The following is a 115343-nucleotide window of genomic DNA, read 5'->3' as shown; positions in this document are numbered from 1 at the left end:
TTTCGTCAACCCGAACGTGTAAGGACGAACGCGGTTTCGCTGGTCTCGGGTTCGAGCGCGGAGAGGCTCGAGACCAGCTCGAAGCTCTCCACCTCCAGCGGCAGGGCTCGCGGGGCTGCACCCGTGCGCGCTACCTCGGGTCGGTCGCAGGAGATCCGCAATTCGTGATAGCCCTTCGCGTCCGCAATCTCCAGCGCGGCGCGGCGGTAACGCTCGGCGTTCAGGTCGTCTCCCGTTGCTGAATAGGCAAGCGCGAGATGGCGGAGCGTGTCCGCATTTTCGTAGGGAAGCGCACTTCGCTCGACCGTAGCCTTGATCTCCTCGGCAAGCCGCGCCAACACCGCCAGATCGCCGCATCGACCTGCGGCCAGTGCGGCACCGCCAAGGGATGCAAGCCGCACCCGGAGGACCGTCGCCCGGGACAACGTCCCCAGAAACGCCTGGAGCGCCGCGCGCGGATACCCCGCCTCGAGGCAGACCTGCGCGAGGTTCGACAGCGACTCCGCTTCGCGCGTGGCATCGCCTCGGGACAGCATGAAGGCCGCCCAGCCATGCTGGAGCGACAGATCGTAGCGCTTGGCAACGCACTCGACGATGGTCAATCCCTGATGTGCGAAGAACTGCAGCTCCGCCGACCCTCCGGCTTGAGCCATTTGCAGGCCCCGCTGAAGCATCTGTCGCGCCTGCGGGTAGTTACCCTGAATCCGCGCGAGTACGCCGCGCCCCAGACTCGCGCGTGCCGCCAGTTCCTGATCCCCGGACCGCGCGCTGACCAGTTCCGCCACGCGATAGAGCTCGTCCGCCGACTCCAGCTCGCCCAGCTGCCGCGCCACGCGGGCTTGGTCGGCGGCCAGCAGGCCGCGCTCCCGATCCGACGCCTGAATCGCACAGGCGCGCGCATGACCGAGCACCGCGTACGAGACCGAAAGCGCCCCGGCTTCGCTCATCCTGTAGGCGAATCCCCTACACGCCCGTGCAACTGCGTTCGCCCCATCAGGGGTGTCGATCACGGCAAGCCCGGCCACAATCAGGCGCAGGTCGGCGAAATGCGCCTCGGAACCGCTTTCTGCTTCGGACGTGCCTACCCCTTCCAGCAGGTCACGCAGGGCGTCAGCCGCCTGCTGAGCCAGCTGCTCGCGAACACCGGTCCCCACCCGCGCCAACCGGCCCAGGCAGTGCGCCAGCAGCAGCCACACCGTGTCCGCGGACCCAAACTCCGAGCGACGAGCGAACCGATCAAGGTCCGCACGGTAAGCGTCAAATGGCGACTGCGGTGCAAGCATCTGGACCAAATCCGGGCAGTGGGAGCGCCCCCATTATCCTGTCCGGGGCGCGATTGCACAAGGGTACACCTAAATACAGCTGCAGGTGCCGTGCCGCAGGTCACCAGGGCCGCGACTCACCCTGGCCCCCGTGGGGGCCTGACCCGCAGGAAGACCGAATCGTCCCCCTGAAGTGCCGGGCCCAGCCGGGCCCGCCCGACCTGGGCGCGGGTGGCCCGAACCCGCTCGTCGTCCAGCGGATGGGATGAAAAGAACGCCTCGAGGGCCCCGGGGGTGGAGCTGCGTTCCGCCGCCATCCGCTCAAACATCCGGGTCACTCCCCCTGGATCGATGCCCGCGCGAACCAGGTACTCGATCGCGGCAGAGTCGGATTGCGCCTCGTCGGCCCTGCTGTGGCGGGCCATCCACGCCGCCCCACCCAGCTCAAGGGCAACCTGCGCCACGTCGCCCGCGCACCATCCAGTCACGGTGCAGAAAATCCCCAGGACCACGCCGGTCCGGGTGCGCTTGCCGAGTTGTCTCGCCGAGTGCCGGAGGGTGACATGGGCTACCTCGTGGCCCACGACCCCAGCGACCTCCGACATGGTGCCGGCCGCCGCCAGCAGACCGCGATGTACGAAGACGTGCCCTCCGGGAATGGCGAACGCGTTGAGGTCGTCACGATCGATGACGGTGAAGTTCCAGGGGCCCTGCTGGGAGTCTGCGACGGCCACAATGCGGGCACCGAGTGCGTCCAGCCAGGCGTCGAGCGCCGTGTCGGCAAACACCGGCGACTCCCGAATAACCTGCGCCGCCATCGCGTCGCCGGCCTCCTGCTCAACTGCCGGAGACACGCCGCACCCGAGGGTCACGAGGGTGAGGACGGCCAGTCGCGCGAGGTGGGCGGGTACGATCCGTTCCATGCTGGAGCGTAGCGGCCCGTCTCGCACCCCGGTAGCCGGAGGGGTGACGACACCCTTCTCTTTCGTCCGCCGCGTACTGAACTTCCCACCAACCCACGACCGGAAGTGTGTGGATGCGGATCAACAAGGTCGGCGTAATAGGCGCCGGTGCCATGGGCACGGGAATCGCCACCCTCTGCGCCTCCGCGGGCGTCCCTGTGGTCCTGCTCGACGTCCCCGCCGCGGACGGGGATCGCAGCGCCTTGGCACGCGCCGCGGTGGCGCGCGCACTCAAGGCGCGCCCGGCCCCGCTCATGGACCCGGCAGCGGCCCGACTGATCTCCGTCGGCAACACCGAGGATGACCTGGGGCAGCTCGCCGATTGCGACTGGATCGTGGAGGCCATCATTGAGCAGCCGGCGCCCAAGCAGGGGCTCTTTGCCCGCCTCGAGGAGGTAGCGCATGCCGATGCGATCATCGCCTCGAATACGTCGAGCATCCCGATGCGCGTGCTCCAGGAGGGGCGCAGCGCGGCGTTTCGCGAACGGTTCCTCGGCACTCACTTCTTCAACCCGGTGCGGTACCTCCACCTGCTGGAGATCATCCCAGGGCCGGACACCGCCGCGTCGGTGGTGGCCACGCTCCGCCATTTTGCCGAGCGGACCCTCGGCAAGGGCGTCGTCATCGCGAAAGACGCCCCCGGCTTCATCGCCAATCGGATCGGCCTGTATGGAATGGTCCGCGTGTTGCGCCTCATGGAGCAGTACCAGCTCTCGATTGACGAAGTTGACTTTCTGACGGGGCCCTTCACGGGCCGCGCCAAGTCTGCCACGTTCCGCACGAGCGATATCTCGGGCATCGACATCCTGCTGCACGTCGCAGCCGGCACCGCTGCCGCCACGGGTGAAGACTTCACCTTGCCCGACTGGGTGCACCAGCTTGTCGCCAGCGGACGCCTGGGCGAGAAGACCGGCGCCGGTTTCTACCGCAAGGACAAGAAGGGAATTGCGACGCTGGATTGGCGGACGCTGGAGTATGCGCCGCAGGGTGACGTGGTCGCCGAGGAACTCGCGTACTTGCGCAAGGCACCGCTGGTCGAGCGCCTCCGAGGCATCACCCGGGCCGGGGGCAACCGCGCGGAGTTTGTCCGCCACCTGCTGACGGATGTGTCCCTCTACACCCTCACCACCGCCCCGGATCTCTCCCCCGACCTCATCTCGGTGGACCGCGCCATGGAGTGGGGCTACGGGTGGGAGATGGGACCGTTCGCGCAGATCGACGCCATGGGGATCGAGTTCCTGCGTGACCAGGCACACGCGCGCGGCGTCGAACCCCCTGCCCTGCTCGCCGCCGCTCGCGAGGGGTGTTATCGCCAGCTGAACAGTGGCCCGCGGCAGATCACGCTGCTCGGGGAGTACGTCCCCGTGGAGCCCGTGCCCGGGCTCATCCATCTTCCGACGCTGCATACCACCGGCAAGGTGGTGGATCACAACGACGCGGCCGCCTTGCTCGACCTGGGGGATGGGGTGTTGCTCCTGGAGTTCCGGGCCAAGATGAACACCCTGGGTCCCGGCGTCTTTGCCGCCATCGGGCAGGCAGCCGCCCGGATACGGACCGGCGCGTTCGAGGGACTGGTGATCGGCAACGCCGATCCCCGCACGTTTTCCGCCGGCGCAGACCTGGGCGCCGTCGGTGCCCGGGCACAGGCCGGCGACTGGAAGGCCATCGAGGCGGCCATCGCGGCGTTCCAGCAGGGGGTGATGGACCTGCGTCGCTTGCCGTTCCCGGTCGTGGTCGCCCCGGCCGGACTCACGTTAGGCGGCGGCTGCGAGTTCCTCCTGCATGCCGACCTCGTGCAGGCGCATGGGGAGCTGTACGCGGGACTCGTGGAGGTTGGCGTCGGGCTCATCCCGGGTGGTGGCGGCACGAAGGAGTTGCTCTTCCGCTTCACGCGCGAGCTGGCGCCGTACGAAGAGGCGGACCCGTTCGAGGCGGTCAAGCGAGCGTTCAAGCTCATCTCGATGGCCACAACGAGCAGCAGCGCATCGGACGCGCGCCGACTGGGGTTCCTCCGAATGGGCGACCGCGTCTCGATGAACCGCGACCACCTCCTGGCCGACGCGAAAGCGCGCGTCCTCGACCTCGCCCCGGGGTACACGCCGCCACCACCCTCCACGATTCGTGCACTGGGACGCGAGGCCTACGGCAACCTCAAGTATGGCGTGTGGGCCATGCAGGAAGCGGGCTACATCAGTGCCCATGACGTCCGGATCGGCCAGCACATCGCCTACGTGTTATCGGGCGGTGACGGTCCCCCCCGGGACGTTACCGAGCAGGACATCCTGGACCTGGAGCGCGAAGCGTTCCTCGCCCTCCTGGGGACCGCCGAGACGCAGGCGCGCATCGCCCACATGCTGGGCACCGGGAAACCCCTGCGCAACTGACCGGTCGCCCGCTGCCTTCGCTTCCCGCCGTCTGAATGTTTACCTGCACAGGACACTGCCATGCCTGAGGCTGTCATCGTCGCCGCCGTTCGCACCGCCGTGGGGCGCGGCAAGAAGGATGGTTCGCTCGCCGGTGTGACCCCGATCGACTTGTCGGCCCTGGTGATCCAGGAGGCGGTGAAGCGGGCGGACCTTGATCCCCGCACCATCGACGACGTGTTGTGGGGCTGTGCGATGCCCGAGGGTTCGCAGGGGCTCAATGTGGCCCGGCTGGCCGTCCTCCGCGCCCGGCTTCCCGTGGAGGTACCCGGGGCGACGATCAACCGCTTCTGTTCCTCCGGGCTGCAGACCATCGCGTCCGGCGCGCAGGCCATCTTGAGCGGGATGGCTGACGTCGTGGTGGCCGGCGGCGTGGAGATGATGAGCCAGGTGCCGATGAGCGGCCACCACGCTCGGCTGCACGATGGCATGACCGAAGGGATGATCGCCATGGGCTTTACCGCGGAGCGCGTCGCCACGCGGTGGCAGGTGAGCCGTGCCGACCAGGATGCCTATGCGTTAAGCAGCCACCAGAAGGCGGCGGCCGCCCTGGAGGCCGGGGTGTTTACCGACCAGGTGGTCCCCGTCCCGGTCGAGCGGGTCACCTGGCACGGCGCCACGAAGCAGGTCGAGGAGGGGCTGTTCGCGGTGGACGAGCTGGTGCGCAAGGACACGACGGTGGAGCGCCTGGCCAAGCTGCCGGCGGCCTTCAAGGCCGGGGGGTCGGTGACCGCCGGGAACTCCAGTCCCTACTCCGACGGCGCCGCCGCGGTGGTCCTGATGTCCGCCGAGCGGGCCCGTGCCGTGGGGGCGACTCCCCTCGCTCGCTTTGTGTCGTTTGGTGTTGGAGGCGTGGACCCGGACATCATGGGGGTCGGGCCAATTGTCGCGGTGCCGAAGGCCCTCGCTCGGGCCGGGCTCACCATGGACCAGCTGGCCCTCATCGAGTTCAACGAGGCGTTCGCGGCCCAGGCCATCGCGGTCAAGCGCGAGCTGGGGATGCCGGACGACCGACTAAACGTCAACGGCGGCGCGATCGCGCTGGGCCACCCGCTCGGCGCCACCGGCGCCAAGCTCACGACGCAGCTGATCCACGAACTCCGGCGCCGCGGTGGTGGCTACGGCCTCGTCACCATGTGCATCGGCGGCGGGATGGGTGCGGCCGGGGTGTTCGAGGTCGCAGGTTAGTTTGTCGGCACCTTCGAGCTGTCCACGGTCCCGCGGAAGCGACGTGCCCCGGCGAAGGGGCGCGCCGTTGACGTCGCCCTAGAGCAGGTAGCCGCCGTCAGCCAGGTACACCCCGCCCGTGACGAACCCCGCGGCGGGTGATGCCAGGAATACTGCGAGTTCCGCGATGTCCTCTGGTGTCCCCAGTCGGGCGATCGGCTGGTTGGCCAGGACCTCGCCCATCACCGCGTCATTGGACCACAGCACCTGGGAGAAGTCGGTCTTGATGAACCCTGGACAGATGGCGTTGACGCGCACGCCGTACTTCCCCCACTCCTTGGCCATGACCTGGGTGAGCGAAATGATGGCCGCCTTGCTCACGCTGTAGATCCCGAGCCCTCGCTCGGGGGCGAGTCCACCGATGCTGGACATGTTCACGATCGCCCCACGACCACCGGACTTCATCGCCGGCAACAGGCGTTTGGCCAGCTCGAACGGCCCCCGGACATTGACGTCCATGATCTTGGCAAACGCCTCCGGCGAGGTGTCCTCGACCGCCCCGAACACGGGGTTCGTGGCCGCGTTGTTCACCAGGATGTCCACCCGCCCATGCTGGGCGAGTGCCTGGTCCGCGAGGGCGTGCGCGTCCTCGAGCCGCCCCACGTTGGCGGGAATACCGTCTGCCTGATACCCAGCCGCCCGGAGCGACGCGACCGTCTCCTCCACGGCCGCTGCCTTGCGCGACGAGACCACGACACGCGCGCCCTGCCGGCCCAAGGCCATGCAGGTGGCACGCCCGATGCCCCGGGTGCCCCCGGTCACCAGGGCCACCTGCCCCGTGAGGTCGTATGGTGTGGTCATCACGCGTGGGCCGACGTCACATGTTGGCGACCATGGCCTCGCCAAACCCGCTGCAGCTCATCAGGGTGGCGCCCTGCATCATCCGCTCGAAGTCGTAGGTGACCTTCTTCTGGCCGATGGTCTTGTCGAGCGAACTGATGATCAGGTCCGCCGCCTCGTTCCATCCCATGTAGCGGAACATCATCTCACCGGAGAGGATCACGGACCCGGGATTCACCTTGTCCTGGTTCGCGTACTTGGGTGCCGTGCCGTGCGTGGCCTCGAACACCGCGTGCCCGGTGAGGTAGTTGATGTTCGCCCCCGGGGCGATGCCGATCCCGCCGACCTGCGCCGCGAGCGCATCGGAGATGTAGTCCCCATTAAGGTTGGGGGTCGCGATCACCCCGTACTCGGTCGGGCGCGTGAGGATCTGCTGGAGGAAGGCGTCGGCGATGACGTCCTTGATCACGATGCCATCGGGCAGCTTGAGCCACGGCCCGCCATCCAACTCCACGCCACCGAACTCCTCCTTCGCGCACTCGTACCCCCAGTCGCGGAAGGCCCCCTCGGTGTACTTCATGATGTTGCCCTTGTGGACCAGCGTGACCGAGGAGACGCCGTACTGCTTGGCGTACCGGATCGCCGAGCGCACCAGGCGCTTGGTCCCTTCCGACGAAATCGGCTTGATACCGATCCCGCTGGTTTCGGGGAAGCGGATCTTCTTCACCCCCATCTCGGTCTGCAGGAAGTGGATGAGCTTCTGCGCCTCCGGGGTGCCGGACACCCACTCGATCCCCGCGTAGATGTCTTCCGTGTTCTCGCGGAAGATGGTCATGTTGACGTCCTGGGGACGCTTGACCGGCGAGGGCACTCCCTCGAACCAGCGCACCGGCCGGACGCACGCATAGAGGTCGAGCTGCTGACGCAACGCGACGTTGAGCGAGCGAATGCCGCCGCCCACCGGCGTCCCGAGCGGCCCCTTGATCGCCACGAGGTGGTGCGAGATCGCGGCCAGGGTATCGTCCGGCATGTACGTATCGACGGCCGCCTTGGCCTTGTCGCCGGCAAGCACCTCGAACCAGACCAGCTTCCGCTTGCCGCCGTATGCCCGGTCGACCGCGGCATCGAACACACGCTGCGAGGCGCGCCAGATGTCCGGGCCGGTGCCATCGCCCTCGATGAACGGAATCACCGGCTGGTCAGGAACGGAGAGGACACCGTCCTTCATGGTGATCGTGTCACCCGAGGCGGGTGGCTTGAGGTGCGTGTAAGTGGGCATTGGTCTGGGAGTGTGCGACGGGAGAAACTAACGAGAAGGACGGCGCAACGCCGACGGCTACTGCACGGCGCCGCTCACCACGGGAAGGACGATCTTCGACGGAAATTGCTTCGAGCGGTACACCCGGTGTGTCGCGGCCACGAAGTCGGACTCCCGTGCCTCAAAAATATTCGGGACGAACTTCTGCGGGTTGCGATCAATCACAGGGAACCACGACGACTGCACGTGCACCATGACGCGGTGGCCCTTCTTGAACGTGTAGGCCTGGGTGTGGAGGTCGACCGTGAAGTCCGTGACCTTGTTGGGCACGATTGGCTCGGGCTTCGAGAAGCTCTTGCGATAGCGACCGCGGAAGACCTCGTTCGCCACCATCAGCTGATACCCGTTCATCTTCGGATCAGCCATCCCCGTGTCCGGATACACGTCGATCAGCTTGACGACCCAGTCCGCGTCGGAGCCGGTCGTCGCCGCGTGCAGGGTGACGGCAATGTCCCCGGCGATCGTGAGGTCTTCGGTAAGTACCGGGGTGTCCCAGACCGCGACATCGGGACGCGATGCCACAAAGCGTTGGTCGTCGGTGAGCCAGGTCGACCACCCCGGTGCCCCGCCGAACGTGGCCGGGATCGGGCGTTGGCGGTACGGCACCGGCTTTTTTGGGTCGGAGACGTAGCTGTCAAACTGGGTGGGCCCGCTTGCCGTAGGCGCATCGGTGGAGAGGCGCCCGCCCTCCCTGAAGTAGAAGGAACGATTGGAGTTGCCCACCTTTGGCGGCCAGCTGTCGTAGCGTCGCCAGCGATTGGCGCCCGCTTCGAAGACCAGCGCCTCGGCGAGACGGGGGTTCGGCCCATCATGCAGGTAGTGCCGAAAGAACGGCGCCATCACCGAGTCGCGAAAGAACTGCGCGGTGGGCAGGTCGAACTGGATCGGGCCAAGCGACTTGCCCTCGCCACGCATCCACCCGCCGTGATTCCAGGGACCGACGACCAGCCAGTTCTGGTTGCCTCGATCATGCGGCTCCAACTCACGGTAGATGGTGATCGGGCCGTAAAAATCCTCCTGATCCCACCAGCCCGCGACGTTGAGGTTGGGTACCGTCACGCGCTTCAACCAGGGCTTCATGCCCTGCCGCTGCCAGAAGGCGTCGTAGTCCGGCCGCTGCGAGAAGTCGTTCCAGGTGGGGATCTGTCCCTTGAGCAACTTCTGGTTGACGTTCGCCAGCGTGCCCAGGCGCAAGTACCAGTCGTAGGTGTCGTACGTGTCGAACTTGAACGGGGTTGCTCCCTTCCCACTCTCCATCATCACGGCGTACTCAAAGCCGTAGGAGAGGCGAAAGGCCCCATTGTGGTGAAAATCGTCCCCGAGCCACATGTCGGACGGCGACGCCTGCGGCGACACCGCCTTGAGCGCCGGGTGCGGCTCGAGCATGGCCATCGCGGTCAGCCACCCCGGGTACGAGACACCGGTCATTCCGGCACGCCCGTTGTTGTTGGGAACATTGGCCAGCAACCAGGCCACGGTGTCGTATGCGTCCGTCGACTCATCAATGGCCTTCGGATCGTTGGGATTCGCGCGCGGCTGGCGCAGCATCACGAACTCACCCTCGGACTTGAACTTCCCGCGCGCATCCTGATACACAAAGATGTAGCCATCCTTCGCCATGAACCCCATCCCGGCGTTGATCGAAGCGGCACTCGACCCCCCAATGCCATAGGGCGTACGAATGAGCATGAACGGCAGGGGCGCAGGCGCGGCGGACGGGACGAAGATCCGCGTGTACAGGCGGACCCCGTCGCGCATCGGGATCATCTCCTCGCGCAGCGTGAAGGACACTTGCGCGGGAAGCGTCGCGGTCATGGCCGCGGCGCCGAGCAGAAGGGCACGAAGTCGAAGCGTCATTTCCAGTCACCAGGGATCAAGGACATTACGCACGGGACGCACGAGGCCTGGGCAACACGAAACGCGAATACGTCGACGTGCGTGCCGCGCGTACTGCGCGTGCCCCACGTACTGCCCGTGCTTCATCTGTGAGCACCACACGTCGGAGGCGGCCGCCCATCCTACCCCACCGCCGCGATCGCCTGAATCTCAATTTGGTACCCGTAGTGCAGGTCCTTCACCGGCACGACCGCCCGTGCGGGGTGATGGCTTCCCATGACCCGCGCATACGTCGCATTCACGGCCGCCCACAACTCGCCATCGCTGACGTAAATCGTCATCTGCAGCACGCGATCGAGGTCTGAGCCAGCGGCCTGAAGAACCGCCTGCACGTTCCGGAGGGTCTGCTCGGTCTGCTCCTCGATGCTCCCCACCACGTGCTCGGCGCGCCCCGGCTTGATGGGCAACTGCCCCGACACGTACACCAATCCGTTGTGCACCACGCCCGGGGAGTAGTGCCCCCCAGGCGGCGCGTTGCCCGGCACGATGAATTCCATGGTCACTCCTGGCCCGTAGCCGGAAGGATGATCCCCACACATTCCCCAAACCCGATGCTGCGAAAGCCTGGCGCTGTCGCCGACGCGCGCAATGTGATGGCGTCGCCATCTGCGAGAAAGCTCCGCACCTCGCCCGTGGGCAACGTGATCGGCTCGGTCCCCCTCCAGGTCAACTCCAGCAGGCAACCGCGACTCCCCTTCGCTTCGCCCGAGACGGTCCCGCTGCCCAGCAAGTCGCCCGGCCGCAGATTGCAGCCATTGCTCGCGTGATGGGCTACCATCTGGGCGAAGGTCCAGTACAGGTCACGCGCTGACCCCAGGCTCAGGCGCATGGGTGGCACACCGGCTGCTCGCATGCCCGCAGTGGCGAGCCAACATTCCACGGTGATGTCAAACCCGCCGGTGGCCTGGTCAGCGGCATCCGACAGGTAGGGCAGCGGCGCGGGGTCTCCTTCGGGGCGGACGAACGCTGGAACGCGAAACGGAGCGAGTGCCTCGGCGGTGACGACCCACGGTGACACCGACGACGCGAAGTTCTTGGCGAGAAACGGCCCGAGCGGCTGGTACTCCCAGGCCTGCATGTCACGCGCGGACCAGTCGTTCAGCAGGCTCAGGCCAAACAGGCGCTCACCGGCCAAGGCGACCGGCACCGTCGTTCCCAGGGCATTGTCTCCCCCGATCCACGCGCCGAGCTCCACTTCGTAGTCGAGCCGCGCGGTTGGTCCCACGCTGGGCGGCCCCGCAGGGTTGGCACTCACCTGCCCGACCGGCCGTCGCACGGCCGTGCCGCTGGCCACGATGGACGACGCACGCCCGTGATACCCGATCGGAACCCACTTGTAGTTAGGTAGCAGCGGGTTGTCCGGGCGGAACATCGACCCCACGTTGGTCGCGTGGAAGACCGAGGCGTAGAAATCCGTGTAGTCACCGATGGTGGCCGGGACATGCATCGTCACCTGGTCCTGCCTGACGAGTATCTCCCCTGCCACCCGCCGTCCACGCTCGGCCGCCCCGCCATCAACGGAGAGGAGTTCACTCACCGACGCACGCAACGCATGCCACCGGGACGGCGGCTGCGCCATGAGCGCGTTGAGTTTCCCCTCGAACTCCGCGGGATCGAACCCGGGAAGCGCTCCCAGTCTCGCCGCCTCGCGGAGGTCCAGGACCTGGTCACCAATGGCCACGCCACATCGGGGATCACCGGCGGGCCCCAGTCGCGAAAAGACGCCCAGCGGCAGGTTCTGGATGGGAAAGTCCGTGGCCTCGGTGTTGGCGCTCTCGACCCACGAGCGCCGCGCCGGATCATGCGTCGGGTTGAGGTTCATGCGACCAGTCCCAGGGCAACGAGGTCATCCAGGGGCTCCCGGAACGAGCACGAGCCAAAGCCGTGGAGCCATGCGCGCGACGCACGGGCCACGGCGTCCCACTGGTCGCCGCCGCCGAACATGGAAGCAGGCGCGCCGGATGCGACCGTGGTGGCCAACACCGCGCGCAGCTCGTCGTCCGTGCCGCCTCGGGCAAGGAGCCCGGCCGCGGCGAAGACATTCAAGTATCCGTGCATCGTGGCGCGTGGTGCATTCGCCGCGTAGGTCAGCGGGTACTCGCCCCGGAGGGGGTGATGAAGCCCGGCGGTCGCCTTGAAGGTCACGTTCGCGTCGTGACACGCGCGCATGAAGCGAACGACGTCATCAATGGATGGAATCGCGGAGGCAACGATGCCCCCCATGCGAATCTTCGCACTCCACCCGGCCGCCTTGACCCTGGAGAGGCAGGCCGGCAGCTGTTCGTCCACCGCGAGTTCCACAAACACGGCCAGGTCGGGATGGGCCACCGCCGCGAGGGCGTCGACGTCCGCCGGACCCGCGACGCGAACTTCCGCCGCATCCACCAGCATCCGATGTCCGTGCACCGCGTTGAACGGTCCGAGGGCACTCAACGCGGGAGAATCAGGAACCAGCGCCGCGATGCGCCACGGGTCGCCATCACGCAGGTGTGGCCCTGCCCACTCCAGGCATTCGGCGAGCCGGGCGGCCGGAACCACCAGTCGGCCAAGCGCCCAGCGCTCGGCCCCGCTGCGATACACGGCGTAGTTCGCCACGACCTCCGGCATCGACAGGCCGGCCGGCGGAAAGAGCCCCGCATAGTCGACCGCCCCGGCCAGCACGGCCTGCGGAAAGCCGATCATCGACGCGGCCGCACCTTGGTGCCCGCTGACGACCGCTTGTTCCGCGTCCCGGCGGCGCCAGCGGTCTTCCCCACCTTCTTCTTCCTTCCCGGCGTCTTCTTTCCCGCCTTCTTCCCGGCCGACGTTTTTCCTGCCGTGTGCCCGCGCCGCGCGGCCGTGTGATGCTTCCGTCGCTTCCGCTTCTTTGGCGCCTCGAGGATCGTCCCGCGGCACTTCGCCGACCCGCACTTGCAGACGTACAGCTTTTCGTCTTCCTCGGTGGTGTTCTTGTCGCGCGCGTAGCTGTAGTCGTAAAACAACTCCTCGTCCTTCCGGATGTTGCGCAGCGCCGCGATGTAGATGTGTCCCTTCGTGACGACCGCCTCGCAATTCGGATCACACGAGTGGTTGATGAACCGCGCGTCGTTCCCCTCGTTGACGGCGTCGATCACGTAGCGCTTGTCCAGCGTGAACAGAAAGGTGTGATGCCGTGACATCTTCTCGTCATCGTAGCGACGATCGGACTCGGCCCACGTGATCTTCTCGCCCACGTACTCAACGATCCACTCGCCCTTCTTGATGTCCCGCGTGGCCCAGCCCCCCCGGCCCTGGATCTTCGATCGCCGCACGACAAACGGCTGGGGATCGGCAACGGTTTTTCTTGGAGGCATCAGGACCGCGCCGCCAGGATGGTCTGGACGCGCTTGCGGAACAACTCCAGGAGCGCCTTGCCGCGGTCCGAGTTCGTCACGACCCACTCCGCGTTCCGGAACGCGAACGGGTTGATCTCGCGGATCTGCGCGAGGTAGGGCTCGATTCGCGCGAACAGGAAGATCCCTTCCCCGCAGCTCTCCATCATGAAGTCCGGATGGACCACGCCGTGTTTGGCCATTCCGTACACCATCTCCCAGTAGGTGCCAACCTGGCGCCATGCCGCATTGAGGGGATGGTCCTGCTTGGTCACCGCTTGCACATCCTCCCAGCTCTTCGGCCAGAAATCTGCGTTGATGGAAGCGCGTGACGCCCGCATGACGGCTTCTCGACGCATCTCGTACAACTTCAGCACGAGGTCGGCGTCGTGGTGGTCCGGATAGTCCTTCTTCAGCATGTGTTGGCGGGGGGAAGCGTGAGGCCGGAAGATGCCCTTGCGCCTGAACCTTGCCAAGTCGCTGGTGTTTGAGGACTGCGTCGTGCACTTTCGCCCCTTCACTATCTCGCCGATCACATGCGCCTGATTTCGCTCTCCCGACTCGCCCTCGTGCTGGCCACCGCGCTGCCTGTGGGTCTCGTCGGATGCGGCGGGCGCGGGAGCCGCGCTCCGGCCCCGGTGCAGCCCACCACCACCGTCCGGATCGAGAATCAGGGCTTCGCCGACATGACGATCTACCTGCTGCGCGGCGGCGCCCGCATTCGCTTGGGGATCGCGAACGGGAACAGCACGACAACCCTGCGCATCCCACCGCAGTTCGTTTTCGGAGTGTCGTCGCTGCAGTTTCTCGCAGACCCAGTCGGTGGGACCCGCACGCCGGTATCCAACGACATCCAGGTCAGCCCGGGAGATCAGGTGCGCCTGATCATCCCCCCTCGCTAATACCACGAAGGGCCGCGATATCGCGGCCCTTCGTCACTACGGGAAGATGCGGCCGCGTGGCCGTCGCCCGCGCGGTGGACAATGATCGGGTCCAACGGCGCCACCGCGGATGACCACGCCAATCACCTCGCCGATGCCAATCCCGGCGCCGCCATCTCCATTTCCGATTCCCCCGGCGCCGAGCCCGCGCCCGCCGCCGTCCGTTGGAATCTCGACGGGGAGCGAGGCCGGTCGCGGCGCGACCATGGGGACGCTCGAAATCTCCGGTACAGGCTGCGGCGCCTGCTCGGCGACGGTCTGCGCCTCGGCGACCTGGGTTTCCTGGCGCACTTCAGGCGCGGGGGACGTTTGCTCCTCGGGGGTCGGGCCGGTGGTTTGGCTGGCCACGCGGCGCGGGGTCCGGGTTCGCTCAACAGGCTCCGAGGCCTTGCCCTGCTCGAGCTCGGAAACGAACCGCATTGGCTGGGCACCTGCAGCCTGATTGGCGAGCTCGAAGGTGGACTTGGTGGCTTCCAAGTCTGCCTTGAGGTCCGACGACAGGTCGGAATCACCCGCGCCACCGCATCCCACACCAACTACCAGCAGGCCGACCACGAATCGTGCGCGCATAAAGCCTCCGACGTCCCGGTGAACCGTACACCAACTATAGCTCAGGAGTACCTGCCCAGCCATTCATAAGTTGCAGGATGCGGGCCAAGCGGCCCCTGCTGGGACAGCCGCCTCGTTCCGTATCCGTCTGTCTCCTCAGGGCGACACACGGCTGTCCGCATATGGGGACAGGCAACCCGGGCGGTACCTTCAGTGTAGACACGACCCACCCGCACAACCCGCTCCCATGCGCGCGCTCCTCCGTTGCCTCCCACTCGTCGGCCTCATCGCCTGCAGCTCGACCGCAACCCTTTCGGATGCGGAGCGTACCGCGATCGGGAAGGAGGTAAGAGGCACTCTGGAGTCGGCGTATGACCTCTCACGAGGCGACGTGGTTCGGAGATTGATGTCCATCTACCCCTCGTCTGGCCGGGTGGTCTCGGCGACGGCGGGGCGCGTGACCACGAGCCGCGACTCCCTGCAAATGTCGGTGAACGCCTTCTGGGACGGCGTCGGCCAGTACATGGTGGCGCCGACCTGGAAGTGGGATCGCATCGAGACCGACGTGATCAATCGGGACGCCGTGGTTCTGACGGCCAATTACTACGTCCCGCACTGGACCGATCGCGGGACGCCACATGTGATCGGGGGAACGTGGACCACACTGTGGCGGCGGACGGCCGAGGGATGGCGCGTGGTGAACGAACACCTGTCCGACCTGCCGAGGCCAGTCGCAGAGCGGATCGAAGCGACCATGCCGATGCGCGACTCCACGGCGGGGCACGAGGCGCACCGTCCCTGAGGCCCCCAGGACGGAGCGCTCCTCGCAACGTAGCGCGCGCGACGCCACCTTTCCGCATCCTGTCCGGTGATTCCGCCATGCGCCTGTCCCTGCTCGCCCTCGTCCCCTGCCTCGGCCTCGCGGCCCTGCCGGCCGCCGCACAGGCGCCCCGCCGCCTCAAGGTCTACATCTCCGCAGATATGGAGGGCATCACGGGCGTCGTGACCAACGAGCAACTCGGGCCGACCGGCTTCGAGTATCAGCGCGCTCGCCAGTTCATGACCGATGAGGTGAACGCCGCGATCCTGGGCGCGAGGGACGCCGGTGCCACGGAAATCCTGGTGAGCGACTCGCACGGCAACGGCCAGAACCTGTTGATCGAACAGTTGCCCGTCGACGTTCGCATCGTGCGATCGTGGCCACGCCCCCTGATGATGATGGAGGGGATCGACTCGACGTTTGGCGCCGTCCTGTTTATCGGATACCACTCGGGGACCTCCAACGTCGCTGGCGTCCGTGCGCACACCATGTCGAGCGCCACCCTGACCGGGGTGGCCCTCAACGGCACGCAGGCACCGGAGGGCGGGATCAACGCTGCAATTGCCGGACACTTCGGGGTGCCGGTCGTCATGATTTCCGGCGACGACGCCGCCATTGACGAGGTCCGCAAGTTCACGGGGCCCATTGAGGGTGCCCAGGTGAAACGCGCGATCTCGTTTCACTCGGCGGAGACGATGACCCCCAAGGCGGGACAGGAGTTGATCCGCGCTCGCGCGAAGGCTGGCGTGGAGCGACGTGCCTCCTTTCGTCCCTACCAGCTCCGAGGCCAGGTCAACGCGGACGTGAGCTTCAAGCACTACCGCGCCGCAGAGATCGTCGCCTACCTCCCGGGCATCCAGCGCATCGACGCCCATACCATCCGCTTCACGGGCCGCGACATCACGGAAGTATCCCGCTTCCTCGAGTTCCTCAACACCTACTCGACCGACCTCACCCCCTAGGCGCCTAACGCCGCTTACAGTGCGACGCGCTCAAGGCTCGACAACTGGCGGACGTCGATGGCCAGTTGGCCAGGGTCACGTCGGTCGTAAATGTCGGCGAACCTCGCCCCCCAGGTCACTTCGCTGAGGGCGTACGAGGACCGCGCGTGCACCACCTGCTCCCACGTCTCATCGACCCCCGAGAGGAGCACCAGGAACTCCGGTTCGAGGGCGCGGAACTCCGTCTCGGACAGGCCATGGAACGGGCTGCTTGCGTCGAACGGGTGGACGACCGTCCAGGAGAGCGGCAGGAAGTTGACTGTCGGGCGCTCGAGCTCCAGGCTCGCAAAACGTCGGGAGCGGCGCCCGCCCTCCTCCGCCCAATAGGCACACGACACCTTGGCTTGCAGCTCGAACAACTGGGAGCGGCGCACGTTGACCAGCCGAAACATGAACGCTCGCCCCCCGTGGTACGGCGCGACGACGGCGCGTTCGCTGAACTTCACCCTGGCGGTCGGCCTCGAGAACCGCGCAAAGACGATGCCCGTCACGAGCGTGATGAAGACGACACTCATGAAGGACTCGACGACGACCACCACGTTCGGCGCGACGCCGGCCGGCGCGATCTGCCCGTAGCCGATGGTCGCAAAGGTTTGGACGGAGAAGAAGTACGCGGCCAACCACCGGTGATCGACCCCAGCGCCATCCGGGACGACGAGCGCGCCAGGTCCGCACGCGATGAAGAGTGCGGCAAACAGGCCATTCCACACCAGCATGCTGGCTGCCAGGAGCGCCACGAAACGCGTCCAGGTCATCGTCACGAGCCAGTGATACGCGCTGAGTGAGGTCAGCGCGCTCAAGCCGTGGCGCACCACGTTGAACGTGCCGTCCCGGTTGACGAGGCGTCGACGACTCTCCTGGGCAACGACCTGGCCGAAACCGAGGTCGCGGGTGGCGTCGTCGGGAGCGAGGCCCGCGGCGGCCATTGGGTTCACGGAGGATGTCATGCGCGGGAAGGTATGACCCAGTGCCGTGGAGGCAACGCTGAGCGGCCCGGACCCAGTAGATTGCGGCTCGCCTTCACCCCCCTGCCGCATGGCTTGGCTGTCCGACCCAAGTGCCTGGATTGGCTTGCTGACGTTGACTGTCCTCGAGATCGTCCTCGGGATCGACAACATCATCTTCATCTCGATCCTGTCCGGCAAGCTTCCAAAGGAGGACCAGCCCAGGGCGCGCAAGCTCGGGCTGATGGGGGCGTTCGTTACCCGACTCCTGCTGCTGCTCTCCATCGCCTGGATCGTGCGCCTCACCCGCCCGTTGTTCAGCGTCGGGAGCATTGACTTCAGCGGGCGGGCGATCATCCTGCTCCTGGGTGGCCTCTTCCTGATCGCCAAGGCGACCTACGAGATCCATGACAAGCTGGAAGGGCAGACGGCTGAGCACACCACCGGCAAGGTCGCGCAGTCACTCACGGCCGTTGTGCTCCAGATCATGGTCGTGGACATCGTGTTTTCGCTCGACTCGGTGATCACCGCCGTCGGGATGGTCAAGGAGGTCCAGATCATGGTGGCCGCCAACGTGATTGCGCTCGGGGTCATGCTGCGTGCGGCCGGGCCGATCTCGGCTTTTGTCGACGACCACCCGACGGTGAAGATCCTGGCGCTGGCCTTTCTCGTGCTCATCGGCACGAACCTGGTGGCCGAGGGGCTGGGTCAGCACATCCCGAAGGGCTACACGTACTTCGCGATGGCCTTCTCGTTCGCGGTGGAGATGGTCAACCTCAAGCTGCGGGACAGGGCCGCCCAGGGTGCGGTGGAGTTGCGGGATACCCCGCGGCTCTAGCCACTTACGGGCGGGGTGGTACGTGAAACGGGGACAGCGAGCCAGCGGCTCCCTGTCCCCGTCCTGCGCCCCGCCCCAACCAGCTTACCAGTTGAACTGCAGCCCCGTTGTGAAGATGCGGTCGCTCGACTGGCGGCCGGTTTCCGGGAGGTTGTCGTACCGGATGACGTACCCCGCCTTCATCGACACGTGCGTGGAGATCGGGGCGACAAAGGCCGTCTCGGTATTCACGCGGTAGTCGTCGGAGTTCTTGAACGAGGGCAGGAACTCAACCCCCTGCGTGAAGTACGACGCCTTGGAGAAGTGGTGCTTCCAGAGCGTGCCCGAACGCAGCGAAGCAAAATTGAGGGTCGTGCCGTCGGTCGCTCGCTGCTGATTCATCGCGAGACCGGCCTCAAAGGTCCAGGCGTCGGTGTCACGCGTCACCAGCTTGGCCGCCAGACCTGCCGCCTGCTCAAAGCGCCGCGAGATCCCGGCAAAGGTGTTGCGATCGTAGCCAAAGAAGCCGAACACGGCCAGGTTCTTCGACAAGCTGAAGTCCGACCGCCAGTTGGCGAAGAGCAGGTTCGAGGTCTGCTTGCCATCCTGCGCACTGTTTACGGCCCCGAACTGTTGCTTGTGCTCCCACTTCCCTGCGCGGAGGATGAGCTTCTCGCCCAAATTGAACGTGGTCACCTCGGAGTTGCCGGTTGTGCTGACGAAACCCAGGTCCGACGTGAACTCACGCGGCTTTGGTGCGTCCTGCGCTTCGGCGGCAGTGAAGGCGGCCAGCAGGAGGAACGTTGAACGGCGCATGCCAATTAGGGGAATGAGGTAGGGTCGGCCCCGCGATCCCGACACCACCCAGCCGACGCCGCATTATAGTCGCTTAACCATGTCGTTCAACGGCCCCCCATCGAACAGATCGACGCTGCGACCGCGCCACCCCGGGGCGCGTGAGCGCTTCCCGTGGGCGCGGGGTACTCGTCGGACGCTTGCCCAGTCGGCTACAGGTAGCGCGACTTGAGGATGCCGACGTGGTGCAGCTCGTGGCCGGCGATGACCCACGCGGCCGCACGCACCGACATGTGGGCGACGCTGGCTTTGCCCACCCGCGACCACTCGGTGGCATTCAGGTGGCCCAGCAGGGCCAGTGACGCGGCGCGCGCCGCGCGAAACTCGTCGGCAAGCGACGCCAGTGACCGCTCGTCAAAGAACCCGTTCGCGACCCACGTATTTTCGTCGAACGCGGGCAGATGGGTCTCGTCGCCCCGGGCGAACGACATCGCGCGATAACTGAAGACGCGCTCGGTGTCGATCATGTGCCCGACGGCCTCACGGATGCTCCACTTCCCCTCGGCGTACCGATGCCCCCCCCGACTCTCGGGAATCCCGCGCAACAGCACCTGCGTGTGATCGTGCTGCGCGGCCAGCGTGGCAAGGATGTCCCCGTCCGCGACATGGGACACATACGTGCTGTAGTAGGGCGCGTGTTCGCCCACGGCGGGGCGTTGCGTGTAATCCGGACGAGTGGGCATCGGTAACGTTAATCAGTCGCGCTTGGGGCGCCGTGAGAGGGAACGGAAGTACTCGTTGACCATATCCCGATAGGCCGCCGGCACGTCGTCGGAACCGCCAAGGACCGGGCCATTCTTGTCGACGGCGCCGAGCTGACGGCGCAGGCCGAATTCAAACTCTTTCATACCCTCGAGGACGGCCACCTGGAGCCGCTCCAACTCCTCGGGATCGTTGAACGTTCGTGCGGCCTCCATTTCGCGGAGCCGCGCAATGAGGCGATCGAGGTCAGCGGCGGAAACCCCGGTTCCCGCGAGGTTGCGTCGGAGTGCTTCCGCCGTCTCGCGCTGGCCGCGCAATTCGCGGGTGAACTGTCGCACATCCTCCGCGCTGAATCGTCCGGGTCCGCCCTGACCGTTGCCACCCGCCTGCCCTCCGGGTTGCCGCTGTCCACCGGGTTCGCCTCCGCCATCCTCGCGGAGCCCTCGCCGCTCACCCTGGCCACCGGCCTGTCCTTCCGCGCGCTGACCGCCTTGGCCGCCTCCCCCGCCCCCCTGGCCCTGACCTTGTCCCTGACCTTGTCCCTGACCTTGGCCCTGACCTTGGCCCTGACCTTGGCCCTGACCTTGGCCCTGACCTTGGCCCTGACCTTGCCCCTGACCTTGGCCCTGTTGGCCTTGCCCCTGCTGGCCCTGGCCTTGTTGCCCGTTGCGGCCCTGCTGGCCTTGGCCCTGTTGCCCCTGACCCTGCTGGCCCTGACCCTGTTGGCCTTGTGGCTGCTGCGATCCCTGTTGGCCTTGCTGCCCCTGCCCACCGGCTCCTGCGGCGGCGGCCTGTTGTTGACGCTCACGCATCCGCTCCTCGAGCGAAGACAGGCCGCGCACCAGATCGCGCGCCTGCGCCAACGTTCGCGATACACGCTGTGCGCTGTCGGACCCGGCGACGGCCGCCCCGGCAATACGGTTGGTTCGGCCGACCAGCGAGTCCAGGTCTGTCTGGATCTGCCGCTCCACGTTGTTGGCGAACTCGCGTGACGCCGCGGTCATCGTCTGGCGGGAATAGTTGATCCGGTCCTCGACGCGCGTGCGGCGCATGCCATCGGCCGCCTCGCGCATGGCCCGGGCCGTCCCTTGCTGTTGCGCGCGGTTGTCGCGGGCCATGCGCTCGAGGTCACGTTCGAGTGCCGCCGCCTCATTGGCCATCTGCGCCTTGCGCTCATCCAGGCGCCGGGCGCGCTCCTGTCCCGCGGCCCCCGCTTCCAGGGACTCGACTTCCTTGCCCACCTCGCGCTGCTGAGCGGAGAGGCGCTCGGCGCGCTGAGCGGCTTCCGCGGCTCCGCTGGTCGCGGTGTTGCGCTGCGCCTCCTCCAACAACCGACGGGCCTGCTCGAGCTGTTCGGTCGCCGCCCCTCCGGCCCCGGACCCTGACGAGCCATTGGACGACGCCGAGCGACGCATCTGGTTGGCAGCATCCTGTAGTCGGCGCGCGGTCTCCCGCATCTCCGTGTTCTGCTGCTCGCGGGCCAGGCGCTCGAGCTGGCGCGCCAGCTGTTCCGTCTCCTCGGCCAGCTGCCGCTGAGACCCACCGCCGCCGCCCGCACCGCCCTGCATCTGCTGCGCGCGCTGCCGCAACTTCTCGTTTTCCTGTTGTTGTCTCGCCGCGAGCCGCTTCAGCCGCTCGAGGGTCTCGTCCACCTGCTGCTCCGCCTGCTCCTGCTGGCTGCGCTGCACCCCCTCGTACTGGTTGCGCATCTTGTCCGTCTCCAGCTCCAGCATGTCGGCGAGATCGGAGGCACTGGCGTTCCCTCCGCCGCCTCCGCCGCCACCGCCCTGCTGCATGCTGACCTGCACGTCGCGGAAGACGGCCTCCGCGCGCTCGGCCTGCTGCAACGCCCGCTGCTCAGGGCCGAGTGCAGAGCCCAGCTCGGGCTTGGCGAGCTCCTGCTCCGCCGCCTGCATCTCCTCCTGCGACTGCTTCATGTACTCGAGGATCTGCCGGAACCCCGAATCGGCCTGCTGGACGCCGGGACGCTGCAGGCGCGTGATCATCTGCGCCACCTGTTCCCGGAGCTTGCCTTGCGACAAGTGGATGGTGGCTACGTCCTCCCGCAAGGTGCGCGCATTGGTTCGCGCGCTGTCGCGCTGCGCCTTGTAGGTCGCCGAGATGATCTCACGCTGTTGCTCAACGATGGCCCCGGGATTGTTCTCGCCCCCACCGCCTCCGCCACCACCCCCGCCCTGCTGGTTCTGCCGAAACGTGCGATCAAACGGCCGCACCGTGAGGAAGTAGATGTCGCTCGCCGCCTGTTGCTTCGCCGCGCTGTTGTCCCACGCGCGCGCGAAGTACGCCACCACATCCCCAGGCTGGAGCCCCATCTCCTCGAGAAAGATCGTATGCGCGGCACTCATCTCCCTGGCCCGTCGCCCGGTCCCCTCGGTCAACGCTATCGTCTTCTCCTCGCCCCCGTTGACCCGGTACACCAGCTCCATGCGCCCCACGCCGTAGTCGTCGGTGGCCTCAGCCTCGATCAGCACCTCATCGACCGCACTGGGCCGCATGTCGCGCCCCGGCTTGGTGATCGATACGCCGGGAGGCGCGTCGTCAAGCGCGTCAATGACGTACTCAATCGGCCCGGGGACCTTGGTCCCATCCTCCGCCTCGAGCTCTACACGATAGAAGCCGTCCTTCCGGATGACCATCGCAGTCGAGAGCTCCGTCCCATTCGTCACCGTGAGCGGGATGCGGGACCCATTGTCAAACACAATACTGCCGGCCCGCACCGGGCGCGACACGCGCACCTGCACCGTCGCCCGTGTGCCCGCGAGCGCGGCGATGTCGCCGCCGTTGGTCACACGCTCTGGGGCCAGACCGGTGTACCCTGGAAACCGCAGCTCGACGGCCACGCTATCAATGGCCGGCAGGTCGCGTACGGTGAGCCGCGCGACCGGCGAGCGCACATTACTCGCCTCCACGAAGTACTCCGCGTCCTCCGCCACGTCGAACAACCGCGCGGTCATCGCCCCGGTGTCCGCCGACGGCCCCATCGGAATGCGCTGCCAATCGCCATCCTTGCCACGGCGCACCACAATCTCCACCAACTCGCTCGTGAAACCCTGCAACCGCGCGTTGACCTGCACATCACTCCCGCGCGCCACGGTCACGTCCCCGGGTTCGAGGGCGATGGCGTACACCGGTGCCACCGCCGGGTCACTCCACGGGGTCAGCATCAGCCGCGTACCCTGTCGCACATACGAAGGCCCCAGTGCGACAAACGCCACGACCCCTGCCATCAGCAGCGCCGCGACCGTCGCCGACTTCAGCGTGGCCCCGCGTTCCAGGACCGGGATTTCCGGCGACCGTTCGATCCGCCGCACGGCGTCCGTCAGCAGGCCGCGCTCCAGCAGGGGCGAGCGCGCCTCAGACTGGGCCGGCATCCGTTGCACCTCGACCGCGGAGAGGACCGCTCCATCCAGCGAAGGCACTTTCTCCTCGAGGTACAGGGCCAGCCGGTCGTCCGTGATGCGCCGCAACAGTGGGTACAGGATCCAGCGGACCCCGACCACTGCGGACACGAGGCCCAGGATGATGCGGCCCAGCACCACGCTCTCGGCATTGAATCGGAGGCGTTCCATGACCGCCGCCGCCCCCCAGACCGTGATGCCTAACGCGGCGACCACGATGACCGCGCCGGCCGCGAGGTGCCGGAGGCGCCAGCGCCGACGGGCCTGTCCGAGGGACAGGGCAAGGGACGCCGACGGGTTCGTGCGCTCTACCATACTCCGCATGGACACCCTCCTAGACGGGTTCCAATCGATTGACGCTCGCCCGCCGCGCCAGGACACCTTCCACTGCAAGGATCACCGCGGCCACCGCCAGCACGTACCACCACACGGATTGTCGCTGCTCGCGCTCACTCAAGGCAACCGTGGGATCCGCGGATTCATCCGCCGACACGGCCGCCGGCGTCAGCGCCGTCACGAGCCGCAGGGGATCAAACGTGGCGAAGTCGAGTTCGGCGGGCGCGACGTTGGCCGCGACGAGGATGGGCTCCGCGCCTGGGCTCCCGGAGGGACGCACCTCGAAGATCCCGGCCTCGCGCAGTTCCAGCGTCGGAAGCGCTCCGTCCCCGCCGACAGCCAACCGCTGGCCGGAGGGCGCCTTCACCGCCCATCGCGTCGCCCCCTCCGACCTACCAGACAAGTCGCGCGGAGCGATGGCCTCACCCACGGCATAGGCCCGGCGGCGATCGTGGTAGTTCGCCGCGTATCGGACAAGCTGGTGCACGAACGGCAGGAAAACGGGCTGCCTCGGCAGGTCGTTCCAGTAGCCATCCAGACCGGAGGCCCAGGTCAGCACGCGCCCCGCGCCGACCGCGTGCTCCGTGAGGGCGACCCCGCCGTCGTCGAACCGAGCCAGCACTCCGTCCGTCGTATCAATCGCACGGTATCGAAAGAAGCGGGCGGCGGAGAGGTCGCCGGACCTGGCACCACCAAATACCGCCAGGGCAGAATGGCCGCGATCCACGGATCCCAGCACCGCCCCGCGTTGTCCCAATCGATCTGTCGGCTGGGTGATCCGACCGGGAACCAGCACACGCGCCTCCGTCGGCCAGCTGCGATCCGAGGTGCGCTCGCCTAACGCGGTTATCAGGCCACCCCCGTCCCGCACGAACGACACCAAGCGCGCCCCACCTACCCCCGCGGGCACCCCGGCATCCGCGAGGATGACCACCTTCGCGTTCGAGAGGTCGGCGGCCGTCACGCGATCACTCCGTCGCACGGTGGCGTCAAAGGCCGGGGCATCACCAATCTCCAGGGCACGCGCGAGAAACACGCCGCGCTCTGGCTGCGCGTCGCGGTGTTCCACGACCAGCACGGGAAGCGTCGGCGGTCGCGACAACAGGAAATGAAAGGTGTCGTCTCCGGGCAGTTCATCCCCACCAATCACGACGCGAGCCGGCGTCGGCCGGGTTGGCACCGGAATCGGCGGAAACGCCACGCTCGCCCCACCATCACCTGGCAGGTCCACGGTGGTACGCGCGACCTCCCGCCCGCCGACTTCCAGCCGCACCGTCACCGCACGCTCCGCCGCGCCGAGCCGCGCCAGCCGGGCGCTCACCACGACGCGGGACGCATCGCCCCCCGGGTCTCGCCGCACGTCGACGGCCCGGACGGCATGGTCGACCACCGTGCCGGACACATCCACCGGAACCACTTCGGTTCCCACCGGGATCGTGACCTCGTCCGTCAGGTCCCAACCGGTCCGCTGCAGGTCAGAGATCACGACCAGCTTGCGCTGCGGCAGCTCCGTCGCGCTCAGGATGCCCGAGGCCAGCGTGACCGCAGGCGCCAGGCGTGTGCCCTCGTCGGTGGTCACGATGGAATCGAGCGCCGCCCGGAGCTGCTGGGCATTCGCCGTCGCCTCGTTCACAGCGGATGCACGTCGATCGTAGGGAATGAGCGTCAACCGATCGGCCCGACCCAGTCCGGCGATGACCTTGCCGGCCTCTTCGCGTGCCCGGGCCCAACGCGTGCCGTACTTCATGGAAAACGAGCGATCAAGCAACACGACGACCTCGGTCCCGCCATCTTGCGCGGCCCCGGCCGCCGGCCGCCGCGCGAACACGGGGCGCGCGAAGGCGAACGCCGCCAGCGCAATAACGGCGCAGCGCGCCAGGAAGAGCAACCAGTCGCGAACGCGTTGACGCGCACTGAACGGATAGGGCGTCTTTCGCAGGAACATCAGCGAGGGAAACGCGATCGCTTCCCGCTTCTCCTTGTGCACCAGGTGCACCAGGAGCGGGACCACCACCGCCGCCATCGCGGCGATGAAGATCGGGGCGAGCAGGGCAAAGGGCATCAGCGCACGGTGCGCATGCGTTCGCGCCGCAAGAGGTACTCAAACAACACCCGATCCAGCGGCTGCGAGGTGTCCACCAGGGTGTAGTCCACCCGGTGTTCTCCCAACCGCTTCTCGAGCGTCGCCACGTGCGATTGGATTGCGGCGAGGTACTCCTGCCGCAATTTCCCGGGAACCACGGGCACACGGACGCCGCTCTCCACGTCGCGAAAGGTGGTGACATCCTCCCACGGGAAGGTCCGCTCGGCGGAGTCCAGCACCTGCATGCACATCACGTCATGCCCGGCGTCACGCAACGCAGCGAGGGCATCTATGACCTTGTCCGGCGGCTCATAAAGGTCCGACAGGAGGAGATACATCCCGCGCCGCCGCTGCTGCTCGGCGATCAGCGAGAGTGGTCGCGACAGGTCGCCCTTGCCCAGGGGAACCGCCCGCTCCAACCCATGCAGGCATTGCTGCAGATGGCGCGCCGAGGCCGGCACGACGTCGCGCAACTGGTCGTCGAACGTGACGAGCCCAACCCGGTCGCGCTGTCGATGCGAGAAATACAGCAGGCACGCCGCCAGGATCTTGGCGTACTCCAGCTTGCTCAACCGCTCATGCTTGAATCCCATCGACGCCGACACGTCAAGCAGCACGACGAAGTTCGTGTTGGTGTCCGCCTCAAACGTCTTGAGGTAGTACCGCTCGGTACGGGCGTACACCCGCCAGTCAATGTGCCGGATGTCATCCCCAGGCACGTACTGCCGGTGTTCGGCGAAGTCGGTCGAGAACCCCAGGTGGGGCGACCGATGGAGCCCCGAGATAAACCCCTCCACCACCCAGCGCGCGATCAACTCCAGGTCCCCGATGCGGCCAAGGACGTTTGGGTCGATGAACTGGGAGCCAGGGAGGGTGCGGACGGGGGACGTCATGTTGACACCGGAACAGATGAAGCACGAGGAGCACGAGCGGCACGGGTGGCACGCGCGTCGACCAGCGCGACCTGACGCGTGCCGCCCTGACCTCCCGTGCTGCCCGTGCTGCGCCGTTGCCGTTTCATCTCACCCTCACAGCCTCGCCGTCGGCCGCGGGACCGCCGCCACGAGCTTCTCGATGATGTGGTCCGTCGTGATCCGCTCCGCCTGCGCATGGAAGTTCGGGAGCAACCGGTGCCGGAGCACGGGTGGCGCGAGCGCGATGATGTCCTCGAACGACACGTGGTACCGGCCCTGCATCAGCGCCCGGGCTTTGCCGCCCAGCACGAGATACTGCGCCGCACGCACCGAGGCCCCGTAGTTCAACCACTGCTTGATGAAGTCCGGGGCGGTCGGCGAGCTCGGACGGGTCGCACGCACCAGGTGCACGGCAAACCGTGCCACGGATTCCGCGACCGGTACGCGTCGCACCAGTTTCTGGAAAGCGACGATGTCCTTGCCCGTGATCGCGTGCGCGAACTTGTGCGACTGGATGGACGTCGTGCTCTGGACGACCTGCAGCTCCTCGTTCTCGCTCAGGTACTCGATCACCACCTGGAACATGAACCGGTCGAGCTGCGCCTCGGGGAGCGGATACGTTCCCTCGAGCTCGATCGGGTTTTGCGTTGCGAAGACGAAGAAGGGTTCCTCCAACGTGTAGGTACGTCCCTGTACCGTGACACGATGTTCCTGCATCGCCTCGAGCATGGCCGACTGCGTCTTGGGCGGGGTCCGGTTGATCTCATCCGCGAGCACGATGTTCGAGAAGACTGGTCCCGGCACGAACGCCATCCGCCGACGCCCCGTCTCCGGGTCTTCCTGGATGATGTCGGTGCCGGTGATGTCGCTCGGCATCAGATCCGGCGTGAACTGGATCCGCGAGAACTTCAGGTCCAACACCTGGGCCAGGGTGTGGATCAGGAGCGTCTTCGCCAGCCCCGGGACGCCGACGATCAGGCAATTGCCGCCGGCGAATAACGCCGTCAGTGCCTGCTCGATCACCGCCTCTTGCCCGACGATCAGCTTGCGCAGCTCGCCAATCACCGCCGCGCGCCCATCGCGCAGGCGATCGGCCAGCGCAATATCGTCCGGCGCCTCGAGCGCCATCCCTTCGTGTGCCGATGTTGTCACGCGTCTCCCCGGTTAGTGCGTCATGGCGTACATGACGTAGTTGACGGCCAGCTTGTAGGCTTCGTTGGTCAGGGCCACCGGCAGGAAGCCCTCATCGGAGAACTCCATGTAGTCGCCGATGTCGTTGTTGTAGTTCGCGATCATCACCAATCGCTTGGTGGGATCGTTGTCCTCGTAGGCGCCAACAAAGGTGGCCGGCGCCCCGTTCTGCGGATGCTGCATCTGCAACGATTCGATCCGGTAAAACGAATCGAAAATCGGGTGGGCCAGTGTGAGTTCCTGCAACCTGAGGTTCGGGAACGCCTCACGCCACTTGGCCTCGAAGTTGTACCAGTGATCGCCCGTGAAGTCGTCAAAAATCAAGAAGCCGCCCTTGTGCACGTAATCGCGCACCCCGGCCAACTCCGTTTCATTCATGGTCCAGTACCCCGGCTCGGACACGTACGCGGCGGGGTACTTGAAGATCTCCGGATCCTCGAACGTGAGGATATTGCTGCCATCCAGGTGCGGGCCGATCGTGGTCAGCTCGGACAGGATCTTCATGAAGTGGTTTTCGGCGCGTGGATAGTCGTGGTCCCACTTGAGGTCCCACCCGCCACCGAGAGGTTCAAACCGTACACGCACAAAGGTGTACTTGCCGTCGTACGTCACATTTTCGTTGGGCGTCATCCCCGGCGACCGGCCGCGACGACCAAAGCCACGTTGCGCGCCGACTGCCAACACCGGGATCAGCGCCGCCAGGCACACGGCGAGTTTCCATCGCGTCTTCATCGCGCGCCCTCCGGGGTGCGAAGCGACAGGAGCAGTTCCTGCGCCTTCTCGAAGTTCGGGGCCAGATCCAGCGCGCGGAGCACCTCGCGTCGCGCCGCGGCCACCTCGCCACCATCCGCATACGCGCGCGCCAGTTGGTACAACGCCTCGGCCCGATCCGTCGGACGCAGCGCGACCAAGGCGCGACGGGCACGGATCGCCGAGCCGTGCATCCGGTTCGCGGTCGCGAGCACGGCCAGCGAATCGTGCACGGCACCGTCGAACGGCGTCATCCACATGGTCCGCTCCATCGCCGCCACCGCCCCCAGGACATCGCCACGTGCGCGGAGGAGCCGTGCCAGCTGAAGGTTCTCCTGGAACGCCGTCTCACTGCGGCTGGTGATGGCGGCCAACTCCCGAATCGCCGCCGTCGTGTCGCCGCGCTTGAGGTACACCTCGCTCAGCAGGTGGTACGGGCTCCCCTCATCGGCCCACGCGGGAAACATGGCCTTCGCCCCGTCGAGCAAGCGGATCGCCTCGTCCCACTGTTGTCCGGCCATGGCGGTCGCCGCGCTCCGCACCGCGGTAAACAAGGGCCCTTCCCACTTCACGACTTGCTCCCGGCCCTCACCGGCCACGACGTAATCCACCGCCTTGAACTCGCTGGCGAACCGCTTCCGGAACCAGTCATCAAACCGCTGGTCGAATGCCTCGATCCCCACGCGAGCCACCTGCTCGAACGCCTGATTCGCCGTCTTCCCGTCCCGGAATGCCTGGAGGAAGGTGCGGATACCCGTCAGCCCGTACTCAGCCTCGAGCATCTCGCATACGTACGAGGCCAGGGCATACGACAACCCGATCTCCTCCGGAAATCGCGGACGGACGAACCCATTATTGAGCTGCGACACCGGATTGAGCTTCTTCGCCTTCCACGCGGCGACGAGGCTCGGCGTGATATCCGCTCCCCACCCCGCCCGCGCCCGTCGCTCCTCGTAGACCGACAGTCCCTCGGAGACCCACCGGGGCACTCGATTCCCGGTCGCGCCCAGGGTGAAGGTGTGCGTCAGCTCGTGCCAGAGCGTGGAGCCCCAGTTGAACTCGCCGACCGGCCGCGCGGCCGGGGAATCCATCGCCACAACGTTCCCAAAACTCACGCCCAACGCCCCAAGCCCGCCGAGGCCAACGGCGCGGACGGAGAAGTCCGCGCTGCTGCGGAACATCTCCACGCGCACGGGGGGAGACGGCCGAAAACCATACCGCGCGGCCAGCGAATCGTACGCCTCCTCAACGAGCGGAGCGGCAAAGATCTCAAGCAGCGGAGCATCCTTGGTCTCCACGAGGACCACGAACCGCGGCGTCTTGATCTCGGTGTAGTCCTTGAACGTGTCGAGCAGGTTGAGGGTGTTGTGCGCCCACACGTCATACGGGTCAAGCGCGAACGACCGCGTCAGGTGGGCCTGCCCCTCGGCGACACGGCCGGTCCGCATCTCGTTGATGCCGAGCAGCGAATGCGCGCGAGCGGACAACGAGTCGCGTTCCACCCCTTGACGTGCGAACGCCGCGGCCTGCGCGTACAGTCGGTTCCGCGCCATGACATCGGCGAGCATCACTTCGGCGCGCGCCGAGCCCGGCAGGCGCTTCCGCGCCCTGGCGAGCGCCGCACCGTGCGCCGCTTCGTCCCCTGCCAACAGCCGCGCCGCCGCGATCGCGATCCACGGTGCGGGGGCGCCGCTATCCGCCACAAGCCCCTTCTGCGCGGCGCTCACCGCATCGGCGTACCGCTCGATATCCACGAGTTGCATCGCCACCATGGCGTGCGCCTCGGGAGACACGGCATTGACCTCAAGGCTCTTTGCTACCCGAGCCGGCCCGGTCGATCGGCCTTCGGCCGCGTCCAGTCGCGCCATCACCAGCAGGGCGCGCGGGTGGTTGGGATTTACAGCGAGGATCGCATTGAGCGATTGCAGGGCGTCATCGAAGGTGAACTTCTCCAGCTGCATCTCCGCCAGCTGCAAGCGCCCCTCGAGTTCCATCGTATCGGCCGCGATCGCCTGGTCAAAGGCGCGCAACGCATCCTTGAACATCTGCGGGTCGCGCCGGCCGAGCATGCGAACCGACAGCGCCACCGCACGCAGGTCGTTCGCCGTCAGCTGAGGTCGGTGACTGTTGTACACGTCAATGAACCCGTCGAAGACGCGCATGGCGTCGTCGTGACGGCCCGCATCAAACACCAGTTGCGCCAACTCGTATCGCGCCATCAGGGAGTCGCGCCCGCCGAGCGCGCGGATGAACCACTCCCCCGCCGCCTTGTCATTGCCCAGGGCACGGTGCGCACGCCCGACTTCGAGGGCCAGTGCCGCACCAACGAGCGGAGACCGGCCCTGGAGGCGCTCTCCGACCAACGTCGCATCCTGCCATCGCCCGACCTCTGACAACGCCCGAACCAGGACAACGGACGCCGGGTGCGACGAGTCCGACGCCACCGCCGACTCCGCCGCCCGGATCGCCTCGACGTACTGGCCGGCGCGATAGAGCTGGGCCGCACTCTGCGGCGCACGCTCCTGCCCGCACGCGGCAACTGGCATGACCAGGACCGCGACGACCCCGAGCCCGGAGACCGCTCGACGCCAGCTCATGGCTTTCGCACCTCCAGCGCCCGCAAGGCGCGCGTCTTTTCGGCCAGCTCAATCAGCAGGGGTTCCAGCGCTTTCTGGTAGGACGCCTCGTTCATGGCGCTGCGCCGCGACCGGAGCGAATCGATGCGCGATTCCAGCGTGCGTCGCTCCTCGATCAGGCGGGCCGCGCGGGGGTCGTTCGCCACCGCCGCCCCACCGAGCGGCTCCAGAAAGAAGGTCCGCGCCACCTTGCCATCCGCGGCGTTGTCCGAGGCATCGCCACGGCCGGTCCCGTCGCCGTCGTCATCCAGCTGGGGGTGCTCACTGGCCAGTTGGTTGGCGAGCTCGAACTTGCGCTCGACTTCCTGGCGCGCGTAGGTAAACGCTTCCAGAAGGGACACCCGGCCGTCCTTGTCGGTGTCGCCCGCCGCCTCGGCCAGCGCCTTCACAAAGAAGCCGGGAAAGAACGTCTCGTTCTGCTCGCGCGCGCTCTTCGTCGCCGTGATCACGATGCGACGCGGACCGCTCAACGCCTTGACGAACTCCCCACTGGAGCTTGCCGTATTGATAAAGGCGAGGCTCCCCACATACCCATCGAGGACGCGCGCGAAATCCCCCACCGTCATGTCCGGCCCCGGGAGGTTGAACCGGGTCACATCCGCCTGGGCATTGCCATGTCCAAACAAGATCACGACGAGACGGTCGCCGGCACGCCCGGCGCTGACGATGCGCGTGAGCGCCCCCTCCACATTCGCCTTGGTCGAGCGTCCGCGCCCAATGGTCGAGTCCTCGGTGAACGCCCAGACCTGCGAATCCGGCAGGGCGAACCGGGTTCGGGCCGCGCCCACCATGGACTGCGTCATGCTGCGAAACGCCTGGGAGAACCTCGCCTCGCCCCCCACACCGGCCACGACCACCAGCGTGGTGCGTGGACCCTGAGCCTGCGCCAGGCTCGCCGCCAACACCGTCCCGAGGAGCCAACGCATCAGGCGAGCCCACGGCGGCGGCGCAGCACCCACTCCCCGCCTAACGCGAGCAGCAGGGTCAGCAGCACCAGCGGCATGTCCCACAGGTCGTTCTTCTTCACCACGGTCGACCCGGCGGGGCTATACACAATGTCCTCGGCAATGCGGACTGCATCCTCCGGTGGGTAGTAGCCGCCGCCCGTTTCCTCCGCCACCTGCCGGAGCAACGCCGTGCGAAGCTCGGCACCAAAGAACTCATCGGTAGGCTCAGCAACGCGGACGTAGCCAGTCCGGCTTTCCGCGGTGTCGCCCCGCGCCATTGCCTCCAGCTGCACCGCATGTACCCCCGGGCCTGCGGGGACAAACGACCCTGTGTATTCGCCATCGCGATCGGGCACCCAATCAAGGCGCAGGACCGAGGTGGCCGAACCCGCCGTGGCCTCGCCGGCCACCGTGGCCCCGTTCACCCGCATGTACGACTTGTCGGCGACCGTCGCCTGCAGTGGCACGGCCTCGCCCGGCCCCGATTCCTCGGGCGCGCTGACTTCCACCCGATCGGGGACGTCGGCGACCAACCAGCGCAGCATCTGCCGCCACAACACCTCGTGCGTCGAGTCCGCGAGCGGAATGGTCGCGTGCATTTGCCAGAGCCAGGTGTCCTGCACCCCGAGCCCGAGCACGCGGCCACGGCCAAATCGCTGCACCGCCACCATCGGCCGCGTGGCCGGCCCCTCGCCCACGGTCCCGTTCAGCAACACCGTCGCCCCCGGCTTCGCCCGAACCACCGCATTGACCGAGGTCAGCGGAGGAAGCGACGCCCACCGCGCGGCCGTCGAAGAGTCCGTCCCGCCGACCTGCAGCGCTGGGTGCAACGCCCCCGCCGGGGTCAGCACCGCGTGGACCTCCCGCACCAGGGTGTCCGGGGCGGCCGCCGTCAGCTCGTAGGGAAACGCGTCGGAAAGCGGGGTCCCGGCGTACCCGCCTTCGGCGTACGCGGATCGGCCGCCGAGGAACATCAGCCCCCCACCCCTTTCAGAGACAAAGTCCGAGAGCATCCGCAGCTGGTCGGCGCTGAAGAACGAGGCCTCGATGCTGCCAAGAACGATCCCACGATAGCTGAATAACTCCTCGCGCGTCCGCGGAAAGCCTCCGACAAGCTCGGTCGAGTCGTCAACCCCGATGCGCAGGAACTTGTCCTTGGCCGAGCGCAGCAACGTCACCAACTGGACGTTCTCGTCCCCTTCGACGGCTCGCTGCGCGAACTTCAGCTCGAAGCGCGGCTCACCTTCCATGTAGAGGATCTTCTCGCGACGATCGCGCACGACCAACAGGGTGTGCCGCTCGTTGTTCTCACGCACCAACTCACCGGCCTGGACGGGTACGTGCACGCGCAGCAACCGGGCGCCCTGCTCGGTGGCCGGAATCCGAATGCGGGCTTGGACCGCTTCGCCGTTGCGCGGCAGCTCAACGGTGACGGACCCGATGATCCGCCCGGAGTCCTCCACCACGACCGGAATGCGCGTCCCACCGAGCCCCCGGTGCGAAATCACCACATTCACCAGCACGGTGGAGTTCTTCAGCACGCTGCGCGGCGCGTCGATCCGCGTCACCTCCGCGTCCTTGTCAAACCGCGGCGTACCCACGCCAACGCTGTACACCGGCACCCCACGCGACCGCAGGGACAGCATCTGTTCCGTGATCCCGGTCGACCCGGGCCCTCCACCGGACGCGGAGTTGTCGGCGCCATCGGAGAGCACGACGATCCCCGCGAGGGGGGCGCCCGCCAGCTCGTCCTGTACGCGGAGCAGTGCCGTCAGCAGCCGCGTCCGCGGGCCTGTAAACGGAATGCTGTTGGCGTCCCCGACCTTTCCCGCCGTCGAAACGCGATACACGCGCGTCTGGTAGCGCGGCTGCAGCGCCTTGAGGAGCGCAGAGTCCACCGTCCCCACCAGCGAGGTGACCGCCGCCGAGCGCGACCTGCCTCCGGGGAGATCGGTAATCCCCATGCTCCGGGAGTCGTCCACCAGCACCGCCACGATGTTCCGCTGGGCGACGGATTCGGCGATGACCAGCACCGGACGCGCCAAGGCAAAGGCCAACGCGCCGACCGCGAGGAGACGGAGTCCCCCCAGCGCAAGACGGTCCCGTCGGGCCAGTTCCGTGGAGCGACTGTAGTGTGCCACCGCGAACGCGAGTGCGGCGGCAACAGCCAACCACACCAGCCACATCGGAACCGGTGGGGAAAACCCCAGCGTCCCGCGGGCGAATGCGGCCGGACGGTATTTCAGGAAGAATTCGACTACGCCGTCCAACGCACCTCCCGGGTGGCCCTCGTGATCGACGCGTTCCCGTCCCCCGGTATCGTCACCCGCTGCAGCAAATCGCGCGTGACGGCTGGGACGAAGCGTTGTTCCGGCGTGCTGTACCCCGCATTCCCCTTCGACCGGCCGGGACGCACTCCGTTAACGCGAACCGTACTTGTCGCGGAACAGCCCCTCCACGGCGGCCCTGCGATACTCGAAAATGCCCCGGAGCTGCCGGCGCACGAGCGGAAGGGCGAGCGAGCCGAGCGCCCCGAACGGAAGTTCATAGCGGACCTCATCGTCCATCACGGTCGCATCCGGACCGTCCGAGCGGAAGCGGTGACTGTGCTCCCAGAGGGCGTACGGCCCCCGCTCTTGCACATCCACGAACCCCAGCGGGGGGTTCCACTCCGCGATTCGGGTCCGCCACTTCATCGGCATGCCATGGAGTCGAATCCGGTAGTCGATGCGAGCACCAGCCCGCATGTCCACCGGCAGTGGAGTCAGGATCTCAAACCCCAGCGAAGGCGGGGTGATGGCGGCGAGGTTCTCCGCGCGCGAGAAAAAGTCGAACACCTGCTCCACCGCATGGGGGAGGCGTTGCGAAACCTGCAGGAGGTGAGACATCGGCGGAGGGAGGGGTCACGCACCTAACGCGCCACCCCCCCTACCGGGTCCCGTCAGTGCAAGCGGCTCGAGGTTGCCTCGATGTGCGCCTCGGGGACGCACTTTCGATACGCGGCGACGGCGTGCTGCAACGCCAGGAGCGCGCTGGCCTCCAGGTCGTACTCCATCGCCAGGTCCTTCAGCTGCTCGGCCGAGTGCGCCGAGATGCGGCGCGACTTCAGGTCGACCCCGCTGTGACGGCGCTGATATTCGCGGCTGGCTTGCCAGAGCATCACGGCCTTGCGGTACCACTCCTCTTCCTTGGCCACCCCCACGCTCGGCGCCCCCTCGTAGGCGCTGATCGCCGCGAGGAGAAGGGTGTCGCAAGTGCTCGCCAGCTCGAGGGCGGAGTCCTGCTCGTCTTCGGCGGTGCCGGAGTCGACCAAGGCCGCATACCGCTGCCGCTGACGCACGCACTCCGTGGCCGCCCGATACAGGCGATCCGCCGGCGCGCGCGGGCCCACGATGATGGGGTTGTCTGAAGTGACAGGGGTCGGCTTGCGTGTGCGCGTCATGCGTCGGGGCTCCGGTTGGAGCGAGTACTATAGGAGCGCCCGACGCCTGCTGGTAGTGCGGGTCAGTCCCCCGCCCCCGTCGCTGCAGCCTCGGGCAGGTTCGCCACCAGGCGCTCCACCGGCTCGAGGGGCGCGTTCAGGGCCCCATCCCGCCACCAGTCGGCAAGCGGTGCGGATTCCTCCACCGCTTCGGGGCGTATGCGCCACAGGTCGAGCCGCTCAGCGACGTAGATCAGTTCGCACCGGGAATCGAGCATCTCCGGCACTGGTGAGCGTCGATGGGTCGCGATGGCATGCGCGACCTGCGCGCCAAGCCCCCATTGGAGCGCTGCGAGCCCGCCGAGGGTCTCGTGGAGGAACTGCAGCAGGAGGGAGGTCATCGCGGGCGGCAGGCGAACCTCACGCCGCAATTGGCGCCGCAATTCTCCCAGCCGGTCGAAAATGACCAACTTTCCCACGTCGTGTAGCAAGCCAAGGAGGTAGGCCTCGTCGGGGCTGACGCCGAACGGCTTGGACAGGTCCCTGGCGATCGGGGCGACCCGCACCATGTGCTCCCAGGTCATGTCCACCCATGACTGGAAGTGTCCGCCTGGCCGGCAGAGCAAGCCGTCAACCATGGTGCGCAACACCACATTGTGGACGCCGCTTGTGCCCACCCGATTGACGGCGTTCATGAGCGAGACCACGCGCCCGCCGGCGCCTGCATAAAACGCGGAGTTGGCGTAGCGGAGCAGCCCCTGACTCAGCCCGGGGTCCGTCTCGACCAGGGAGACCAGCTGGGACGCCGATGCACGCGGATCCCTCGACACGGACAGGGCGCGCTGAGCCGCGAGTGGCGGCTGTCGAACGACGGCGTCGAATCCGGCGGCCAGTCCATCGAGAAAGGCGGGAGCATCGCCCTCGCGGTCCTGTCGAGCGAGCGTCTCACGAACCGCCGCGATCCGATGGTTCACCTCCAGGGCGAGCCACGCATTCACGTCACCGACCTCACGATCTGGCAGTGTCGTCGTTCGCGCAGGCGGGTCGAGGAGCGTCGGAGCGACCGGTGCCGACGTCGTATTGGGACGCGACGGCGGCGACGCCGGCGGCGTGGGAGCGAGCCGTCGAAAGAAGTCTCGGAGCATGCAGTCGGTGCGAGTCCCCTGCGAGTATCGGCGTCCGCGACCGAGTTGTACACACTGCGTACATCGGCCAGTCTGACAACTTAATGTTCCTGTCAGTTACGTCATTCTGACCTACTCTGTGACGTAGATGACAAATCTTGCGGGGGAAAGTGCACATGACGCCAACGAAATCGCAGGCTGGGGAAAGTCCTAGTGGACAGACGCATTGGAATTTCTTACGTTCGTCGCGCGCATTGGTGTGGTGGCCGGGCCCGCGTTAGGCTCGGCGTTCTCTCAGCCCTGAGGAGGGTGACGCGGTGAAGCAAACTGGATTGTGGTCCCTGGCGGCATTGGCCGTCGTCGCGTGTTCTGACGCGAACTCGCCGTCGGGTCCGACCCGACTGGCGCCGTATGTGGAGTCGAACGGAGACCTGACCTCACAGGTGGTCCCCGGTGAGTACATCGTGGTACTCAACGACAACGTGGGTGATGTGATGGGGGCGTCGGTGACCTCGGGTGCCGAGGTGATGGCAACGTGGGACAAGGCCCTGCGTGGGTATGCCGTACGCGCCACGGCCGAGCAGCTCCGGGCAATCCGCGCCGATGCTCGGGTCAAGTTTGTTGAGCCGAACGGCCGCGTCAGCATCACCGCGACGCAGAGCCCGACGCCGTCCTGGGGCCTGGACCGGATCGACCAGGCGAACCTGCCCCTCGACAACAGCTACACCTACCCGTCGACCGCGGCCGGTGTGCACGTGTACACCATCGACACGGGCATCCTGCTCACGCACAACGACTTTGCCGGGCGCATGAGCAATGGGTTCGACGCGATCACCAGCGGCGGGACGGCGAACGACTGCCATGGTCACGGCACGCACGTGTCGGGAACGATCGGCGGCACCACCTACGGCGTTGCCAAGGGCGTCACGTTCCACCCGGTTCGCGTGCTGAACTGCTCCGGTTCCGGTACGAACACGCAGGTCATCAACGGGATCAACTGGGTCGCCGCAAACAAGATCCAGCCGGCCGTCGCCAACATGTCCCTTGGTGGTTCGTTCAGCGCGGCGCTCAACACCGCGTCGAATAACCTCGTGATCGCCGGCGTGGTGCTCGCGGTCGCCTCCGGCAACAGCAGCGCCGACGCCTGCAGTTTCTCGCCGGCCAGCGCAGACTCCGCGATCTCGGTGAACGCCTCGACGATCACGGATGCACGCGCGAGTTTCTCCAACTTCGGCACCTGCACGGACATCTTCGCGCCCGGTAACAACATCGTCTCGGACTACATCGGCAGCAACAGTGCGACGGCGACGCTCTCCGGTACCTCGATGGCTTCCCCCCACGTTGCCGGAGCGGCCGCGCTCTACCGTGCCGCGAACCCCGGCGACACCCCCGGCCAGGTGAAGGCCGCGCTGCTCGCCGGCGCCACCGTTAACAAGATCACCAACCCGGGTGCCGGCAGCCCGAATCGCCTCCTCAACATCCAGTTCATCGGCGGCGGCGGTGGCGGCAACCAGCCCCCGACGGCGGACTTCACCGTCACTTGCACGGCTGGCGTGAACTGCATCGCCAACGCCAGCCCCTCCACGGATGACGGTGGCTTCGGCAACCTCACGTTCGCCTGGGCAAACAACGTAGGCCGCCCGGCGAAGACAGCGAATCCGGCGACCTACAACTACAACGCGGGCAACCCGTCAAAGAACACTTTCAACCTGACCTTGACGGTGACCGATGCCGGTGGACTGACGAGCAGTGTCACGAAGGCAGTTGTCATTCCGCCGGCCAGCGGAGGGAACATGCCGCCGGTCGCGGACTTCACCATCACTTGCACGGCGGGGGTGAAGTGCGTCCTCAATGCCTCGAGCTCGACCGACGACAACGGCCTGGGCAACCTGACCTTTGCGTGGACCGCCACCGGCGGCCGCCCGAGCAAGACGGGCAATCCGATCCAGTACCTGAAGGCGGTTTCGGGGTATCCCAACACCTTCGACGTCACGCTGACGGCGACAGACGCTGGCGGTCTGACGAACGCGATCACCAAGACCGTCACGATCCCCTGAGTGCCAGTTCCTGTTCCCTCGACCGGCCGGGCTCCTCGCGAGTCCGGCCGGTTGTGTTTCCCCCCAACGACATCGCAGAATCGACCGTATTGCCGACATGGGTCGCCTGACGCTCGCGTGCCCCGGCGCCCATTATTCCAGCACCACACCACCCCATCCTCATGCGTCCGATCTCCCCCTCGCGTGCTGTAGCGGCACTGTCGCTCGCCGTCGTCTGCGGTGTCGCCACCCCCAGCCTCGCCCAGACGCGCGCGGTCGCCGCAACCGCCCCGCTGAACGGCACCCCCGAACTTGAGGCGATCCGTCGCGTCCAGTGGCGCTCCATCGGCCCGGCAAACCAGGCAGGACGCATCCCGCTCATCGTCGGCATCCCCGGCGATCGCTCGACCTACTACGTCGGCGCCGCGGCCGGAGGGCTGATCAAGACCACCAATGGTGGCGTGACCTTCGAGCAATTGTTCGACGACAAGGACAACGCATCGATGGGCGACCTGGTCGTCTCGCCGTCCAACAAGAACATCCTCTACCTCGGCACCGGCGAGGGGAACCCTCGCAACTCGGCCTCTGTCGGGAACGGTGTCTACAAGTCGGTGGACGGCGGGCGCAGTTGGCGCAAGATCGGACTTGAGAACACCGAGAAGATCCCTCGGATGCGGATCGACCCGTACGATCCGAACATCGTGTACGTCTGCGCCCTCGGCGCTACGTGGGGTCCCTCCGACGAGCGCGGCCTCTTCAAGACCGTCGACGGCGGCAAGACGTGGAAAAAGATCCTGTACAAGGACAACCTCACCGGCTGTTCGGACGTCGACATCGACCCCACCAACTCCGAGATCGTCTGGGCCGGGATGCATCGACACCAGCGCTATCCGTGGTACTTCACCTCCGGTGGCGGTGAGACGGGCATCTACAAGTCGATCGACGGTGGCGAGACCTGGGAGAAGCTCAGCGGCAAGGGGAACGGCCGCGGGCTTCCCGAGGGCGACATGGACCGCGTAGGTGTCTCCGTGCATCGCGCCGACCCGAACATCGTCTATATGATTTCGGAGACGAAGACCGAGGGTGAGTTGTGGCGCACGGACGATGCCGGCAAGACGTGGCGCACGGTCAGCCGCGACCCCAACATCAACTTCCGCCCCTTCTACTACGCCGACGTCCGCGTTGACCCGAAAAATCCGAACATCGTCTGGACATTGTCCGGATCCCTCTACAAGTCCGAAGACGGCGGCCGCACCTTCGCCAGCATCCGGGCCGACATCCACGGCGACCACCAAGCGATGTGGATCGACCCCACCGACCCCAATTACATCCTCGAGGGTTCCGACGGCGGGTGGCAGCGTTCCTATGACGGCGGACGCACCTGGGAGGTGGAAAACACGGTGGCGTTCTCCCAGTTCTACCATATCAACCTCGACAACGAGAAGCCGTATAACATCTGTGGCGGGCTGCAGGACAACGGCCACTGGTGTGGCCCCTCGCGCACCCTCACCGAAGGCATTCGCAAGCGAGACTGGGTGACCGTAAGCGGTGGCGACGGGTTTCACGCCGTCCCCGACCTCGAGAAGCCGTGGTTGGTCTACTCGGCGTCGCAGGGTGGCGGCATTGTCCTCACGGACATGCGCACGGGCGAACAACGCTCCATTCACCCGTACCCGTATCGCACCGGCTCCGCCGGCGACTCCCTGGCGCACCACAAGTTCCGCTTCAACTGGAACGCGCCGATCGTGCTCGATCCCAAGGACTCGAAGACGGTCTACTTCGGCGGAAACGTCATCTTCAAGACGACCAACTACGGGCAGACGTGGACGCAGATCTCCGGCGACCTCACCACGAACGACAAGAGCAAGCAGCGTCTCTCCGGGGGCCCGGTGGTCCCGGACAACACGGCGGCCGAGTTTCACTCCACGCTGCTGACGATCGCGCCGTCGCCGAAGAACAGCAACGTGATCTGGGCCGGTTCCGACGACGGCAACATCCAGGTCACTCGCGACGGCGGCAAGACGTGGACGAACACGGTCCGCAACATCCGCGACCTGCCGGCAGCCGCGTGGATCTCGACGATCGACGCGTCACCACACGCGGAAGGCACCGCCTTTGTCGCCGCCTCGCACTGGCAGACCGGTGACTACACACCGTACGCCTACATGACGACCGACTACGGGCAGACCTGGACTCGGATCACGGGGAACCTCCCCGGCCGCGGATGGGTCCACGTCGTGCGTCAGGACCCGAAGAACGCGAACCTGCTCTATCTGGGCACCGAATTTGGCGTCTTCGCGTCGTGGGACCAGGGCAAGCGGTGGCACAACCTCCGCAATGGCCTCTCGGCGGCCCCGGTGCGCGACCTGCTGGTTCACGCTCGCGACAACGATCTCATCATCGCGACGCATGGGCGCGGGCTCTACGTCTTCGATGACCTCGCCATCCTCCAGCAGCTTGGGCAGGCGATGAACACCGACGTCGCGATGTTCGATCCCGAACCCGCCACGCGCTGGGTGACGTGGAGGCTCGAGGCCAACGTCGGGCAGAAGTACTTCAGCGCAGAGAACCCACCGACTGGGGCCGTCCTGTCGTACCATCTCAAGGCACCGACCCCAGACGCTCGCCTCGTCATCAAGGACAATACCGGAAAGGTCGTCCGCAACATCCGGCGCATCCCCGCCTTGGCGGGCGTCAACACCACGACCTGGGATTTGCGCTACGACCTTCCCGGCGGGGGCGACGGCATGGACGGCATCCCCGCCGAATTCGCGGCGCAGGCACGCCGGTTTGGCTTTGGCGGTGGGCCTCAGGTGCTCCCTGGTGACTATACCGTGACCCTCGTGGCCGGCGGGAAGGAGGTCACGAAGCCCGTGCGTGTCGAACTCGACCCGCGCGCCACCGTGACCACGGCCGACCTCGTGGCCCAGCGCGACGCCGCAATGTCGCTGGCCGACCTGTCGAACAACGTCTCGGGGATCCTGAATCGGACAAACAACCTGATGAACCAGCTCACGGGGTTGATCGACAACATCAAGCGCAACGCGCCGAACGAAAGGGAGGCGCTGAATGAGGCCGAGACGTCACTGAAGGAGTTGCGTGAGTTCCGCGACACCAGGATCACGCGCCCGATCCAGGGGCTCGGCTACCGGCAGTATCCGCGGCTCCTCCAGGAGGTGCAGTCCCTGTCCGGATCCGTCTCCCGCGGCATCTCACGACCGACGGACGCCCAGGTCGACCGCCAGGGAGAGCTCGTGAAGGAGACCAGCGACACGCAGCAACAGCTCAACACGATCGTCAACACCCGGATCTCGAAGTTGAACCAGCTGCTGAAGAACCTGCCGCATATCGTGCTTCCCGGCGGCGGCATCATCTCGTAGCCGCACCATTGACGCGCCTCGGCAACGGCCGGGGCCCAGGGTCTACTCCCTCGAACACTCGGTCCCTCATGCGCTCCACGCCACTCGCTGCCCTCCTCTTCGTCGCTCCCGCCATCCTGTCCGGCCAGACGTCGCCGATGGCGCCGGCTCCCGCCCGCGTGCGTGCGAACTGGGAACTTGCCGAGAAGTTCAACCCGGAGGCGATGCGACGGGTGACCTACAGCACCGCAGTCGCGGCCCGGTTTGTCGGCAAGACCGACTCCCTGTGGTACAACTGGCGCGACGAGGCAGGCACCCGCTTCATGCTGGTGTTCCCGCCGACCAAGGTGAAGCAGCCGTTGTTCGACCACGTCAAGCTCGCCGCGGCGCTGGCCACGGCCCACAAGAAGCCCTATGAGCCGAACCGGCTCCCCTTCACGACACTCAATTTCACCAAGGACCACAAGGCGATCCGCTTCACGGTGGACACCGTGCGGTACGAGTGGTCCCTCGCCGGGGAAGCGCTGCGCGCCCTGGGACGTCCACCACGCGGAGATTCGCTCCCACCAGATGAAGAGCGGAGCGAGGGAGGCGGCGGACAGGGCGGCGGTGGCGGTGGCGGTGGCGGGCAGTTCGGCAACCAGCAAGGCGATTTCCGTAATTGGTCCCCCGACAGCTCGGCCTTCGTCTTCGCGCGTGACCACAACCTGTATCTGGTCGAGAAGGGACGCACCGACACCCTGAAGATCTCCACCGACGGAGAGAAGAACCGTTCCTTTGGGTTCCGGGACACCACGCAGACGCAGCAGCAAGACGACTCCACCCAAACGCAGGGCGGCCAGGGCCGCAATCGGGACCCGCGGGTGCGCGCCAACGTCACGTGGTCGCCGGACAGTCGGGCCTTTGTGATCACGCGGAATGACGCCCGCAAGGTGAAGGAGCTCTACCTGGTGAATGCGCTGGCGACCCCGCGCCCCGCCCTGGTTTCCTACAGCTATGCCATGCCGGGGGAAGCGGATGTGGCGCAACAGGAGCTCTACCAGTACCGACGCGGCGAAACGGCGGTGAAGGCGGTCGCCGTGGGCAAGTGGCGCGATCAGCGCCTCTTCTTCCAGCATTGGCCGTCAGGCTCGGACCGCTTGCGCCTCGTGCGACGCGATCGCCTGCAGCGCAATCTCGAACTCATCGAGGTCGACCTGGCCTCAGGTACGATCAAGACCCTGATCACGGAATCGGTCGACAACGCCAACCTGGAGCAACAAGCGCCGCGGTACACCAAGACCGGCGGCGACATCATCTGGTGGTCTGAACGGTCCGGCTGGGGCCACTACTACCTGTATGACCACAACGGGACGTACAAGAAGCCCCTGACCTCGGGCGCCTGGCGCGCCGACCAGGTCGCCCAGATCGATACCACGGGTGGCGTCATTTTCATCAGCGGGGTGGGACGCGAGGCTGGTGAGAACGTGTACCAGCGGCACCTCTACCGCGTGAATGCCGACGGGACGGGGCTCGCCCTCCTCGACGCCGGGGACGCCGACCACCAGGCCATCATGCTGCCCACGCGTCGCTACTTCGTGGACAATGCCTCGCGGCCCGACCTCCCGCCGAAGGCCCTCGTGCGCGACGCCATGGGACGCCAGGTCATGGAACTGGAGTCGATGGACCTCGCCCAGCTCAAGGCGATGGGCTGGCGGGCGCCGACCCCCTTCCTCGTCAAGGCCGCAGACGGCACCACGGACATCTACGGCAACATGTGGAAGCCGTTCGACTTTGACTCCACGCGCAAGTACCCAATCATCGCCAGCATCTACCCCGGCCCGCAGACGGAACAGGTCAACGTGGGATTCAACGCCGGGGGAACGCAGCAGCAACTCGCGCAGCTCGGCTTCATTGTCATCCAGATCGGCAACCGCGGCGGCAACCCGCTGCGCTCCAACGCCTACCAGAACTACTCGTACTTCAACCTCCGGGACTACGCCCTCGCCGACAAGAAGGCGGGCATCGAGCAGCTCGCCGCGCGGCATTCCTTCATCGACATCGATCGCGTGGGGATTTTCGGCCACTCCGGCGGCGGTTTCCTCACCGGGGCCGCGCTCTTGCTGCCCCCCTACAATGACTTCTTCAAGGTCGGCGTGTCGTCTGCCGGCAACCACGACAACAACATCTACAACCAGAACTGGAGCGAGCAGTACCATGGGCTCCGCGAGGTCCCCGTGCGCGCGGATAGCGCGCGCCGACGGACGGCCACCGCAGCGTCCGGACGTTCTCCGGTGAGCGACGTCCAGCCAGCCGGTGACAGCACGCGCTTCGAGATCAAGGTGCCGACCAACGCCGAACTCGCCGGTAACCTGAAGGGACGTCTCCTCCTGGTGCACGGCGACATGGACAATAACGTGCACCCGGGCGGGACGATCCGGCTCGTCGAGGCGCTGATCAAGGCAAACAAGCGGTTCGACATGATGATCCTGCCGGGCAAGCCGCACGGCTTCGGCGACATGCAGCCCTACTTCAACCGGATGCTCATGGAGTACTTCGCCGAGCACCTCCTCGGCGACTACTACCGGGCCGGCGCGACGATTCGTTAGGTCGTCAACGGACCACCGGGCAGAACACGCGCTGCCCGGTGGTCGATCACGAGGGGCAACAACAGGCGAAACCACGGCGTATAGGCGGCGGGGTCAGCCTCCACGGCGAGCTGCAGCGCATCAAGCGGCTGCCACGCAACCCCCGACACCTCCGCCGCGACGGGCGCAAGCGGGCCTGCCAGCCGCGCCGTGAACACGTGGTCGAATTCGTGCTCGACCAGTCCGTTCCCGACTGCCGCGTGGTAGACCAACGGGAAGGCGCGTGTCACGTCGGCCAGCTCCGCCCCCAGTTCCTCTCGGGCCGCGCGCCGCACCGCCGCCTCCAGGGATTCCCCGGCACGGGGGTGCGTGCATGCCGCGTTGGACCACAGCCCACCGCTGTGGTACTTGCCGTCGGCGCGCTGCTGGATGAGCCACCGCCCATCCGCATCAAAGACGAATACGGACACCGCCCGATGGAGCAGGCCCTGTTCGTGAGCGGCCAGCTTCTCGCAGCGACCGACCTCTTCATCGCGGTCATTGACGAGAATGACCTCGACGACGGACGCAGTCACCGCCGCACCAGACGGGTGTCGCCGTTGCTGAACCGCGCCTGCAGCTGCGAGGTACGCGTCCGCAACACGCCGTGTCCACCCCGCGCGAATGCCAGCACCTCACCCGTCGCGGCGTCACGCAGCAACACCTCGGCGACCCGCGAGGCGTCCCAGCTGACCGCGACCTCCCCATCAGCACCAGGGCGCAACGTCAGGCGCGGCGTGGGAGCGGTATCGAGCGACCGCGTCACCGTCCGCCGTACCCCGTGCAGCCGTACCGCAGCGACGTTGGCGTGCGCCGGCACCGCGATGCGCCCCACCACGCTCTCAGCGCCTCCGTGATCCGCCTCGAGCACCGGCAACCAGCCGGACGCAACGACCGCGCCGTCGGCACCCAATACCTCAACACGCACGCCTCGCCCCCGCACAGTCGCTGATGGGTCACCGGCCTCGACGAGAAATGGTGCGTCCAGCCGCGGCGATTCGCCCAATTCACCACGCACAAGCACGGCACGGTCCCCCGTCCCCCCACCGGCTGACGACAGGACGCTCCGGCCCTCCATCATCTTTCGATAGTTGTACTCGCTGATCCACAGTGGACGGCAATAGCTCATCAAGTCCCTTGTCGCGGGCGATTGGTATTCTCCGCGCCCCCCGGTCGACGCACTCCACGCGTCCCAGCCCGCCACCCCGATCTCCGCCTCGGGAAATGGATATCCGGGGTCCGGGTTGGCCGGCCCGCCGCACGGCGCGTGCGGGCGCCCGAAGTTGTGCCCGAGCTCGTGGGCCACGGTCTCCCGCGCCGCCGACTCACGATTGAACCACCCCACCTGCACCGAAACCGCCGTGCGCCCGCTGATGAATCCGAAGCCGCTGAACTGAACGAAGGTGATCCCTGCGCCGGGCCGGATGACTCCGTAGTAGTGGCCGCGATAGCCGTCGAGCTGGCGCTTGGCCTCCACCTCGCGCAGGATCGACCGCCATGCGGCGTCCTGCCCCCCACCGAACGCGACATTCGTGGTGAACGGTGCCCCAACACGCGCGTTGACCTGCCCAAGGGGCAGGACCTGGCGGGTCGTGATCAAGTACTGCTCAACATTCGCGGCAGTCACGTTGCCGATCACCCCGCCGTCCGCACCGAGCACGATCGGGATGAAGGTGATGTCCAGTGGTGGGACCTCCGTGACAGTGAAACCACGACCGCCCAGGCGAGGGAACCTGTTGTTGCCCCGGTCGGGATCGGGCACCCGGGCGTCCGGGTCAGCAACGACGTGACACGTAAGTCCCGTGCCGATGCGCGCATTGGGCACCAGCCACTGGGCCGCCGGGCTCCCCGTGCGAGGAACGGCGTCGAGCGGCGACTCGAGGCGGACACTGTCCTTCCACTGCTCGACCCCCACCTCGTCCGCACAGCTCGCCCGCAGCCACGCCAGAGGGGCCAGGGGGGCGTCTGCCGCAACAAATGCACTCAGGAGGACCGGGAGCCCGCCGCGAATCATCGGGACCGTCCCGGAGTCGTTCTGGATGACCTGTGCTGCTACCAGCTCGGTCACGCGCAAGTCGAGCGACCCGCGGACCCTCAACGACGTCGTGAGGGTCGCCGTGTCCAGCTGCACGCGCACATTCGTGACCCCGGCACCCACCGCTCGGAGGAGTCCCGTCTGGTCGATCCGCGCGACCGAAGAGTCACTGACCGTCCACACCGGGGCCCAGCCCAGAGCCTCCGTCCCTTCGGCGTCGAGTGGGCTCGCCCGGTAGCTGATGGACGCCCCCACGAGCACCTCATCAGGAAGCCCAGCACCCAGGACCACTCGGGCGACTCTCGGCCGCTCCGCAGTCAGGATGACTTGGGCATTTTTTCCGCCGGCTGTCGCCGAGATTGTCGCCGTTCCGGCGGCGACGGCAGTGGCCACCCCGGTTGACGCCACGGAGATAAGCGTGGGCGCGCTGGATGCCCAGGTTACCGGCACCGAGATGATGGCGCCCTTGGCATTGTAAGTCAGGGCGGTGAGGCCGCGGCTCTCGCCGAGCTTGAGGGAGGCAGAAGCCGGACTGACCTCGACCCTGGCGACCCCAGCTGTGTTGGTCGGGGGGTCCCCCCCGCATGCGGCGCTGAGCGAAAGCGCCGACACCATAAAACCGCGAACGTACCAACGGGCGGTGCGTGCCACCGAAATGACCACCCCTTCGCGCGAGGGCAAGAAAATAGCTGGGGCCGGATTCGAACCGGCGACCCCGGCATTATGAGTGCCGTGCTCTAACCACCTGAGCTACCCAGCCGATTTCGCTCTGAAAGCGAGGAGGAAGCATAGCGGGACTGGGGCGCGGAGCCTAGCCCTGTGCCGATGGAGAGTCGGGTTTTTGACGGAAGCTGCCGAGAATGAAGGGGAGGAGCCCTATCATGTCCATACCACTCGCCAGAACCCAAACCAACCGGCCGCCCCATGCGCGGCAGCCACCGGACGGCGTCGTGTCGGGTTTGGTTGAAGAGTTCATGGAGGAAAAGCGGGAGGAGAAGCGTCAAGACACCGAAGCGGCCGCCCGGCAGCGCCTCCGCGACCGCGTCCGCCGCCCGATTTTCGTTGCCATCGTCGTCGCCTTGTGCGGTGCCGCCTGGTTCGCCCCGCTCCCCACCCGAGCCCCATCGGGCCCCGCCCCCGCTGGCATACCGCCTCGCGAGCGGTCGCCTCGCCTTGAACCTTGCCGCTCGGCGCATTGACGCCTTTGCCTCGCGTCACGGCCGCGTCCCGGCCACGCTCCTTGATGCGAACGTCAGCGAACCCCACATGGTCCTTCGCGCGCTCGGCACCAAGGACTACGTGTTGCAGCTGCAAGTCGGCACGGTAGTGTTGACCTATGACTCCTCGATCGCGCCAGCTATCCAGAGCGACGATGCCTCCACCATCCTTCGCACCACACTCCGATGAGGCCACGACGAGGGTTCTCCTACATTGAGCTGCTGGTCGTGCTCACCGTGATCGGCATCATCACGCGTATCGCCGTACCGCGCATGTGGGAGGTCCGCAAGCGCGCGCAATCACGGGCCGCCGTGGCGGATGTGCGGGTAGTCCGGGATGCGCTCTTGTCGCACCAGACCGATCGCGGTGCCTTTCCTGGCGAGGCGCCATCGGGGATGATCCCCTCGGGCTTGCAGAGTTTCCTGCCGGCGGGGTTCGCGTTCACCCGGGACGACTACACCCTGAACTACGAGTACTGGGCAGCCTCGGGCCCCTCGCCCGCCATGATCGGTGTGGCCGTGGAGACCGCCGACTCAACCCTCGCCAACGAGGTGCGAAAACTCGGCGCCTCCGGGCTGCCGCATCTGCTCGTGGGCACGCGGACCGTGTTCATCCTCTCGGGCCTGGACGGCGTGAGCTGACAAACACAAACGCGACCCTTTGGGGGGCCGCGTTCATGGTACTGCCATAGCGGGGGCGGGATTTGAACCCGCGACCTTCGGGTTATGAGCCCGACGAGCTACCAGGCTGCTCCACCCCGCGTCAGGAAAGCCGAATCTAGGCTCCCACTCCCCCAAGTCAAGGCTTGGCGCGCGCGCTGTCGTCGATAAATCGGTAGACGATCTCCTTGTCGCCACGCACCATGCCATACATCTCGCGCGCGATACGCTCCTGTACCACGGGGTCGCTGCGCAAGCTCACCTGCATCGAGCGCAAGGAATCAATGTCGCGCTGCAGGGAATCCACATCGTGTTGGAGGGAGTCCGCCCGCGCCCGCTGACGGAACAAGTCGACCGACGAGTACTCCCCGCCCTGCACCGCAAACACCAGGGCCGCGACCACGGCGAGGCCGGCCAGCCAACGCGCGCCGCGCGCGGGCCGGCCAGCACGACTAGAGGCCATAGATCGCGCCACCCGGGTACTCGGCCGCCTCACCAAGCTGCTCCTCGATGCGCAGGAGCTGGTTGTACTTCGCCACGCGATCGGTCCGCGACGCCGATCCCGTCTTGATCTGCCCTGCCCCCGTCCCGACCGCCAGATCGGCGATGAAGGTGTCCTCGGTCTCCCCGCTCCGGTGGGAAATCACCGAGAGATAGCCCGCGGCGCGCGCCATCTCGATCGACTCCAGGGTCTCCGTGAGGGTCCCGATCTGGTTCACCTTGATCAGGATCGAGTTACCCACGCCCCCCTCGATGCCCCGCGCCAGACGCTCGGTGTTGGTGACGAACAAGTCGTCCCCTACCAATTGGCAGCGGTCGCCGAGCTGCGCGGTGAGGAGCGCCCAGCCCTCCCAGTCATCCTCGGCGAGCCCGTCCTCGATGGACACGATCGGGTACGTCTCGAGCCACTTGGCATACAGCTCCACCATGCCGCGGGCATCGCGCGTGCCACCGCCGCTCTTCTTGAACGTGTACTGTTTGCCCTTGAATAGCTCGGACGCCGCGCAATCCAGTGCCAGCGCGATCTCCTTGCCCGGAGCGTATCCCGCGGCCTCAATCGCCTCGATCACTACCTTGAGCGCCTCTTCGTCGTTTGGCAGGTCGGGCGCAAATCCCCCTTCATCGCCCACCCCCGTCGACAGCTTTCGCTTCACCAGCACCTTCTTGAGGGCGTGAAAGACCTCCGCGCCCATGCGGAGCGCATCGGCAAAGGTCTCCGCACCCACCGGTACGATCATGTACTCCTGGAAGTCCACGGTGTTGGTCGCATGCGCCCCGCCATTCAGGATGTTCATGAGCGGCACGGGCATCGTCCGCGCCATCGGGCCGCCGAGGTAGCGGTAGAGCGGCATCCCACTCTGCACCGCCGCCGCGCGCGCCACGGCCATGGACACCCCAAGGATCGCGTTGGCGCCCAGCTTTCCCTTGTTTGGCGTGCCATCCAGCTCGATCATCGCCCGGTCGATCCCGAGTTGGTCCAGGGCATCGCGGCCACGCAGGGCCGGGCCGATCTTCTCGACCACGTGCCGAACCGCCTTGGTCACCCCCTTCCCCAGGTACCGCTTCGCGTCGCCGTCTCTCAGCTCAAGGGCTTCGTGTTCCCCGGTGGATGCACCGGAGGGCACCGCGGCCCGCCCGGCGGCGCCGCTCTGCAGGGTCACGTCGACCTCGATGGTCGGGTTACCACGGCTGTCGAGGATCTCCCTCGCCTGGATATCGAGAATGCTGGACATGGGTGATAGTGAGTAGTGAGTCGCGCGCCGCCGGCCGTCGAGACCGGGCCGCGCTCGTAATCTGCAGAATCGGACGGCCGCGGACCGCCCGCCGGACTTGGGATGCCGTACTCCCGCTCCAGGGTGGCCGCCATCCGCTCCCAGGTGACGCGCGAGAGCGCATCACGTCCCGCATAATCGAGCCCTGCGGTTGGTATCGGCTCCAGGAAGTGCAGGTGCACCTCCCCCCGCGAAACGCGGAGGCTGCCCCGCCGCTGAACCTCCCGGGTGCCGTAGACCAGGGTTGGCACGACCGGTACGCCTGCCGCGATTGCGAGGACGAAGGGCCCCTTCTTGAACGGCCGCAGCGCGTAGCTGTCGCCGCGTGTCCCCTCCGGGTGCACCACCACCGAGACGCCCTCGCGGATCCGCGCCGCCGCCGTCTCATACCCGGCGAAGGCCGCCTTGCGGTTCTGTCGGTCCACGAAGATGAACCCCGCGGCACGCATGGCGCGCCCGAAAATCGGGATCCGCTCCAGCTCGGATTTCGCTACGAACTTGTAGTGATGCAGGACCGAGGCGAGGCTGAACACGTCGAACCACGAGACGTGGTTCGCCGCATACACGCGCGGACCGGCCACAGCGGGCCCCTCGTGATGGACCACGACACGGACGCCGGCGGCCTTGCACAGAAGCCACCCCCACAGGCGCGGCGCCACATCGAACACCCCGCCGGGAACGTCGCGCGCGCCGAGCAGGGAGGCCACGATGACCACCGTCCCGATGATGGGCGTCGCGACGGCGATGGTGAGGAGGACGAGAAGAGTGCGCACTTACCTCGAAAAGTGGTCGTGCCCACCGGGCAGGTCAACGCGCACGCCATCATCGAGGGCGACAACACCCCCACTCGGCGCCGCCCGAACGACCCCCAGCCGGGTGAGCGGCACACCAAACGCCCGCGCGAACGCGTTCACGTCGACCTCCCCGCGCATGGCGACCAGCAGCTCGTATTCCTCACCACTCGACACGGCCTCGCGCCACCCGATGTCCGACGGCCGCGGCACCCGAGCGAGATCCACCCGCACCTCGCACCCTGACGCCGCCGCCAGGTGATGCAGCTCGCTGGAGAGCCCATCCGAAATGTCGATCATCGCGGCCGCGCCACGCTCCGCCAGCCACAGCCCTTCCGCCACCCGAGCGCGAGGGGCCGCAAACCGATCTCGCGCCCAACGACTGGGAGGCACCCCCGCTCGCCAGGCGTCGAGCGCCATGCCCGGACCGCCGAGCACCCCGGTCACGTAGACCGAGTCCCCGGGCCGCGCGCCGGCTCGTCCGAGGGGCGCAGGGCCACTCCCGATGACGGTCACGCCAACCACCAGCTGCGAGGCACGCGTGAGGTCGCCCCCCACAATACGGGCGCCGTGCCCCACTTCGCGGACCGCGTCGCCCACCCCGTCGGCGAGGTCCTCGACGGTTGACCTCTGATCGGGGGGCAGCGCGAGTGTCAGCACCACCGCGCGCGGCGTTACCGCCGCTGCAGCCAGGTCACTCAGCGCCGCCATCGTCGCGCGACGCCCAACCTCGCGTGGCGAGATCCACTCGCGCTGGAAGTGGACCCCTTCGACCGACGAATCCGTGGAGACAACGACCCGTTCTCCCTCCGGAATTGGTACAGGCCCGGTGTCATCCCCAACGGCAGCCGCGAGATCGCCCCACCGCGCGAGCATGCGTCGGATCAGGTCGAACTCACCGCCCGGCCCCATGGCGACGTGCTCAGGCACGTGCGGCGGCCCGAGGAAGACACGCGAGGACGTGCTCGGTACCCGAGTCGTCGGCCGCAACCCAAGCAGCGGGAAGAGCGCGGATCACGTCGTCCAGTGTGCGGCCGCGCCAGCGACCCTCAGCGGCCGCAAGCTCACCGGCGCGCCCATGTACGAAGGCCGAAGCGACCGCGCTGACGACAGGGTCACCGGTCTGCGCCAACAACGCGCCCGCCATGCCGGACAGCAGGTCACCACTGCCGCCAACACCAAGGACAGGCCCCCCACGTGGCACGACAAAGCACGCAGCCCCGGTGTCCACGAGGGTCGGAATCCCCTTGAGGAGCACTACCGCTCCAGACTGGGTGGCGATCGCCCTGGCGGCGGCGAACGGATCCGCCTTCACCGCAGCGGTGGGGATGCCCAGGAGCCTTCCGGCTTCGGCCGCATGCGGGGTGAGGAGGGTGCAGCGACCTGCAAGGAGACGCCGAAATTCCGGGAGACGACCCTGCAAGGCCGTCAGCGCGTCGGCATCCAGCAGCACCGGACCGGGGAACGCCTCCAGCCACGACAGAACCCGCTCGCGGGCCGCGGCAATCCCGAACCCGGGACCCAGCACAAGCGCCTGCCCCCAGCCGACCTCAGCACTCGACTCTGCTCCGGGGCTTGGCCAGGGAATACAGCTTGCCTGCGGAGCGCCCGCGTTGACAGCGCTGATCGACGACGAATGGACGTAGCAACGCACCATCCCCCCCCCACTCCCAAAGGCCCCACGACTTGCCAGGATGGTGGCGCCGGCCATTCCCTCTCCTCCGCCCACGAGCATTAGCCGTCCCCGCTCGAGTTTGGTCGCGAGTGCCCCAGGATCGGGCAATGCGTGCGCCAACCAGGCCTCGACCGCTGCGCCGGGGACCACTCGTTCGGGCCGTGGCAGCCCGATGTCGAGGCAGACCAGTTCCCCGACCAAATCGCGGCGCATCAGCTGCCCTCGTTTCCACGCGCCGAAAGTGACGGTCAAGTCCGCCTCCAGGCACCCATCGGCGGCAGCTCCTGTGGTCGCGTCCAGACCTGAGGGCAGGTCCACGGCAACCCGCAGCGCTGACGGCGTGGAGCGAAGAAGTCGGGCCCCCCCGCTGAGTTCCTCGCGGATCGGTCCGCGGGTTCCGGTGCCGAGCATGGCGTCGATCACTACATGTGGATTCTCGACCACCGAAGCCATGTCGTTGGGACATAGCGATTTTGCCCGCGCGGCATCAGGTGTTACAGGAACGAGCCCGTACACCGCGACTTCGCAACCTGCCCGAGCAAGGGTTGCCGCGGCAACCCATCCATCGCCCCCGTTGTTGCCGCTGCCGACCACCACCTGGATGCGCTTGTGGCGGAGCGTGGGGTCCCTGAACAAAAGCAGATGCGCCAGGCGTTCCCCTGCCCGGCGCATCAGTTCAAACGAATTGGTGCCCGCCGCGACCGCCGCCGCATCCAACGCACGGGACTCGTCGGCGGTGAGGACCGGGATCAGCCAGCGTTCCCAGGACTCCACCGTCTGGGCCTACTTCTGGGACTGCCCAACCGTCCGACCAAACGAGATTTCCCCGTTATCAATCCGGATATTGAATCCGCATTCTGGATTGCTGCACACCCAGGCCTTGTAGGTGATGGGCGCGCCGTCACGGCCGTAGTCCGACAGGGGAAGCAGCACTCCCTTCCCGCACTTGATACACGATGTGAAGTTGTTCATCCCGACCCGCGCCCTCCCGGCGCAAAGAAAAATGGTTCTTCCCTAGCTGAGGTTGGCTGCGCTCCAGGGGTACGCTCCATCAAATGCGGCATCGAAATCGAAGACGCGCTGAAAATCCAGCCGAGAGTCTGACGGCTGGCTCATGAGCAAGCCGAGCTCGACCATGGTAAAGACGATGTCCCCGACGTCCTCGGTGCAGCCCACACCCCAGTGCTCTAGCACGAGCCGTGCCGTGACCCCAAAGCGCTCCAGCGCCAAGTCCCGCACGGCCCACGCCAGCTCGCGACCGTCAATGTGTCGCCGCTCAGTCAGGCGGGTTTGCTGGAACTCCAGCGCCGCCAGCACAAACAGGTAGGCGTGCTCGTGGAACCGGGCCTCTCGAGCCCGGATCTGCTCCCAGATTCCATCCCGAAACGCAATCTCGGGCACGTGGTTAGTCGGTCAGCGTGAGTCCAGCGAAGTCCTGCCTGAGCAACGGGCGGTATAATGCCCATTGGGGGGGTCCGGCACAATGCCGCATCTCCCTGAAAGTGTCGGCCCACCGGCCTCGTGCTTGACGCGGCGCCGCGAGGAGGGAGAGACTCCCTTCCGCCTCCTTTCCCGGATCTCATGCGCCGTCTCTTCGTTGGCCTGGTTCTCGCAGTCTTCGTTAGGCCCTTCGGCGGCCCAGGAGCCCCAGTGCCGCTCCCCGTGGCCGCCCGTCGCCACCTTCTCGATCCTCGGGTACGATCCGGAAACCGGTGAGGTCGGGGCCGCCGTGCAGAGTCGCGTGTTCTCCGTGGGCAACGGGGTCTTGTGGGGCGAAGCAGGCGTCGGCGTGGTGGCCACCCAGGCCATCGTGGACGTGAGCTACGGTCCGCAGGCCCTCGCCCTGCTGCGGCAGGGGGTCAAGCCTACCGATGTCGTGCGCCGCGTATGGGAAGGGGATCCCGACCCACGACCGGAACAATGGACGAAGCTCGGGCGGCAGTTCTCGGTGATGAGCGCGACGGGCGAGGTGGCCACCTACACCGGGCCCAAGGCGAGCACCTGGGCCGGCCACAAGATCGGGAAGTTTTGCTCGGCGCAAGGGAACATTCTTGCGGGCGAAGCGGTGGTGAACGACATGGTCGCCGCCTTCGAGCGCACCCCCGGCCACCTGAGCCTGAGGTTGCAGGCGGCGCTGGAGGCGGGCCAGGCCGCGGGGGGTGACACGCGCGGCATGCAATCCGCCGCCATGTTGATCGTCAAGAAGGACGCCGGGGTCTGGCTGCACAATGACGTCGTCCTCCGGCTGCAGGTTGACGACAACCCGGAACCCATCAAGGAGCTGCGGCGCCTAGTGGAGAAGGCCGCGGAGCAACGGACGCGCATCAGACGATGACCGAACATACGCACGACGAACCGGGGCTCGGCCTGGCACTGCGTGGGAGCCTCGCTGCGGCGTTGGCCTTTGGCGTCGCGGAAGCCGCCAACGCGATCCGGCGGCATCGGCTGGATCACCTGCCCACCGGGGGATACGTCGCGGGCGAGGTCTTCTGGATGGCCCCGGTCGCTGCAGTGTTTGGCCTTGGGCTCGTCGCGGCGCTCTACCTGGGCCTCCGCCCGGTGTTGCCGCGCCGATTCGCCCCGACGCAGGCGGTCCTCGGGATCACGGTCAGCCTAGGCGCCTTTGGGTTGCTGACCGCCATGTCGATCGGGTTAAGCTGGTGGTCTGCCGGGATACTTGCGATCGGCCTCGGCGTTGTCGTCCAACGCGCGTTTGCCCGGTGGCCGGCGGCGATGGGCCGACTCTCCTCAGTGGGGATCGTGATCGGGACCACCATCGCGCTTGGCGCCACCGTGTTGCCGGCCTGGATGCGCACCCGGGAGGAGCGGGCCACCTACGCCGCCTTGCCACCCGCCACGGAGAATGCCCCGAACATCCTGGTGCTCATCTGGGATACCGCGCGCGCCCAGAACATGTCGCTGTATGGCTACCCGCGGCAGACCACGCCGGTCCTCGACAGCCTGGCCGCGCACGGCCTGGTGTTCGATCGCGCGTTCGCAACCTCCCCGTGGTCCCTGCCCTCGCATGCCTCGATCTTTACCGGGCACTATCCGCACGAGCTCACGGCCGGGCCCCGAATCCCGCTGGATCGCACCCAACTGACCCTCGCCGAGCACTTCGCGTCAAAGGGGTATGCCACGGCCGCGATGACGGCGAACCTGTTCTACGGCTCCCCGGACTACGGCATTGATCGCGGATTCTCGCGGTACGACGCGCGGCCACCGATCAACTGGCGCTCGATTGCCCATACGTGGATCCTCTCCCGGCGCGTGGCGCTGCTCACGCGGCAGGCGCTCGGGAACCATGACACACTGTTACGACGGCGTGCGGAGCACGTCAACAGCTCTTTCCTGTCCTGGATGGACACGCACGAGGGCCGTCCCTTCCTCGCGGTCCTGAACTACTTCGACGCCCACGAACCTTACCGGGCACCGGCCCCATACGACACGAAGTTCGCGGCCCTGGGCGCGCGTTACTGGGCGGACGAGACCTTGAACGCGGCCGATTCCAGCGTGCTGCGCCAGCTGCGCGACATGTATGACGGCGGGATCGCCTACGATGATTTCGCCCTGGGGCAGCTCCTCCAGTCACTCCGCGAGCGGGGGCAGTTGGATCGGACCATCGTGATCGTGACATCGGATCACGGCGAGGAATTTGGGGAACGTGGCCCGACCCTGCTCGGCCACAATCGCAGCCTCTACCGGCAAGCCCTCCATGTGCCGATGGTCATCGTCGGCCCGTCCCGCGGTGTCCCCGTCGGACGGAGCTCGGCAGCCGTCAGCATCCGCGACATCCCGACCACTCTTTCGCAACTCTCGTTTCCTTCCGAGCCGTCCCGATTCCCGGGTCGCTCGCTGGTCGACGCCGCGCGAGACACCAGCAGCACCAGCCCGCCGGTCCTGGCCATGACCGAGAAGCATCGGTGGGCGCGCACCGGCACCGAAGGGTGGCCCACCTCCTGGGGCTCCCTTTTCTCGGCCTTGAGCGTGACGCACCAGTACCTCGTCGATGGGCGCGGCGAGGAAGGGCTCTACGATCTCCTGCACGACCCGTTTGATGGAACAAACCTCGCGCCGGACAGTACGCAACGCCTGGCGCTGAGCCAGCTCCGCCGTGCGCTCGATGCCGGTGTAGGTCCTCCGGCCACGCGCGTCGCCCGACGCGGTGCGCGACCACCCAAGCCCCCTGCCCCATGAGCGCGACACGTCTCACCGGGATGTTCCTCGCAGCACTCGCGTTGTCGTCGGCACCCGTCGAGGCGCAGCGCGGCCGGCTTCGCGTGGCGCTGCCCGCTTTTGGAGCACAGGTGGTGCTCGACACCATCGGCGACGTGCAGGTGGTGAAGGCGCCGCCGGGCAAAGTGTTCACCGCCGCCACGATGGTGATGCAGAACCTCATGATCCCGATCGACGTCTCGGACTCGGCCACCGGGATGCTGGGGGCGGCCAAGCTCGTGCGCAGCCGCAACCTGGCCGGCCAGGCGCTGTCGCGCTTCCTCGAGTGCGGGTCCAACATGACAGGCCCGCGGGCGGACACACACCGCGTGCAGATGCCGCTCCTCCTCCTCATGGATCCCGGCGACGAGGGATCCACCCGCCTCCGCATCGCCCTCGTGGGCAGCGCGCAGGACAACTCGGGCACCTCGAACTCCCCGGTCATGTGCGGGAGCACGGGCGGGCTAGAGAACCTGCTGCGCACCGCAATCGGCAAGCAACTGCTGGAGCTGCCGTGACCCGTGCGGCGCCGCTCCTGCTGCTGCTCCTCGGCGCGACGCTCCCCCCCCCCCCCCCCCGCACACCCCCCCCCCCCCCCCCCCGGGCTCCCCCCCCCCCCCCCGGGGGGCCCCCCCGGGCCAGGCGCGCACCTTTGCCGGCCCCCGGGACCGCGTCTTCGCGGCCGTCGACAGTGCGCTGGGATCGTTAGGCCTTCCCCGCGATGTGCGCGACGCCGCGTCCGGCCTGTCGGCCCGGCCTGAAGACGCAGCGCCCCGCTGCCCCCTGGCTGGCTGGGTGGGCGCGCGCCCCGCGTGTCTCCTGGGCGTGACCCCGAGCGGCCAGGAACGGCGAAGGATCCAGGGACGATTGCCCGACGGGAGCTCCCTGGTGGTCTTCGCGCGCTCGCGACCTGACACGGGGGGAATCACGCGGGTGGAGTTCGTACGCACCCGGAACGGCGTGCAACGCGGCTATACGTGGGACGCCGACGGCAACGTGACGACCGGGGTGGATTGGACTCCGGACCGATCGCGCGCGACGAGCTTTCCTGTGCCGTCGGGCGGCCCGGTGCCGCAGGCGCTGCGCGGGCTGGGGCGCCGCGTGATCGCGCGCTGCGGGTAGGCCGCGGCAATTGGTGAGGCCCCGGGTGCGGCGTTAGCTTCACGCACCCCTGCGGCGAGTGGAGATTCGGCCGCAGCGCCTACCTCGCGCTCAATCCATGTCCATCGCCCGTAACCTCCTGCTGCGTGCGTCCAAGAGTCCCTGGCTCGCCCGCCAGATGACCCAACGTGCCTTTGCCAGGCGCGCCGTCCGCAAGTTCATGCCCGGCGAAGAACTGAACGACGCCCTCGGCGCCGCGACGACCCTCCAGAACGGAAAGATCGGGAGCATCATCACGCGGCTTGGTGAAACCCTGACCGGGGAAACGAACACCGACAGCGTCCGAGAGCACTACATCGGCGCGATGGCCGAGATTGCACGACGTGGACTCTCCACGGTCATCTCGATCAAGCCGACCCAGCTCGGGCTGGATAACAGCGTGGCCGAATGTGGCCGACAACTGGAGGTCCTGGCGCAGGCCGCCCAGGAGCACGGGGCGTTTATCTGGATGGACATGGAAGACTCCTCCTATGTCGACCGGACGCTGGACCTGTATGAGCGCGTCAAGTCGGTATACCCCAAGACCGGGTTGGCGATGCAGGCGTACCTGTACCGCACGCCGAAAGACCTGGAGCGCCTGATGCCCCTTCAGCCGGTCGTTAGGCTGGTGAAGGGAGCGTACGCGGAACCCGCGAACGTGGCCTTCCCGAAGAAGGCGGACACGGATGCCGCGTTCGTTGAGCTGGGCGAGACCCTGCTGGCCGCATCAAAGGAGGGGAAGGCCCTGCCCATCTTCGGGACCCACGACATGAACGTCGTGCACCGGTTGGTGGGTCGTGCCCGTTCGATGCAGCTGACGCGGGAGCAGTTCGAGGTGCACATGCTCTACGGCATCCGCAGCGCCGAGCAGCGCGCCCTGACGGCCGACAACGTTGGCGTCCGCTGCCTGATCTCGTACGGAACGAACTGGTTCCCGTGGTACATGCGCCGCCTCGCAGAACGTCCCGCGAACGTCTGGTTCGTGGTCAAGAGTACCTTCGCCTGACGTTCGTGTCCGCCTGGGCGGGGGCGTCGGCGGGCCGGCGCTGTACAAGGCCGGTCCTTGCCTGCCTCGCGATCGGCGTGGTGTCCTGCGACGCCCCGGCCCCGCCGGCAGATCAATCACGGTCCGCGGGACTCCCGGTGGCGGAGCTATCGCTCCCCGCACAGGTCGCCGTGTACGAAGCCGCGGTCCGTGCGGCGTTTGATGTAGGCCCGGACCTGTACCTGGTGATTCACGAGCGGCGGTTGCCCCGCGGTGCCGGAACGGAGGGCGGCGATTCCCTGCCGCAAGCGTTAGGCGAGGCCCTGCGCCAGGCCGGTACCGTCCAGGGCGCCTGCAACCCCGTGCGCGATGGTGACCAGCGCGCCCCTCGGTGCACGGCTGCGAAGAGTGGCTATGTGATTCGTGCCACGGAGGTCTTTCAGGGTAGCGGCGACACCCTGCGCCTCAACCTGCACTCCGAGCTGTTCGCGGCCGCGTCCGGACCGGGCCAGGAACCCTTCGCCTTCGAGATGGCGTACAAATTCGTCCCGCGCGGGGACGGCCGCTTTCGCGTCGTCGCCGAGGGCCGGGTGCGCGAAAAGGAATAAGTGCGCGCACGTGAGCGGCCCCTCGCCGTGTGAGTGAACCTCGGGTTAGGTTCCCGAGGTCGACGCATGGCACGCCCCCCGGCGGCCCTGTGCCGCCCCGGATTCACGGAGATGCCCATGTCTCGAGGCCTGAGTCGTTCCCTCGCCGCGCTGGCTGTTGTGCTCAGCGCCAGCACCGCCCTCGCCCAGGTGCGGTCTGTCCCCCCGCGGCCCAAGCGCCAGGATGTCCGCAAGGAGACGACCACGCCGCCCGTAACGGGACCCACACAGAACTACTGGGTGTACGTCGGCGCGGAGTCTGCAGACTTGATTCACCGCGTGCGCTTTGGGCCTGAGGGCACGCGAGTCGAGAAGTCGATCCCGATCGGGGTTGAGGCGACGGAGATGGAGGGCCCCCACGGCCTGCAGATCTCGCCCGACGGCAAGTGGTTGTACATGACCACGGGCCATGGGACGCCGGACGGCCGGTTGTGGAAGTTCGACCTCGGCCCTGACACGCTGGTGGGCCCGGCGATCCAACTGGGATGGTTCCCCGCCTCGATCGACGTGTCCCCGGACGGGCTCTACACCTTCTCGGCGAACTTCAACCTCCACGGCGAGATGGTGCCCTCCAGCATCTCGGTGGTGTTCACCCCGACCAACACCGAGGTCGCACAAACGGTGACGTGCACCATGCCCCACGGATCGCGGTTCAACGCGACGGGGACAAAGCACTACTCCGGCTGCATGATGGACGACATGCTCGTTGAGCTGGACACCCGCACCTACGAGGTGACGGCGAAGTTCTCGCTCGCCAAGGGCAAGGAAGGACTGGTCGACCTGCAGGCCACCGCCCACGCCGGCCACGCCATGGACCACAAGGTCGACAACAGCGAAGGGCACGGCGCCTCGATGACCTCCACCTGTTCGCCCACCTGGGCCCAGCCCGCCGCCACCGGGTCGATGGTGTACGTCACGTGCAACAAGGTGGACCAGGTCTTCGAGGTCGATGCCTCCACCTGGAAGATCACGCGGCGTTTCTCGACCGGGGTCGGCCCGTACAACCTCGCGGTGACGCCGGACGGGAAGTACCTCCTCGTGACGCTGAAGAAGGGCGCGGGCTTCGAGATGATTGACCTGGCGTCGGGACAGTCCGTCTACCGCGAGAAGCTGAGCACGACGATTGGCCACGGCGTCGCCGTCAGCAAGGACTCGAAGTACGCCTTCGTCTCCTCCGAAGGCGTGGGCGCCCAGCCCGGGAAGGTGGACGTGTTCGACCTGGCCAACCGCAAGAAAGTCGGCACCGCCGACGTGGGCCAGCAGGCGTCCGGCATCGCGTTCTGGAAGCAGGAACCCACGCGTCGTTAGCCGGGCTGGGGCTGGGAGCGTCCCAGACCCGGCACGCACCCCTTTACAGGTACAGAGGGAACGCCTCCGTCAGCGCCCTCACGTCGGCCCGAACCGCGGCGTGCACCGACGGATCTTCCGGCGCCATCAGGACGCGATCGATCAGCGCCGCGATGCGCTGCATCTCGGGCTCCTTCATCCCCCGCGTGGTGGCCGCCGGCGTCCCGATGCGGACACCGCTCGTGACAAAGGGCGACTGCGTCTCCCGCGGCACGGTGTTCTTGTTGACCGTGATCGCGGCCTTGTCGAGGACCTGCTCCGCCAACTTTCCGGTGAGCCCCTTGTTGCGCAGGTCAACGAGCATGAGGTGATTGTCGGTACCGCCGGAGACGAGCTGGTAACCACGCGCCGTCAATGCTCCCGCCAACGCCTGGGCGTTCGCAACAACCTGGCCGCAGTAGGTCTTGAATGAGGGGGCCAACGCCTCGCGGAACGCGACCGCCTTGGCCGCAATGACGTGCTCGAGCGGCCCGCCCTGGGAGCCGGGGAACACGGCCTTGTCCACGACCTTGGCATGTTCGGCCTTGCAGAGAATCAACCCACCTCGCGGCCCGCGCAGCGTCTTGTGCGTCGTTGAGGTGACGACATCGGCATGCGGGATCGGTGACGGATGGTGGCCCGTCGCGACCAGACCAGCGATGTGCGCCATGTCCACCATGAAGATCGCGCCCACTTCCTTGCGATCTCCGCAAACGCGGGGAAGTCGATCGTGCGAGGGTACGCGCTCGCACCGGCGATGATCATCCGCGGACGTTCTCGACGCGCCACGTCACGCAGCATGTCGTAATCGAGAAATCCCTGGTCGGTGACGCCGTAGTGCACCGCCCGATACATGAGCCCCGAGCAATTCACCGGGGAGCCATGGGTCAGGTGCCCACCCTGGGAGAGGTCCTGGCCGAGGAGGGTGTCACCGGGCTTGAGGAACGCCATCGCGACCGCACTGTTGGCCGAGGCCCCCGAGTGCGGCTGTACGTTGGCGTGGTCGCACCCGAACAACTCCTTGACGCGACTGATCGCCAGGTTCTCCACCTGGTCCACCACCTCGCAGCCCCCGTAGTAGCGCTTTCCCGGGAGGCCCTCGGCGTACTTGTTGGTGAGTGGCGACCCCATGGCCTCGAGCACCGCCGGTGAGACGAAGTTCTCACTGGCGATCAACTCGATACCATGCGACTGCCGCGCCGTCTCTTCCTCGATCAAGCGCGCGATCTCCGGGTCGGCGTCCTGCAAGGCCTGTCCGGGGGGACGACGATCCCAGCGATTCCAGCCACTCATCGATCCACTCATGGGGTCTCCTCAGGGGTCTCCTCGGGGCGTTCAATCTTCTCGACGCGCCGTTCGTGGCGTCCGCCGTCGAACGGGGTCTTGAGCCAAGTCTCCAGAATCTGCCGCGCAGACTCTTCGGACACAAACCGTGCGGGGAGGACGAGGACGTTGGCGTCATTGTGCCGACGCGCCAGTTCCGCGACCTCAGGTGTCCATGCCACGGCGGCCCGGACGTGGGGATACCGATTGGCCGTGTAGGACATCCCGAGGCCCGTCCCGCAGAGCAACACCCCACGACGGGCCTGGCCGCCGGACACCTCGCGAGCGAGCGGGTGGGCATAATCGGGATAGTCCGTGGACGCCTCCGACGCCGTGCCCAGGTTCTCCACCTCGAAGCCTAACGCCGCGAGGTGCGCCGCCAGCTTCTCCTTGAGCTCGAAGCCGGCGTGGTCGGAGGCAATGGGGATGCGCTCGGCCATGGTCAGCTCTTGCGCGGCCACTGCGGCCAGGTGCGTACGAGCCCACCGACCGCCTGCAGTCGGCGTTCGGCCAGTCGGTCGGCCGCGACGTACGTCGGCACCCCGGTTTCCTTCGCGATCTCGAACACACCGAGCGTGGTCTCGTAGATCTCGTCGGCCTTGCGCAGCGCCCGCTGTGAGGTCCAGCCGGCCAACTCACTGTAGACGTTGATCACACCGCCGGCATTGGCCACGTAGTCCGGGGCGTACAGCAAGCCCCGAGCTTCGAGGGCATCGCCGTGGCGTTCCTCCAGAAGCTGGTTGTTCGCCGCACCCGCGACAACTTCCACCTTGAGCTTGGGGATCGTGTCATCATTGAGGATGCCGCCCAGGGCGCACGGGCTGAAGATGTCGGCAGGGACGGCGTAGATCTGGTCCAGCTCGACCGCACGGGCGCCGAACTCATCAACCGCCCGCTTCACGCGCGCCGGATCGATGTCGGTCACGACCAGCTGCGCCTCGTGCGTGTGCAGTTCCTTGCAGAGGTAGTAGCCGACATGCCCAAGCCCCTGCACCGCGACCGTCTTGCCCGCGACCGAGTCCGACCCCCAACGCTGGCGTGCGCAGGCCTGGATCGCGCGGAACACGCCGCGTGCCGTCACCGGCGACGGGTCGCCGGATCGTGTGGCCAGCCCCGCCACATAGTCCGTCTCCATGTGGACGAAGTCCATGTCCGCCGTGGATGTCCCCACATCTTCCGCCGTGACGTAGCGTCCCCCGAGCGACTCCACAAAGCGCCCATGCGCGCGGAAGATCATCTCGCGCTTCATCATGCGGTTGTCGCCGATAATGACCGCCTTGCCGCCGCCGAGATTCAGGCCGGCGACTGCGTTCTTGTAGGTCATCCCTCGCGACAGGCGAAGGGCGTCCACGATCGCCTCATCGTCGGTGGCGTACTGCCAGAAGCGCGTGCCCCCCAGGGCGGGGCCCAGGGTCGTGTCGTGGATGGCAATGATGCCACGGTAGCCGCTGGCCTTGTCGTGGCAAAGGACCAGCTGTTCGTGGCCCATCTCGGCAATGATCTCGAAGCTCTTCACTGGAACGGGATGTCAGGGTGAACCCACTCAGGAACGTGCGTACAACTCCCGGGCAATCACGATACGTTGGATCTCCGAGGTCCCCTCGTAGATCTCGGTCACCTTCGCGTCCCGGAACAACTTTTCCACCGGATACTCCTTCACGTAGCCGTATCCGCCGAAGATCTGGACGGCCTGCGTGGTCACCCACATCGCCGTCTCCGTCGCCTGCAACTTGGCCATCGAGGCAAACTGCGTGATCGGTTCGCCACGATCCTTGGCCGATGCCGCCGCGTAGAGCAGGGCTCGCGCAGAGGTGATGCGCGTCGCCATGTCGGCCAGCTTGAACTGGATCGCCTGGAATTCCTTGATCGGCTTGCCGAACTGCTTGCGCTCCGCCGCATACGCCACCGAGTGCTCGAGGGCTGCCCGGGCGATGCCGACCGCTTGCGCCGCAATGCCGAGGCGGCCGTTCTCGAGTGACTGCATGGCATAGATGAATCCCATCCCCTCCTCTCCAAGGAGGTTCGCCACGGGAACCCGCACGTTGTCCAGGATCAGCTGAACGGTGGGATCACCGCGCAGCCCCATTTTGTCTTCCTTCTTCCCCACCCCGAAGCCGGCCATGTCGGGCGTCAGGATGAAGGTGCTGATCCCGCGCGCGCCCTTGCGCTCGTCCGCGGTATCGGTCCGCGCCATGCAGAGGATGACGTCGGCCATGGAGCCATGGGAGACCCACGACTTCACGCCGTTGAGCACATAGTGGTCACCATCACGGACGGCCTGCGACCGGAGCGAAGCCGCGTCAGAACCGGCGTCAGGCTCGGAAAGGGCGAATGCTCCCAGCCACTCGCCGCGGGCCATCTTGCGCAGGAATCCCTCGCGCTGGGCGTCACTGCCGTAGCGCAGGATCATCTGCGTCGGCAGGGAGTTGTGCACGCTCATGAGGACCGCCGCCGATGCGTCCGCCGCCGCGATCTCCTCGAGCGCGACGAGGTACGTGCAGGTGTCGAGCCCCAGCCCGTCCAGCGCTTCCGGGATCATCATCCCCAGAAAGCCCAGCTCGGCCAATTTCGAGACAATGTCGCGGTCAAACCCGCCCTCGCGATCCCACCGGTCCGCATGAGGCGCCACCTCCGCGCGCGCGAACTGGCGCGCCATCAACTGAATGGCCTTCTGCTCTTCACTCAACGGGATCAATGCCCAGGACATGCGAGATCAGGGAAGCGAGGAACGAGCACCAAAACACAAACACTTACGGCAGACGGCAGTTCGATGTGTGCCTCCGGCAGCAATCACACGCAGGGGCGACCTAGCCAGAATCAGCCGGGATCCCCAGCGATCAGCTCAATACGTGTAGATCCCTCGACCACTCTTCCTACCCAACCATCCCGCGGCCACATACTTCCGCAACAGCGGACAGGGCCGGTACTTCGGATCCCCAAGCCCCGAGTGCAACACCTCGAGGATCGACAGGCAGGTGTCCAACCCGATCAGGTCCGCCAGGGCCAGTGGACCCATCGGGTGGTTCATCCCGAGCTTCATCACCGTGTCGATGGCCTCCGCCGTCCCCACCCCCTCCATGAGGCAATACAGCGCCTCGTTGATCATCGGCATAAGGATCCGGTTGGCCACAAACCCGGGAAAGTCGGCCACCTCCACCGGCACCTTGCCAAGGGCCGTGGACCAGGCCATCACCCGTGCCGTCGTCTCGTCGCTGGTCGCCAAGCCACGAATCACCTCGACCAGCTGCATTACCGGCACCGGGTTCATGAAGTGCATCCCGATCACGTCCGCCGGGCGCTTGGTGACCGCCGCAATCGTCGTGATCGAGATCGAGCTCGTGTTCGTCGCCAGCACGGCCCCGGCGTCGGCCATGCGATCGAGGTCGGCGAAGATCTTCAGCTTGAGCGCCTGGTTCTCCGTGGCCGCCTCCACCACGAGCGCGGCGCCAGCAACCGCGCCGAGCTCCGTCGACGTGGCGAGGCGGGCGAGCGCCGCGTCCCTTGCCGCGACGTCGAGCGAACCCTTCTTCACCTGGCGGTCCATGTTCTTCTCGATCGTCGCTCGGCCACGCGCGAGCGCTTCGGCCGACACGTCGAACATGGTCACCGGGTGGCCACCCTGGGCGAACACATGCGCGATCCCGTTCCCCATCTGCCCCGCGCCAATCACGGCGATTGTCTCACTCATGTTCCTTGCACTCCGCGACGTCCCCGTCGCAGCATGATGTAGATACCAACCAACAGCCCGACCCCGGTGACCAGGCCGGCCTCGGGGCCCCACGAGCCACCCGTCGCCCAGTCCGGCCCCGCGTCAATCACTCGATAGTTTGGGCTCCCCAGCCCAACGCCGCTCACCGCGGTGTGCAGCAACCCCGCCATGACGAAGTTCCACGCCACGTGCGCGGCCCACGCGGCAGGCAGGCTGTCAAACGCCACCCGGATGCTCCCAAGAAAGATTCCCGCGAGCGTGACCAGGGCGACCGACTGCCACGTCGCGCCGGCGTTCTCCAGATGCAGTGCCCCGAACAACGCGCTCGTTGCCACAATGGCGCGACGCGCCCCCAGCCACTCGCGCAGGACCGTCAGGAGGTAGCCGCGGGTCGCGAGTTCTTCCCAAAGGGCGGCAGGAAGGAGCGTCAACAGGGTCAACGCCGCCGCCTGGGCCCAGTTCCCCGGTGCCGCCGGGACCACCTCGAGCCACCCGGCCGCGAGCAGGAGCAACGACGGCCCACCCACCGCAATCGCACCAAGACCCAACCCCATGATCACGCGACGCCACTGCCACGCGACCTGGCCGAGCCCCACCACGCCCCACCCCCGCCGATCGACAGTGGCCAGCGTGACCACGTGCGCGATCCCGACCGTCACGGTCATGGCCAAAAAGAAGACCGGGAGCGATGCCCCACCGACGTTCAGCTCGGCGGGCAACGCGGCTTGCACCAGACGGCTCGCGAGAAGCGCCACGGCACCGGCGAGCAGAAAGACGCCGAGGCGAACTGGCGCCGGAGCGCTACCGGCACCAGTCGGCGCTGGGCCGGTGGCTGGAGCCGTGGGAAGGGTCACGCCTGACTACGCGACGCGCGACACGGAGAGGGCGACCGCATCCCCGCCGCCGAGGCAGAGCGTCGCCAGGCCACGTCCAGCCCCCCGGTCCGCCATCGCGTGCAGGAGGGTGATGAGGACCCGCGCGCCGCTGGCGCCAATGGGATGCCCCAGAGCGATGGCGCCGCCATTGACGTTTACGCGGTCCCAGTCCCACCCGAGGGCGTCGCCGTCGGCAAGCGCTTGCGAGGCAAAGGCCTCATTCGCCTCAATCAGGCCATAGTCGCCAATGGAGGTGCCGTCCTTCTTCATGAGGTTCGTCACCGCGGTCACCGGGGCGAAGAACAACTCCTGCGGGTTGCCGGCGCCGGTCGCGTAGTTGTCGATCCGTCCCAGCACGGCCAGCCCGTGGGCCTGCGCGTAGGCGAGCGACGTGACCACCAGTGCCGCACCACCATCGTTGAGCGTGGACGCGTTCCCCGCCGTCACCGACAGGTCGGTCGCGTCCTTCGACGGAAACGCCGGTCGCAGCTTACCTAACGAGTCCAGCGTCGTATCCGCGCGCGGCCCCTCGTCCGCGGCCACCACCGTCGGCCCCTTCTTGCCGGGGATTTCCACCGCGACGATTTCGGTGGCGAACTTCCCCGCCCCCTGGGCGGCAACCGCCTTCTGGTGCGAGGCGACCGAAAACTCGTCTTGGCGCCCCCGGGTGACGGCACCCTCGCGCGCCGTGTACTCCGCATGCCCACCCATATGCACGTTGCAGGTCGCGCACCACAGCCCGTCTCGGATCATCCCGTCGACGATCGACTGGTCGCCCAGCTTGATCCCGTTGCGGTACCCGTAGAGGTAATGCGGCGCGTTGGACATCGACTCCTGGCCACCGGCAATCACCACCTGCGCGTCCCCGGCCTTGATCGACTGGGCGGCCAGCATGACCGCCTTCAGCCCTGAACCGCAGACCTTGTTGACGGTCAGCGCCGATACCGTCGCCGGAACCCCGGCCTTGAGCATCGCTTGCCGGGCAGGCGCCTGGCCGGTGCCCCCCTGTAGGACGTGACCCATGATGACCTCTTGGACTTGGTCACCGGGGATGCCCGAGCGCCGCAGGGCCTCGCGAATGGCGATGGCCCCAAGCTCGGGCGCCGAAAGGGACGAAAGGCCGCCGAGGTACTTCCCAATGGGAGTACGGGCTGCGGCAACGATGACGGGTACGCGGGAGGTGTCGGTCATGCCTGTCTGAAAGCGTCGGATTGGTGCTGCCGGAAAGTAAGGCAGCGGCCGGAGCACAGGCAGCGGGCAATCTCGCCCCATCCCCTCTCCGCCCCTACGGCACAGTCACCACCACCTTCCCCCGGGCCCGCCCTGTCTCGACGTACCGGACGGCTTCGGGCGCATCCAGAAACGAGAACTTGCGGTCGATGACGGACCTGAGCTTCCCACCCGCAGCGAGGGCGGCGAGCGTGTCGAGGTCCGGTCCATTCACTTGGGCAATGAAGAACTGCCACGAGCGGTCCGAGAACTTCGTCCGCAGTACCGTGGCGGCGACCCGCGGCAACGGATCGAGCACGGCACCCGACGGACCACCAATCATCACGTACCGCCCTGTTGGCGCGAGGACGCGGGCGAGGTCGCCAAGGGAGTGGTTGCCGACGTTGTCGACAATGACGTCGTAACGCGCCGAATCGAGGGTGAAGTTGGTCGCGGTGTAGTCGATGGTGCGGTCGGCACCGATCGAGCGTACCAGCTCGACATTGCGCGTGCTGCTTACCCCGGTCACCGTCGCGCCGAGCGATTTCGCGATCTGGACGGCGAACGTGCCCACCCCTCCCGATGCGCCGTTGACCAGCACCCGGTGTCCCGCGCGGACTCCGCCCTGGTCGCGAACCCCCTGCAGGGCAGTGATCGCCGCCACCGGGATGGCCGCGGCTTCGTCCAGCGTCATGGTCGCCGGCTTTCGCGCCACCCGGTCGTGACGGACCAGCACGTATTCTGCGAGCGCACCGGTCCGCGCACCGAACACCGAGTCGCCGGGCTGGAATCTCGTGGCCGCCGGGCCCGCCGCCTCCACCACGCCGGCGAAGTCGGTCCCGAACCGAACCTCGGTCGGCACGCGCCAACCCATCGCGATGCGTGCGATCAGGGGTGAGCCACGCATCCCATGCCAGTCCGCCGGATTGACCGATGCCGCGACCACCCGCACCAGGAGCTGGCTGTCCGATGGTGTCGGTCGCTCGAGCTCCACCCGTCGCAGGACCTCGGGGCCACCAAACTCGCAGTGGATCCATGCCCCCATCGGGGTGCGCGTTCCGACAGCCGTCGCCGGCGGGCACTCGTTGGTTGAGCGAACGTACGCGGTCACGGCGGCCAGCAGGAGCAGCAGCACACCTAACGACAACACCCGCCGGACCAGACGCCACCGCGATCTTCGACCCGTCATTGATCCACTCCAGGAGAGAGCCCATATCCCGGCCGCAACGGCAAGGGTGGGCGGGCATACGCTCCCGTGGTCCCCGGGTTTCGCCGGGGCTTACCGGTACCGCTCCACGTGGGCAGCCACAATCGCCTGACCCAGGGCGAGCCCGCGCGCGACCGCCAAGCACATGCGCGATACTCGAGCCCCCCCTGACCCACTGTCCCCGGACGAGTTGCCAGAACGCCCCGTGCGAGCTTTGAGCACGCGGCGCAATCGGACTCCGTAGGGCGAAATGTTGCACGCGCGCCACCTCTCGCCCCAGCATGCGCGGCGGGCGCGAAGGCCAGCGCGACCGCGCATTGAACGCCCGCGTCGCCGCTGGAACCGCGGCGTGCCGCGGTGCATGTTCCGGCGACCCTACGGCCCACCTCCATGCGACTGCCCCTCCTGCTTGCCACCCTCGCCTCGCTCGGCGCGGCGACGGCCACCGCCCAACGCCCCCCGGATACGGTCTTCCTCGAGGACCTGACCTGGGACGAGATCCGCGACTTGCAGAAGGCCGGTACGCGCACCGTTATCGTCGGCACCGCCGGTCAGGAGCAGAAGGGGCCGCACATGGTGATGGGCGAGCACAAGTACGTCCTCACCTGGACAACCGAGAAGATCGCCCGAGCGGTCGGCAAGGCACTCGTGGCCCCTATCATCACGTATGTCCCCGAGGGATCGTGGGAAAACCCCCGCGGGCACATGGCGATGGCCGGGACGATCACCTTGCCGGAGGACCGCTTCAAGGAACTTCTCACCCACACCGCCAAAAGCCTTAAGGCAGGAGGATTTACGCACATCATCCTCATTGGCGACTCCGGCGGCAACCAGCGCGGAATGTCCGATGTCGCGACCGCGCTCAATGCCGAGTGGGCGGGGAGCGCGCGGGTCCACTTCATCGGCGACTACTACACCAAGGCCGGCGAGGACATGCGGAAGTGGCTCAACGGACAGGGCTTCGCGAGTGATCAGATCGGAAGCCACGCCGGGATGCTGGACACCTCCGAGCTGATGTATGTCAACGCCAAGTTGCTCCGGCCGGACAAGTTTGCCATGAACGGTGGATTCCAGGGGAGCGGGGTCAGCGGCGACCCGACCAAGGCCAGTGCGAAGATCGGGGAAGGCCTGCTGAAGATCAAAGTGGACAACGCGGTCGCGCAGATTCGCGCATCGATGGCCGCCGCCGGCCAGGAGGACTGACCCATGCGACGACTGCTACTCACCTCCCTCGCTGCGCTCGCCATCACTCGCGGGGCCGGTGCCCAACCCACGCTCGGCGCCCCATTCATCGAGGCGATGACCTGGACCGAAGTCCGCGATGCCATCACCGGGGGCAAGAAGACGATCATCATCCCGATCGGCGGCACCGAGCAGAACGGCCCCCACATGATCATGGGGAAGCACAATTACATCGTCACCTTCGCCGCCGGCGAGATCGCCCGTGTCCTTGGCGATGCGCTCGTGGCGCCCACGCTCCAGTACGTGCCCGAAGGTGACTACAACCGCCCGGGGTTTGGCGACAAGCCCGGGGTGATCACGCTCCCCTCCCCCAGCTACGACCGCCTGCTGGACGCCGCGGTGCGCAGCCTCAAGGTGCACGGCTTCACGAACATCCTGCTGATCGGCGACAGCGGCGGAAACCAGGCCGGGATGACGGCGGTGGCGAACACCGTGAACGCCGAATGGGCCGGGAGCGGCGTGAAGGTCTACGCCCTGGTGGACTATTACCAGAAGGGTCGCATCCTGATTCGTGATTACCTGCAGCAGAAGTACGGCTGGGACAACGCGACGGTCGGGAGCCACGCGGGCACGAGCGATACGTCACAGCTGCTCTATGTCCACGCGGCCGGAATCCGGAAGGGCAAGCTGGCGCCGAGTGGCGGGAGCCCGGACTCCGGGGTGAACGGTGACCCGACCAAGGCGTCCGCCGAGATCGGGAAGGTGGCGATCGACTTCAAGGTGAACGCGGCGGTGGAGCAGTTCAGGGCGATGGCGAAGTAGGTACCAGCCAGAGGTCAGACGGCAGAGGGCAGGCTGGCACCATCGTTTGCACAGGCTGCATGAACAAGGGGGCGAGGAGCGACTCGATCGTCGGCTCCTCGCCCCCTTCGCATTTCCCCTGCACGTGACGCGCCCGGCTACTTCCTCGAAATTGAGTAGACGTAGGCCGCGACCGCCTTGATCTGCGGGTCGGTCAGCGCCATGCGACCACCGCGTGCTCCCATCGGGTTCTTGCGCGACGGATCCTTGATGTTCGCGGCGGGCACCCCACTCGTGATGATCCCGACGATTTCGTCATAGGCTCCAGTCTTGAGCTGGACCCACTGGGCGTCGTTGAGCGCGGGGCCGTTCGCGCCACCGATGCCCTTGGCACCGTGACAGCGCATGCAGCCGCCATTGTTGAACAGCGAGTCGCCTAACGCAACGTTGGACGGGGTCACGTCGGCCGGCATGGCCATCGCACTCGCGCCGGACGGGGTCGGCGCGCCACCGGCCGAGCCACCGCGGCTGCAGGCGACGGCGGTGAATGCCGCCAACGCGGCCAGGCCGCGGATCACACGGGTCTTCATCATCGGGGTCCTCTGGGGAGGGGGTTGTGAAGCCACATTATCGCGCGCCGCGCGCCCAAGGCGCCAGTGGCGCCGCTGCGGCCGGCGCTCAGCAGCTCACGCACTTGTTGTTGTTCTTCGAGCCGAGGCTCATCAGCAGTTGCACGGTCTCGGGATACGGATTGATGCGCTGTACCGGGCCGTTCGCCATGTCCGCCGTCGTCTGGCCCGAGCGTGACACCGCCGTGACGTCAGCACCCTTGGAGACCAGGTACTTGATCATCTCGTTGTCGCCGCGGGACGCGGCGTGGTGGACCGCGGTGTAGCCGCTGTAGTCCCGGGCGTTGACGTCAGCGCCAAGCACCTCCACGATGTACTTCACCGCAGGCAGCCAGCCATCGGGTACATGGCGGTGATCGTTGGCGGCAAATCCCTGTCCGTAGCCAACCCCAGCTGCGGCGTGCAGCAGGTACACGCCGGGGCCTCCGTCCGGAACCGCGGGGAGCCCCGAAGGGTCCGTGCGCGGTGCCGCTGGCATGGCCCCAGTGGCACTCGCCGCGGGATCGCCGCGACGTGCGCGTGGCGCCGGACGGATTGTCGCCACCGCAGGATCTGCCCCGGCCGCAACCAGCAGCTTCATCGCCTCAACGTCCGTGGCATAGGCGGCCCGGAACAGTGGCGTGGCACCGGCGAAGTCCACACGCAAGTTGTCGCGGTTGTAGGTGGTGTACCACAACGACCGCTTGAGGCGCGCGTTGGGGTTGGCGCCGGCCTTGAGCAACGCGGCGACAACGTCGAGATAGGTGCTCGACTGGCGCAGCTGGAAAGCGGGCTGTGGCGTGCGGGTCGTGGGCGCCCACTCCTTGTTCAACACGGCATAAAGCGGCCCGGCGCCTGCGTCCGAATACAGGTTCGGGTTGGCGCCGGCCTTGATCAATTCGAGGGCGAGGTCGTAGTGGCCATTGATCGTCGCCATGAGGAGCGGAGAGGACTTGTCCCCCGCGCTCACCTGGTTGATGTCGGCCCCTGCCTCGACCAGCGCCTTCACGACGGGCACATGTCCCTCGCGGACCGCGAGCAGCATCGAGGTAAGGCCACCCTGGGCCCCGATCAGTTCGGTGTATCCCGGGGCGTCGTCGTCGAGTCCGGGCCCGCCCTGCGCCATCAGCCGCTGCTCTTCGGCGGCACGCGCCTGGGCGGCGCCGTCGAGGGCGGCGGCGGTTGCGACCTGGTTGTCAACCTGCATGGCGGCTTGCACCGCTTTCTGGACCACGCTGGGCTTCGGTTGCCAACCGGCCTTGTCTTTCGCCCCTTCCTGTTCACGCGCTTCCGCCAGCACCTGGTTGCGCCGTTGTTTCGACTGTCGGTCGATCGCGGCGGACGCCATGACGTCCATCGCCTTCGCCGCCACCTTATGGTCTGCACCAGCCGCGAGGAGGAGCTTCACGGCTTCCAGCCGCCCCTTGGCCGCCGCGATCATCAGGGGCGTCTGGCCCCACTGCGGCTCACGTGCATCCACCGTGGCCTTCGCATCGAGCAACGCCTTCACGGCGCGCGCATCCCCGTAGAGGGCGGCCAGATGTAGCGGGGTCACCCCCACCGATCCGGCTGCATTCGGATTGGCGCCCGCCTTGACCAGCAGGGCGACGACCTCACCCGCCCCATTCTCGGCGGCAACGTGCAGGGGGGTATAGCCTCCGATGCGCGTGGCGGCCGACACATTGGCCCTGGCACGCAGCAAGAGGTTCGCGACCTCCACCTGGTTGAATCGCGCGGCCCAGTGGAGCGCCGTCATCCCGTCGCCCTGCGCCGCATTCACGTCGGCGCCGCGGGCCACCAGGGCACGCACCGTCGCCGCGTCGCGCCGCATCGCGGCGTCCGCCAGCGGGGTGACTGGCAGGGACGCCGTGGTGAACAACACGAATCCTGCAGCCGCAACCAATGCGCGCAAACCAATCATGACGGGGGTCCCTGAGTCGAGGGTTAGAACGTGAAGCAGCCGGTGGAATCGCCAAACGACTCGATGTCGTTCATCCCCATGCCTTGCAGCAGACCGAGCATCGCATTGGCCATCGGGGTACTGTCCGGCGCCTTCAGGTGCAGGTTGCCCTTGAGCACGCCACCCGCCCCACCGAGGAAGAGCAGCGGGCACCGTCGATGGTTGTGCGTGTTGCCGTCGGCCATCGGCGACCCATAAATGATCGCGGTCTGGTCCAGCAGGGTCCCGTCCCCTTCCTTCACCGCATGGAGCTTCTCCATCAGGTACGGGAGCATGCCCACGTGATAGCGATTGATCTCGGCGAACTCCTTCACCCGCTGCGGGTTGTTCCCGTGGTGTGATGCCGGATGGAAGCCGGCGGACACGCCGCTTTCCGGATACACACGCGCCGACGCGTCGCGCCCGAGCTTGAACGAGAACACACGCGTCATGTCTGACTGGAAGGCCAGCACCTGCAGGTCCATGAACAGCTTGACATGTTCATCGAACGAATCCGGCACCCCGGTCGGGGCCCCCGCGAGCTGTCGTTCTTCGCCGGACGAGTTGCGGGCTTCGACCTTTTCGATGCGGCGCTCGATTTCCCGGACGGTCTCAAGGTACTGATCCATGCGCTGCCGGTCGCTCGCGCCCAACTCGCGCTTGAGTTCCGCCACGCGCCCGGTGACCCAATCGAGAATGCTCTTGGTCGCATTGAGCCGTGCGGAACGCTCGGCCGCGGTGCCCCCGGTCCCGAAGAGGCGCTCAAACGCAACGCGCGGGTCTCGGATCATGGGGAGCGGGTCCGTCGGTGAGGCCCAGCTGATCGTGTCCGTGTACGCGCACGAGTAGCCATAGGCGCAGCCACCGGCACGATCCTGCGGCTCGATGCACAGCTGCATCGACGGGATCGGGGTATCCTGTCCAAAGCGGCGCGCATACATCTGGTCCAGCGAGGTCCCGACGAAGATGTCGGAGCTCTCGGTCTGCGTCGGGTGCGATTGCGTCAGGAAGACGGCACTCGACCGGAAGTGGTCGCCGCCAATCTCCTCGGACTTGTAGGCTTCCGCCATGCGCACGTCGGTGTTCGACACGATGGTGACGTACTTGCGCCACTTCTCGAGCGGCGACAGCGAGGTCCCCTTGAGGTCAAACGTCGCCCCGGTGCCGACCGGAACCCAGAGGTTGTTCGCGAGACCAAACGGCGAACATCCGCCGGCCCCATGCACCATTTCCATCGCGATCAACCGTTTCGCCCCCTGCGGCGGCGGCGCTGGTTCCACGAAATGGCGTCATCGCCTCGAGGTACGGCAGGGCGATCGTCGCCCCCATCCCCTTCAGGAACGTGCGACGGGGGAGCGGCTGCTTGAGGATGTGGCTCATCGGTCGATCGGTGGTCGGGTGAACGACTCCGGGCCCCGGCCTTCGCTGGGGAACGGCTGGCGCGACAACAGGGAGCTCCGTCCTTTGCCGGGTGACGGGGCGGTCATCATGGACTGGTGACCTTCGCGTCGGCCACCGGCTCCGAACGCTGCATGCGGAACGCGGGGCTGTTGATGATCCCCATGATGTAGGCGGACATCTTGTGGTCCTTCTGTTCCGCCGCGCGCACGATGCCGCGAATCGTCGGCATGTCGTGCGCCTCGACGCGCCGCCCGACCGCATACGCCATCAGGTTGCGGGTAAAGGTGCGGAGCAGCACTTCCTTGCGCTTGGTCAGCGCGGTCGACAGGTCCGAGAGGCTCTGGGCCTGGCTCCCGTCCCACAATTCGCCGCGAGGGTCGACGGGGGTGCCGTTGTCCCGCGCACGCCAGCGGCCCGTCGCATCGTAATTCTCCAGGGCGACGCCGATCGGGTCCATCATCTTGTGACACGAGGAACATGCCGGGTTCTTGCGGTGCTGCTCCATCCGCTCACGCACGGTCAGGATGCGCGCCCCGTCGTTCCCCGGAGTCGCCTCGAGGTCCGGCACTCCCGGTGGCGGGGGCGGCGGGGGTGAGTTGAGCAGCACCTCCATCACCCACTTCCCGCGCTCGACCGCCGAGGTGCGCGTCGCATGGGAGGTGAGGGTGAGGACAGAGGAATGTCCGAGCACCCCGCGCCGACTATCGGTGTACTTCACCTTCCGCCACTCATTCCCCGCCACGCCTGGCATCCCATAGTGCTCGGCGAGGCGTCCGTTCATGTACGTATAGTCGGCCGTGTACAACTCCATCGCGCTCTTGTCCTCGTCGACCAGGCTCTTAAAGAAGAGCTCGGTCTCCTTGCGCATCGCGTCGCGCAGCTGCTCATCAAAGTCCGGGTACTGGCGGACGTCCGGTTGGACCATCGCCAAGTCCGGCAGGCGCAGCCACTGCGCCGCGAACCGCGTGGCCAGCGCCTCGGCGCGGGGATCGGCCAGCATGCGCTTCACCTGACGCTCCAGCACTACCGGGTTCGACAACCGACCGGCTGCTGCGACCGTCACCAACTCACGATCGGGCGGCGAGGCCCACAGGAAGAAGGCAAGTCGCGACGCCAGGTCCACGTCCCGTAACTTCCAGGCGCTCCCCGCCTTCGCGGTGGCCGGCGCCCGCTCGAAACGGAAGTAGAAGTCCGGTGACGCCAGGATGCCCTCGAGCGCGTTGCGGACCCCGTTCTCAAAGCCTCCGTTGCGTGCCCCGTCATCGTAGAGGGCCAACAGGGCGGCGATATCCTTCTCGACCACCGGCCGACGATACGCCTGCGTGGCCAGGCGCGTGAGGATCGTGCGCGCACACGGACGCGTTGCCGTCGCGCTGGACGGCTTGCAGGTGAAGATGTGGCGCCGCACCGGCGTCTCGGAAACCCCGGTCGTCTGCACCGGACCATTGATCACCAAGTCGCGCAGGTGCGGCAGGAGCGTGAATCCGTACGCCGTGGCGTTGGAGGTGCTGTTCAGTGACCACTTGAGCGGGGAGATCAGGTCCTGCACCACCCCCTGGAACGCTGGCGGGATGAACGCGGCGGACACCCGATGCGGACCCGCTGTCACCTTCACCGGATCGGTCGCCATGGACACCCCGTTGGGATCCGAGGCATGCATGTGTCGATCGATGTGCACCAGCGCGACGCGCTCTCCGTCAATCGAGACCTCGATGGCTTCTCCCCGCACCAGGCCCCCAGCGTACGCGCCGGTCGTCTCGTGGAAAAAGTTCAAGGTGAACGCGTAGAGGCCGTCCGCCGGAAAGACATGCACCTCGGAGACTCCGCCGCGCGTCCCGTACGGCGCGCCCTCGACGTGGTCAACCTGCGAGGCGGTCCGCGGCACGGTCAGCGTGGCTGCCGCCGAGGTCGCGCGCGGATTCCCCACGGCCATCCAACTGATGTCCGATGCGGCGCGGAGGTACCCCTCCAGCAACATCGGCGAAAGCGTCTGCACGTCCGCGATGTTGTCGAAGTTCTCGCTCTTCGTGTCCGGCGGCAGGTAGGCGGACGCATCCACCTTGAGCGTCAGCAGGTCACGGATTGCGGCTTCATACTCGGGACGGTTCAGTCGCTGAAAGGTGCGATAGCCGGGATCGGGGTGCGCCATCGCCGCCGAATCCAACTGGGTCTCCAGGGCATCGATCAGCGCCGCCACCGTGTCCGCACTCGGTCGTTTGGATCCCGGCGGGGGCATCATCCCCGTCCGCAGCTTGCCGATCACCTTCTCCGCGACGTCCGCACTCTCGTGCGGGCGGGCCACGTCGAAGGATGCAAGAGTGAGGTTGCCTCGCTTAAGGCGATCCGAGTGGCACCCCTGGCAATACTGCTTGACGACCGCATTCAATTCAGGGGCCGTGAACCTGATGCTCGTCGCTGGCGCCGGGCGAGCCACACCGAGGTCCGGAATGAACAGGAGCGCGCCAACGGCGGCCGCGGTCGTCACGAGGGTCTTCATGCCACGCCTTGGGAGGGGTGTTCCTGGAGCCTGTCCAACCAACCGCAAAACTTCGGCCGCGGACCACGTATCCGCAAGTCGCATATAGACATATGTTGACGCCCCTCGCCACAAGCCTACATTCCGCTCGAACCACGAATCGGGCGTCCGAACCTTCCCGGCGGCCCGCTTCGGGGGCACCCCACCCAGCCCATGCGCGGCCTCCTCCTGCTCTGCTTGACGGTCGTCACCCCCGTCCTCGCCCCGTCCAGTGCCGACGCCCAGGCGGGCGCGACTGTCACCACCCAACCGGACTCCATGACCGCTTTCGCCAAGGCCTGGGTCGCCGTGACCGAGATCCGGGACAAGGCGCATGCAGAAATGGCCAATCCCCGGACCAAGAAGCTCGAGGACCAGGCGCGGATGCGAGAGCAGCTCCGCAAGGACATCGCCGCCGCGCTGAAGGCACACGGGCTCACGCAACAGTCCTTCGACCGTCTCACCATGCTGGTCAGCGCGGACGACGGCCAGCGAAAGACGTTCGAGGCCATGGTCGCCGAGCTGACGAGCAAGAAACCCACCCCAACGGTCCCCTGATGCGTCCCACCTTCGTGGTTCTCGCCCTCGCCCTGGCGGCGGCAGCCCCAGCAGAGGCCCAGCCGGGCAATCCGAGGTTCGGACGCTGGAAGCTCAAGAGCGACGCGCCGGCCCCGAGTTCGAACATCATGACCTACGAGCCCCACGGGGCCGCCGGCATGAAGGTGACCATCCAGTCCGTGAGTGCGCGCGGTGATACTACCACCTGGTGGTACACGACCGACTTCGACGGCAAGGACATGCCGGTGACGGGAAACCGCGGGCAGACCCACGCCGCCGTCATTCGGATCACCGACCGGATCAACGAGATCGTGAACAAGAACAACGGCAAGGTCACGCAGTTGCTCACGAATGTGCTCACGCCCGACGGTAACACCATCGCCGTGATGTACATGCGGGACGACGGCACGGGAAAGACCACCGGGGTGACCTTCGCGACCTACGAGCGCCTGCCCTGAGCCTCCAGCGCGCCGAGCACGGCCTGCGTCGCCTCGCCTAACGCCGGCACGCGCCCCATGGGTGCATCCACCCCTGCGATGTTGTGCGGCGGACGCAGGGCCGGGAGCATCCCCGACGGGCTATCCACCGTCACCCAGCGGTCGCGCGCCACGAGTTGCGGGTGCGCCGCGACGGCCGGCACATCATTCACCCGCGCACTGGCCAACCCGGCCGCATCGAGCCGTTCCACGACGGTGTCCACAGTCAGCTCGACGAACGACGCCTCGATCAGGGCCTCGAGCAGCCCCCGGTTGGCCAGGCGCACGGCGTTCGTCGCGAAGCGTGGGTCGTCGGCCAGCTCGGCCTGCAGCAGCACCGCCGTCGCCAACCGACGAAACTCCCCGTCACTCTGGATGGCGAACAACACGTCGCCGTCGGCGCAGGGATACGCGCCGTATGGCACGATCATGTTGCGACGGATTCCTGTTCGCGCGGGCACGCGACCGGCGCCGAGCCAGCTGTAGAGCGGTGGAGTCATCCACTCGGTCATGCATTCAAACATCGAGATGTCGATGCGGCTCCCTTCCCCGGTCTGCGCACGGCGTAACAGCGCCGCGAGGATACTCGAGTAAGCGTACATCCCGCTCCCGATGTCCGCGATACTGATCCCCACCTTGGCCGGTGCCTCCGGCGTGCCGGTCATCGAGACGATCCCCGCCTCGGCCTGGACCAGCATGTCATAGGCCTTCCGGTCGCGATACGGCCCATCCGGCCCAAACCCGGAGATGCCTACCCAGACCAGCCGCGGGGCGTCGGCCCGCACCGCGTCATAGCCCAGTCCCAATCGCTCGATGGCCCCGGGGACCAGATTGTGCACGAAGACGTCCGCGCCCCGCACCAGCGTACCCAGCTGCGATCGCCCGGGCTCGGCGCGAATATCCAGCTCCACACTGCGCTTGCCGCGGTTGAGCCAGGCAAAGTAGGCCGACTCTCCGTGCATCACCTGGTCATACCCGCGCGCAAAGTCCCCCTCGCCCGGGCGCTCGATCTTGATGACGTCCGCGCCCAGGTCGGCTAACTGCCGAGTGCAGAACGGCGCGCTTACCGCCTGCTCGACCGCGATGACGCGTAGCCCCTCGAGGGGACGCGTCACCCGGCGACCACCGGGTTGGGGCGCTCCGGGGCGTGGCCGCGCTTGTACACCATCACGCTGCGCCGGAACTCGATGACCACGGTGCCGTCCTGCTTGTACCCGGTCGACTTCACCTCGACGATCCCCATGTGCGGGCGCGACCTGGAGTCGCGCTTCGAGAGGACCTCCGACTGCGCGTAGATCGTGTCGCCCTCGAAGACCGGGTTGGGCAGCGTCACCTCCTGCCAGCCCAGGTTGACGGCGTTCCGCGAGATGTCACTCACCGACAGGCCCACCACGAGCGCGAGGGTGAAGGTGGAGTTCATCAGCGGCTGCCCGAACTCGGTCTGCGCAGCATAATGTCGATCGAAGTGGATCGGGTTCGAGTTGTTGGTGAGCAGGGAGAACCAGGTGTTGTCGGTTGCGGTTACCGTGCGTCCCAGCGGGTGGCGCAGGATGGCGCCAACCACAAAGTCCTCATAACATCGGCCGGATTCGCTCATTGGGCGGCTCCCAGGGTGATGGCGTCGTGCGTCGAGAGGATGGTGCGGGCCATCCGCACGTTCACCGCATCGATCATGACCCCGTTGATCCCGGCGGCGCCCTGCCCGCCCACCTGAGCCGCCTCCCACGCCGCCACGACCTCGCGAGCACGCGTGACTTCCGCTTCGGACGGGGAAAAGACGGAGTTCGTGACGGCGAGCTGGGCCGGATGGATGCACTGCTTGCCGTCGAAGCCCATCGCGCGCGCCAGGCGACACGCCTCCTTGAGCCCTGCACTGTCCGTGTAGTTGGCGTAGGGACCATCCCAGCAGGCCAGTCCGTGCGCACGCGCGGCGGCGACGATCGCATGCATCACCGCGTGCCAGCGGTCGCCGGGCACCGCAGCGTCGAACTCATCTCGCATGCCGATGTTGGCCAGCGGCATGCGCATCGAGGCGGCGTAGTCCCCCGCCCCGAAGACCAGGGTCGTGAGCCGCGGCGAGGCGCCCGCGATGGCATTCACGTGCACGAACCCCGCGGCGGACTCGATCTGCGCGATGATCCCCACGCGCCGCGGGCTCGTTGCCGCAGCGTCCAGCTGGTTGAGCAGCGCGTCCACAAAGTGGATGTCGCGCGCGGCCCCAGCCTTGGGCAACATGATGGCGTCCACGCGGCCGGCCGCGCCGTCCATGACGGCGAGCAGGTCGCGGGCCGCCCACGGCGTATCGACCGCATTGACCCGCACGATCCGCAGCCGTCCCCCAAAGTCCAGCTCGCGCAGGGCCCGCACCGCCTCGCCGCGCGCCTCCGCCTTGAGCGCCGGCGCCACCGCGTCCTCGAGGTCGAGGCACACCGCATCGGCGGCACTCCGCGCCGCCTTCGCCATCATCGCCGGCTGCGTCGCCGGGACAAACAACATACTGCGTGTCAGGGTCATGGTCAGAACGAACGGGGCATCCCGAGCACGTGTTCGCCCAGGTAGGAGAGGATGAGGTTGGTTGAGACCGGCGCCACCTGGTAGAGCCGCGTCTCCCGGAATTTGCGCTCCACGTCGTATTCCGCGGCAAAGCCGAACCCCCCGTGGGTCTGCAGGCAGGTGTTCGCCGCTTCCCACGAGGCGTCCGCCGCCAGCAACTTCGCCATGTTGGCTTCGGCCCCACACGGCCGACCCGCATCGAATAGCGCCGCCGCCTCGTACCGCATCAGGTCGGCCGCGCGCACGTTGGCATACGCCCGGGCGATCGGGAACTGGATCCCCTGGTTCTGCCCGATCGGCCGCTCAAAGACGACCCGCTCGCTTGCGTACTGACGCGCCCGGTCCAGGAACCAGTAGCCGTCCCCAATGCACTCGGCGGCGATGAGGATCCGCTCGGCGTTCATCCCGTCCAATATGATCCGAAAGCCGTCGCCCTCCCGGCCAACCAGGTTCTCCGCCGGGACCTCGACATCCTCAAAGAAGAGTTCGTTCGTCTCGTGGTTCACCATGTTCTCGATCGGGCGAATGCGCAGCCCGCGCTCCGTCGCCCCCCGCACGTCCACGAGAAACACAGACAACCCCTGTGAGCGCTTGGCGACCTGCTCGATGGGTGTCGTGCGGGCCAGCAGCAGCATGAGGTCGCTGTGCTGCACGCGCGAGATCCACACCTTTTGGCCATTCACCACGTACCGGTCGCCGCGCCGCACCGCGGTGGTGCGCAACCGCGTCGTGTCCGTCCCACTGGTCGGCTCTGTGACCCCAAACGACTGGAGCCGCAGTTCCCCACGCGCGATGGCCGGCAGGTATTTCGCCTTTTGTGCATCGGACCCATGCCGCAGGACAGATCCCATCGTGTACATCTGCGCGTGGCACGCCCCGCTGTTCGCCCCCGAGCGATTCACTTCCTCGAGGATCACCGAGGCCTCCGTGAGCGACAACCCGCTTCCCCCGTACGCCTCCGGGATGAGCGCCGCCAACCAGCCCGCCCGCGTCAACGCGTCGACAAACTCCACCGGATACCCGCGCTCGCGCTCCACACGCTGCCAGTACGCCCCGTCGAACGGCGCACAGGCGGCACGCACCCCTTCGCGAAGGGTGTGGTGATCGGCGGCTCTCGGATTGATCTCAGCCACGGCGCGCCGTGAGGTCGACAATCGCCGTCATCAGCCTGCGCGTATGGCTCCTCATGTCCCGCGCCTCGCGAAGGCCGTCGACCCAAGCCAGGGCAGCCTCCGGGATTCCCGACCTGAACCGTGCGGCCAACAGTGCCCGCGCCTTCTCCCTCAGCACGTCGGTCGAGACGGGGTGCTCCGGATTGCCGCGCGGGAATGCCGACTCGCGTTGCTCGCGCCGTCCGTCCGCGTGCACAAAGGTCACACGCGTCCCCCACTCGGCCGGGTATCGCGACGTGAGGTCCGGAGCGACGCGGACCCGGATCCGCTCCAGCAGCGCGGCAGCGTCCACCTCCACGACCCCATCGGGCCCGAACCGCAACGCCCCGAACTGTCCCAGGCCCACCTGGCCTTCGAGCAACGCCACCGCGACCACATAGGCCAGGGAAAACTTGGCCTGGTACGGCGTCTTCGGATTAGCCTCCTTCACAATCTCGTAGCCGGGCCCATAGGTCTCGACGATCACCTCGTGCAGGTCGGCCACGGCTTCCGACCCGCTCCATCCCCAGGCGGCCCGCTGCTCCAGCGCCACGTCAATCGCGGAGTGCGTGTGCCCACAACAGGCATGCAGCTTGTAGCAGTTCTCGGTCACCTTCCAGTGCGTGCCTAACGCCTCCGTGATGCGTGTGGGATCGGCCGCCTGGGCGGTGGCACGGAAGAAGCCGCGCTCTCCCTCGAGAATGCGCGACGCGCCCGTGAACTGCACATGCGCCAGATCCGCGGCGAGCACGCCGTTCATCGCCGCCTTTCCCGGGTGGAGGTGCTTGCTCATGGACCCGTCGGCGTTGAACTCCCACAACCCGCTGGCCTGCGTCCCGGCGCTCCCCAGCGCATCGCGTACGCCGGTCGCGTCGAGGCCGAGCAGCGAGGACGCGGCAGCCGCCGCCCCGAACGTCGCCGCGGTTCCGGTGGGATGCCAGAACCGATAGTGACTCGGGTTCACCGCCTCGCCCACGCGCAGCGCGACGTCGTACCCGAGCGCAACCGCGAGCAGGAACGCCTCACCGGACGCCCCTTCCCGCTCCGCCATCGCGAGGGCCGCCGGAATCACCGGGGCCGCCGCGTGCAAGGTTGAGCCCTTGTGCACATCGTCGAGTTCGAGGATATGCGACGCCACACCGTTCGCCAGGGCGGCCCCCGCGGCAGAACTCCGCTCCGCCGGAAAGACACTGCACGCGTCCGAGTCGCCAAGTTGCTGTACTACCCGTCGGCCCAGGATCGCCGGTCGTTCGAGGGAGCCGGCCAACGCGCTCCCGAGCCATTCGAGCACGGCACGCTCGCAGTGCGATACCACTTCGGACGGCAGGTCGCCAAAGTGGGCACGGGACACAAATTCGGCGAGTCGCTGGGTTGCACCATCGGGCATGCGGCGAATCTACGGCGCGATCCCGACCCCCGCAGCATACGTCGACCGTTGTGTCGACTGGTCCCGCGTACATCTTGTTGGCGTCCCCTGCCCTCTGCCATGAGATCTTGCCTCCATGCTTTCGTCGGCCTCGCGACCATCGGTACCGTGGGTACAGCCCAGTCGCCTGCCACCATCGACCAGTTCATGGCCCCCGCGGCCCCACTGGAACTCGTCAGTGCACGCAAGGCCGATCGGGTCGCCTGGATGGCGTATGAACGTGGCATGCGCAACGTCTACACCGCGGCCGCCCCATCGTGGACGCCGGTGCGACTGACACGCTTCCTCGAGGATGACGGGATCGACCTCACCAACGTGGAGATCTCGGACGATGGTAGCACGATCGTGTTTGTCCGCGGCTCGGCACCCAACCGGCTCGGCTGGGTCGCCAACCCATCACACGATCCTGATGGCGGTGAACGCGCGATCTGGGCTGTGCGCGCGGCCGGCGGACCCGCCTGGAAGGTGGTTGCCGGCGGTGACCCCGAGCTGTCCCCCGACGGACGGTGGGTGGCGTTCCTCAAGGAGGGACAGGTCTATGCGGCCACCACGGCGCGCCCCGCCACCGACTCCATCTCGCGCGGCCTCAAGCCGCTGGTGAAGGCCTGGGGGACCCAGCGTTCCCCACGCTGGTCGCCCGACGGCAGCAAGCTGGCCTTTGTCAGCGTCCGCCAGAACCACTCGTTCATCGGCGTCCTTGACGTGAAGGCACGGCAGGTGCGGTACCTGGCGCCGAGCGTCGACTACGACGATGCACCGGTGTGGTCGCCCGACAGCCGCGAGGTCGCCTTCACGCGGCGCCCCGGACAGGCGTTCGGGCAGCAGGCGCAGGTGGGGATCGGGAGCATCGGGAACCCCTCCGGTCCCGGCGCGCCGGGCCCGGGCAACTCGCGCGGTCCGTGCGTCGCCGCCCCAGGCGGCCAGGGGTTTGGCGGGAGCCAGGGCGCACCGGCCGCCTCGCCTGGCCGGAACGAACCCCCCGGTTTGTGCCGCGCGACCTTTGCGGGAGGACACACGTTGTCGGTGATGGTCGCCAACGCACAGACGGGCGAGGGGCGTGAACTCTGGCACAACCAGCCTAACGAGCCCACCTTCACCGCGATCAACGTGCTCGTATGGGCCGACGGGCACCTGGTCTTCCCGTTCTCGCCGGCCAACGACGAGTGGGACCGCTACTACGCGATCAACATCGCGTCGCCCCCCGCGCGACCCGTGATGTTGACCACGACCGACGGGATGATCGAGAATGCCACGAGCGCTGCCCTGTCGAAGGACGGCAAGACCCTCTTCTACTCGACCAACGCCGGTGACATCGAACGCCGCCACATCTGGGCGGTGCCGGTCGCCGGGGGCGCGCCGCGGCAGGTCACCACGGGCCGCGGCGTCGAAGCCTTCCCGCAGCCGCTGGCGAATGGCCGGCAACTCGCCGTCCTCTACTACGACTACAAGACGCCAGCAGCGGTCGCACTGGCACCGACTGCCGGTGGAGCCGCCATCCCGTTCTTCCCGAAGCTCGGCGCCGACTTCCCGAGCGAGGCACACGTGGATCCTGAAGTCGTCATCGTGAAGTCTCCCGATGGCATGGAGATCCACAACCAGCTGTTCCTGCCGAAGGACCTCAAGCCGGGCGAACGACGACCGGCGCTCGTCTTCGTCCATGGCGGCCCGGTCCGGCAGATGTTGCCAGCGTATCACTACATGCACTGGTACGCGTGGGCGTACGGGTACAACCAGTACCTCGCATCGCAGGGGTACGTCGTGCTCTCGGTGAATTACCGCAGCGGCGTCGGCTATGGCCGCTCGTTCCGGAACGCGCCCAACAGCGGCGGTCGTGGGAACGCCGAATACCAGGACGTGCTCGCCGCCGGAAAGTGGCTGCAGGCACGTCCGGACGTGGACCCGGCGCGCGTGGGGATCTGGGGCCTCTCCTATGGTGGCGTCCTCACGGCGCAGGCGCTGGCCCGCAACTCGGATGTCTTTGTTGCGGGGGCCGACCTCGCCGGTGTGCACCTCTGGGGAAGCTCGCTGGACACAGGCGCTGTCTCTTACAAGTCGTCAGCCATCGCGGCCATCGACAGCTGGAAGTCCCCGGTCTTCCTGGTGCATGGCGATGACGACCGCAACGTCGACTTCGCCCAGACGGTCGGGTTGGTCCAACTCCTCCGGGCCCGCAACATCCACCACGAGCTCATGGTCATCCCGGATGACCTGCACGAGTCGATGTTCCACGGCATCTGGATCGACACCTGGAACCGCATCACCGACTTCATGAAGCGCTTCGTGAAGGACAAGCCGGTCACGGCCACGTCGCCATGAGGCCAGCGCCCCCGGGTCCGCGCGCGTATCGCTGGCGCCGATCCGGGGCCTGGCGCCGCGCCCAGGCACGGCGCGCCACACGTTGGCTCGCCACCCTCGGCAGTGTTGCGCTGGTCGTATCGTGCGGAGCGCCCTCCTCGCGCGCTCCGCTTCCCCCCGACGCCTTCGCGTTCGGCGTGTTTGGGGACGCGCCGTACTCGACCCGCGATGTCCCGGCGTACCGTCGCGTCCTCGCCGCGGTCAACGCCAGCGACATCACCCTGTTGCTCCACGTCGGCGACCTGCTCAATGGTCCGTGCGACGACTCGGTCATCCAGGCGCGGGCGAGTGATATGCGCGCCCTGCGCCCGGCCGTAGTTTACACGCCGGGTGACAACGAGTGGGCGGATTGCCATCGCGAGAAGTCCGGGCGGTATCGTCCCCTGGAGCGCCTCGCGTTCCTCCGTGGTGCGCTCTACCCCGAGCCCGGCCACAGCCTGGGCACGGCGCCCCTCGCACTCGAGTCCCAGGCGTCAGACAGCACCTGGGCCGATATGGTGGAGAACCGGCGTTGGCGCATCGGCCATGTCGTGTTCGCCACCCTGCATCTGGTGGGCAGCGGGAACGCGACCGAGGCCTTCAAGGGCCGCACCGCGGCCGACGACAGCGCCGCCAGCCATCGCATGGCGGCCGCCCTCGCGTGGCTCGACGCCACCTACGCACGCGCGGATTCCACCGGCGCCAGGGCGGTGGTGCTCGCCTTTCACGCCAACATCGGCTTCGGCTCGCGCCGCGGCGTCAGGGATGGCTTCGAGCAGTTTGTCCCCCGGCTCCGCGCCCACGCAGCCGCGTTCCCGGGACGGACGCTCCTGATCCACGGGGACACGCATGATTTCCACTTCGACCAGACGCTGACCGACACGCTGGGGGTGCCCGTTCCCCGCGCCTGGCGCCTGGAGACCTGGGGGTCCCCAACAGTGGGGTGGGTGCGCGTCGTGATGGACTCGGTGAGCGGCGACGTCCTGGCGGTCGAGTCACGTCCCTGAACGATCCAATATTCTCGCGCAACCTGTACGTCGACGCGTCGCGCGACGTCCGCTACTAATCGGTCGTCGACGTCCTCGGTGCCGTGCGGGGGGCCGGTGTCACCGTGACGGCGGTCGCTCCCCCGTCGGCGCGTCGGGCCCCGTAGCGCCTAACGCACCCGGAGACCGATCCGGTGGGCCCCGCCCTCGCGCATCTGCTCAAACGCGTAGTCGATGGCGAACCGGTCGAGACTGAGGCCGAATCCTGCCGTCCCGGGCCCCTGGGCCTTGAGCTCGGGACGGCGGACGCCGGCGCGCAGCGCGGCCGACACCCCTTCGATCGGCACCCAGGCCAGCTCACCGCCAACCGCGCCACCGACCAACCCGTCGCGACGCACCGTCAGCCCCGCATCCACCCCGAGGTCGAACCAGGCGTTGAGCGGGAACTGCGCCCCGGACGCGCCAAGGGCCAGGCGCGTCGGCAGGGGAACGTCTGTTCGGCCGTACCGCAACGAGGGCCCGAGGTTCTGCAGCGCGATACCAAACGAGGCGAAGCCAAATTGCGCGGAGCGGGACACCCCAAGAGACACCGCGGCGGCGCCGCTGCGCGACGTCTCCACTCGCTCCTCCAGGTACGTGGCGGCCGCCCCCCAACGCATCCCCTTCCACGCGATGCTCATCGCGGCCGAGGCGGCGAGTGACGCCGCCGACCCGGCGCCCCCGTCCACCAACGGAGCGTCGCTGACGATGCCGCTGGAGGCAAACGCCGGCTGGTAGTCCAGGTAAGACACGGCCATCCCCACCCCCATGGACCCAACAGCGCCTGCGTGTCCCAGGGCACCGCCGGCGGTACCGTCGCGGTAACGCACCAGATTAATCCCCATCCCCGTCGACACACCGACGTTTGCCGGATTCATCAGCGCCCCCTCAGCGTCGCGGCTCGCGGCATTCCCGCCACCGAGGGACGCGGCTCGAGCGCCCAGCGGGAGCTGGGCCGTGAGGGGGGCGTGCATCGTGCGCTGTGCGACGCCAACGGCAGGCACCGTCGCGAGCACGAGCGCAACACATCGGCGCATCATCGGGCACCTCCGCCCATGTAGTCGGCGGGCATACGTGCAAGCCCGATGTTGTCAAGGAGAACTGTGCCGGCCTCGGTGCGGTCAAAGCGCCAGCGCACGTGACGGAGGCGCGCGGGGTCAAATCCCGGTGCGGCGGCCACCGCGTCAGCGAGCGGGACCACATACGTTTGCAGCACGATCTCGAAGGTGTTGCCGAACCGCTGCTGGTCGCGGCCGGCTCGTCGGTACACGAACGACTTGAGCGGCCGCCGGACCGCGCCATAGCGAGAGAGCGGTAATCGGGCGACGCGGCCGCCGTCGTCTTCCAACTCCACGGTGAGATCCATCGGGACGGTGTCTTCCGCGGCCTTGGGGGTGGGTGGCCGACGCGGTGTCGCACGGCGCACCGTCACCGAGTCCTTCTTCGTGGTGTCACGTGGCAACGGGCGCGGCCCCGGCTTCGCGTCGAGCGGGGCGAGAGAGAAGACAACGCTCGTGGCCGCCCCCGGGGCGAGCGCCCCGCGCAACGAATCGCCTAACGTCAGGCGATAGGTCGCCGGGGTAGCGCGGCGTGTGGTGTCCTCACCCGCCACCCGGTTGTTCCAGGCCAGGGTGACGGCGTTGTGCGCCTGGGTGTTGCCCCGACTACGGAACGGCACCGCCGCTTCCTTCCAGGTGGACAACGAATCGCCGCGCAGCGTCGCTCCCGGCCCGGCGGTCGTCACGTCCACGTCGTCCTCGTAGTCTGCGATCGACTGAAACGAGCTTTCCTGGAAGCGCGTGAGGTACATCGTCTTGGGGAGCCAGCGACCCGCTGTGCGATGATCGCGGAACATCGGGAGATAGGCGCGCCGTCCCTTCAACGTCGCTTCCAGGAACGCCGAGATGGTCACCTCGGCAAACCGTCGCTGGTCCGCCTGCGAGATGAAGCTGCGCAGGTCGAGCGAGCGACGGCTCCGCTCCCCACCATCGGTGCTCCCCCACACCGTGTTCCACTGGCCATGGTTGGCCCGGTAGACCAAAAACGCGGACTTGAAGTAGTCGCCGCGGCCGCTGAACGTCGTGCGTTCGTACTGTGTGAGGCCGTTGAAGGTCGACACGTCGCCGTCGTGGGTCCCGTGCATCAACAGGTAGTTGTAGTCCTTCAGGGGGGTCCCCTTCTCTGCCGGCCGGTATTGCCCATCAACTGGCGCGATGGCCACGAGCGACTTGATCCCGAAGTTGAAGTCGAACGTCACGGACGCGTCGTCCGGGTAGTGCGCGAGGCGATTGAACAAGCCGGCCACCGCCACCGCCTCCCCACCGCGCGAGTGACCCATCAACGCGATGTTGGTGAGGTCGACGCGCCCCCGCAGCGGCGAGTTCGTCGAGTCATTGAAGCCGCGCCAGGCCTCGAGGTGCTTGAGCAACATCCAGCCGCGGGCGTCGTTCTCACCGCGGATATTGCCGTTCAGGAAGTTCTCGTCCACCGACGCGAGGATGAAGCCGCGCGAGGCGAGCAACTCGCCGAGGTATTCGTAGCCCGGGTCGGAGTACTCTTCCATGTTGTGGTTGCCGTGCACCACGAGGACGAGCGGGTACGGCCCCGGTCCGTCGGGATACCACACGCGACCATTCACCGGCAACTTCGTGAAGTCGAATCCCCAGTACTTCTGGCGCGACTTGCCCAGCGCCGGCGTGGGCGCACTGGCGAGTTTGGCCCCGTCCACGGTGCGGGTCTTGAGGGTGACCGAGTCCCGGAAGATCGCACGCTGCCTGTCGGTGCCGGAGCCGTAGTACAGCCGGCGCACGGCCAGTGCGCCCCGCTGCGAGGGATCCGGGGCGTCGATGGCAAGGTTGGCGAGGACAACCTGAGAGTCGTCCCGCGAGAGCTTGAGCGGAGCGACAATGCAGGCGGCGGTCCCCAGGGTCAGGCCCATCAGGACCGCGGGACGAAGGAATGGGGCCATGGAGGAGTTCGGGATGTAACGTCGAGGCGTGAAGCTAGCGCGGGTTGAGACACCCTGAGTCGCCGAACGGTGCGATTCGCTTCACGAGCGGCGTCAACATTACACCCGGGTGTTATTGACTCCTTTTGACCCGGACGATATCATCACGCGCCCAATCGAATCGCCATGATGCCGTCCGAGCCAGCTCAGGCCACGAGCACCTACATCGCCTTTCACGCAGGCCAACGCATCGCGGCAGGGTCGCTCCGTGAAATCGCGTTCGCCCTCGCCCACTACCCTCCTGAGGTGCGCGGCGCCGCGCTCATCTTCGACGCCACCAGTTCGGAACCGGCCGATATCCATTTCGAGGGGGCGTTGGACGACATCCTCGAAAGTACGGCGAATCGTGAACGCGCCACGGCTGAGCGACGCACGCGGGGACGCCCGAAGCTGGGCGTCGTGGCCCGGGAAGTGACCCTGCTCCCCAGGCACTGGGAGTGGCTCAACGAACAACCAGGCGGCGCTTCGGTGGCCCTCAGGCGCCTGGTTGATGAGGCGCGCAAGGTCTCCTCCGAACGCGACATCGTCCGGCGCGCACAGGAATCGACGTATCGCTTCATGGCGGCCACGCTCGGCAATGCGCCGGGATTTGAGGAAGCGATCCGGGCCCTCTTCCAGGGGGACGCCGACCGGTTCCACACGCTCATCGTGTCGTGGCCCGCCGACCTGCGCGAACACACCCGTGACCTCGCGCGTGGCGCCTTTTGGCTCGCCACACCGGCGACGGTCGTTCCTGCGCTCCCTGACGCGACCGGAGCCTGAGCGATGCACGACCTGACCTCGGGTTCGATCCCCCGACACATCCTCCGTCTCGCGGCCCCGATGGCCATCGGGATGGTGCTCCAGACACTGTACTACCTCATCGACCTCTGGTTTGTCGCCAAGCTGGGGGATGCCGCCGTGGCCGGCGTGGCCTCCGCCGGCACGGTCCAGTTTGTTGTGATGGCGTTCACCCAGGTCTTGAGCGTCGGCACCATGGTGCTCGTGTCGCACGCGGCGGGACGCAAGGACCGGGAAGACGCCACGCTTGTCTTCAATCAGGGGCTGGGTCTCTCCCTGGGTGCGGTCGTCGGGCTCCTCATCGTTGGGTACGCCCTGATACCAACGTACGTGGGCACCCTCGCCGCCGATGCCGCGGCCATGACAGCGGGCGTCACCTACCTGCGGTGGTTCCTCCCCGCGCTCGCCCTGCAGTTCTCGCTGGTCTCCATTGGAGCCGCATTGCGCGGGACCGGGGTCACCCGTCCGACCATGGTCGTGCAAGCGATCACCGTGCTGTGCAACGCCATCCTGGCCCCGGTATTGATCGCCGGCTGGGGGACTGGGCGCCCGTTAGGCGTGGCGGGGGCTGGGCTCGCAAGTACGATCTCCGTGGCCCTCGGTGTCGCGCTCCTGCTCGGCTGGTTCCGGCGGCTGGAGACCTTCGTCCGGTTCGACCGGCACCAGCTCATGCCGCGTCGCGACGTCGTGGTCCGCATGCTGCGCATCGGCGTCCCGGCGGGCGGGGAGTTCGCCATCATCTTCATCGGAACCGGGGTGACCTACTGGATCATCCGCGGCTTTGGCCCCGAGGCGCAGGCCGGATATGGCATCGGCTCGCGGATCATGCAGGCGTTCTTCCTGCCGGCGATGGCGATCGCCTTTGCCGCCGCGCCGGTGGCGGGGCAGAACGTCGGTGCCGGACGAGCGGATCGCGCGCACGCGACCTTTCGCGACGCGGCCCTGATGGGGAGTGCCCTGATGGCGGCGCTCACCGTGTTGTGCAACGTCGCCCCGGCCTCGCTCGTGCGGATCTTCACGCCGGAGCCAGCGGTGGTTGAGGTCGGGGCGGAGTTCCTGCGGGTGATCTCGTGGAACTTTGTGGCGCAGGGGCTGGTGTTCACCTGCTCGGGGATCTTCCAGGCCTTGGGCAACACCGTTCCATCGCTGGTCGTTGCCACGGTGCGGCTGCTCACCTTTGCGCTCCCCGCGGTTTGGTTGAGTCGCCAGCCCGGGTTCACGCTGCACCGGCTGTGGCTGCTGTCGACGGTGGCCGCAGCGGCAACAGCCATCTTGAGCTTTGTGCTGGTGCGGCGGGCGCTCGTCCGGGCCACCGCAGCGCGCATGCCGGGGTTCACCGCCGTCCCCGTGGAGGGTTAGGCGACTCGATCAGAGGCGGTGGGGGGCGGTGCGGAGTTGCCGCCCACCGCAGTCGGCTACGGGACCTTGACCTCGTTGACCACGACGTCCCAATGGTCCTCCAGGAGGGCGAATCGCGCAGCCTCCTCGGCGTCGAAGCGCGTAGCGTCGCGATACAAACGATTGCGCGCCACGCTCCACAGGCGATCCCACTCCGGATCCGAGATCGCCGCGGCCGCATCGCGGAACACGATGGTCACCCGCAGGTCCCAGCAAGGCCCGCCCGCCAGATGGGTGAAGGGCTCCTCAACACGCACGCTCTTGATGAAGCCGAGGGTCTCCATCTCGCGCAGGAGTGGGGCGTGGTTCTTCGCGTAGAGGCGCTTGAACTCGTCCACGGATCCCCACTTGATCCGAGAGTAGTACTCCATCGTGACGGGCACCGCCACCGCTGAAGCTGGACCCGACTGGCCCTGGACCGGCTGACCAACCGCGAGGAAGGTGAAGCTTGCCAGCAGAATCGTCGGCCAGCGCATGAAACCTCCAGAAGAAAACGGCGACACGCCGCTGAGGCGCGTGGTCACGCGGGTCCCGCCGACCTGATGCGGGTCCACATCGTGCGGAAGAATAGCAGGAGCCCGGCCACCTGAAGCAGGCCGGCACTCACCAGCGCCGTCCGCCACGCCACGGACGGTGTGGCACCAAGGCCCACCTCGAGCGCGACCCGCAGGGCGGTGCCTCCGGCAATGCCCCACCAAGCCACGTCCGCCAAGGCGGGGCGAAACACCGTGTCGCCAGCCCGGGGACGCGGAAACATCCACAGGGCGACCCCAGTGATCATCAACATCACGAACCCCACAAGGAGGGCGTGGGTGTGCGCGCTGCGGATGCGTGGAGGAAGCCAGCCCCCGAATTCGCGCGCGACGAGCATCCACGCGCCGAGGAGTAGTCCGATCACGAGAAACGCAATCGCTGCACGAAGGTAGCGGCGGACGAGCGGATTCATCGGAGCGGCTGAGGTCCGTGCGGCCCCCAGCTCAACGACGCTCGACCGGAAGCAGCCACTACCGCCATCCCGATGAACCCCAGCCCCAGAGCGACTGGGCGCGTCCCCGGCGCCACGTACCCCGTGCCGCCCGCCGGACCCGGCGCGGGACGGCGTCTAACTCGACGGAGCCGATGCGGTTGCGACATTTCCCAGCGAGCGCGACCGGACATCCTCCAGCACACGCGCGATGAAGGCGTCGACCCCAACAACTTCCTGCTTCTTCCCCTGTCCGCGTTCCCGCACGGCCAGGGTCCCGGCCTCGGCCTCACGCTTTCCGATGACGGCCATGTACGGCACCTTCATCATCTCGCCTTCGCGAATGCGGTAGTTGAGCGTGTCGCTGCGCGCGTCCATGTGCGCCCGGATCCCCGCGGCCTTCATCTTCGCGGTGACTTCGGCCGCCACGGGCGCCAGGTCATCGGAGATCGGCAGCACCCGCACCTGCTCCGGCGCGAGCCATACTGGGAACGCCCCCGCGAAGTGCTCGATCAGGATCGCCATGAAGCGCTCGATCGACCCGCTCACCGCCCGATGGATCACGACCGGCCGGTGGCTGGTGTTGTCCTCGCCCACGTACTGCAGGTCGAATCGCTCCGGCGCGGCGTAGTCGAGCTGGATCGTTCCCAACTGCCAGGCACGACCTAACGAGTCCTGCACATCGAAGTCGATCTTCGGCCCATAGAACGCCCCATCGCCCGGCTTCAGCTCGTACGGCTTCCCCGTCGCCTTGAGCGCGCTTTCCAGCGCGCGCTCGGCGCGGTCCCACATCTCGTCGCTGCCGATCCGCACCTCGGGCCGTGTCGCGAACTTGATCCGCGCCTCGAGCCCGAAGGTCGCATAGTGCCCGAGGATGAAGTCCATGAGGAAGCGCACTTCCTCGTCGATCTGCGACTCCATCAGGAAGACGTGGCAATCGTCCTGCGAGAACTGTCGCACCCGCGTCAGCCCGGACAGCGCGCCGGTCAGCTCATTGCGGTGCAACACGTCAAAGGTGACGTACCGCAGCGGCAACTCCCGATACGAGTGCTTCTTCGCCCCGTACAGCACATAGTGCGACGGGCAGTTCATTGGCTTGAGCGAGCTGTCGAGTTCCTCGGTCTCCTTGTTGTGGATGAGGAACATGTTCTCGCGGTACTTCCCCCAGTGCCCGGATTGTTCCCACAGCATCTTGTTATAGATGAGTGGCGTACGAATCTCCTGAAATGCCTCGCGCTGCCGGTCACGGACAAAGTCCACGAGCGTGTTGTACATGGTCGTCCCGCGCTCGGTCCAGAAGGCTGACCCCGGTGACACCTGGGAGAACATGAAGAGGTCGAGCGTCTTGCCCAGCACGCGATGGTCGCGGCGCTTGGCCTCCTCGATGCGAAAGAGGTGCTGCTCGAGGTCTTCCTTCTTCCAGAATGCGGTGGCGTAGATGCGCTGCAGCATCGGGCGCCGCTCATCGCCGCGCCAGTAGGCCCCTGCGGTGTGCAGGAGCTTGAAGTGCTTGAGGTAGCTCGTGTCCGGCACGTGGGGGCCGCGACAGAGGTCGATGAACGGGCCGTCGGTGTACGTGGAGATGACTTCGTCGGCGCCGAGGTCCGCGATGCGCTCGAGCTTGAGCGGGTCGTCGGAGAAACGACGATTCGCCTCCACACGATCGATCTCCTCGCGGACGAACGGGTACTTCTCCGCCACCACCTTCCGCATCTCGGCCTCGAAGGCCTCGACGTCCTCTGGCGTGAACGGCTTCTCGACCCCGAAGTCGTAGTAGAAGCCGTCGTCGATGGCCGGGCCGAAGCCGATCTGGGCATCCGGGCGCAACCGACGCACCGCAGTGGCGAGGATGTGGGCCCCGGAGTGCCGCAAGACGGCGAGCGACTCGGGGTCTCTCTCCGTCAACACGCGGAAAGCACCACCGCGCCGCAGGGGCGTCCCCAGGTCGACCGTCTCTCCCTCCACCACCACGGCGATCGCCGCCTTGAGGAGTCGTTCGCCAATACTGGCCACTACGTCGCGGGCCGGCGTACCCGCCGGGACCTCGCGGCGTGCACCATCGGGAAGCGTGAGGACGATCATGATCGGGGACGAGCGGGAAACGGGAGACCCGCGGCGCCACGCCTACGCGCGGGCGACGAGGGCCGGGGGGATGTCGTTGACGTGATGGAGGGCGAAGTAGACCCCGCCCAGCAGTAGCGCGACCACTATGGCCCACGCCAGCCACCAGGCGACCCCACGCGTCGACGGAGCAGTGCCGGTCACCCTGCAACATAGCAAGGCCCGGCGAAAAGCGGCACGCACGGCCGTTCAAGTACCGCCAACCGAACTCAGGGCATGATGGTGTAAATTGCCCGTCATGGCCGACCCCCAGACCCCCGAGCTGCCCCCGCAATTCGACCACGCGACGCGGGAACGCGAGATCTATGACCAGTGGGAGCGCGCAGGCGCCTTCACCGCCGCCGCCGAGCGATCGGCGCGCGCGGGAGGCAGCCGTGCGCCGTACGTCATCGTCATCCCGCCCCCCAACGTCACGGCCGTGCTCCACATGGGGCATGGGCTGAACAACACGGTCCAAGACGTGGTCATGCGCTGGCGACGCATGTGCGGCGACGAGGCCCTATGGGTGCCCGGCACCGACCACGCGGGGATCGCCACGCAAAACGTCATCGAGAAACAGCTGGGGCGCGAGGGCAAGACGCGCTTCGACGTGGGCCGCGATGCCTTCATCCAGCGTACCTCGGCCTTCGTCACCGAGACCGGGGGGACGATCCTCCAGCAACTGCGGGCCATCGGCGCCTCCGCCGACTGGACCCGCACGGCCTACACCCTGTCGCCCCAACTCTCGCGTGCGGTTCGCGAGGCGTTCGTCCGGCTGTATGAGAAGGGGCTGATCTACCGGGGGCACCGCGTGATCCACTGGTGCCCGCGCTGCCTCACGTCGCTATCCGACGAGGAGGCCGAGCACCACGAGAAGGACGGGAAGCTCTATCACATCAGCTACCCGCTCACCCCGATCAACGCCAACGAGGCCCCGCGCAGCATCACGGTGGCGACCACGCGTCCCGAGACGATGCTCGGCGACGTGGCGATTGCCGTGCACCCGGACGATCCGCGCTACCAGGACCTCATCGGACGGACGGTGATGCTGCCGATCTCCAATGTCGAGATCCCGATTGTCGCGGACACCTACACAGATCCTGCCTTTGGCTCTGGCGCGGTCAAGATCACCCCGGCGCACGACCACAACGACTTCGAGGTCGGCCAGCGCCACGCCCTCCCGATGCCCGTCATCATGTCGCCCACCGGCGAGATGCGCGAGATGGCCGATGCCGCCGGACGCGTCCCTGCCGACCTGGTGGGGCTCGATCGCGCCAATGCGCGCCGAGTGATCGTGGGCCAGCTCGAGGCGATGGGCGCGCTGGTCAAGGTCGAGCCGCATCATCACTCGATCCGCCAGTGTTACCGTTGCGACACGGTCGTCGAGCCGCGGCTCTCCGAGCAGTGGTTCGTCAAGATGAAGCCGCTCGCCGAGCCCGCACTCAAGGCCGTGCACGATCGCACGATCCGCATCCTGCCCGAACGGTGGGAGGCGGTCTACGTGAACTGGCTCGAGGGGATCCGCGATTGGAACATCTCGCGCCAGCTCTGGTGGGGGCATCGCATCCCGGTCTGGTATTGCGACGGGTGCGGCAAGGTCACCGCGAGCCGGACCGATGTGGCGACCTGCCCTGCCTGCTCCGGCCCGGTCCGCCAGGACGAAGATGTCCTTGACACCTGGTTCTCGTCCGGCCTCTGGCCCTTCTCCACGTTAGGCTGGCCCGACGATTCCGCGGACCTCAAGGCGTTCTACCCGACCGACCTCCTCGTGACCGCCCCGGAAATCCTGTTCTTCTGGGTCGCCCGGATGATCATGACAGGGTACGCGTTCATGGGCGAAGCGCCGTTCCACTCGGTGTACCTGCATGGGACCGTGCGGGACACCAACCACGTGAAGATGTCGAAGTCCCTGGGGAACGGGATCGACCCGCTCGACGTGGTGGCCGCCTACGGAGCGGACGCGCTGCGCTACACGGTGATTGCCGGCATGGGACTCGGCGCCGACACCATCCTCGACCCGCGTGACCTGGAACGTTCGTTTGCCCCCGGGCGCAACTTCGTGACCAAGCTCTGGAACATTGGCCGCTTCTTGCTCACCAACGTGGGCTCGGACCCGGTCTCTCCCATGGCAACGGTCGCTCCCGGCGCACTCACCAGCGCCGACCGATGGATCCTCGGGCGGCTCGACGCCGCACTGGCCAGCTGCAACGCGTCACTTGGGCCCGCACGACCGACGCGTGCGACCTGGGAACCGCACGAGACCTACGCCGGCCTTCGGTTGAACGAGTACACCGAGGCCGCGCGCGCTTTCGCCTGGAGTGAACTCGCTGATTGGTACCTCGAGACGGTCAAGTCGCGGCTCGCGAGCCCAGGGCCCGATCGCGAGGTGGCACGTGCCGTCCTTGTGCATTGTTTTGACCGCGCGCTGCGCCTCCTGCACCCCATCGTCCCGTTCGTCACGGAAGCGCTCTGGCAACAGCTCCCGGTCCCGGGCAAGCCGTCCGATGGCTTTCTGGCCACCGCGACCTGGCCGGTGACCGATGGCCTCCCCGAAGGCGCGCTCGCCTTCGAGCGCGTGCGCGAGGCAATCACCGCCATCCGGAAGATCCGCGCGGACTACAACATCACACCGGGCAAGTCCGTCCAGGCGATGATCAAGCCCGCGGGTGATGACGCGGCCGTCGTCTTCCGGGCGGAACAGTCGACCATCGAACGACTCGCCCGCTGCTCCCTCGTCGTGGTGGACGTCGCACCAGCGGGCGCCGCGGCACACGAGGTCCTGGCCGACGGGTCGGAAGTGATCCTCCCCTTGGAGGGGATGATCGATGTGGCCAAGGAGGTCGCACGCCTGACCACGGAGCTGGAAGGGCTCGACAAGCAGCTCACGGCCCTGCGCGGTCGCCTGGCGAACGAGAGCTTCGTGTCGCGGGCGAAGCCGGAGATTGTGGAGGCCGAACGGCAGAAGGAGCGGGAGTGGACGGAGCGGCGCGCGCAGCTCGCCAGCAAGATCGCCTCGTTCGGCGGTTAAACCGGTGGCGGGCCCTTTGCCGGATCGACGGGGTACTGGGGAGCAGCGGGGTACCTCGATACGAGGGGTATCGCTAACATCTGCTCCCATGCGTCTGCGTTCCGCCCGTTTGCTCTCCCACTTCATGGCCGCGCTACTCACGGCGTCGTGCGCGTCGCCTGGTGTCCCGCCGGGTGGGCCCGAGGACCTCGACCCGCCGGCCCTGGTCCGGGTCCGGCCCGACACCGGCGCCCTGAACGTGCGAACCGACGCCGTCGGTTTTGACTTTGATGATGTCGTCAGCGAGCGACCGCAGGGCGCCACGTCACTCGCCGACCTGTTCCTCATCTCACCCAGCCGAGGCCGCACAGCGTTGTCCTGGCGACGTACCCGGCTCGAGGTACGGCCACGCGAAGGGTTCCGGCCCAATACCACGTACCGTGTCACCATGCTTCCCGGTATGGTCGACCTGGACGGCAATGTCGATTCCGTCGGCCACACGCTGGTCTTCTCCACGGGCCCGACCATCGCGAGCGGGGTGATCACCGGTCGGGTGTTCGATTGGATGGCCGAGAAAGTCGCGCCGCAAGCACTGGTCGAGGCCATCGTCCTCCCTGATTCGCTCCGCTACCTCGCCGTGGCCGACTCCCTCGGGCGCTTCACGCTCCGAAATCTCCCGGCTGGCTCGTACGTCCTGCGCGGGTTGGTGGACCAGAACAAGAACCGATTCGCCGACCCGCGCGAGTTGTACGACACCGTCACCCTCGCGCTGCAGGACTCCTCTGAGCGCATCCTCCACGCCCTGGTGCGCGACACACTCGGCGCCGGGATCCAGCAGGTGGAGTTCGTGGACAGCCTGACCATTCGCGTCCGATTCGACCATCCGCTGGACACGGCGCAGGCCATCGAGCTGTCGCGCTTCTCCATTCGCCTGGCGACCGATTCGTCGCTGGTACCCCTGGTGCGCGCGTTAGGCGCACGCGAGGTCAAGCGGATCGCGGATGACTCCGTGCGCACGAAGGCGCGACAGGACAGCATTCGCGCGGCCAACGACACCACCGCTGCACGGGATTCGACGACGCGGGCCGCCGCGCGCCCGGCCCGGCCGGCCCCCGTCCGTGCTCCCACACGCCCCGAAACGCCGCGCGACACCACACCGCCGCCGCGCCCTACCGTGAAGCTGCCAGAGCAGGAAGTCCTCATCACCCTGACGCAGCCGCTTCCTCCGATCACGAGCTACATCCTCCGCGCCGAGGGGATGCGCACGGTGCTCGGGCGGAGTCGCAACTCGGAGCGGCGATTCGCGACGCCGCGTCAACAACGGCGCCCCCCGGCCGACTCGGCACGAGGGGACACCGCCGCCGTGCGGCGCGACACGGGCACGGTCCGGCGCGATACCGGCACCGTACGACGTGACACCCTCACCCCGCGTCGATGACCACGGCGGCAGGCGACCCGCGGCGATCGCTGCCTGCAGTGGGTGCCCTGCTCGAGCTCCCCGGCATTCGTGAGCTCTCCACGCACTTCCCGGGGTCGTTGGTGACGCGCGCCGCCCGCGAGACAATCGCGGCGGTGCGCACGGGGCACGTTGCGCCTCCTGTGGACGACGAGGAGTGGACCACGCGGGTGGGCGATCACTTGACGCAGATCGCGCGGCCGTCGCTTCGGCGTGTCGTCAACGCGACCGGCGTGGTGCTGCACACCAACCTCGGCCGTGCCCCATTGCCGCGCGTGGCGATCGACGCCATTGCGGCAACCGCGGCCGGCGCGTCCAACCTCGAGTATGACCTGACCGTTGGCGCGCGCGGGTCCCGGTATTCCCACGCGGTATCGCTGCTCACCGAACTGACCGGTGCCGAAGACGCCCTCGTCCTGAACAACTGCGCCGCCGCCCTTGTCGTGGCGCTCAACACCATGGCCGCCGGTCGCGAGGCCGTCATCTCGCGCGGGGAGCTGATCGAAATTGGCGGGAGCTTTCGCGTCCCCGATATCATGGCCAAGGGGGGCGTGATCCTGCGCGAAGTGGGGACCACCAACCGCACGCACGTGGCCGACTATGCGTCGGCGATCGGCGACGCCACCGGCGTCATCGTGAAGGTGCATCGGTCCAACTTCGAACAGCGGGGGTTTGTCGCCGAGGCTACGGTGCGCGACCTGGTGCCGATCGCCGCGGGCGCGGGGTGTCCGCTCCTCCACGATTTCGGCTCGGGGTTGCTGATGGACCTCTCGCCGTGGGGGCTGACCGGGGAGCCCACCGTTCCCGAGGTGGTGCGAGACGGCGCGACCGTGGTCGTCATGAGCGGCGACAAGCTGCTCGGCGGACCGCAGGCCGGGATCATGCTAGGGAACCGCGAGTGGATCGCGAAGTGTCGGGCGAATCCCCTCACACGAGCCTTTCGCGTGGACAAGCTCACGCTCGCGGCGCTGGAAGCCACCCTGCAACTCTATCGCGAGCCCGAGGTTGCCCGCACGGAGATTCCGGTGTTGGCGATGCTGACCGCGAGCCTTGCGTCCTTGCAGGCGCGCGCGGCCGGCATTCTGGAGGCGCTCCCACCCGGGCACGGCATCACGGTCGTTGACGCGGAGGCGACGGTGGGTGGCGGGGCGTTTCCGAGCGCGCGCATCCCATCGGCCGCCCTCTCCCTGCCAGGCGGACGTGGACGTGAGGCGGCACTCCGTTCGACCGACACACCGATCATCGGGCGCATGGAACGCGACCAGTTGCTGCTCGACCTGCGGTCCGTTGGACCGGCCGACGATACCGTGGTCGTCAACGCCATCACTCGTTAGGCCATGCGACGCGCCGCCTTTCTCGATCGCGACGGCACGCTGATTGTGGACGCCCACTACCTGGCCGACGCCGCGCGCGTGCACGTCGTCCCGGGAGCGATCGACGCCGTCCGCACGCTCCGCGCAGCAGGAATCGTCCCCGTGATCGTCACCAACCAGTCCGGGATCGCCCGCGGCCATCTCGACGACGCGACCTACCAGCAGATCCGACGACGCGTCGAACAACTCTTCGCGGAAGCCGGTGCGGGCGTGCTCGCGACATACCACTGCCCTCACCATCCCGATGTGACCGGCCCGTGCCGCTGTCGCAAACCCGGCACCGGGATGTTCGAGCAGGCCATCGCCGATCACGACCTGGATGCCGCGCGCTCCCTCTTCGCCGGGGACCGTCGCCGCGACGTGGAGCCGGCGTTGACCCTCGGGGGATTCGGTGTCCTGGTCCCGTCGCCCGATACCCCCGAGGACGACCTCGTCTGGGCGGAGCGCGAGGCGCAGGTGGCGTCGTCCCTCGAGGAAGCCGTGACCCGCTACCTCGATTGGATCGCCCGCTGACGCCACCATCACGGGGTTACCGTCACAGCGCGTCCACGCTACTATCCGCCGCGATGTCGTCGCGAATCGCCGTCCTCGCCTCCGGCGGAGGCTCCAACCTCCAGGCCCTCCTCGACCACCTGTCCGCCCTGGGCGCTGCGGCGCCGGGAACGGTGGTCCTCGTCGCCTCGGACCAACCGCAGGCCCTCGCGCTCGAACGCGCGCGTCGCGCCGGGATCGAGGCGGTGGCGATGGATCGCACGTTGCGAACCGACGGACTCGCCGACCTCTTGCGCGCCCGCACCATCGACCTGGTGGTGCTCGCCGGTTACCTGCGCCTCGTGCCCGCCGCCGTGACCACCGCCTGGCGAGGGCGCGTGGTCAACGTGCATCCGGCCCTGCTTCCCGCCTTTGGTGGAAAGGGCATGTACGGCTCGCATGTGCACACCGCGGTCCTGGCCAGTGGCGCGAAGGTCAGCGGCCCCACCATCCACTTCGTGGATGACCAATACGACCACGGCGCGACCATCGCCCAATGGCCGGTCCCGGTGTTCGCGAGCGACACGCCGGCCACACTCGGCCTGCGGGTCCTGGAAGTTGAGCACCTGCTCTTTCCGCGCGTCGTGGCCGATATCGCCGCCGGTCGCACGGCGCTCAGCCCCGATGGCCACGTGACCACCACCCGTGACGCGATTCGCTTTCCGCACTTTGCCGCAAGCGACGCCTGCGGAGCCGCGGACGCCTTCGATGCGCCCCCGGCCTGATCGCGACTCCTTCTGTCTCCAACCTCTCGAACTCCGTTGCCTCGCGCGTTGCTCTCGGTTTCCGACAAGACTGGTGTCATTGATTTCGCCCGTTCTCTCGCCGCCATGGGGTGGGAGCTCCTCTCGACCGGAGGGACCGCCCGCGCGCTGCGTCAGGCGGGGCTCGAGGCCATCGACGTGGCCGAGGTCACGCAGTTCCCCGAGATGCTCGATGGCCGCGTGAAGACGCTGCACCCGGCCGTGCACGGTGGCCTGCTCGCCCGCCGCGACACCGCGGCACACATGGAAGCGATCGCCGCACATGGCATCGCACCGATCGACATGGTGGTCGTCAACCTCTATCCGTTTCGTGAAACGGTCGCCAAGCCGGGCGTTCACGCCGAGGAGGTCATCGAGAACATCGACATCGGCGGACCGTCGATGTTGCGCTCGGGGGCCAAGAACCATGACGCCGTGTGGGTGTTGGTGGACCCTAGCGACTACGCGCGGGTGCTCGCCGCGCTCGAGGCGGGCCATGACGATCTTGACCTCCGTCGGCTGCTCGCCGAGAAGGTGTACGCCCATACGGCATCGTACGACGCGGCCATCGCGGGTTGGTTTGCTGCTCAGCGCGGCGAGCGCTTTCCCGACCAGGTCACCGTTCCCCTCACGCGGCAGCAGTCGCTGCGCTACGGGGAGAACCCCGGCCAGGACGCGGCGTTCTATTCAGAGCGCAAGGGCGAAGGGCTCGGCGCATTGGTGCAACGCGGCGGCAAGGAACTCTCGTTCAACAACCTGCTCGACCTCGAGGGTGCGTTGCTGGCGACCGACCCGTTCATGGGCGAGGTCGCCTGCGCCATCATCAAGCACACCACGCCCTGCGGCCTCGCGACGGGAAGCGACGCCCTCGACGCCTATCGCAAGGCGCTGGCCTGCGACCCGGTGTCGGCGTTCGGCTCGGTGATCTCCTTCACCGTCCCCGTGGACGCCGCCGCGGCTGAAGCGATCGCCGCCCTGTTTGTCGAGTGCATCGTGGCGCCGGCGTTCAGCGACGAAGCAGTAGAGATCCTCGGCCGCAAGAAGAACCTGCGCGTCCTCGAGGGCACCGCCCGATGGACGCCCGGCATGATGGACTACAAGCGCGTGCGCGGCGGCGTGCTCGTCCAGGAGCGCGGCCCGGCGATCCTGCGCGATGACGACTGGAAGGTCGTGACCTCGCGTACGCCCACGCCGCAAGAAAAGACGGACCTCCTGTTCGCCTGGCGCGCGGTGAGCAGCGTCAAGTCCAACGCCATCGTGCTGGCGCGGAACGGGGCGACGATCGGGATCGGGGCTGGCCAGATGTCCCGGGTGGACGCATCGTTCCTTGCGGTGCACAAGGCGCGGGGGGCCGGCCATGAAACATCCGGCTCCGCATTGGGGTCTGACGCGTTCTTCCCGTTCCGGGACTCAGTGGACCAGGCTGCTGAGGCGGGGATCACCGCCATCGTGCAGCCCGGTGGGTCGGTGCGTGACCAGGAGGTCATCGATGCGGCCAACGAGAAGGGGATCGCGATGGTGTTCACGGGGCAGCGGCTCTTCCGCCACTAGCCCAGCCCGATGGCGCCGAGCAGCCGCAGTATGGCTGCTCGCCATTGGTCCAGCGATGGCCTCCGCACAGGCCACAAGCCTCTCCGGGCGCGCCTATGTCACGGGCGACACCACGCGGGCCGTTTCCGATGCGGAAGTCGCCCTCCTGCCCGGACTACGGAGGGTCCCAGCCCCCCCCCCCCCCCCCCCCCCCCCCCCCGCGCCCCCCCCCCCCCCCCCCCCCCCCCCCCCGGGGGGGGGGCCCCCGGGGGGGCCCGCGGGGGGGCGGGGGGCCCCCCCGCCCCCGCCCCCCCCGGCCGGGGGGGGGCCCCCCCCCCCCCCGGGGGGGGGGCCCCCCCGCCGGCCCGTCCCCCCCCCCGGGGGCCCCCCCCCCCCCGGGGGGGGGGGGGCCGCCCCCGCGCCCCCCCCCCCCCCGGGGGGGGGCCCCGCCCCCCCCCCCCCCCCCCCCCCCCCCCCGCCGGGGGCCGGGCCCCGCCCCCGGGGGGGCGGGCCCCCCCCGGGGTCGCCCCCCCCCCCCCCCCCCGGGGGGGGGCCGGGGGCGCCAGGAAACCTGCATGTCTTTGTCGACGGCGTGCGCAGGACGAACTACAACTCCCGACTTGGCATCGCCGCGTGGGAAGCCCTCCGTGAAGTCGTCATTTCCTCGGTGCAGATGGTTGAAGTGCACGTGTCGATCAACACGATCCCCCCGGAGTACGCCCCCGATGCCTGTGCCGTTATCCTGGTCTGGAGCAGGTAGGCCAGCTCAATCCGTGCGGAGCGCCAGCATCGGGTCGGCGCGCGCGACGCGCCTGGCGGGAAGGTAGCTGGCCAGCAACGCCACCAGCGAGAGCACGAGTGTCATCACCACAAAGGTCACCCCATCCAGGGGGCTCACGCCAAAGAGCTGTGAGGCCAGCAGGCGCGTCGCCACCATCGCCAGGATCACACCGATCAGGACACCGGCCCCGGCCAGGCGCATCCCCTCCCCCACGATCAGCCGGACCACGTCGCGGCGTTGGGCACCTAACGCGACACGCAGCCCCAATTCGCGCGTCCTTCGCCCCACCGACTGCGCGATCATCCCGTAGAGTCCAACCGTGGCGAGCAGCAGCCCGATCCCGCCGAGGGACGCCGTCACGATCGCCGCCAGGCGTTGGGGCAACAGGGCCAGGCTGGTCGCGTCCGTCAGCGGCGTCATCACCGGGGGCGGGGCCAGCGGATCAAACGCAGCCACGGCATCACGAATCCCGTCGCCAACCGACGCCGGCCCTCGCACCACGAGGAAAAGGTTTGGCTGCCAGCGCTGGGCGACCGGGAAGTAGGCGAACGCTGGCACCTCCTCGGTCAGCGAGCTGTACTTCGCGTTGCGGGCGATGCCAACGACCGTCACGACCTCCCCGCGCATCGTGAACGTGCGGCCGAGCGCACTACCGTCCGGCCAATGCCGCCGGGCCAGGACCTCGTTCACCACGGCAACGCGTGGCGCGGCCATGTCATCCGACACCGCGAACGCCCGCCCCGACACGAGCGGCATCCCGACCGCGTCGAAGAACGCGGGATCGGCCAACGCGAGGTTGATTGTGGCCCCGCGTTCCTCAGGACTCGCCGGTGGGGTGATGAAGATCTCGTCCGACGACGTCGCGAAGGTCAGCGGCAAGCGGTCGGAGAGACCGACGGCCGTCACCCCCGGGATCGCACGGACCCGTTCGAGCAAGGCGTCGTAGAACGCGTGCCCGCGCGCCGCGTCATACCCCCAGGCCTCGGTGTTGAACAGCGCCGTCTGGACCCCGGCGGCCTGGAATCCCCGATCGACTTGTGTGCCGTGCGACATGGCACGCAGGAACAACCCGGCCGCGACAAGCAGCACCAGGCTGAGCGCGAGTTGGCCGACGATCAAGGCACGCCCCAGTCGACCGCGTCGCGTCCCCGCCCCCGATGAACCGTCACGCAGCCGCGAGACCAGGTCGCCATCCACCGCACGCATCGCTGGTGCCAACCCGAAGACGAGGCCGGTCACGAGCGAGAGCCCCAGGGCGAACAGCAGCACGCGCAAGTCCGGCGAGACTTCCAGCGCCATCGGGACGTCCGCCGGGATCGTCACCCGCTCGATGGCCGCCGTCGCCTGCGTGGTGATCACGACGCCACCCAGGGCACCAAGCAGGAAGAGGGTCACGATTTCCGTGAGCAGCTGCCTGACGAGTCGTCCCCGACCGGCACCGAGGGCGGCACGCACGGCCATCTCGCGCTGGCGCGCCAGTCCACGCGCCGAGAGCATCGAGGCGACGTTCACGCTGGCGATCATCAGGACCAGCATGGCGGCGCCCAGCAGCAACCCGATGAACCCGGCCGCCATGCCCCGGGCATCTGCGGGAAGGCCGGTCATCGCGGTCAGCCGGATCGTGCCGTACTTCGCTCGTGACTTCGGTTCCCGGGCCTCGGCGATGTACGTCGCGGTCAACTCGTCCAGCTCGCCCTTGGCTTGCGCGACCGTGGCGCCGTCCCGCAATCGCCCAAAGGTCCAGAGCCAGATGGCGTGCTCCCGGTCGCGACTGGGGCGCAGTTGTTCCTGCATGGACAACGGGACCCACGCCTCGACCAGCAGAGGCGTGAAGACGCCATGGAATTCCTGGGGCGCCACCCCGATCACCGTATAGGGCGTCCCATTGACGCGTACCGCGCGCCCAACGACCGACGAGTCACCGCCGAATCGCGACTGCCAGAAGGCATGCGCGAGGACGACCACGGGCCCGCCCATCGGCACCGCGTCTTCCTCGGGCAGGAAGAAGCGTCCCAGCGCGGGGCGCACCCCGAGGGTCGAGAAGTAGTTCCCGCTGACGATGTTGCCGTACACAAACACCCCCTCACCACCCGTGGAGAGGGCAAAGGTCACCTTGCTCCAGACGGCGATGGCATCGAGCGTCCTGGTGCGCTCCCGCATCCAGGTGAGGTAGTCGTACGACGACTGGATCCCCTCGGCAAAGGTCGGATCTCGCCGCTCGATGTTCACCAGGCGCGCCGTCTCGCTGGTCCCGGGCAGGGGCCGCAGGACGATGGCATTCATCGCGCTGTAGATCGTGGTCACCGCCCCGCTCCCGAGCGCGATGATCAGCACGGCGACCGCCGTGAACAACCGGGCCTTGCCCAACATGCGAAAGGCATACCGCACGTCGGAGCCAAACGAGCGGACGGTTTCCTCCCATCCCACCGATCGCACCTGCTCGCGGACCGCGCTCTGGCTCCCGACGGCCGCCCGCGCTTCCCGCAGGGCGGCCTCACGCGACAGACCACGGGCTTGCAGCTCCTGCGCGGATTGCTCAACGAAGTGCGCCACTTCCTCCGCCAGCTCGCGGTCGGCGTCGGACCGGTGTCGGAGGACGCGCCAGCCTCGGGTTACCTGTCGCCAGAGGGACATGGGCTCAGGCCTCCGTCCGCAGCAGCCGCGCCACGGCGCCGGCACGTCGCGCCCATCCCTCGGCCTCCACCTCCAGCTGCCGGCGCCCGGTGCGCGTGAGCGTGTAGTACTTCGCGCGTCGTCCGTTCTCCGTCTGGCGCCACTCGGCGTCGAGGTACCCTTCCCGCTCGAGCCGCTGGAAGGCGACGAGCAACGACCCCGGGTTCACCTTGAACACGCCACGCGAGATCTGCTCGATGCGGCGGGCGACGCCAAAGCCATGCAAGGCGCCAAGGCTGAGGGTCTTGAGGATCAGGAGATCGAGCGTCCCCTGGATGACGTCGGTGTTGGTCTCGTCCATCGGTTCCGTCGCGGGTGCCCGACGGACCATACCGCCCTCTCCTCTTGTCTGTCAAGATGTGACGCTCAAGAGTGCGAGGGCACACGCGCGTCGACGTCGGGACGACCGAGCGGACACGCGGGCGTGGGCCAAGACCGGCCGAACGGCCGCGCCCGCCGGTCTGATGGGAGGCCCCGCCGCCCGCGGGGAACCGAGGGCCCGCCACTATGTCGCGAAACCACGTAACGGTGCGGGGGCACACCCGAAGCCCTCCCCCGCCCCCACGGCTGGCCGTTACCTTCCTGAGCTGATCCGGGCCGGGCTGGCCCTCACACCCGCCTCCATGACGTCTGCTGCGCCTACTGCTCCGCACGAGCTCGACTATCGCCCGTCGTACCTGGCTGCCACGGTGGCCGGCACGTTGGTCCTCCTGCTCTATGTCCTCACTCTGGGCAGCTCGACCGCCATGTGGGACACGAGCGAGTACATCGCGGCGGCGTACATCATGGGGCTCCCCCACCCACCGGGGAACCCGTTCTTCGTCCTCATCGGCCGGTTCTTCGCCATTCTCCCGATTGCCCCGGGGGTGGCCACGCGCATCAACCTCCTCGCGGCGATCTGCAGTGCCATCTCCGCAGGGATGTGGTTCCTGATCACCGAGCGCGTCCTGGTGTCGTGGTTCGCCGAGCGATGGCAACGTATCGTGGGCGGCGGGCTCGCCGCCCTGATCGGGGCGACGGCCTTCACGGTGTGGAGCCAGTCGGTCATCAACGAGAAGGTGTATACGGTCGCCATGGTCGGCGTCGCACTCATCGCCTGGTTGACCGTACGCTGGTGTGATGACCCAGACGGCCCCAAGGCGGACAAGCTGCTCATCCTCATCGCCTATGTCCTGGGGCTCGGGTACGCCAACCACATGGCCGGCATGCTCGCCGCTCCCGCGGTCGGACTCGCGGTGCTCATCCGTCGGCCGGCGACCCTGCTGCGCTGGAAGCTGATCCTCGCCTGCGTCGGTGCCATCGTCATCGGAATGACCCCGTTTGCGACGCAGCCGATCCGCGCCGCCTATCAACCGCTCATCAACGAAGGGGAGCCCACCGGCTGCGTCGACGGGCTCAAGGTGGATTGCACCTTCAGCGCCAAGACCTGGGAGTTGTTCAAGTACAACTTCAACCGGGAGCAGTACGGCAAGCCGCCGGTCACGGAGCGCAATGCCCCGTTCAGCGCGCAGGTCGGGATGTGGTGGCTCTACTTCAAGTGGCAGTGGTGGCGTGACCCGTACGGCCAGCAGCAGGCCGTCCAGGCGGTGCTCGCCGCGCTCTTCCTCGTGCTGGGGCTCTTCGGCGGGTGGGTGCACTGGAAACGCGACAAGCAGTCCTTCTGGTTCTTCGGGCCGCTCATGTTCACCATGACGCTGCTCCTCATCTACTACCTGAACTTCAAGTACGGGGCATCGCAATCGCCGGAACTGCAGGAGACCGTCGACCGCGAGGTGCGCGATCGCGACTACTTCTATCTCTGGAGCTTCTCCGCGTGGAGCGTGTGGGCCGCGCTCGGCCTCGTCTTCGTCTGGGAGTCGGTGGCGTCCCTGTTCGGCGCCGACCAAGTGAAGTACGGCAAGTCGGTGATGGACGTGCCGCGCAAGCGCAGCTGGCTGATGGCCACGCCGGTGCTGCTCATCGCCTGCGTGCCGATTGTCGGTAACTGGGAAGCCTCGACGCGCAAGAACGACGATACCACGTTCGCCTTTGCGCACGACATGCTCAACTCGGTGGAGCCGTACGGCATCCTGGTGACGGTGGGCGACAACGACACCTTCCCGCTCTGGTATGCGCAGGAAGTGGAAGGGGTGCGCAAGGACGTCGTCGTGGCGAACACCTCGCTGCTCAACACCGACTGGTACACCCGACAGCTCCTGCGGAACCCCGTGCGCGAGTACGACAAGGCCGCAGGGCCGGCGATCTATCGTGACCGTGAGTGGAAGAAGCCGACGAAGCCTGTCATTGCACTCACACTCGACCAGGTCGACTCCCTCCCGCTCGCGTACCAGCTGCCGGACACCGTTGGTTTTGACGCCTGCGGGACGATTCGTGGGCGCATCGAGCCGCGCGTCCTTACCCGGGCGGACCTCTACGTGCTGCAGATGATTCGCGACAACTGCGGCGAGCGCCCGATCTACATCTCGCGCACGGCCGGTGGCTACGGCCGAGAGTTGGGGATCGATCCCTACCTCATCACGCAGGGCCTGGCACGTCGGCTCGTGGAAAATGTCCCGGCCTCCGGGCCGGACACCCTGCTCGTCCCTGGCGAGGGCTTCGTGGACGTGAAGCGTTCACGTGACCTGTGGCAGGACGTCTTCAAGGGTCGGGACTCCTTCGTCCGCAAGGACGGTTGGGTGGACAAGCCGTCGGTCGGCATCCCGGCGCTGTATGTGCAGACCGGCTTCATGGTCTACGACATGCTGCAGACGATTGGTGACCAGCCCGGCGCTGCCAAGGCACTTGCCGACGCGAAGGCGGTGGCGCAGGCGACGCGCATCAGTGAGTTCTTCAACTTCAGTGCGGTGGAGCAGCAACCCCCGCTGATCCCCTGGCGACTCCCGGGCCTCGGTTCCCGTCCCCCTCCCGGCCCCCCCCCCCCCCCCCCCCCGCCCCCCCCGCCGCCCGCCCCCCCCCCGCCCGGGGGGCCGCCCCGGGGGGCGGCCGGCGCGGCCGGGGCCCCGCGGCGGGCGGGCCCCCCGGGGGGCCCCCCGGGCCCCCCCCCCGGGGCCGGGCGGCGGCCCCCCGGGCCCCCGCCGGCCCCGCCGGGCGCGCCCCGCCCCGGGCGGCGGGGCCGGCGGGCCGGGGGGCGGGGCGGGCCCCGCGCCGGGGGGGCCGCCCCCCCCCGCGGCCCCCCGCCCCCGGCCCGCCCGGCCCCCCGGCCCCCGCCCGGCCCCGCGCGCCCCCCCGCGGGGGGGCGCCCCCCGGGGGGGGCCCCCGGGGGGGCGGGGCCGCCCCGGGCCCGGCGGGCGCGGCCGGCGGCGGGCCCGCGGGCGCCCGCCCCCCGCGCCCCCCGCCCCCCCCCCCCCCCCCCCCCCCCCCCCCCCGCCCGCCCGCGGGCCCCCCCCCCCCCCCGCCCCCCCCCCCCCCCCCCCCCCCCCCCCCCCCCCCCCCCCCCCCCCCCCCCCGCCACCGGCTACGCCGCCGACGACCCCCAAGAAGTAAGGGGGTCGTCGAGGTACGCGGATCAACGCGGCACGCCGCCCTGCAGCGCCCGACCGACAACGATCGTGATGTTGTCGGTCCCCCCTGCGGCGAGTGCATCATCCATCAGGTCCTCGCAGACCTGTCGCGCCGATGTCATCGTCATCAGCCGGTCCCTGATGCGTTCGTCGCTGACGTGCTTGGTGAGGCCATCGCTGCAGAGCAGGTTCACCACGCCCCATCCAATCTCTACACCAGTGACCATCGGGTCGGTCTGGGGACCCCCAATCGCACTCGAGAGGGTGTGCGCCAGCTGCGCGGCCGCCCGATCGGTCCGCGTGAACACGCCCCGGTCGATCAGCTCCTGCGCCAGGGTTTGGTCGCGGCTCACCTGGGTCAGCACGCCATCCCGAAGCTGGTAGTACCGGCTGTCTCCCACCTGGAGCAGATACGCCCTCGGCCACACACCGAGCCACAGCGTCAGCGTGGTCGCGCCCATGCGTCGCCCCTCGCGCTCCCCCACCTGGAGCAGCTCTTCGTGACAGCGATAGGCAGCGTTCTCGAGCGCATGAATGAACGCCGCGTCGTCGGCGGTGTCGGCGGTGTAGTAGCAGTGTGTACTGTGCGTGAGGTACGAGGCGATCATCTCGACCGTGAACCCGGACGCTTCCTCGCCACCAGCGCTCCCGCCGACGCCATCTGCGACCATCGCCAGAAAAGCCAATCGATCGGTGCCCGGGGTGTGCAACTGCATGGTGGGCAGGCTCGTGGAGTGCACGTCGAGCTGCTTGCGCAGTGAGGCGATCAGGAAGTGATCCTGGTTCGTCTTGCGCACACGACCCACGTGCGTGAGCCCGAACACGTCGATCTCATGATCGAGCGGCTTGACCACCAGCGGCGCTCCCTGCTGTACCTCCGATCGGTCCATCGCCTGCTCCCCTCCCGACGTTACGTGAGTGTGCGCCACAAACCGCGCTTCGTCAACCTGTGACAGGTGTCGACCTCGACTGGCCGCGGGCCGTGTGGCGGCTGTTGGCGTCCGAATCGGGCTGCAGGTCAACCGCCGGGAACACCCCATTGCCGCGTGCGGCCGTCCTTGTGGGTAGGCCTGAGTGCGGCATCAGGTGGCCCACCCCTGGCTTCGCCCTGCCAGCCGCATCAGCTCACCCCACTCCGCGGCCGCACCACGATGTTCGGGATATTCCTCGACTTGAGCAGGTCATTGAACGCCTGCAGATCCCGCGAGATCAACAGGTCAAGCGCATTCAGGTGATCTCGTAACTGCGTATTGAGGATCGTGCGCACCTCGGTCGCCTGGTCCGTCGGCTTGAAGTCCGACGCCGAGACGCCGCCCGTGAGGTAGTTCAGCTTCGAGAGCAGCTTTGAGCCAAAGCGCACGCCGTCCTGGCCGGTACCGGTTTGCCGCAGGTCGACGAGGTTCATCTCCAGATCAAGGAGCTTCTGCCCCAGCTCGGTGGCCGTCCGGCGAACTTGTGCGTCCTCGACCGCGCGCCCGAGCCCGTCGAGCTGCACCCGCATGGACTCGATCCGGTGCACGGCATCGGCGCCGTCATTCATGTCGCGCGCGATCTGGGTGAGCATCGCCACTTGTGCGGTGATATCGCCCTCGGTCCCACCACTGTTCGGGTCCTTGCGCACCTCAACGGTCTGCGACTGCGTCTGTCCCCCTGCATTGAGCGTCACCGTGTACGTGCCCGGAGGAGCCAGAATGCTCAGGCGGCCCGTGCCTGGCGCCACACGACCCTCGGCCGGCGCTATGATGTGCGCCGCGTATATCGGCGACGTGCGCAGCCGCACTTCCGTGGTTGGTTCGTAGCGCAGGTCCCAGTACACGCGATTCACGCCGGCCGTGTTGGTCCCCGTCAGGGTACGCACCACCTGTCCCTGCGCGTTCGCCACCGTGAGGGTCACACGCCCCTGCACCGGCTGCTTGAGGTAGTAGTTGATCCCGGCGCCGTAGCGCGGGTTCTCGCCCGTGGTAGGATCGTCGTAGGTCGTCGACGGCGCGGTAATCGGGCGGAACCGATAGGCGAACCGTTGCGTGAACAGGTGCACGTCCCTCGCCAGCACATCAGGCGTCAGCTGCCGCAACGCCGTGATGTCGTCCATGATCCAGAAGCCGCGGCCATATGTCGAGATCACCAGGTCGCTGAAGTGCGGCTGGATTACGATCCCCGACACCGGCGCCGCCGGAAGGTCGTTCTGCAGCGGCTGCCAGTTCTCGCCGTCGTCAAAGCTCACGTAGATCGCATTCTCCGCCCCCGCAAAGAGCAGCCCGCGACGCACGGGATCCTCGGCAATCACCCGCACATAGCTCAACGGACTGACCGGGATCCCGTTCACGATCTTACGCCAGGTGCGCCCGTAGTCGGTGGTCTTGTAGATGAACGGATCGCGGTTGTTCACTTGGTGGTAGTCCACCGTGAGGTACGCGGTGCCGGCGTTGTACTTCGACGGCGCGATCGAGCGGATCGATCCCCACGGGAGCAACCCGGGGAGGTTCGCCGTCACGTTGGTCCAGGTTTTCCCATTGTCGCGGGTGAGCTGCACCAATCCGTCATTCGTCCCTACCCAGATCAACCCCCTCTCGATCGGCGACTCGGCGATCCCATACACCACGCCGGTGTACTCCACGCCGATGTTGTCCGGGGTGAGCCCGCCGGAACTGCCCTGGCGGCTCTTGTCGTTGAGGGTGAGATCCGGCGAGATCACTTCCCAGCTCTGGCCGCCATTGGTCGTGCGGTGTACGTGCTGGCTCCCCACATAGAGCGTGTTCCGGTCATGCGGGGAGATCTGCAGCGGCGAGTCCCACACAAAGCGGAACTTGTGGTCGGCCGGCGGACCATTGAGCTGCTGCGGCCAGATCTCGACGTTGCGGAACTGGCGACGCTCCTCCTCGAACCGCACGACGATCCCGCCGACCATCCCCGACCCCGAGGCGGTCGACCAGACAATCTTCGAGTCGACCGGGTCCGGCGTGGCCCAGCCGCTCTCGCCCCCACCGACCGAGTGCCACATCCCGCGCGGGATGCCGCCATCGCCCCCGAAGCCCTGGACGCGACTGTTGGACGGTCCGCGATACGACGGCTCGTCCTGCTTGTTGCCGAGCACGTTGTATGGAATCTCGTTGTCCACCGTCACGTGGTACATCTGCGCGTTGAGCAGGCGCTGCCGGAACCAGGTCTTGCCGCGGTTCTGCGAGATCGACAGCCCCTGGTCGTGCGCAACGATCATCCGGTTGCCGTTGCCCGGATCGATCCACATGTCGTGGTGGTCACCGCCTGGCGCCTCGCCACGTTGCAGCACGTTGATGGCGCGCCCGCCGTCGATGGTCTTGGAGAAGGACGCGGTCAGGAAATACGCCTCGTCTTCATCCGAGGGGTTCACCACCACGCGCGAGTAGTAGTGGGCGCGTCCCATGGCGTTGCGGTCACGCGAGATGAGCACCCAATTCGCCCCACCGTCCTCGGTTCGCCAGAGTTGCCCGCTCTCGGTTTCCTGCCCTTCCCACGGCACACCATCCCCCGTCTCGATCAGCGCGTACACGCGATCCGGGTTGGACGGCGAGATGGCCAGCGCGTGCTTGCCGGTGGGCTTGGTCGGGAGGCCGCGCCCGACGATGCGCGTCCAAGTCGTCCCACCGTCGCGTGACGTGAACAACCCGCTCCCTGGCCCGCCACTGCGACGTCCCCAGGTCTTGATCTCGAACTGCCACATCCCGGCAAAGAGGATGCGCGGATTCCGTGGGTCCATCGCAAGGTCGGAGCACCCGGTGTTCTCGTCCACGTGCAACACGCGCGTCCAGTTGGCGCCACCGTCCGTCGTGCGAAATACCCCACGCTCGGGTTGCGGACCGTAGGAGTGCCCCAGCGCGCAGGCGAGCGCGACATCAGGGTCTTGTGGATGGATGGCGATGCGCGCGATGCGCCCGGTCTTTTCGAGGCCAACCTGCGTCCAGGTCTGGCCAGCATCCGTCGACTTGTACATCCCCATGCCCAGCGAGATGTGCGACCGGATGTGTGCTTCCCCGGTGCCCGCGTAAATGACGTTGGGGTCCGACTTGGCGATGGCGAGGGCGCCGATCGACTGCACG

General features: G+C 67.5%; 93 protein-coding genes, 2 tRNA genes and 2 pseudogenes (2 of these 97 running past the window's edge). 35 read left to right on the top strand and 62 right to left on the bottom strand.

Translation table 11 applies throughout. The annotated features are described in order from the left end of the window. Positions 1-22 carry the final stretch of a hypothetical protein gene (locus tag IPK85_16515; protein MBK8248982.1) on the top strand. It extends 155 nt beyond the left edge of the window, so the window shows 22 of its 177 coding nt (coding positions 156-177); its start codon lies off the left edge, out of view; the stop codon is at positions 20-22. Here the strand turns inward: IPK85_16515 and IPK85_16510 are convergent. Beyond that, positions 6-1283 (bottom strand): hypothetical protein, encoded by a 1278-nt coding sequence (locus IPK85_16510; protein MBK8248981.1) that lies wholly within the window; start codon positions 1281-1283, stop codon positions 6-8. The genes IPK85_16515 and IPK85_16510 overlap by 17 nt on opposite strands. Before the next feature lie 116 nt (positions 1284-1399). Then, positions 1400-2185 carry a M48 family metalloprotease gene (locus tag IPK85_16505; GenBank protein MBK8248980.1) on the bottom strand — a complete coding sequence of 262 codons (786 nt, stop codon included), beginning with the start codon at positions 2183-2185 and terminating at the stop codon, positions 1400-1402. Between the two features lie 113 nt (positions 2186-2298). Between IPK85_16505 and IPK85_16500 the strand changes: the two genes are divergently transcribed. Together IPK85_16500 and IPK85_16495 are read left to right on the top strand one after the other, a co-directional pair. Then, the gene (locus IPK85_16500; protein ID MBK8248979.1) at positions 2299-4608 is read left to right on the top strand and encodes a 3-hydroxyacyl-CoA dehydrogenase/enoyl-CoA hydratase family protein; all 2310 of its coding nucleotides are present in this window, start codon (positions 2299-2301) and stop codon (positions 4606-4608) included. Between the two features lie 60 nt (positions 4609-4668). Beyond that, the gene (locus IPK85_16495; GenBank protein ID MBK8248978.1) at positions 4669-5835 is read left to right on the top strand and encodes a thiolase family protein; all 1167 of its coding nucleotides are present in this window, start codon (positions 4669-4671) and stop codon (positions 5833-5835) included. A 78-nt stretch (positions 5836-5913) separates the two neighbouring features. On the opposite strand, the gene IPK85_16490 is transcribed toward IPK85_16495, so the two are convergent. The 8 genes from IPK85_16490 to IPK85_16455 all read right to left on the bottom strand — a co-directional run bounded on the left by IPK85_16490 (position 5914) and on the right by IPK85_16455 (position 13637). Further along, the gene (locus IPK85_16490; protein MBK8248977.1) at positions 5914-6675 is read right to left on the bottom strand and encodes a glucose 1-dehydrogenase; all 762 of its coding nucleotides are present in this window, start codon (positions 6673-6675) and stop codon (positions 5914-5916) included. A 16-nt stretch (positions 6676-6691) separates the two neighbouring features. Beyond that, on the bottom strand, positions 6692-7933 hold the full coding sequence (icd, locus tag IPK85_16485) for an NADP-dependent isocitrate dehydrogenase (GenBank protein MBK8248976.1): 1242 nt from the start codon (positions 7931-7933) through the stop codon (positions 6692-6694). Between the two features lie 57 nt (positions 7934-7990). Further along, positions 7991-9829, bottom strand: coding sequence for a CocE/NonD family hydrolase (locus IPK85_16480; GenBank protein MBK8248975.1), 1839 nt, complete (start codon positions 9827-9829; stop codon positions 7991-7993). Between the two features lie 161 nt (positions 9830-9990). After that, the gene (locus IPK85_16475; protein ID MBK8248974.1) at positions 9991-10365 is read right to left on the bottom strand and encodes a RidA family protein; all 375 of its coding nucleotides are present in this window, start codon (positions 10363-10365) and stop codon (positions 9991-9993) included. 2 nt (positions 10366-10367) lie between these two features. Further along, positions 10368-11690: a fumarylacetoacetase gene (gene fahA, locus IPK85_16470; GenBank protein MBK8248973.1), complete on the bottom strand. Its 1323-nt coding sequence runs from the start codon at positions 11688-11690 to the stop codon at positions 10368-10370. Continuing rightward, a complete protein-coding gene (locus IPK85_16465; protein MBK8248972.1) occupies positions 11687-12550 on the bottom strand; it encodes a hypothetical protein in 864 nt (287 codons plus the stop codon). Before IPK85_16465 ends, fahA begins: the two co-directional genes overlap by 4 nt. After that, on the bottom strand, positions 12547-13200 hold the full coding sequence (locus IPK85_16460) for an SET domain-containing protein-lysine N-methyltransferase (protein ID MBK8248971.1): 654 nt from the start codon (positions 13198-13200) through the stop codon (positions 12547-12549). Before IPK85_16460 ends, IPK85_16465 begins: the two co-directional genes overlap by 4 nt. Next, positions 13200-13637 (bottom strand): hypothetical protein, encoded by a 438-nt coding sequence (locus IPK85_16455; protein ID MBK8248970.1) that lies wholly within the window; start codon positions 13635-13637, stop codon positions 13200-13202. The genes IPK85_16460 and IPK85_16455 overlap by 1 nt, the downstream gene beginning before the upstream one ends. A 117-nt stretch (positions 13638-13754) precedes the next feature. On the opposite strand from IPK85_16455, the gene IPK85_16450 reads away from it, so the two are divergent. Continuing rightward, positions 13755-14120: a hypothetical protein gene (locus tag IPK85_16450; protein ID MBK8248969.1), complete on the top strand. Its 366-nt coding sequence runs from the start codon at positions 13755-13757 to the stop codon at positions 14118-14120. A gap of 36 nt (positions 14121-14156) precedes the next feature. On the opposite strand, the gene IPK85_16445 is transcribed toward IPK85_16450, so the two are convergent. Further along, entirely contained in the window at positions 14157-14729 is a 573-nt protein-coding gene (locus tag IPK85_16445; GenBank protein ID MBK8248968.1) for a hypothetical protein, read from the bottom strand. 226 nt (positions 14730-14955) lie between these two features. Here IPK85_16445 and IPK85_16440 point away from each other — a divergent pair, with 226 nt between their 5' ends. Both IPK85_16440 and IPK85_16435 read left to right on the top strand, forming a co-directional pair. Further along, entirely contained in the window at positions 14956-15510 is a 555-nt protein-coding gene (locus IPK85_16440; protein MBK8248967.1) for a hypothetical protein, read from the top strand. A 77-nt stretch (positions 15511-15587) separates the two neighbouring features. After that, positions 15588-16490: a M55 family metallopeptidase gene (locus IPK85_16435; GenBank protein MBK8248966.1), complete on the top strand. Its 903-nt coding sequence runs from the start codon at positions 15588-15590 to the stop codon at positions 16488-16490. 14 nt (positions 16491-16504) lie between these two features. Here the strand turns inward: IPK85_16435 and IPK85_16430 are convergent, their stop codons facing one another. After that, positions 16505-17476 (bottom strand): transporter, encoded by a 972-nt coding sequence (locus IPK85_16430; protein ID MBK8248965.1) that lies wholly within the window; start codon positions 17474-17476, stop codon positions 16505-16507. A gap of 88 nt (positions 17477-17564) precedes the next feature. Here IPK85_16430 and IPK85_16425 point away from each other — a divergent pair, with 88 nt between their 5' ends. Continuing rightward, positions 17565-18311, top strand: coding sequence for a TerC family protein (locus IPK85_16425; GenBank protein MBK8248964.1), 747 nt, complete (start codon positions 17565-17567; stop codon positions 18309-18311). Positions 18312-18395: 84 nt separating this feature from the next. Here the strand turns inward: IPK85_16425 and IPK85_16420 are convergent, their stop codons facing one another. The 13 genes from IPK85_16420 to IPK85_16360 form a co-directional block, all read right to left on the bottom strand. Then, positions 18396-19106: a DUF481 domain-containing protein gene (locus tag IPK85_16420; protein MBK8248963.1), complete on the bottom strand. Its 711-nt coding sequence runs from the start codon at positions 19104-19106 to the stop codon at positions 18396-18398. Between the two features lie 191 nt (positions 19107-19297). After that, positions 19298-19828, bottom strand: a complete 531-nt coding sequence (locus tag IPK85_16415) for a DinB family protein (GenBank protein MBK8248962.1) — start codon at positions 19826-19828, stop codon at positions 19298-19300. Between the two features lie 12 nt (positions 19829-19840). Continuing rightward, entirely contained in the window at positions 19841-23590 is a 3750-nt protein-coding gene (locus IPK85_16410) for a hypothetical protein (GenBank protein ID MBK8248961.1), read from the bottom strand. A gap of 10 nt (positions 23591-23600) precedes the next feature. Next, a complete protein-coding gene (locus IPK85_16405; protein ID MBK8248960.1) occupies positions 23601-25664 on the bottom strand; it encodes a BatA and WFA domain-containing protein in 2064 nt (687 codons plus the stop codon). After that, a complete protein-coding gene (locus IPK85_16400) occupies positions 25664-26578 on the bottom strand; it encodes a DUF58 domain-containing protein (GenBank protein ID MBK8248959.1) in 915 nt (304 codons plus the stop codon). Before IPK85_16400 ends, IPK85_16405 begins: the two co-directional genes overlap by 1 nt. Before the next feature lie 135 nt (positions 26579-26713). Continuing rightward, the gene (locus IPK85_16395) at positions 26714-27727 is read right to left on the bottom strand and encodes a MoxR family ATPase (protein MBK8248958.1); all 1014 of its coding nucleotides are present in this window, start codon (positions 27725-27727) and stop codon (positions 26714-26716) included. 36 nt (positions 27728-27763) lie between these two features. Next, complete coding sequence (locus tag IPK85_16390) at positions 27764-28522, bottom strand: DUF4159 domain-containing protein (protein ID MBK8248957.1); 759 nt, start codon at positions 28520-28522, stop codon at positions 27764-27766. Next, entirely contained in the window at positions 28519-31137 is a 2619-nt protein-coding gene (locus tag IPK85_16385; GenBank protein ID MBK8248956.1) for a tetratricopeptide repeat protein, read from the bottom strand. The genes IPK85_16390 and IPK85_16385 overlap by 4 nt, the downstream gene beginning before the upstream one ends. Continuing rightward, the gene (locus IPK85_16380) at positions 31134-32102 is read right to left on the bottom strand and encodes a hypothetical protein (GenBank protein MBK8248955.1); all 969 of its coding nucleotides are present in this window, start codon (positions 32100-32102) and stop codon (positions 31134-31136) included. Before IPK85_16380 ends, IPK85_16385 begins: the two co-directional genes overlap by 4 nt. Continuing rightward, positions 32102-34393, bottom strand: coding sequence for a hypothetical protein (locus IPK85_16375; protein MBK8248954.1), 2292 nt, complete (start codon positions 34391-34393; stop codon positions 32102-32104). Before IPK85_16375 ends, IPK85_16380 begins: the two co-directional genes overlap by 1 nt. 150 nt (positions 34394-34543) lie before the next feature. Then, complete coding sequence (locus IPK85_16370; protein MBK8248953.1) at positions 34544-35011, bottom strand: SRPBCC family protein; 468 nt, start codon at positions 35009-35011, stop codon at positions 34544-34546. A 53-nt stretch (positions 35012-35064) separates the two neighbouring features. After that, positions 35065-35565, bottom strand: a complete 501-nt coding sequence (locus tag IPK85_16365; protein MBK8248952.1) for a hypothetical protein — start codon at positions 35563-35565, stop codon at positions 35065-35067. Between the two features lie 62 nt (positions 35566-35627). Continuing rightward, complete coding sequence (locus IPK85_16360; GenBank protein MBK8248951.1) at positions 35628-36689, bottom strand: HDOD domain-containing protein; 1062 nt, start codon at positions 36687-36689, stop codon at positions 35628-35630. A 473-nt stretch (positions 36690-37162) separates the two neighbouring features. Between IPK85_16360 and IPK85_16355 the strand changes: the two genes are divergently transcribed. The 3 genes from IPK85_16355 to IPK85_16345 all read left to right on the top strand — a co-directional run bounded on the left by IPK85_16355 (position 37163) and on the right by IPK85_16345 (position 44651). After that, complete coding sequence (locus tag IPK85_16355; protein MBK8248950.1) at positions 37163-38725, top strand: S8 family peptidase; 1563 nt, start codon at positions 37163-37165, stop codon at positions 38723-38725. 161 nt (positions 38726-38886) lie between these two features. Beyond that, positions 38887-42084 carry a hypothetical protein gene (locus IPK85_16350; GenBank protein MBK8248949.1) on the top strand — a complete coding sequence of 1066 codons (3198 nt, stop codon included), beginning with the start codon at positions 38887-38889 and terminating at the stop codon, positions 42082-42084. A gap of 68 nt (positions 42085-42152) precedes the next feature. Then, positions 42153-44651 (top strand): S9 family peptidase, encoded by a 2499-nt coding sequence (locus IPK85_16345; GenBank protein ID MBK8248948.1) that lies wholly within the window; start codon positions 42153-42155, stop codon positions 44649-44651. Here IPK85_16345 and idi read toward each other — a convergent pair. From idi to IPK85_16330, 3 genes are all read right to left on the bottom strand, one after another. Continuing rightward, complete coding sequence (gene idi / locus IPK85_16340; protein MBK8248947.1) at positions 44648-45205, bottom strand: isopentenyl-diphosphate Delta-isomerase; 558 nt, start codon at positions 45203-45205, stop codon at positions 44648-44650. The genes IPK85_16345 and idi overlap by 4 nt on opposite strands. Beyond that, positions 45202-47319 (bottom strand): Ig-like domain-containing protein, encoded by a 2118-nt coding sequence (locus IPK85_16335; protein ID MBK8248946.1) that lies wholly within the window; start codon positions 47317-47319, stop codon positions 45202-45204. Before IPK85_16335 ends, idi begins: the two co-directional genes overlap by 4 nt. Before the next feature lie 71 nt (positions 47320-47390). Continuing rightward, positions 47391-47464, bottom strand: a tRNA-Met gene (locus IPK85_16330). 413 nt (positions 47465-47877) lie between these two features. On the opposite strand from IPK85_16330, the gene IPK85_16325 reads away from it, so the two are divergent. Together IPK85_16325 and IPK85_16320 are read left to right on the top strand one after the other, a co-directional pair. After that, positions 47878-48111 (top strand): hypothetical protein, encoded by a 234-nt coding sequence (locus IPK85_16325; GenBank protein ID MBK8248945.1) that lies wholly within the window; start codon positions 47878-47880, stop codon positions 48109-48111. Further along, entirely contained in the window at positions 48108-48563 is a 456-nt protein-coding gene (locus IPK85_16320) for a prepilin-type N-terminal cleavage/methylation domain-containing protein (GenBank protein ID MBK8248944.1), read from the top strand. The genes IPK85_16325 and IPK85_16320 overlap by 4 nt, the downstream gene beginning before the upstream one ends. Before the next feature lie 47 nt (positions 48564-48610). Here IPK85_16320 and IPK85_16315 read toward each other — a convergent pair. The 8 genes from IPK85_16315 to IPK85_16280 all read right to left on the bottom strand — a co-directional run bounded on the left by IPK85_16315 (position 48611) and on the right by IPK85_16280 (position 54220). Next, positions 48611-48684, bottom strand: a tRNA-Met gene (locus tag IPK85_16315). 36 nt (positions 48685-48720) lie between these two features. Beyond that, positions 48721-49044 (bottom strand): septum formation initiator family protein, encoded by a 324-nt coding sequence (locus tag IPK85_16310; protein MBK8248943.1) that lies wholly within the window; start codon positions 49042-49044, stop codon positions 48721-48723. Next, the gene (gene eno / locus IPK85_16305; GenBank protein MBK8248942.1) at positions 49034-50314 is read right to left on the bottom strand and encodes a phosphopyruvate hydratase; all 1281 of its coding nucleotides are present in this window, start codon (positions 50312-50314) and stop codon (positions 49034-49036) included. Before eno ends, IPK85_16310 begins: the two co-directional genes overlap by 11 nt. Then, positions 50239-51126 (bottom strand): 1-acyl-sn-glycerol-3-phosphate acyltransferase, encoded by an 888-nt coding sequence (locus IPK85_16300; GenBank protein ID MBK8248941.1) that lies wholly within the window; start codon positions 51124-51126, stop codon positions 50239-50241. The genes eno and IPK85_16300 overlap by 76 nt, the downstream gene beginning before the upstream one ends. Continuing rightward, positions 51127-52074: a thiamine-phosphate kinase gene (gene thiL, locus IPK85_16295; GenBank protein ID MBK8248940.1), complete on the bottom strand. Its 948-nt coding sequence runs from the start codon at positions 52072-52074 to the stop codon at positions 51127-51129. It lies immediately after the preceding gene. Then, on the bottom strand, positions 52067-53593 hold the full coding sequence (locus IPK85_16290; protein MBK8248939.1) for an NAD(P)H-hydrate dehydratase: 1527 nt from the start codon (positions 53591-53593) through the stop codon (positions 52067-52069). The genes thiL and IPK85_16290 overlap by 8 nt, the downstream gene beginning before the upstream one ends. 9 nt (positions 53594-53602) lie before the next feature. Next, entirely contained in the window at positions 53603-53791 is a 189-nt protein-coding gene (locus IPK85_16285; GenBank protein MBK8248938.1) for a hypothetical protein, read from the bottom strand. Between the two features lie 42 nt (positions 53792-53833). Continuing rightward, positions 53834-54220, bottom strand: coding sequence for a hypothetical protein (locus tag IPK85_16280; GenBank protein ID MBK8248937.1), 387 nt, complete (start codon positions 54218-54220; stop codon positions 53834-53836). A 196-nt stretch (positions 54221-54416) separates the two neighbouring features. Here IPK85_16280 and IPK85_16275 point away from each other — a divergent pair, with 196 nt between their 5' ends. The 7 genes from IPK85_16275 to IPK85_16245 all read left to right on the top strand — a co-directional run bounded on the left by IPK85_16275 (position 54417) and on the right by IPK85_16245 (position 61114). Next, the gene (locus tag IPK85_16275; protein ID MBK8248936.1) at positions 54417-55154 is read left to right on the top strand and encodes a DUF1028 domain-containing protein; all 738 of its coding nucleotides are present in this window, start codon (positions 54417-54419) and stop codon (positions 55152-55154) included. Continuing rightward, entirely contained in the window at positions 55151-57016 is a 1866-nt protein-coding gene (locus tag IPK85_16270; protein MBK8248935.1) for a sulfatase-like hydrolase/transferase, read from the top strand. Before IPK85_16275 ends, IPK85_16270 begins: the two co-directional genes overlap by 4 nt. Further along, on the top strand, positions 57013-57552 hold the full coding sequence (locus IPK85_16265) for a hypothetical protein (GenBank protein ID MBK8248934.1): 540 nt from the start codon (positions 57013-57015) through the stop codon (positions 57550-57552). Before IPK85_16270 ends, IPK85_16265 begins: the two co-directional genes overlap by 4 nt. Positions 57553-57922: 370 nt before the next feature. Beyond that, the gene (locus IPK85_16260; GenBank protein MBK8248933.1) at positions 57923-58156 is read left to right on the top strand and encodes a hypothetical protein; all 234 of its coding nucleotides are present in this window, start codon (positions 57923-57925) and stop codon (positions 58154-58156) included. A 97-nt stretch (positions 58157-58253) separates the two neighbouring features. Beyond that, the gene (locus IPK85_16255; GenBank protein ID MBK8248932.1) at positions 58254-59180 is read left to right on the top strand and encodes a proline dehydrogenase family protein; all 927 of its coding nucleotides are present in this window, start codon (positions 58254-58256) and stop codon (positions 59178-59180) included. A gap of 137 nt (positions 59181-59317) precedes the next feature. Beyond that, the gene (locus tag IPK85_16250; protein MBK8248931.1) at positions 59318-59767 is read left to right on the top strand and encodes a hypothetical protein; all 450 of its coding nucleotides are present in this window, start codon (positions 59318-59320) and stop codon (positions 59765-59767) included. A 117-nt stretch (positions 59768-59884) separates the two neighbouring features. After that, on the top strand, positions 59885-61114 hold the full coding sequence (locus tag IPK85_16245) for a YncE family protein (GenBank protein ID MBK8248930.1): 1230 nt from the start codon (positions 59885-59887) through the stop codon (positions 61112-61114). Between the two features lie 43 nt (positions 61115-61157). Here the strand turns inward: IPK85_16245 and IPK85_16240 are convergent. The 8 genes and pseudogenes from IPK85_16240 to IPK85_16205 all read right to left on the bottom strand — a co-directional run bounded on the left by IPK85_16240 (position 61158) and on the right by IPK85_16205 (position 69293). Then, a pseudogene (locus tag IPK85_16240) lies at positions 61158-62425 on the bottom strand (serine hydroxymethyltransferase). Positions 62426-62433: 8 nt separating this feature from the next. Next, complete coding sequence (gene rpiB / locus IPK85_16235; GenBank protein MBK8248929.1) at positions 62434-62895, bottom strand: ribose 5-phosphate isomerase B; 462 nt, start codon at positions 62893-62895, stop codon at positions 62434-62436. A gap of 2 nt (positions 62896-62897) precedes the next feature. Further along, positions 62898-63944, bottom strand: coding sequence for a Glu/Leu/Phe/Val dehydrogenase (locus IPK85_16230; protein MBK8248928.1), 1047 nt, complete (start codon positions 63942-63944; stop codon positions 62898-62900). Between the two features lie 54 nt (positions 63945-63998). Next, on the bottom strand, positions 63999-65162 hold the full coding sequence (locus IPK85_16225) for an acyl-CoA dehydrogenase family protein (GenBank protein MBK8248927.1): 1164 nt from the start codon (positions 65160-65162) through the stop codon (positions 63999-64001). A 135-nt stretch (positions 65163-65297) separates the two neighbouring features. Beyond that, positions 65298-66143, bottom strand: coding sequence for a 3-hydroxybutyryl-CoA dehydrogenase (locus IPK85_16220; protein MBK8248926.1), 846 nt, complete (start codon positions 66141-66143; stop codon positions 65298-65300). Beyond that, complete coding sequence (locus IPK85_16215) at positions 66140-67018, bottom strand: CPBP family intramembrane metalloprotease (GenBank protein ID MBK8248925.1); 879 nt, start codon at positions 67016-67018, stop codon at positions 66140-66142. The genes IPK85_16220 and IPK85_16215 overlap by 4 nt, the downstream gene beginning before the upstream one ends. A 6-nt stretch (positions 67019-67024) precedes the next feature. Further along, positions 67025-68230, bottom strand: coding sequence for an acetyl-CoA C-acetyltransferase (locus IPK85_16210; GenBank protein MBK8248924.1), 1206 nt, complete (start codon positions 68228-68230; stop codon positions 67025-67027). Between the two features lie 94 nt (positions 68231-68324). Further along, positions 68325-69293 carry an NAD(P)-dependent alcohol dehydrogenase gene (locus IPK85_16205; GenBank protein ID MBK8248923.1) on the bottom strand — a complete coding sequence of 323 codons (969 nt, stop codon included), beginning with the start codon at positions 69291-69293 and terminating at the stop codon, positions 68325-68327. Between the two features lie 552 nt (positions 69294-69845). Here IPK85_16205 and IPK85_16200 point away from each other — a divergent pair. After that, a complete protein-coding gene (locus IPK85_16200; GenBank protein MBK8248922.1) occupies positions 69846-70658 on the top strand; it encodes a creatininase family protein in 813 nt (270 codons plus the stop codon). A gap of 3 nt (positions 70659-70661) precedes the next feature. Continuing rightward, positions 70662-71459: a creatininase family protein gene (locus IPK85_16195; protein MBK8248921.1), complete on the top strand. Its 798-nt coding sequence runs from the start codon at positions 70662-70664 to the stop codon at positions 71457-71459. A 137-nt stretch (positions 71460-71596) separates the two neighbouring features. Here the strand turns inward: IPK85_16195 and IPK85_16190 are convergent, their stop codons facing one another. The 4 genes and pseudogenes from IPK85_16190 to IPK85_16175 form a co-directional block, all read right to left on the bottom strand. Next, a complete protein-coding gene (locus IPK85_16190; protein MBK8248920.1) occupies positions 71597-72031 on the bottom strand; it encodes a cytochrome c in 435 nt (144 codons plus the stop codon). Positions 72032-72116: 85 nt separating this feature from the next. After that, entirely contained in the window at positions 72117-73967 is a 1851-nt protein-coding gene (locus IPK85_16185) for an ankyrin repeat domain-containing protein (GenBank protein MBK8248919.1), read from the bottom strand. Between the two features lie 23 nt (positions 73968-73990). Continuing rightward, positions 73991-75365 (bottom strand): annotated as a pseudogene (locus IPK85_16180) (DUF1552 domain-containing protein). A gap of 106 nt (positions 75366-75471) precedes the next feature. Continuing rightward, positions 75472-77883 (bottom strand): DUF1592 domain-containing protein, encoded by a 2412-nt coding sequence (locus IPK85_16175; protein ID MBK8248918.1) that lies wholly within the window; start codon positions 77881-77883, stop codon positions 75472-75474. A gap of 192 nt (positions 77884-78075) precedes the next feature. On the opposite strand from IPK85_16175, the gene IPK85_16170 reads away from it, so the two are divergent. Both IPK85_16170 and IPK85_16165 read left to right on the top strand, forming a co-directional pair. Further along, on the top strand, positions 78076-78459 hold the full coding sequence (locus IPK85_16170) for a DUF4168 domain-containing protein (protein ID MBK8248917.1): 384 nt from the start codon (positions 78076-78078) through the stop codon (positions 78457-78459). Next, complete coding sequence (locus tag IPK85_16165; GenBank protein MBK8248916.1) at positions 78459-78917, top strand: hypothetical protein; 459 nt, start codon at positions 78459-78461, stop codon at positions 78915-78917. The genes IPK85_16170 and IPK85_16165 overlap by 1 nt, the downstream gene beginning before the upstream one ends. On the opposite strand, the gene IPK85_16160 is transcribed toward IPK85_16165, so the two are convergent. Genes IPK85_16160 through IPK85_16140 form a run of 5 tightly spaced genes read right to left on the bottom strand, consistent with a single transcriptional unit; the run spans position 78899 to position 84026 of the window. After that, the gene (locus IPK85_16160) at positions 78899-80050 is read right to left on the bottom strand and encodes a CoA transferase (protein ID MBK8248915.1); all 1152 of its coding nucleotides are present in this window, start codon (positions 80048-80050) and stop codon (positions 78899-78901) included. The two genes, IPK85_16165 and IPK85_16160, sit on opposite strands and share 19 nt — an antisense overlap. Beyond that, on the bottom strand, positions 80047-80532 hold the full coding sequence (locus IPK85_16155) for a MaoC family dehydratase (GenBank protein ID MBK8248914.1): 486 nt from the start codon (positions 80530-80532) through the stop codon (positions 80047-80049). Before IPK85_16155 ends, IPK85_16160 begins: the two co-directional genes overlap by 4 nt. Further along, entirely contained in the window at positions 80529-81449 is a 921-nt protein-coding gene (locus tag IPK85_16150) for a CoA ester lyase (protein ID MBK8248913.1), read from the bottom strand. The genes IPK85_16155 and IPK85_16150 overlap by 4 nt, the downstream gene beginning before the upstream one ends. Positions 81450-81451: 2 nt before the next feature. Beyond that, a complete protein-coding gene (locus IPK85_16145) occupies positions 81452-82612 on the bottom strand; it encodes an acyl-CoA/acyl-ACP dehydrogenase (GenBank protein ID MBK8248912.1) in 1161 nt (386 codons plus the stop codon). Between the two features lies 1 nt (position 82613). Beyond that, positions 82614-84026, bottom strand: a complete 1413-nt coding sequence (locus IPK85_16140; protein ID MBK8248911.1) for an MmgE/PrpD family protein — start codon at positions 84024-84026, stop codon at positions 82614-82616. A 99-nt stretch (positions 84027-84125) separates the two neighbouring features. Here IPK85_16140 and IPK85_16135 point away from each other — a divergent pair, with 99 nt between their 5' ends. Further along, the gene (locus IPK85_16135) at positions 84126-86381 is read left to right on the top strand and encodes a S9 family peptidase (GenBank protein ID MBK8248910.1); all 2256 of its coding nucleotides are present in this window, start codon (positions 84126-84128) and stop codon (positions 86379-86381) included. Then, a complete protein-coding gene (locus IPK85_16130) occupies positions 86378-87406 on the top strand; it encodes a hypothetical protein (GenBank protein ID MBK8248909.1) in 1029 nt (342 codons plus the stop codon). Before IPK85_16135 ends, IPK85_16130 begins: the two co-directional genes overlap by 4 nt. A gap of 149 nt (positions 87407-87555) precedes the next feature. On the opposite strand, the gene IPK85_16125 is transcribed toward IPK85_16130, so the two are convergent. Together IPK85_16125 and IPK85_16120 are read right to left on the bottom strand one after the other, a co-directional pair. Beyond that, positions 87556-88464, bottom strand: coding sequence for a hypothetical protein (locus tag IPK85_16125; protein ID MBK8248908.1), 909 nt, complete (start codon positions 88462-88464; stop codon positions 87556-87558). Then, positions 88461-90392: a hypothetical protein gene (locus IPK85_16120; GenBank protein ID MBK8248907.1), complete on the bottom strand. Its 1932-nt coding sequence runs from the start codon at positions 90390-90392 to the stop codon at positions 88461-88463. The genes IPK85_16125 and IPK85_16120 overlap by 4 nt, the downstream gene beginning before the upstream one ends. 168 nt (positions 90393-90560) lie before the next feature. Between IPK85_16120 and IPK85_16115 the strand changes: the two genes are divergently transcribed. Together IPK85_16115 and IPK85_16110 are read left to right on the top strand one after the other, a co-directional pair. Next, entirely contained in the window at positions 90561-91193 is a 633-nt protein-coding gene (locus IPK85_16115) for a DUF2239 family protein (GenBank protein MBK8248906.1), read from the top strand. 3 nt (positions 91194-91196) lie between these two features. Next, a complete protein-coding gene (locus IPK85_16110; GenBank protein MBK8248905.1) occupies positions 91197-92570 on the top strand; it encodes an MATE family efflux transporter in 1374 nt (457 codons plus the stop codon). A 56-nt stretch (positions 92571-92626) separates the two neighbouring features. Here IPK85_16110 and IPK85_16105 read toward each other — a convergent pair whose 3' ends face one another. The 4 genes from IPK85_16105 to IPK85_16090 form a co-directional block, all read right to left on the bottom strand. Further along, positions 92627-93085, bottom strand: a complete 459-nt coding sequence (locus IPK85_16105) for a hypothetical protein (GenBank protein MBK8248904.1) — start codon at positions 93083-93085, stop codon at positions 92627-92629. Positions 93086-93129: 44 nt separating this feature from the next. Continuing rightward, positions 93130-93555 (bottom strand): cbb3-type cytochrome c oxidase subunit I, encoded by a 426-nt coding sequence (locus tag IPK85_16100; protein ID MBK8248903.1) that lies wholly within the window; start codon positions 93553-93555, stop codon positions 93130-93132. Positions 93556-93711: 156 nt separating this feature from the next. Continuing rightward, positions 93712-95655, bottom strand: coding sequence for a threonine--tRNA ligase (thrS, locus tag IPK85_16095; protein ID MBK8248902.1), 1944 nt, complete (start codon positions 95653-95655; stop codon positions 93712-93714). Between the two features lie 42 nt (positions 95656-95697). Continuing rightward, complete coding sequence (locus tag IPK85_16090) at positions 95698-95838, bottom strand: hypothetical protein (GenBank protein ID MBK8248901.1); 141 nt, start codon at positions 95836-95838, stop codon at positions 95698-95700. 94 nt (positions 95839-95932) lie between these two features. On the opposite strand from IPK85_16090, the gene IPK85_16085 reads away from it, so the two are divergent. The 7 genes from IPK85_16085 (at position 95933) to IPK85_16055 (ending at position 105073) form a co-directional block, all read left to right on the top strand. Then, positions 95933-98701, top strand: coding sequence for a valine--tRNA ligase (locus IPK85_16085; GenBank protein ID MBK8248900.1), 2769 nt, complete (start codon positions 95933-95935; stop codon positions 98699-98701). Positions 98702-98789: 88 nt separating this feature from the next. After that, a complete protein-coding gene (locus tag IPK85_16080) occupies positions 98790-100118 on the top strand; it encodes an Ig-like domain-containing protein (protein ID MBK8248899.1) in 1329 nt (442 codons plus the stop codon). Further along, complete coding sequence (locus tag IPK85_16075; GenBank protein MBK8248898.1) at positions 100115-101470, top strand: L-seryl-tRNA(Sec) selenium transferase; 1356 nt, start codon at positions 100115-100117, stop codon at positions 101468-101470. The genes IPK85_16080 and IPK85_16075 overlap by 4 nt, the downstream gene beginning before the upstream one ends. A 3-nt stretch (positions 101471-101473) precedes the next feature. Next, a complete protein-coding gene (locus IPK85_16070; GenBank protein ID MBK8248897.1) occupies positions 101474-102022 on the top strand; it encodes an HAD family hydrolase in 549 nt (182 codons plus the stop codon). 53 nt (positions 102023-102075) lie between these two features. Next, positions 102076-102765: a phosphoribosylglycinamide formyltransferase gene (purN, locus tag IPK85_16065; GenBank protein ID MBK8248896.1), complete on the top strand. Its 690-nt coding sequence runs from the start codon at positions 102076-102078 to the stop codon at positions 102763-102765. 36 nt (positions 102766-102801) lie between these two features. Further along, positions 102802-104334: a bifunctional phosphoribosylaminoimidazolecarboxamide formyltransferase/IMP cyclohydrolase gene (gene purH, locus IPK85_16060; GenBank protein ID MBK8248895.1), complete on the top strand. Its 1533-nt coding sequence runs from the start codon at positions 102802-102804 to the stop codon at positions 104332-104334. A 571-nt stretch (positions 104335-104905) separates the two neighbouring features. After that, the gene (locus IPK85_16055) at positions 104906-105073 is read left to right on the top strand and encodes a hypothetical protein (GenBank protein MBK8248894.1); all 168 of its coding nucleotides are present in this window, start codon (positions 104906-104908) and stop codon (positions 105071-105073) included. A 6-nt stretch (positions 105074-105079) separates the two neighbouring features. Here the strand turns inward: IPK85_16055 and IPK85_16050 are convergent, their stop codons facing one another. Then, entirely contained in the window at positions 105080-107728 is a 2649-nt protein-coding gene (locus IPK85_16050) for an ABC transporter permease (protein MBK8248893.1), read from the bottom strand. 4 nt (positions 107729-107732) lie between these two features. Further along, positions 107733-108068 (bottom strand): PadR family transcriptional regulator, encoded by a 336-nt coding sequence (locus tag IPK85_16045; GenBank protein ID MBK8248892.1) that lies wholly within the window; start codon positions 108066-108068, stop codon positions 107733-107735. A 322-nt stretch (positions 108069-108390) separates the two neighbouring features. Between IPK85_16045 and IPK85_16040 the strand changes: the two genes are divergently transcribed. Continuing rightward, a complete protein-coding gene (locus IPK85_16040; protein ID MBK8248891.1) occupies positions 108391-111651 on the top strand; it encodes a DUF2723 domain-containing protein in 3261 nt (1086 codons plus the stop codon). Between the two features lie 736 nt (positions 111652-112387). On the opposite strand, the gene IPK85_16035 is transcribed toward IPK85_16040, so the two are convergent. Beyond that, positions 112388-115343 carry the 3' portion of a sialidase gene (locus tag IPK85_16035; GenBank protein ID MBK8248890.1) on the bottom strand. It continues 257 nt past the right edge of the window, so only the last 2956 of its 3213 coding nucleotides appear in the window; its start codon lies beyond the right edge, outside the window; it ends in the stop codon at positions 112388-112390.

The organism is Gemmatimonadota bacterium (genome assembly GCA_016712265.1).
GTDB lineage: Bacteria > Gemmatimonadota > Gemmatimonadetes > Gemmatimonadales > Gemmatimonadaceae > RBC101.
Note: the sequence above shows the minus strand (reverse complement) of the source record. Positions and strands in the feature narration are given on the sequence as shown.

Bases quoted from the DNA above. Each gene is read 5' to 3' on its own strand.
- IPK85_16165 (MBK8248916.1), top strand. From the start codon at position 78,459: ATGCGTCCCACCTTCGTGGTTCTCGCCCTCGCCCTGGCGGCGGCAGCC.
- IPK85_16435 (MBK8248966.1), top strand. From the start codon at position 15,588: ATGCGCCTGTCCCTGCTCGCCCTCGTCCCCTGCCTCGGCCTCGCGGCC.
- IPK85_16395 (MBK8248958.1), bottom strand. From the start codon at position 27,727: ATGGCGCTCGAGGCGCCGGACGATATTGCGCTGGCCGATCGCCTGCGC.
- IPK85_16445 (MBK8248968.1), bottom strand. From the start codon at position 14,729: ATGCGCGCACGATTCGTGGTCGGCCTGCTGGTAGTTGGTGTGGGATGC.
- IPK85_16045 (MBK8248892.1), bottom strand. From the start codon at position 108,068: ATGGACGAGACCAACACCGACGTCATCCAGGGGACGCTCGATCTCCTG.
- IPK85_16230 (MBK8248928.1), bottom strand. From the start codon at position 63,944: ATGGGCCACGAACAGCTGGTCCTTTGCCACGACAAGGCCAGCGGCTAC.
- IPK85_16430 (MBK8248965.1), bottom strand. From the start codon at position 17,476: ATGACATCCTCCGTGAACCCAATGGCCGCCGCGGGCCTCGCTCCCGAC.
- IPK85_16475 (MBK8248974.1), bottom strand. From the start codon at position 10,365: ATGGAATTCATCGTGCCGGGCAACGCGCCGCCTGGGGGGCACTACTCC.
- IPK85_16220 (MBK8248926.1), bottom strand. From the start codon at position 66,143: ATGAGTGAGACAATCGCCGTGATTGGCGCGGGGCAGATGGGGAACGGG.
- IPK85_16465 (MBK8248972.1), bottom strand. From the start codon at position 12,550: ATGATCGGCTTTCCGCAGGCCGTGCTGGCCGGGGCGGTCGACTATGCG.
- IPK85_16370 (MBK8248953.1), bottom strand. From the start codon at position 35,011: ATGTCTCACCTCCTGCAGGTTTCGCAACGCCTCCCCCATGCGGTGGAG.
- IPK85_16080 (MBK8248899.1), top strand. From the start codon at position 98,790: ATGCGTCTGCGTTCCGCCCGTTTGCTCTCCCACTTCATGGCCGCGCTA.
- IPK85_16050 (MBK8248893.1), bottom strand. From the start codon at position 107,728: ATGTCCCTCTGGCGACAGGTAACCCGAGGCTGGCGCGTCCTCCGACAC.
- IPK85_16365 (MBK8248952.1), bottom strand. From the start codon at position 35,565: ATGACGCGCACACGCAAGCCGACCCCTGTCACTTCAGACAACCCCATC.
- IPK85_16100 (MBK8248903.1), bottom strand. From the start codon at position 93,555: ATGAATCCGCTCGTCCGCCGCTACCTTCGTGCAGCGATTGCGTTTCTC.
- IPK85_16510 (MBK8248981.1), bottom strand. From the start codon at position 1,283: ATGCTTGCACCGCAGTCGCCATTTGACGCTTACCGTGCGGACCTTGAT.
- fahA (MBK8248973.1), bottom strand. From the start codon at position 11,690: ATGAACCTCAACCCGACGCATGATCCGGCGCGGCGCTCGTGGGTCGAG.
- IPK85_16190 (MBK8248920.1), bottom strand. From the start codon at position 72,031: ATGATGAAGACCCGTGTGATCCGCGGCCTGGCCGCGTTGGCGGCATTC.
- IPK85_16245 (MBK8248930.1), top strand. From the start codon at position 59,885: ATGTCTCGAGGCCTGAGTCGTTCCCTCGCCGCGCTGGCTGTTGTGCTC.
- eno (MBK8248942.1), bottom strand. From the start codon at position 50,314: ATGTCCAGCATTCTCGATATCCAGGCGAGGGAGATCCTCGACAGCCGT.
- IPK85_16500 (MBK8248979.1), top strand. From the start codon at position 2,299: ATGCGGATCAACAAGGTCGGCGTAATAGGCGCCGGTGCCATGGGCACG.
- IPK85_16345 (MBK8248948.1), top strand. From the start codon at position 42,153: ATGCGCTCCACGCCACTCGCTGCCCTCCTCTTCGTCGCTCCCGCCATC.
- IPK85_16405 (MBK8248960.1), bottom strand. From the start codon at position 25,664: ATGCCCTTTGCCCTGCTCGCCCCGATCTTCATCGCCGCGATGGCGGCG.
- IPK85_16360 (MBK8248951.1), bottom strand. From the start codon at position 36,689: ATGCTCCGAGACTTCTTTCGACGGCTCGCTCCCACGCCGCCGGCGTCG.
- IPK85_16120 (MBK8248907.1), bottom strand. From the start codon at position 90,392: ATGGCCCCATTCCTTCGTCCCGCGGTCCTGATGGGCCTGACCCTGGGG.
- IPK85_16410 (MBK8248961.1), bottom strand. From the start codon at position 23,590: ATGCGGAGTATGGTAGAGCGCACGAACCCGTCGGCGTCCCTTGCCCTG.
- IPK85_16075 (MBK8248898.1), top strand. From the start codon at position 100,115: ATGACCACGGCGGCAGGCGACCCGCGGCGATCGCTGCCTGCAGTGGGT.
- IPK85_16070 (MBK8248897.1), top strand. From the start codon at position 101,474: ATGCGACGCGCCGCCTTTCTCGATCGCGACGGCACGCTGATTGTGGAC.
- icd (MBK8248976.1), bottom strand. From the start codon at position 7,933: ATGCCCACTTACACGCACCTCAAGCCACCCGCCTCGGGTGACACGATC.
- IPK85_16400 (MBK8248959.1), bottom strand. From the start codon at position 26,578: ATGACGTCCCCCGTCCGCACCCTCCCTGGCTCCCAGTTCATCGACCCA.
- IPK85_16440 (MBK8248967.1), top strand. From the start codon at position 14,956: ATGCGCGCGCTCCTCCGTTGCCTCCCACTCGTCGGCCTCATCGCCTGC.
- IPK85_16210 (MBK8248924.1), bottom strand. From the start codon at position 68,230: ATGACCGACACCTCCCGCGTACCCGTCATCGTTGCCGCAGCCCGTACT.
- IPK85_16270 (MBK8248935.1), top strand. From the start codon at position 55,151: ATGACCGAACATACGCACGACGAACCGGGGCTCGGCCTGGCACTGCGT.
- IPK85_16420 (MBK8248963.1), bottom strand. From the start codon at position 19,106: ATGCGCCGTTCAACGTTCCTCCTGCTGGCCGCCTTCACTGCCGCCGAA.
- rpiB (MBK8248929.1), bottom strand. From the start codon at position 62,895: ATGGCCGAGCGCATCCCCATTGCCTCCGACCACGCCGGCTTCGAGCTC.
- IPK85_16265 (MBK8248934.1), top strand. From the start codon at position 57,013: ATGAGCGCGACACGTCTCACCGGGATGTTCCTCGCAGCACTCGCGTTG.
- IPK85_16335 (MBK8248946.1), bottom strand. From the start codon at position 47,319: ATGGTGTCGGCGCTTTCGCTCAGCGCCGCATGCGGGGGGGACCCCCCG.
- IPK85_16125 (MBK8248908.1), bottom strand. From the start codon at position 88,464: ATGATGCGCCGATGTGTTGCGCTCGTGCTCGCGACGGTGCCTGCCGTT.
- IPK85_16425 (MBK8248964.1), top strand. From the start codon at position 17,565: ATGGCTTGGCTGTCCGACCCAAGTGCCTGGATTGGCTTGCTGACGTTG.
- IPK85_16200 (MBK8248922.1), top strand. From the start codon at position 69,846: ATGCGACTGCCCCTCCTGCTTGCCACCCTCGCCTCGCTCGGCGCGGCG.
- IPK85_16105 (MBK8248904.1), bottom strand. From the start codon at position 93,085: ATGCGCTGGCCGACGATTCTGCTGGCAAGCTTCACCTTCCTCGCGGTT.
- IPK85_16450 (MBK8248969.1), top strand. From the start codon at position 13,755: ATGCGCCTGATTTCGCTCTCCCGACTCGCCCTCGTGCTGGCCACCGCG.
- IPK85_16130 (MBK8248909.1), top strand. From the start codon at position 86,378: ATGAGGCCAGCGCCCCCGGGTCCGCGCGCGTATCGCTGGCGCCGATCC.
- IPK85_16460 (MBK8248971.1), bottom strand. From the start codon at position 13,200: ATGCCTCCAAGAAAAACCGTTGCCGATCCCCAGCCGTTTGTCGTGCGG.
- purN (MBK8248896.1), top strand. From the start codon at position 102,076: ATGTCGTCGCGAATCGCCGTCCTCGCCTCCGGCGGAGGCTCCAACCTC.
- IPK85_16415 (MBK8248962.1), bottom strand. From the start codon at position 19,828: ATGCCCACTCGTCCGGATTACACGCAACGCCCCGCCGTGGGCGAACAC.
- IPK85_16385 (MBK8248956.1), bottom strand. From the start codon at position 31,137: ATGAGCTGGCGTCGAGCGGTCTCCGGGCTCGGGGTCGTCGCGGTCCTG.
- IPK85_16490 (MBK8248977.1), bottom strand. From the start codon at position 6,675: ATGACCACACCATACGACCTCACGGGGCAGGTGGCCCTGGTGACCGGG.
- IPK85_16085 (MBK8248900.1), top strand. From the start codon at position 95,933: ATGGCCGACCCCCAGACCCCCGAGCTGCCCCCGCAATTCGACCACGCG.
- thrS (MBK8248902.1), bottom strand. From the start codon at position 95,655: ATGATCGTCCTCACGCTTCCCGATGGTGCACGCCGCGAGGTCCCGGCG.
- IPK85_16350 (MBK8248949.1), top strand. From the start codon at position 38,887: ATGCGTCCGATCTCCCCCTCGCGTGCTGTAGCGGCACTGTCGCTCGCC.
- IPK85_16135 (MBK8248910.1), top strand. From the start codon at position 84,126: ATGAGATCTTGCCTCCATGCTTTCGTCGGCCTCGCGACCATCGGTACC.
- IPK85_16155 (MBK8248914.1), bottom strand. From the start codon at position 80,532: ATGAGCGAATCCGGCCGATGTTATGAGGACTTTGTGGTTGGCGCCATC.
- IPK85_16380 (MBK8248955.1), bottom strand. From the start codon at position 32,102: ATGCGTTGGCTCCTCGGGACGGTGTTGGCGGCGAGCCTGGCGCAGGCT.
- IPK85_16115 (MBK8248906.1), top strand. From the start codon at position 90,561: ATGCCGTCCGAGCCAGCTCAGGCCACGAGCACCTACATCGCCTTTCAC.
- IPK85_16040 (MBK8248891.1), top strand. From the start codon at position 108,391: ATGACGTCTGCTGCGCCTACTGCTCCGCACGAGCTCGACTATCGCCCG.
- IPK85_16225 (MBK8248927.1), bottom strand. From the start codon at position 65,162: ATGTCCTGGGCATTGATCCCGTTGAGTGAAGAGCAGAAGGCCATTCAG.
- IPK85_16195 (MBK8248921.1), top strand. From the start codon at position 70,662: ATGCGACGACTGCTACTCACCTCCCTCGCTGCGCTCGCCATCACTCGC.
- IPK85_16310 (MBK8248943.1), bottom strand. From the start codon at position 49,044: ATGGCCTCTAGTCGTGCTGGCCGGCCCGCGCGCGGCGCGCGTTGGCTG.
- IPK85_16205 (MBK8248923.1), bottom strand. From the start codon at position 69,293: ATGGGGGCATGGATCCACTGCGAGTTTGGTGGCCCCGAGGTCCTGCGA.
- IPK85_16175 (MBK8248918.1), bottom strand. From the start codon at position 77,883: ATGAAGACCCTCGTGACGACCGCGGCCGCCGTTGGCGCGCTCCTGTTC.
- IPK85_16150 (MBK8248913.1), bottom strand. From the start codon at position 81,449: ATGACCCTGACACGCAGTATGTTGTTTGTCCCGGCGACGCAGCCGGCG.
- IPK85_16390 (MBK8248957.1), bottom strand. From the start codon at position 28,522: ATGAAGACGCGATGGAAACTCGCCGTGTGCCTGGCGGCGCTGATCCCG.
- IPK85_16455 (MBK8248970.1), bottom strand. From the start codon at position 13,637: ATGCTGAAGAAGGACTATCCGGACCACCACGACGCCGACCTCGTGCTG.
- IPK85_16255 (MBK8248932.1), top strand. From the start codon at position 58,254: ATGTCCATCGCCCGTAACCTCCTGCTGCGTGCGTCCAAGAGTCCCTGG.
- IPK85_16170 (MBK8248917.1), top strand. From the start codon at position 78,076: ATGCGCGGCCTCCTCCTGCTCTGCTTGACGGTCGTCACCCCCGTCCTC.
- IPK85_16505 (MBK8248980.1), bottom strand. From the start codon at position 2,185: ATGGAACGGATCGTACCCGCCCACCTCGCGCGACTGGCCGTCCTCACC.
- IPK85_16140 (MBK8248911.1), bottom strand. From the start codon at position 84,026: ATGCCCGATGGTGCAACCCAGCGACTCGCCGAATTTGTGTCCCGTGCC.
- IPK85_16110 (MBK8248905.1), top strand. From the start codon at position 91,197: ATGCACGACCTGACCTCGGGTTCGATCCCCCGACACATCCTCCGTCTC.
- IPK85_16285 (MBK8248938.1), bottom strand. From the start codon at position 53,791: ATGAACAACTTCACATCGTGTATCAAGTGCGGGAAGGGAGTGCTGCTT.
- IPK85_16480 (MBK8248975.1), bottom strand. From the start codon at position 9,829: ATGACGCTTCGACTTCGTGCCCTTCTGCTCGGCGCCGCGGCCATGACC.
- IPK85_16320 (MBK8248944.1), top strand. From the start codon at position 48,108: ATGAGGCCACGACGAGGGTTCTCCTACATTGAGCTGCTGGTCGTGCTC.
- IPK85_16185 (MBK8248919.1), bottom strand. From the start codon at position 73,967: ATGATTGGTTTGCGCGCATTGGTTGCGGCTGCAGGATTCGTGTTGTTC.
- IPK85_16495 (MBK8248978.1), top strand. From the start codon at position 4,669: ATGCCTGAGGCTGTCATCGTCGCCGCCGTTCGCACCGCCGTGGGGCGC.
- IPK85_16355 (MBK8248950.1), top strand. From the start codon at position 37,163: ATGGGGGCGTCGGTGACCTCGGGTGCCGAGGTGATGGCAACGTGGGAC.